Source organism: Vibrio sp. CCUG 15886, assembly GCF_028570825.1.
GTDB classification, from domain to species: domain Bacteria; phylum Pseudomonadota; class Gammaproteobacteria; order Enterobacterales; family Vibrionaceae; genus Vibrio; species Vibrio vulnificus_B.
Map to the genome: position 1 here is coordinate 1 of NZ_JAQQBT010000012.1, position 90,954 is coordinate 90,954.

Consider the following 90,954-nt stretch of genomic DNA (forward strand, 5'->3'; position numbering starts at 1 on the left):
AAGCACTGGCTGCGATGGCAGATGAACCTTCTTACGATGCTCCGGTTGTGGAAGAGGACGCGTTTGCAGCTGAAGAGTCAGCCGTTGAATCTGAAGTGACAAGCGAAGAATCTGCGTTAGATGACGTTCTTGAGCCAAGCAAAGCGGCAACTGACAACGCAGAAAGTGCAGAAGAGCAAGCTCAAGCCGAAACAACGGACGATGCGTTCGACTTTGACGAACTCGAATTGCCAGAGTTTGGCGAAGACGAAGCACTGGCTGCGATGGAAGATGAACCTTCTTACGATGCTCCGGTTGTGGAAGAGGACGCGTTTGCAACGGAAGAGCCAGCCGTTGAATCTGAAATCATAAGTGACGAGTCCGCGTTAGATGAAGTGCTTGAGCCAAGCGAAGCGGCAACTGACAACGTAGAAAGTGCAGAAGAGCAAGCTCAAGCCGAAACAACGGACGATGCGTTCGACTTTGACGAACTCGATCTGCCAGAGTTTGGCGAAGACGAAGCACTGGCTGCGATGGCAGATGAACCTTCTTACGATGCTCCGGTTGTGGAAGAGGACGCGTTTGCAGCTGAAGAGCCAGCCGTTAAATCTGAAGTGACAAGCGAAGAATCTGCGTTAGATGACGTTCTTGAGCCAAGCGAAGTCGCAACTGACAACGTAGAAAGTGCAGAAAAGCAAGCTCAAGCCGAAACAACGGACGATGCGTTCGACTTTGACGAACTCGATCTGCCTGAGTTTGGCGAAGATGAGGCGGCAGAAGCGGTTGCCAGTGAGCCAAACATCGAACCTGACGCTGAGCCTGAAGCAGAATCAGACGATTTTGAAATTGATGAACTCGATCTGCCAGAATTTGGCGAAGAAGATGCCATCGTTTCGGTGGCAGAGGAGCTCGATGAAGCGCCAATTACCTCCGAGCTAGAAGAGCAAGATTATCATTTTGACTCTTTGGAATTACCATCGATTGAAGAGAGTGGTGAGTTAAATACCGTTAACAAGCCGCATATCAATCCTTCTTCCTATGAAGAACAAGATGCCCTATTTGATGTTTTTGCTCAGGAAGCGGGCTTCAATATCGCAGAAGAAGAGGTGCTTCATTCTGAATTTGATGAAGCAGCGATGGCGCATCTGCTTTCTGAAGACGCTTTGGATGATAACTTCTTCCCAGAATCGCCCGATGATGAAATGGCTGCCAGTGCTGGTATGGACATTGAGGCGATGTTGGAAGTCGGCGGCGACGACTGGAATGGCTTTAAACTACCGGATAACCCATCAGCAGAAGCAACGAATGATGTGCCTGCTGAAGAGCGTGAAATTTGGAGCTCAGAGGAGGCCCTCAGACAACCCAATATCGATGAGGAAAACTGGGCCGAACAAGACGACTTTGATCCGAAGAAAAACCAGTACATGACGATTGACGAGCTCATGGCTCAAGTTGATGGTGATGAAGTGGAGTTCGAAGAGGAAGATCTCAAACTGGATGTCGGCCTGGATGAATTTCCTGACGTGATTGGGGACATTAGCAACGTGGATGTGGATGAAAACGCAGAAGCGTCGGGTAAATTGGATCTGGCAAAAATTTATATCGAAATGAACGATGCAGAAGGGGCAATCAAACTGCTCGAAGAAGCGATTGTTTATGGTGATGATGATGTTCGCCGTGAAGCGAAAAATCTCATTGATATGATTAACGGCCGTTAGTTTCATTCTTAAGTAACAAGGGGCAGCTTTCGCTGCCCCTTGTTTTATCGCTCGAGGCTTGAGGATTAGAAATTCCAGCCACAACCGTTTATACTTCCCGCCCCAAATTCAAATCGAAGGTTATCATGAGAATTGCATTAGGCATCGAATACAATGGCACTGACTATTTCGGTTGGCAGCGTCAACGCGAAGTCGCCAGTGTTCAAGAAAAGCTGGAGAAGGCGCTGTCGAAAGTGGCTAACCACCCAGTAGAAGTACAATGTGCAGGTCGCACCGATGCTGGAGTTCACGGTACTGGGCAAGTGGTTCACTTCGATACCAATGTTGAGCGTAAAATGGTTGCTTGGACCATGGGGGCCAATGCGAACTTACCCAAAGACATCGCAGTACGTTGGGCGAAAGCAGTACCAGATGAGTTCCATGCGCGTTTTTCAGCAACCGCACGCCGCTACCGCTATATCATTTTTAACCATGCATTGCGTCCTGGCATTTTGGGCTCAGGGGTAAGCCATTATCATGGCGAGCTTGATGAGAAGAAAATGCATGAGGCGGGACAATATTTGTTGGGCGAAAATGACTTCACCTCGTTTCGCGCGGTGCAATGTCAATCGCTCAGTCCATTTCGCAATATGATCCATTTGAATGTGACACGTCACGGACACTATGTGGTGATCGACATTAAAGCCAATGCCTTTGTACACCACATGGTGCGCAACATTACGGGCAGCTTAATTATGGTCGGCCGTGGTGAGCAAGATCCAGAGTGGATCAAATGGTTGCTAGAAGCGAAAGATCGTAAGCTCGCCGGCCCGACGGCCAAAGCCGAAGGTTTGTATCTCGTCGATGTGGACTACCCTGAAGAGTTCGATTTACCTCGCGAGTCGATCGGCCCGTTGTTTTTGCCCGATAATTTGAACTAATCGAGAGATTCAGATTCAAAAAAATGAGTAACTTAGCGTGCGACTTTGACTGAAAAAATAGGTACAACCAGTTTTTTATCTACAGTTGTCGTTATATGTGGTTTAATCCACACGCGTAAATTCGAATTTTTGTCTTTCGCTATGGAGCGGAAGCGTTGAGAGAAAAGGTCTTCCATGAGTTGGCTTGAAAAGATTTTAGAAAAAAGCAACATCGTAAGCTCACGTAAAGCGTCTATCCCTGAGGGTGTGTGGACGAAATGTACTTCATGTGAGCAAGTTCTGTATCATGCGGAGCTTGAGCGTAATCTTGAAGTGTGTCCTAAGTGTAATCACCATATGCGTATGAAAGCACGTCGTCGTCTAGAAACGTTTTTGGACGAAGGCAATCGCGTAGAGCTAGGTGGTGAACTTGAGCCACAAGATAAACTGAAGTTTAAAGACTCTAAGCGTTATAAAGAGCGTATTGCAGCAGCGCAGAAGAGCAGCGGTGAGAAAGACGCCCTTGTTGCCATGAAAGGTGAATTGTTAGGCATGCCTATTGTCGCTTGTGCGTTTGAATTCTCATTTATGGGTGGTTCAATGGGCTCTGTTGTCGGCGCGCGTTTCGTACGTGCGGTTGAAGCGGCAATGGAAAACAACTGTGCGCTGGTATGTTTCTCAGCAAGTGGTGGTGCGCGCATGCAAGAGGCTCTGATGTCTCTCATGCAAATGGCAAAAACCAGTGCGGCGTTAGAGCGTCTATCTGCGAAAGGTCTGCCGTTTATCTCTGTGATGACCGACCCAACCATGGGTGGTGTTTCAGCGAGCTTAGCGATGCTTGGCGACATTAATATCGGTGAGCCAAAAGCGCTGATCGGTTTTGCTGGTCGTCGTGTTATCGAGCAAACCGTGCGTGAAGATCTGCCTGAAGGCTTCCAGCGCAGTGAGTTCCTACTTGAGCACGGTGCCATCGATATGATCGTCGATCGCCGTGAAATGCGTCAGCGCGTTGGTGGTTTGATCGCCAAGCTGACCAATCACAAGTCGCCTCTCGTTGTTTCTGTGAACGATTCACCAAATGAAGCGGCATATTCTGTACCAGAAGCGAACGAAAAAGGGTAAAGTAGCCTCTAACAAACAACCAAGTCTTTGATGGTTATCGTTAGATGAAACAAAACTCTATTCCACAAGCCACATCCCCTATGGCGGTGTGGCTTGATTATTTAGCCAACATACACACTTCTGCCATTGATCTTGGCCTAGACCGAGTTCAAGCTGTTGCTCTCAAAGCAAACCTCACCAAACCTGCACCCACTGTGATCACTGTTGCTGGCACGAACGGCAAGGGTTCAACTTGTGCGTTAATGGAAGCGATCTTACTTGATGCTGGATATTCCGTTGGCGTGTACAGCTCGCCACACTTAATTCGTTATAACGAACGAGTCCGCATTAATGGTCAAGATCTTGCGGACGAAAAGCACTGTGAAGCGTTTGATTTCATTGAGCAACAACGTGGTGATATCAGCCTAAGCTTGTTTGAGTATGGAACGCTGGCTGCATTACGCTTGTTCCAAACGGAAAAGGTCGATGTGGTTCTTTTGGAAGTTGGCCTAGGTGGGCGATTGGACGCCACTAACGTGGTGGATCACGATGTCTCAGTGATCACTAGCTTGGCGCTTGACCACGTAGATTGGCTCGGAGATGACATTAACGTTATCGGCTTTGAGAAAGCGGGCATTTATCGTAGTGGTAAGCCAGCTATTTGTGGCCAGCCAACGCCTCCGTCAACGGTTGCCGCACATGCAGACGATATCGGCGCAGAATTTTACCAAGTCGGTATTCAGTTTGACTATCAGCTTTCTGGCGAAGGTTGGCGCTGGCAGCATGGTGCTTTCGCATTGGAAGATTTGCCTCTCCCAGGTTTGCCTTTGCCAAATGCCGCAACCGCGTTAATGGCGCTAGGTGCCTCCAATCTTGAACTGAGCGATATCAACATCGTCAACGGACTAAAAAACGCTAAGTTAGCGGGTCGAATGCAGGTGTTGCAGACAGCGCCGTTAATTCTTTTGGATGTGGCGCATAATCCTCATTCCGCGGAATATTTAGTGACTCAGCTTCAGTCTCGCTACCAAGGCAAAATCATCCATGCGGTGATTGGCATGTTGAAGGATAAAGACATCAAATCCACGCTAGAAGTTTTAGCGCCCGTGACACGCCATTGGTACCCAGCCTCGCTGACAGGGCCAAGAGCCGCGACAGCCGAAGAATTGATTCAATATTTGCCGCAAGGCACACAAAGTTATACCGATCCAGCACACGCTTTTGACCAAGCACTGTCACAAGCACAATCTGATGAGATAGTGTTAGTGGTTGGCTCTTTCCACACCGTGGGTGAAGTGTTGGAGCATTGGCAACAAAACAAAGGTAATTAAATGGCAAGTAAGTTCCAAAGCCGTCTGGTGGGGACCATTATCTTGGTCGCTATCGGCGTGATAGTGCTTCCTGATGTCCTCGATGGCCAGAAGCTTCACTATAAAGAAGAGTTTGCCACCATTCCGATCAAACCGGAGTTGAGCAACGAGGTGGAGAGTTTCGAAATTCTTGAGCCCGTAGAGGACGACATCAAGCTACCAGAGTCTCCTGTGGTCGCGACGGTGGGGCAGTCTGCGTCAACGCCAAGTGAAACGCGACAAAGCCAAACAAAACCGAAATCTGTTGAAGTCAAAATCAACGAGGTCGCAGACAAGAATAACTACGAAGATTCAGCATGGATCATTCAGTTAATGGCACTGCGTAATGAAGAGAACGCGCAGAACATGGCGAAGGATTTGCAGAAACGCGGTTATCAAGCGCATACCATCAAAGAAAATGGATTTACTCGAGTTGTAATTGGTCCTGATGTGTCAAAAAGTAAACTTGAAAGACAAGTCGTGGAATTGGAAAAAATTACCGGTTCCAAAGGTCAATTGCTCAAATTTAAACCACTAAACCCATAAGAAAACGTTTGCGTCAGCATTTTTTCTGTTAAAATGCGCGCCAACTTAAGATGAAGAAAACATGAATTGGTTAGATTTTGTCATTTTAGGTGTGATCGGATTTTCAGCTCTGATCAGTTTAGTTCGCGGTTTTGCGAAAGAAGCATTGTCATTGGTGATTTGGTTTGGAGCCTTTTTTATCTCCAGTAACTATTACACCAAACTCGCGGTGTATTTCACCAATATCGAAGATGACATGTTTCGAAACGGAGCCGCAATTGCGGCATTGTTTGTCGCGACCTTGGTAGTTGGTGCAGTGGTCAATTATGTCATTGCTCAACTAGTACAAAAAACAGGGCTTTCAGGCACAGACCGAATTTTGGGTGTGGTGTTTGGCGGTTTACGTGGGGTGCTAATTGTCTCTGCGGTGCTGTTTTTTATGGATGCTTTTACGGCATTCCCAAGTTCGGAGTGGTGGAAGAGTTCGCAACTGGTCCCTGAGTTCAGTCGAATCATTGCCCCATTCTTCGAGCATTTACAAGCAACATCGAGTTTTTTGTCTGGCACTCTCTAGCGGTGCCAGCTACTGTCGCAAATCGAGGATTAGGACATGTGTGGTATTGTTGGAATCGTGGGCACAACCCCTGTAAACCAGTCAATTTATGACGCGTTAACAGTGTTACAGCATCGTGGCCAAGATGCCGCTGGTATTTGTACCATAGAAAGCAATCGTTTTCGTCTGCGTAAGGCAAACGGTCTGGTCAAAGATGTGTTTGAAGCAAAACACATGCAACGTCTTCAAGGCAACGTCGGCATTGGTCATGTACGCTATCCAACGGCCGGTAGTTCAAGTGCTTCAGAAGCACAGCCTTTCTACGTTAACTCGCCATTTGGCATTAGCTTAGCGCACAACGGCAACCTGACTAACGCGCATGAAGTTCGTCAGAAATTGTTCGAAAAAGATCGCCGCCATGTGAATACCACCTCAGACTCCGAAGTTCTTCTTAACGTTCTTGCTCATGAAATTGATACTGTAAAAGGCAACGTTACTGCCGATGATGTCTTCCGAGCCATCGCCAATGTCCATCGTACCATTCGTGGTGCTTACGCCGTTACAGCGATGATCATTGGTCACGGTATGATTGCCTTTCGCGACCCACATGGTATTCGTCCACTTTGCTTAGGTAAGCGCGAAGAGAACGGACAAACGGAATACATGGTGGCGTCAGAATCAGTAGCGCTGGATGCGGTTGGCTTTGATTTTGTGCGTGACGTCGCACCAGGTGAAGCGATTTACGCGACTTTTGACGGTGAACTCTTTACCAAGCAGTGCGCTGACAATCCAAAACTCAACCCGTGCATTTTTGAGTTCGTTTACTTTGCACGTCCAGATTCGTTTATCGACAAAATCTCTGTCTATAGTGCACGAGTCGAAATGGGTAAAAAGTTGGGTGAGCGTATTAAAGAAGAGTACGCCGATCTTGATATTGACGTTGTCATTCCCATTCCAGAGACCTCTTGTGATATCGCACTGCAAATTGCTCAAGCGATTGATAAGCCGTACCGCCAAGGGTTTGTTAAAAACCGCTATGTCGGCCGTACCTTTATCATGCCGGGCCAGCAATTGCGTAAAAAATCGGTACGTCGCAAGCTCAATGCCATTCGCTCTGAATTCAAAGATAAGAATGTACTGTTAGTGGACGACTCAATTGTACGTGGAACCACTTCTGAGCAAATTATCGAAATGGCAAGAGACTCAGGCGCTAAGAAAGTGTTTATTGTCTCTGCTGCACCCGAGGTGCGTTTCCCGAACGTTTACGGCATTGATATGCCAAGTGCGACTGAGCTTATTGCGCATGGACGAGATAACGAGACGATCTGTAAGCTGATTGGTGCTGACGCGCTGATTTTCCAAAAACTGGAAGATTTAGTGGATGCGGTGGGCTTAGGTAACCTTGATATTACCAAGTTTGATACTTCGGTGTTTAACGGCGAATACGTGACGGGTGATATTGATCAGCAATACCTCGATTTCCTAGATTCGATGCGTAACGATGATGCAAAGGTTCAGCGCGAGATTCAACAAGATCTGGCTAACCTAGAGTTGCATAACGAAGGTGCGTAATCGACACCGGAGTTCAGGGTTAAGATAAGACAAATAAAAACCAGAGCTTTTCTGCTCTGGTTTTTTTGTGCTCGAAATAACCTCTGTGGTTACGCGCTACATCGTTAGTGGATGTTATAAGCAATCACGTAGTCGATAAACAAACGCACTTTTTCGGGTAAGTGATCTTTGTGATTGTAGAGCATATAAATATCGCGTGGGTTTGCACTCCAGTCAGGCAGAATACGCACTAGGCTGCCATCGGCGATATACTCTTTTATCATCACGTCTGGCATGAGAGTGATGCCTAGCCCTTCTGAGCACGCGCTACGTACCACATTCAGTGCGTTGGCTTGAAAGCGACCACGATCAACGTTAACAACGGTTTCGCCTTTGCTGTTGATTAATGTCCACTTCAACAGCGGGTGGCCTTTGAGTAGGAAGTGGTCGTGCAGATCTTCAGCATGAGTTGGCATTGGGTGAGCGTTTACGTACTCAGGGCTAGCCACCAAAATATCTTTCACTGAACCAATTTTACGCGCGATAAGGCTTGAATCTCTTTGTGGTCCTACGCGGAAAATGACATCCCATTCGGTTGGGTCAAGTTGATCAGCGTTACTCTCTGTAGTGAGTTCAATGTTGATTTCTGGATACTGACTCATAAAACCGTTCAACATTGGCATCATCATACGCTTGGTGAGATTGTAGGGCGTTGAAATCTTGATTTTGCCAGACGCACCACGACATTCATCGGTAATTTCTTCGGCTGTGTTTGTGAGTCTTTGCAGTAAAGGAGAGCATTCACGGAAAAAGCGTTCTCCCGCTTCTGTCAGTGATAATTTACGTGCATGGCGATTGAGAAGGCGCAAGTTCACCGCATCTTCCAAAGCTTGTATGCGTCGGGTGATGGTCGCCACGGGGATCATGGTCTTACGTGAAGTTGCGGTGTAGCTCCCATTTTCAACAACGAGTCTGAACAGGTTGAGATCGTCTAATTTCATATTTCCTGACACATCTATTTACCAAATAGGCCTAATTTAGCGCTAACTTTGCGATGAAAGTTTGCTTCATGTCAACAGGTCGCACGATTTGTGATCAGCATACATCTAGTAGCAAACTCTGATATAAAGTGGAATATTTGTATAAATGGCTTTTTACAGCTACGTTTTATTACAGAGCAGAGTGGGTGCAGAGCACAGGAAGTGGCCCGTCTGTGATAAGTAAACTACAAAAATAATAACATTGATAACCACTTTGACTGAGTGTGTGAGGTGAAGCTATGTACAAGACTCACAGTCAAACGGCAATGACCTCGGCAAGGGAAGCGGTACAACCAAAGTTAATACAACTGGTTGATGATGATCCGATCTTTCGCCGAATTACCAGTGCCTATCTCGAAAGTCAGGGATATAAAGTCGTTGAGTCAGAAAACGGTTTGCAAGCCCTTCAGCAGTTACGTGAATGCGATCCTGATATCGTATTATGTGATTTGTCCATGCCCGTGTTAGACGGGATAGAATTTGTCGAGGAGGTCAGTCTCGAGTACCCCTCCTTGCCTTTGATTGTGGTTTCCGCAACAGGAGAGATGTCCGATGTTGCCAAAGCGCTGCGTTTTGGGATTAAAGATTTCTTACCCAAACCAATTGGAGATTATCAACACCTAGCGGAAGCGATTGAGAATACATTGGAAGATTCGATGAACCATATGTCGGATCAACGCGATTTTTCCAGCCAGTGGTTTCGAGTCGATGGCGGCGGAGAGTTGCCCGACGAGCAGGAGCTTCACTGGCATTTAAACTATTTGGAAGATAACCCCAATTCGGCAAGAGACTTACTCCACGCTTTGCTGCCAGACAAAGATACGTCGCAGGGCGATTGGAAGTTTTCTTATAAGTTGCTGCAATCAACCGATATGATGCCGCTCGTGTTTGATTACCGTTGGTTGATGAATGGCCAGTTTGCGTTTTACCTCGTCGATTCGGCTTCAGTAGAAAAGCAAGGTGTCGCTACTGCCTTGTTGATACGCGCTTTGTTTGATGATTACTTACGTAATCTAAAAAGCTTTAGCGCTGACTTAAAAGATATTGTCGAAATCCTAGAGCGGGGCATTCGTTATTCGGATTGTGCGTGCCCGGTTAATGCGCTATTTGGCATTGCGGATTTGGTGGATGGAAGTGTTGAAATTTTACCTGCGGGGCTAGACAGTCAGTGGTCAACGGGGTTCATCAATCAGCATATTGCTGCTGGAAACCGTCTAGGTCACAACAGTTTAAAAAACTTCATCACTCGTGATCTCAATATAGGTAGCGGTAGTCAACTGACACTAGGCTGTTTAGGCTCCGCCAGTTTCAGTTTGAATATCATCAAAGGCAGTAAAGTGAGTTGACGATACTTCACCTAATATCGCCGCCATGAGCGGCGATATTCTTGTCCGCGTGAGGGTGACTTTGCAATAGTTCGGCTTTCCATTTCTCCATTCTTTTGTTTGTTGATTCCTCTATTTTCTTTAGAGGGTGTTGGTTTTCTTTCTACAAAATCGCAAATTTATCAATTACCCCTACTTTTGCTCGGTGTTTAGACCGTTGGCTTTGCTGTATATTGGCGGCGAAAACAATAATGAACCATTTTCTTAACCATTGGTTAACTCTTTTGGGGTAGAAAACGTAAAGAAAGTTATCAGCACAAGAGTAGAAGCATCATGGCAGACAAAGATTTTAAAGAGCCCTATAATCTGTTTTATTTTCTTGGTTTTATCGCAGTTCTTTTAATTCCAACTTTACCTGCGACATTAACCTGGATTCGTGTACTTAACGGTTACGCGGGTTTCTAAGCATTAATATCGGGAGTTCACCATCCGTATTCGACGTTTATTTCTCAATATAGTTGGTGGACTCAGTTTATGCCTTGGTATTGCAGGCATTGTCCTTCCTCTGCTCCCAACCACGCCTTTTATCCTGCTAGCGAGCGCCTGTTTTTTACGTTCTAGCCCGCGATTTCATCATTGGTTACACAGCCACAAAACCTTTGGTCCGGTACTGGACAATTGGCAACAAAATCGTGCTGTGACGCGTCGCGTTAAACAGCGTGCTATCTTGTTTATTCTGCTGAGCTTCTCTGTTTCTATCTGGATCGCGCCACTCATGTGGCTAAAGATTGCACTAATGTTTGGTTTAATCGTTTTGCTTGGCATTTTTGTCCGCCTCCCTGTGAGCGACTCGGTTGCCGCGCGACGGGAAACTGACTAGAATTGGGAAGAAAAGTGCGCCCACTCTTCGAGTGGGCATTTTGTTTTTAGCGTTACAGAGAATGTTCGACGTCAGCCCTGTAACGATGAGTACCACCTGTTCTAAGCCCTCATAATAGCGTGACAAAAAGAGAGGGCGATGAGCCAATCTAAGTAAATCGATATTATGACTACAAACACCATTGCACAGATCCAAGCCAGTATTAAAAGCATCCCAGATTACCCGAAACCAGGTATCCTGTTTCGCGATGTGACCAGCCTTCTAGAAGACGCTCAGGCGTACCAGGCAACCATCCAATTGTTGGTTGATAAGTACAAAGACATGGGGTTCACCAAAGTGGTGGGTACTGAAGCGCGTGGTTTCCTATTTGGTGCACCGCTTGCGTTGCAATTAGGTGTGGGTTTTGTGCCTGTACGTAAGCCGGGTAAACTGCCTCGCAACACCATCGCACAATCATACGAACTTGAGTACGGTGTTGATACACTGGAAATCCACACGGATGCGATCGTTGAAGGTGACAAAGTGTTAGTGGTTGATGACTTGCTTGCTACAGGCGGCACCATTGAAGCGACAACCAAACTGATTCGTCAGCTTGGCGGTGTGGTTGAGCATGCAGCGTTTGTTATCAATCTACCTGAAATTGGTGGCGACAAGCGTTTGGAAGGTCTTGGCCTTAACGTTTACAGCATCTGTGAATTCGAAGGACACTAATTAAGTCAATGAGTTATTTAGCTTTAGCGCGAAAATGGCGTCCGCGTCAATTTAAAGAAGTGGTGGGGCAAGGCCATGTGCTGACTGCCCTAGAAAATGCTCTTGAGCACAATCGTCTGCACCATGCTTACTTGTTCAGTGGCACACGAGGTGTGGGTAAAACCTCGATTGGTCGCTTGTTTGCCAAAGCTCTCAACTGCGAAAAGGGCATCACCTCAGCGCCTTGTGGACAATGTGATACCTGCCGAGAGATTGAAGAAGGGCGCTTCGTTGATCTACTGGAGATTGACGCCGCATCGCGTACTAAAGTTGAAGACACTCGTGAACTGTTAGACAACGTTCAATACAAACCAGCGCGCGGTCGTTTCAAGGTTTACTTGATCGACGAAGTGCACATGCTCTCGCGTCACTCTTTTAATGCGTTACTCAAAACCTTAGAAGAGCCGCCAGAGTATGTGAAATTCCTATTGGCAACAACGGATCCACAGAAACTTCCTGTGACGATTTTGTCTCGTTGTTTGCAGTTCCACCTTAAGCCGATCACGGTTGATGCTATCCATCAACAGCTCGATTTTATTTTGGCAAAAGAAGGTGTCACTGCTCAAGCGCGTGCGCTTGGCATGATCGCGCATGCTGCCGATGGCAGTATGCGTGACGCCCTAAGCTTAACCGATCAAGCAATTGCGTTAGGCAATGGTCAGATTGAAACTGATCTGGTCAGCCATATGTTAGGCACCATTGATACCGACCAAGCGATCCATCTCTTAGAAGCCATCAGCAGCAAGCAGCCACAAGTGGCGATGGATAAGATTCAGCAGCTCGCGCAAAATGGTGCGGAGTGGGATGGTTTGTTGCAACAATTGGCGACTCAGCTGCATCGCATTGCCATGTACCAGCTGTTGCCTTCAAGCCTAGACAAAGCGCAGCCTGATGCAGAAAAAATTGAGCTGCTTAGCCGAGCACTGTCACCACAAGATGTTCAGCTGTTTTATCAGATCGCCTTAAAAGGGCGTGATGACCTCTCTTTGGCGCCAAATGGGCGTATCGGGATGGAAATGATTGTGTTGCGTATGATGGCATTTCGTCCTGCGGATGTGTCGCAAGCGAACATCATTTCTGCGCAAGGTGCGAATTTAGCATCGGCTCCGGCAGCTCAAAGTGCCGCTCCTCAAGTGAGTACGGCGCCAGCACAAACGGCTCCGGCGATGAGCGCAAAGCCAAGCTCTGAACGGATTGCTCCTGCAGAACGTCCTCAAGCGGTCAGTCACGCGCCATCGCGTCCCGCTTCATCGATGAATGCCCCAAGTTCTGTGGCCCCTCAGCCTGTTCAGACAGAGATGCCACCTCAATATGATGCGCCACCGATGGATTATGCCGATTATCCACCTATGGATGACATACCGCCAATGGGTTATGGCTATGAGGATGCAGCCGCATCGCAGCCTGAGCCTCAACCTGCGCCGCAGCACACGCCTGAAAGCGCAAGTTCAGCTTCTGGTGGTTTAACCGGTTTGCGTCATCAATTGCGTTCTCAACGTCAAGGGTTGGCACAAAATGGTGGCTCAAAAAAGTCTAAAGCGGCATCTGCTGAGAAAGAGTCGGTCCTCGATCGAGTCGCGCAAAAGCAGGCAACTGCAGCGCAGGTGTCGCCACGTCAAAGCCTTGCGCCGTCAGAGCCTGAAGTAAGAGAGGATGAACCCTATCAATGGCGTCCGAGTCAGCCTGTGGTGCAATCTAAGAGCAAAGAGCTGACACCGACGGAAATTAAACGTGCACTTGAGCACGAAAAAACGCCAGAAATGGCGGAAAAACTCGTTGCAGAATCGCTTGAGCAGAGTGAGTGGGCAAAATTGATCACCCAGCTCGAAACGGCAAAATTGGTGGAACAGTTAGCGCTCAACTCGGCGTATAACAAAGATGGTTCAACCATCGCTTTGACGCTGCGTAGCCATCAACAACATTTAAATACCGATAAAGCGCAAAAAGAGCTGCTTTCAGCGCTCAACGAAACGCTGGGTGAAACTTGCCATCTCTCTGTGGAAGTCGGAGAGCAAGGTGAGACTCCCTTAGAGTTACGCGAAAGGCTTTATCAGCAAAAATTACAGCAGGCTTTCACTAGCCTGGAAAATGACACCCATGTTCAGTTTATACTGCGCCGATTCAGTGCAGAACTGGACAGAGACAGTGTTCGTCCTGTCTGAATTTATTCGCGGGGTTGAAATGTTCAACAAACGACCCCATCCATAGTGAAACACCTCATTCAACCAGAGAGAAAAACATGTTTGGTAAAGGCGGTATGGGCAACCTAATGAAGCAAGCCCAACAAATGCAAGAACGCATGCAAAAGCTTCAAGAAGAAATCGCAAATATGGAAGTGGTCGGCGAATCAGGCGCAGGCTTGGTGAAAGTCACCATCACTGGTAGCCACAGCGTACGTCGTGTCAACATCGATGAAAGCTTGATGGAAGATGACAAAGAGATGCTTGAAGACTTGATCGCAGCAGCATTTAACGATGCAGCACGCCGCGTTGAAGAAACTCAAAAAGAGAAAATGGCAGCAATCACTGGCGGTATGCAACTACCACCAGGCATGAAAATGCCGTTTTAATCGAAAAGGTTAACTATGCGTACCAGCCATATGCTGGAACAATTGATGGAGGCCTTACGTTGTTTGCCTGGGGTTGGCCCCAAGTCAGCACAGCGTATGGCCTTTCATTTGTTACAGCGAGATAGAAAAGGCGGCCTGCAGCTTGCGGATGCATTAAGTCATGCCATGACGGAAATTGGTCACTGTAACGAGTGCCGTACTTTTACCGAAGAAGACGTGTGTCATATCTGCAACAACCCAAAACGCCAAGAAAACGGATTATTGTGTGTGGTCGAAAGCCCTGCCGATATCGCTGCGGTGGAAGCCACAGGACAATTCTCTGGTCGTTACTTTGTGCTGATGGGGCACCTATCACCGCTTGATGGTATTGGACCTAGTGATATTGGCCTCGATGTCCTCGATTATCGTCTGCGTCGCGGTGATATCAAAGAAGTGATCTTAGCGACCAACCCTACCGTGGAAGGTGAAGCGACTGCGCACTACATCGCTGAACTTTGTCGAGAGCATAAAGTGGACGCCAGTCGAATTGCTCATGGTGTTCCGGTCGGTGGGGAGCTTGAGCTGGTGGATGGCACGACACTCTCCCATTCGTTATTGGGCAGACACAAACTCAACTAACACCAAAGCGATGCTGTTACAGCATCGCTTTTTCATTGCGTTTTTTTCTTTGATGAACGAGTTAAGATTCGGGCTCCATGACCAATCGCCAATGTGAGTCGAGCACGGGTGATGGCGTGTAGTAGAAGTGCTGTTCGCCACTGTGTAGGTAGCTGAGATACTCACTCAATATCCTACAAGTAGTCTGTTCGCACGTTGGGTTGCTAAACAATACAACTTCATCAAGGTCACTATTTGCAGGCAGTGAAACACACGAAGATGGCTCCTTGTTTGGGTTGATGCACAGCAAAGCCGCGCGTGTGGTGAGTTTTTCCAAAAGGGTAAAAAGTGCCTGTTCGCCAAGTGCATTTGGCGCTTTTATTTCCAAGCGTATCTCGCTAACCCCCTTAAGCTGCATAAGCGCATCGTCGAGATGCTTTGTGAAATCGGCCAGCGAAACATCATGCAGCGCCCCTATCTCATGCAGCTCACCTATATCATGGAGTGCGTCTTGCTCATGTAGAGCGCCTATCTCAAGCAAGCCAATGCCATTGTCTTGACGGCCGCGAACTGCGAGGGCTCTTGTTGGGTTCGCTCTCCATCGCTCTGCCGACGGTGATTGTATGGCGGTTAGCCTTGATCCGCTCAGCTCGGTGAACATGGCCTCGACTAATGAACGCCATTGCTCTTCGTTTTGCGCCTGTGCCGCTTTGATCAAATAGGGCTGATAAAGCTGCTGCCACTCATCTTGAATTTGATCGTAGTGCGGATAGTTTGTCGCTACGCTTTGCCAAAGTTGCTGGTAGTCGTCTTCATAGCCCAATGAGTTTCGTGCTGCAACAACCGGTTGAGGCTCACGCAGCACAATCTTCACTTGGTCCGTATTGGAGCGATCACCACTGTCTTTGGCGTAAAGTTCAAAGATGTACGTTCCTGCAACGGTCGGGTTGAGCAGTGTGGCCGTAAAGCTGTCAGCGTTTAAAATGGTTAGGCTCTGTGGACCAGAAATTTGTCGCCATTGCTTGGTCTTGATAGAGAACACCAGTTTCGGCCAACTTTTGGCAGAACCATGCAGGGTAATGGTGTCGATGGGCAACGTATGGTATTGGTCGGAACCTGCGTTGACTGTTGGCTTAGTGTATTTGGTGGCATCACTGGCGTCATCAACATCGCACCCAGCGAGGAACAACAGTGTGGCTATTAAGACGATTTTGAGTAAGTTACACATCTTAAATCCTCCGGATCAGAAACTGTAGCTAATGCCAGTGGAGAGAAAGGCCTCTTCACTGTCGTAAAAATCGATATCAGAATCCGACTCTTGATAACCCGCCATAACGTTCAGTTGGGTATTTCGCCAGCCCCAAAGATCGGCATAGCTGTAGACGGAGAAAAAGCCAAAGCTCTCGTAATCTTGCTTGCGAGAAAAAACGGGGTTGTCTGCATCAAAACTGGCAGAGCTATTTCTCAGCGTTGTGATAACACTGTGTCTGCCTTGGGCGATAAGAAACGACATCTGTGCGGTCAATAATTGATTGCTTTTGGCATCGCCATCGGCGTCGCGCAGCGTGTAGTAAAATGCAGGGGACAGTACAAACGACTGGCTCAAAGGAAAGGAGATCTCTGCGCCAAAGCGTTGATAGTCGCTGGCACGCTTTAATTGTGAACGAGCTTCAGTGGTTAACCCTTGTGAGAGGCCGATGTCGTCATATTCAACTTCGCTGCCGGCGACAGCGTATTTCAAACTGATTGGCAAAGGGCTGGTGATGTCCATCGCGAATCTCACGCCACCGACCGTTTGCTCCGTTGTTTGCCTTTTTTGACCAGTGAGATAAGGGTCACGCCAGACTTCTTCCATGCTAGGGACATTCCCAAAGAGTGCGGCAGTGAGGATCATGGCGTTGTTGAACCGATGTGCAACGCCCAGTTCAGCTTGAAATTGCGCTTCTGCTATCTGTTCTTCACTATTGCCAAGAAAGAGTAACGTGTCGCCAAAGCTGTATTGCAATCGGCCAAGAAAAAATGGAGACGCTTGTGATAGCTTTTTGCCTTGGTTGGTGAGATCGGCGGTGATTTCATTATCTTCATGAGTGTTGTTTTGTGATTGGCTTTGGCCAAAGCCAATATTAATACTGATGGTGCCGCTGAATCCGGGATCAAACGGGTCCGGCTCTGCCAAGCTATATGAAGAGGCGAGTGCGGCAATTGCACTAAGTAGTATTGCCGCGTGTGTTGGGGAAACTTGCATGCTAATTCCTTGTGAATGACGTTTGAAAGCCATTCCAAATTAGCATTCACCACATCGATAAATCGTTGGCGTTTTATGGACGGATTGTGTCCATTTTGGTCACAATTCCGACTCGGCAGTATTCGGATGCAGCTCAGGCCACTGCAGTTCAATCGCAGCACCACCCAAAGTCGATGACACCACTTTCGCGTTGCCTTTGTGCCAAAGCATGATTTGTTTAACGATCGCCAATCCTAACCCATGTCCTTTTTCGCTACTGCGTGCTTGGTTATCAAGCTGAGTGAAAGGTTCAAAAATGCGTTCTGCGTGTTCATTGGGCACACCTTGGCCATCGTCTTCCACCGTAATGTGAAATGCGCTGCCACTGTATTTAAACGAGACAATAATGGTACTTTGAGCAAATCGGCTTGCATTGGTAAGAAGGTTTTTCACCGCGCGCATCAATCCTTTGTTGTCGATGAACATGCGGTGCTGTTTTAACTCTGGCGAGCAGTAAAACTGGATATCGAGATCGGGATGCTGAAGTTTGAAATCATCGATTTCATTGAGCAACTCCCTAGCAAAGCAACATGGTGAAAAATGGGTGATATCGGCAATCCGATTGTAGCGAGAGAGCAGTAAATTCTGATTGATGAGATGGTCGAGATCATCAATGCTTGTGTGCAGTGCGCGTTGATATTTCTCTTTTTGCGCGTCGCTGGTGTGAGGATCTTCCAGCATCTCAATCGCAAAGCGCAGCCGATACAATGGCGTACGTAAATCGTGTGCGACGGCGTTGGTCAGCTCACGCTGCCGAGCAATGAGACTCTCGATATTGTCGGCCATGTTGTTGAAGGAGTCACTGAGTTGAGAAACCACCGAGAGCTTGGAAGCTCGCGCCCGTTGTGACAGTTTGCCTTGGCCAAATTCGGTGGCGGTTTCCACCAGTCGAGTTAAGTCACGCCAAAGTGGATAAACCCACAAAATCAAAGCAAGCGAAATCAGTAGGAAGAACATCAGCGCGATGGTGGTGCTCAACTTGAGTTGTACGGCTTGCGATAAGTTATCTTGGACGTGTAACCACAAGCCATCATCGATGGGGGCAAGCAGCTCGACGCGTCCCTCATCATTGATATAACTAACAATCTCGTCGGGGGAGTTCAACAAAGCGAGCTTGGCAGTCTCGCTAAGTTGCGTTTCGTTGGTCAAACTAATGTGGACAGGGAGTTTGGCGTTGGTTTGTGCTAGCGTGTTTTTCCACTCACTTTTAGGCAGTTGACGCAGATCTTCAATCGCTAATGAGAGTGTACCCTTGGCCTGATTGAGCACTGCATGCTCGGTGGATTCGTTAAGAGCGATATATAGCACTTGATCACTGTCGCCAACTCGTTGTAAGAGCGCCATTGGGTCGGCATAAAGAAACGTTACTTGGCCTTGTTGTAGTGAAGCATAGATGGTGTTGTCGGCTTGGTAGTCTGCCAACGGTTGGAGCTTTACAGGGTAGGCAAAGCTTTTGGCATAGTGGTCGATCGTTTGTTGCCACTGAGTCGTGGGTTGCTGCAAGAGTTTGTTGGACAACACCTCAAAGTTCACCCGATAGATCGGCTTATAGAAATCTTCGGAAAACTGCTCGTTGAGTTTTAAAACCGGGTTTACACCACTGGGGATGATCAACAAAGTAGTCGGTACAAACACCGCCAACCATAAGATGGCAAATGCGCGAATCATATTGAAACCTCCCAAGAAGAGGCACACAGCTGATAACCAACGCCGCGAATGGTCTTGATTAAGGTTGGTTCGTTGGGGTCATCATTGAGGGTGCGGCGCAGGCGAGAAATTCTTCGGTCGATGGAGCGATCTAATCCGTCATATTCAAAGCCGCGAATGTGCTGTGCGATGTCATCGCGTGATACGACCTGGCCAACGTGTCTGGCCAAGAGCAGCAGCAGTTCAAACTCAGAGGTGGTCAGTTTGAGCGCTTGCTGATGCAATGTGACACTGCGGTGTTGCAAATTAATCACCAAAGGACCGAGTTGTAAGTCATCTTTGCTGCTTTCTGCCGTTAAACGCTCGTGTCTACGCAGCAACGCACGAATGCGCGACAGCAGTAATCTTGGCTTTACTTGCTTCACGATGTAGTCGTCTGCGCCCAGTTCTAATCCCATGACTTGGTCAATGTCGTCATCTAGGGCTGTTTGCATCAAAATCATGCCATGGTACTTACTGCGTATCGCTTTACACACTTCCATGCCGCTTTGCCCGGGCAACATAATATCGAGAATCACCAAATCAGGTTGGTTTGACAAGATTGCATCGACAGCATGAAAGCCATCCGAGACGATATCAATCTGAAATTCATAGTTTTGTAGAAAATCTTTGATCAACTCAGCGAGTTCCAAGTCGTCTTCGACAAGAATAATCCGATATGAGGCTGGTGAGGTCATAGTGTTGCGTGGCAGAGAGTCAATAATAAAACTATAACCCAGTTCAATGAATCGCTCTGTGACCATTTGTGACCAAGTCACAAAGTTGTGATGTGTTTTATAAAATATTAAGAAGCAATAGAAAAAGAGCCGCTCGAATCGGCGGCTCGCTGTGATTAGTCTTTGTTCGACCCTGAAATCAACTTGTAGGCCACCGCCCCTAGTAGTGCGCCTAAAATCGGCGCAACCCAGAATAGCCAAAGTTGCGCGGTGGCCCAATCGCCAACATAGAGAGCAACGCCGGTACTTCGAGCAGGGTTGACCGATGTATTGGTCACTGGAATGCTGATGAGGTGGATAAGTGTGAGGCACAGACCGATAGCGATGGGCGCAAAACCTTGAGGTGCACGCTGATCTGTTGCGCCAAGAATCACCAGCAAAAACATCATGGTCATCACGATTTCGGTCACCAGCGCAGAAGTCAGCGAATAGCCACCGGGAGAATGCTCACCATAACCGTTAGAGGCAAAACCCGAGCTCGCCGCATCGAAGTCCATTTGACCAGAGGCGATGGTATAAAGCACGCCACCGGCAATGACGCCACCAATCACTTGAGCAAGGATATAAGGAACAATTTCTTTGGCTTCAAATCGTCCGCCAGCCCATAAGCCAATGGTGACGGCAGGGTTCAAGTGACACCCAGAAATATGGCCGATAGCAAAAGCCATGGTGAGCACTGTCAAACCGAACGCGAGGGATACGCCTAGCAGGCCAATCCCAACGTCCGGAAAGGCGGCCGCCAACACGGCACTGCCACATCCACCAAGCACCAGCCAAAAGGTGCCAAATAATTCCGCCAGATATTTATTCATACAATGTCCTATTGAGAGGGGGAGTATTGGAATAAAAATAGCCGACAATCAGCACCTTGCTAGAAAGTGTCGTGATATTGTGTCGCGAAATTCTCCTTGGGGCTGTGTTTTCTTAGAGCTAAGAAATGTTTCACCATTTTGAGAGGAGATTGCTCAGCTCATCTATCGAAAAGGCGTGCAGGTAGAGGAAAGAAAAAGCGTTCAACCAAGCAGATAAGGAGATTAAGTAAGCTGCTCTAACTCGGTAATATTGTCGAGTGCTTGTTGATTGGTTGTGCCGCAAACCACAGGGCACGGTTTGAATTCATGGCAAACTTTTGGGCGCTCCGGCTGACCAAACAGTTTACAAAGATTGTGTTCGTTGAGTTGAATGCAGCGTACACCAGCAGGTTTACCATTTGGCATTCCTGGAATGGCGGAAGAGATACTTGGGGCGATGCAGCAAGCGCCACAACCGAGTCTGCAATCCATCTTAGTTACCTGTCAAAAATCAAGGGGCGCGATAGTAGCAGAAATTTACGATGAACTGAATGGACAATTTTTGCCCTTGCACTTTGAGGCCCGCAGGAGTATAAAACGGCTCCCGCAGTAGAAAGTAAGAAGAAGTCCTATGAGCACACCATTTTGGCAATCAAAAACTTTGCGAGAGATGACAGAGCAAGAGTGGGAGTCACTTTGCGATGGTTGCGGAAAATGCTGTTTGCACAAATTAATGGACGAAGAGACCGATGAAGTCTTTTACACCAATGTGGCTTGTAGCTGGCTAAACAGTAAAACCTGTTCATGCAAAGATTACCCAAATCGTTTTTCTTCAGGTGAAAACTGCCTAAAGCTGACTCAGGATAAAATCGCAGAGTTCCATTGGCTACCGCGCACCTGTGCTTATCGCCGACTTTCAGAAAACCAACCTTTGCCGGAGTGGCATCCTCTTATTACCGGCTCTAAGTCAGCCATGCATGCAGCAGGGCAGAGTATTCGTAACCGAGTGGTTTACGAAATTGATGTGAAAGATTGGGAAGACCACGTCATTGAGAATCCAGATTACTAAGTACTGGCTAAGAGGCAGAGACAAAAAGGCACGAGAACGTGCCTTTTTGCTTATTGAGTCGTGCGCGCACTCGCTTTATGCAACTTCCGCACTTTCGAAGAAAGTAATCTCAGGCTCTTGTGCCAACAAGCCATCAATATTTGCTAGCAAGGCATGAAAATATGGCTGGTCGCAGTGGAAATCGAAAGCGGCTTGATCAGCAAATAATTCTTGGAAAAGGAATTTGGTGGCATCGTTTTTGTCTTTTAAAAGTACATAACGTAGGCAGCCTTGCTCGTTTCTGGTGGGCTCGAGCATAGCCGTCAATACTGAATGCAGTTGGGTCTCTTTGCCTGCTTGGGCAACAAAAGCCGCAGTAACATGAATCATTGTGTTTGGTCCTCTTTGTTATGGGCCAACTCAAACATCGTGTGTTGATGTTGGCGTAAAAGGCTGAATTTAGGGTACAGGAGTCTAGGCCATCGCGAACAATGGCTACTCCTAATGAATTTTTAAAATAATGTCTAACCCTAAACTTAAGCCGAAAATCGTATTCGAGTGATGCTTATTGGTAGCGGCCTTGGCGCTGCAAAAACTCGATTTTGTATCCGTCTGGGTCGGTGATAAAGAAGAAGGTCGCAAGGTGTTTTTGGTTGTGATCCATCGCTTTCACATCACTGGGTGCTATCCCTAAATCGCGTAGGCGTTTATGAGCGAGTTCGATGTCTTCGACGCACACTGCAAGGTGGCCGTAGCCTGTCCCATGTGTGTAGGGATCACTCATGCCGTGATTGTAAGTCAACTCAAGCTCGAAGCCGGTGGTCTTGTTGGCGAGGTAAGTCAGAGTGAAAGTATCGAAAACAAATTGGTCTTTGATCTCGAGTTCTAGTGCATCACGGTAGAAAACGATCGATCTGTCGAGATCGCTGACACGGATCATGCTGTGAATCATTTTGGTCATGGTGGTTCCTCATTGCGAGGCGACAGAATAATGTTGAGAAACCAACCTTTGGTAGTACGTGAGTATTACATTTAAATTTGTCTATTTACGAGCTCTTGACGCGCCACTTCGATGACGTTAGTGGGTTGGCGAGCATACATCAAGCAGGCGCAACGCAGTAGCGAGGCAAAGTTTGAGACTTCACCATTGTGCTCAAGTGCTTCGCGATAGACGGTACTGATGAACTTCGGCACGGTTAGCTGCTGAGCGTCAGCAATCTCTTGTAAAATATCCCAGTAACTGGCTTCCAGTTTGACGCTGGTGGCGTGTCCGTCTATTCGGATCGAGCGTGTAATGGTTTGGTAATTTTCTTTGGGCTGCTTAGCAAAAATTTCACACATAGCGGGAAGGGCACCGTTAGGGTTGAAAAGCGTTACATACTGGCGACTAATTGGTATTCCGTCAACCTCTGGAAAAATCGCTTTATTAGCGCGCAAAATAAAATAAGAAAGCGCCATCTGGCACTTTCTTATTTGAATCAAAGGCTTTACCTGCTCATCAACCGAGCTTATTTCACCTGATTTTTAATGAACTCGCCCAACTCAGAGTGGTGCAAAATGCGTGACACAGGGAGAATGGTTTCTGCAGGTCCCCAAGCAAAAACATTCACTGGTGTATGGGTGTGTGTGCCTGTCCCCCAGACGATATTTTGCTTAGTCGCTTGCTCACGAGCGATCAGGTTGGTTCTGTCGTTGTATGGGAAAAACGCATCAAAGTCGTTAATGGCTGGCACGGTTTCCTCAGCAAGATAGCTGTGGTTGGCCAAACGATATGGATTGGGTTTGTTCTTCAGGATGTTTTCAGCTTGGCCTGCGGTAATCGAAAAATCACTATTTTTATTGATGATTTCTGCTAGTTTTGCCGCGGTTTGCTGATTTTTATCCAACTTTTCAAACGCACTAAGCATGCCATAGTAGCTGGTTTTTTGGTTGTACAAACCATCGAGAATATCGAAAGCACCAAAGTTAAAGTTCGGCGCGTAATCACGATTTTCGAATGCTTTTCCTGGGCGTTTCTCTGGTTTTGGCAGATTATAGCCTGAGTAGCTAAAGCCAAAAGAGCCGGTTTCATGGTCCGCCGTGACAATAATCAAAGTGTCATCACGATCTTTAGCCCATTGGTAAACCGTATTAATCGCTTCATCAAACTTGATCATTTCATGCAGCATTGAACCGGCATCATTGCTGTGGCCAGCCCAGTCGATTTGTCCGCCTTCAACCATCAAGAAGAAACCGTCTTTGTCCTTGGCTAGGATATCCAAGGCTTTGCTGGTCATTTCTGCCAGTGTTGGTTCTTTGCGCTCTGCGTCACCTTTGGTTTGGCTGTAGGTGATGCCATCGTACATGGCTGAGTTGGCAAAAAGACCCAAAAGTTTCGTCCCTTGCGCTTGCTCTAGCATGGTTTTATTGAATGCCAGAGAGTAACCCGCTTGTTGCGCTTCCGTCAGCAAGTTGCGATCGTCTTTGCGTTTGGATTTTAATGCAACGTCACCTTGAGTTAGGGCTTGTAACTGTTGATAGGTTTCACCTTTGTCGTTTGCCGATTTTGGAATCCAATGACGCAAACCACCAGACAGCAGCACATCAACATCGGTAGCAAGCATGTCAGCGGCAATTTCATTTTCCAACGAGCGATGAGGCTGGTGGGCGGCAAAGGCAGCAGGAGTGGCGTGCGTCATGCGAGTGTCGGAAATGATGCCGGTGGCTTTGCCCATACGTTTGGCTTTTTCGAGTACGGTTTCGACGCTGTTCCCTTGCGAATCGATGCCGATCACTTCTGAACCTGTCATGATGCCGGTCGCCAGCATGGTGGCAGAACAGGCTGAATCCACCACAATCGCGTCTTCTGGATGCGTCAGCGATGAGCCGATAACGCCTTCTTGAGCGAGAGTGTAAAGTGCGGTGGTTTTGCCTTGGTAGATGGAATTTGGCGCGTTGTTGGCGTAGGTTTCCAATAGGCCAACTTGTTGTGGCCCCATGCCATCACCAATCATCAAAATGACGTTTTTAATTTCTGCAGAAAGTGCATTAAAAGAGAGCGTAGAAGTTGCTACAACGGCAACAACGGGTTTGATCAGGTGCTTCATTGTCTATCCCTTATTTATAAAAGCGGCGCCATTACAGCACTGCTTTGTGACACTTTTGCTGCAGACACAAAAACTTCATGAAAGTGAAAAAATCAGTAAAAAGAGCGCGTTGTGACAAACTTGAGCGAGCAATAATGGCGTCTGATTGAGCAAAAGAAAAAGCTCACCGAAGTGAGCTTTTGAGTAAGGGAGTTGAAATTCATGGGCTAAAGCGATTTGGGGATAGCGACAACGCGCTATCATTTTTTGCTAAAACCAATCCTTGCTGTTCCACTTCAGTGAATTTCACCTCTGCATCCAGCAAAGAATCGATATATAAATAGCGATTTGTTCTACATGCTTCAACCAATGAAATTTGTCGTGGCGAAAAATGCGCAGGCTCCCGACAATGTTCAACCCCCAGTAGAGAGGATAAGTGTAAAAATCACACCAAAATCATCAACAAACCACCGATAGTGGCAGCGGCAGAAAGATATTGTCCTGCGGAATAGGAGCCATCATCTTCCTCTTTTATCTTGTCGGGATGGTCCATGCCTAACGCGCCGTAGGTAAAGGATTCCACTTTGTCGCCCACGGTTTTGTTTTCCGCTTCGACTTTTTTGCTCTCTTTATCGATCTCTTGGAGCGCAGAAAGCAGCGCTTTTCCTTCTTCAGAAAGCGTCACTTTGTTTTGTTCTACCTGCAGCGGAGCTGGGGCACTTTCCTTTGCCGCATTTGGGTTAGCTGTCTGTTTCTGTGCTGAAGCGTATGCTTCGACAGGTCTTGAACCGACTGGATTCATAACCATCTCCTAAGCGAATCCTAAATACTCTATCGGCGGCGTTGGAGAAAACTTGTGCAAAAAAAGCCTGTTTTGCCGCTTTTTTAATCAAGCAAAAAACAGGCCTAACTGAGATGGAAGTTGAAAAGAATCGCGCTATTTGCAGGTCAGATCGTCATTACGTTTTTTTAAATCCTGAAACGCCTTCATTTGATTGCTTTTTTGCACATAACGTACCGGCGGTTCCAGTACCAGTAGTTGGTAATCGCTGCCTTGCTCATCGACGCTTGATACCGGAGAGATCACCACCACCTTTAAGGAGGGATCACGACGCAGAATCGAGTGAGCGGTGCCTAAGCCCTGCTCAATATGAAATTTTCCTGCGACATGGATAACTTGCGTGTTGGGGTGTTGCTGGCGGTAGTTGACGATCGATTCTGCCATGGTTTCATCCCAAGTCACTTGAGCAGCAAACTGTTTCTCGGTTTGCTCTGGTTTGCCGTGGTGCATCGACGCCATGAACTTGCTTTTGTATTCGCTTTCACCGGTGTTGATTTCACTCGCCAAATAGCCACGCTCCTCTTGGGTTAGCTTATCGAGGTAAGCCAAACCTTGGCGGCCAATGCAACGTACCGTGCTTTTCGGTGCGTTCGCGGCAATCACATCCATCTGTTTGGATTTGGCCAGCTCAATCAAAGGTCGGTAATCACTCTCGTAGTTTGGCCACGCATTGCCTTGTTGGATAAGCACTTGCTCACCAATCTCGCCCGCCAAATATTGGTTCACTATGGTTTGTTTATCGCGGGTAAATTGTTCCATAGATAGCGCGACGCGGTGTTGTGTACTGAGCGTTTTGAGCAGGTCGGTTTGGAAGCGATGAACACCCGCGTGCGTGTGCCATTCGCCAATTAAAATGACATCCGCATTTTGAACCGATTGAGGTAATTGTTGCAGTGAAAGGGCAGTACCTTCTGGCGAGTAAAGCTGGTAGTCGTAGAAGCTTAGTGGGTCGCTTGTGAGCGCTTGGTTAGCACAGCCGCTCAGCATCATTGACGCCAAAAGAAGAGAAATAGTTGATCGCATAATACTGCCTCCATTAAAAACGTCGCAGAGTGTAATGGAGGCGGTCTAGAACTTCAACAATAATGAGAATAATTCTCTTTATTGTTTTGTCTGGCTATTTTGCTGTTTTGCGGTAAACACGCAACATGAAATCGGCCTCACACTGGAACAGTGTAGCGGACTTTAGCTCGTCGCGAAGGGCATCGCTGGCTTTCCAAGCAAAGGGGGTCATTTGCAGTAAGTCAAACGCATCTTGGCCTGCTAAGTCCATTACGTAATTGAGCTTTTCTTGGTGCTCTAGCGTAAATCCATCCATTTGCTCTGGTTCTTCGCTATGCAGTTTGAGCTCGGCGTAAATCTTCTCTTTCAGTTGCAGTAAGTGGCGGCCAGCAGGCGTTACCGTGATCACAACGCCATTGTCGGCAATGCATCGCGCCAGCTCTTCGGCCTTGCATGGTGCGTAAATGCGGAGTATGCCGTCCAACGCTTCGTCTGCAAAGGGAAGTCGATGGCTGGAAGCGACACAAAACTTAACATTAGGGTAGCGTTTTGCCGCGAAACGAACGGCGATTTTGGAAATGTCCAAACCAAATGTTTTGGCTTCTGGGTGCTGCGCGACCAAGGTTTTGGCGACTTCATCGGTGTAGTAACCTTCACCACAACCAATATCGAGCAGGCGGTGCGGCGTACCTTGCAGGTATTGGCGGCAAAGTTGCGCCACTTTTTGACGCATTGGGTCGTAATGGTTGCCTTCAAGGAAGCGGCGGCGAGCCTGCATCATCTCTTTGTTGTCACCGGGATCTTTTGAACGTTTGTGATGGGCAGGCATCAAGTTAACGTAACCTTCTTTGGCCAGGTCAAATTGATGATTATTGGAACATTTGAACGTGCGCTCTGCTTGCTCTAACGCAAGGTGACACAAGGGGCATTGATACGCCATGAAGACCTCAAAAAGGGGCGATGAAACAGGCGGCAAAGTCTAACAGGAACCGCCTGTTTTAACCAGTTTGAGTCTCGGCAGGCCAAGATTTTACCCGCCGAAAAAGACTTATTTGGTGTGGTATTGCTCGCAAGCAAGCATGGTGTTTTCGATGAGGCTGGCCACCGTCATTGGGCCAACACCACCGGGCACTGGAGTAATGAAGCTGGCGCGTTCACGAGCCTTGTTATACTCCACATCACCAATCAGCTTACCCGATTCAAGGCGGTTGATGCCGACATCGACCACGATCGCGCCTTCTTTGACCCATTCACCAGGAATGAAATTTGGCTTACCGACCGCAACCACGAGCACATCAGCTTGGCGAACATGGCCTTCAAGATCTTTCGTGAAGCGGTGACAGGTGGTCGTGGTACAACCTGCCAGCAGAAGCTCGAGTGTCATTGGGCGGCCAACAATGTTTGATGCACCCACGATCACCGCATGCTTACCACGTAGTGCGATGTTGTAACGCTCAAGCAGCGTAATGATGCCTTTTGGTGTGCACGAACGCAGTTTAGGGATGCGCTGCGCTAAGCGGCCAACGTTGTACGGGTGGAAACCATCCACATCTTTCTCTGGATGAATGCTTTCTAGCACGTGCGTGCTGTCAATGCCCGCAGGAAGAGGAAGTTGAACCAGAATACCGTCGATTTCAGCATCATTATTGAGTTCATCGATCAGCGCCAGCAGTTCTTCTTCTGAAGTTGAAGCGGGTAGATCAAACGATTTAGAGACAAAGCCCACTTCCTCACACGCGCGACGCTTGCTGCCAACGTAAACTTGAGACGCTGGATCTTCGCCAACCAACACAACGGCTAAGCCAGGCGCACGTAATCCCGCAGCTACACGAGCTTTTACGCGAGCAGCGACTTCGGATCGAACAGTTTGGGAAATGAGAGTTCCATCGATATTTTGAGCAGTCATGACTTTCCTTAAGAATACGAATGGCAAAAACTTGGCGCGTATTGTCGCAAATGATCAAATAAATATCTATACGCAAACGTTTGCTTTGGGTCGTTTTTAAGCATATTTAATGTGGACGCCCTTTTTTTAGCCATTTGATTCAGTTTGTTAAGAAAACCCGTTGATTTACCGAAATGAACTCGTATAATCCTGTCCCTGTAGCGCGCCCTTAGCTCAGCTGGATAGAGCACGTCCCTTCTAAGGATGTGGTCGTAGGTTCGAATCCTACAGGGCGTGCCATTTATTCTAAGGCCTCAGCATCTCATGGTGCTGGGGCTTTTTCGTTTTGGTCATTGTTCCCTTCATTTGGATTGTCCGGGCTTTGTCAGTAATGTCACGATGGTGTCAAAGCGGCCAGCTCATATTGACTTTACCGCGTCCAAAAAATAGCATGCCGCTCGTTTTTATAGCGCGATGGGCAGTACTCATCGTTTCCTTTTCATTTATTGAGGTACAACAGAAACCTATGGACTCGTCGAGTAGTCGAATATCACAAAATGGTTTTTTCGAGCCTTCGAAAATGCCAACGGTTTTCTGCTAGCCTGCCAATCTACACTGTTAGCTTGTGCTGGGTAGTCGATACCCATTGGCATAAGCGAATACTGCTTTTCCTCGTTAATACCATCTCTTTATTGATATATGCCTTCGGCCGTTTGCCGCAGGAACGATACGCTTATTGATTTGCCTTAAGTGCGTTGTCGCATCTAGAGCAATAAGCGACGACATGTCATGCGTACAACTTTGCGTCCAATGAAAGGGCGGAGGTGGCTGCGTGGGTTTCTTTGTCCTGAGCGACACTCAGGAGAGATAACCATGACTCTATTACAGACACAAAAAATCGATAACGCGAACGCACAAGGCGTTTGTGGCGGTCACGCTGTGCACATCGATACTCACACTAACTTAAAAGATGCGTCTATTTCGATGATGTATCGCAAGCGTGTTTTCTGGTTGGTGCTGCTGGTTTTCGGCAACGTTTTTTCAGGCGCTGGGATTGCTTATTTTGAGGAGATCATCCAAAGCCATGTGGCACTTGTGTTTTTCTTACCCTTACTTATCGACAGTGGCGGTAATGCGGGTTCGCAATCGGCCACTCTAATGGTACGTGCGCTAGCGACAGGAGAAGTGATGGCGAAAGATTGGGCGAAAATGCTCAGTAAAGAGCTTTGCATTGCCGCTCTTCTTGGTATCACTATGGCTGGTGCGGTGTCACTGCTGGGCTTTGTGAGAGGGGGGTATCACATCGCGCTTGTGGTGGCGATCACCATGCAGATTGTGGTGATTGTTGGATCTGTGGTGGGCATGTTGCTGCCGTTTCTGCTCAGCAAACTTCGATTTGATCCCGCCTCTGCAAGCGCGCCGTTGATCACGACCATTGCCGATGCGATTGGGGTGATGATCTATTTCTCTGTGGCAAGCGTGTTATTGGATTTACCTACCGTGGGTTAACGACTAAACGCCAGTGCAACGATTGAGTTTTTTCTGAATTTTCGACAAATTTTGCACGGTTAATAGGAATGTTGCATCAAGTTGAGTAGATTATTGGCTTAACTACTTTGGCTTGATGTAACAACCTGGACGTACCTGTGATCATTCGAGTAATTGAGAAGTGGCTTAACCTGAGCCGCTGGCATGAAGATTTTAGGGAGAGCTCATTTGTTTTTATTGCGCTCTCTTTTTTAACGGCGATATTTTCGTTTTTTCTCTACTACAACATTTTTATTGTCCCTTTTCCTCCGATGATTTTGCTCGATGGCCTAGGTGTGTTGGGCTGTTTGGTTGGCTTCTATTTTCTTAAAGATAATCGGCGTTCCCGTTTAGCGGGCATCATTGCGGTGGTTGTGATGATGGTGATCAGCTTGCTTTATATTGCTGACACGGGAAATGAGGAATTTGCCCTCGCATTTACTTTAGGCATTCCGGTGATCTCCATTTTTGTTGTCGGTTATCGTTTGGGGGCGACGTTTAGCGTACTCAATTTTGCTATCATCGCTTGGCTCTGTTTTAGCCAAATGCCGAACTGGACGGCAGTGCCTTTCGACAACATCAGTTTTATCCACTTAACGGTCATCTATTTTACTTTATTTGCTATCGCCTATTTTTACGATTCCGGCCGCAGGCAAACCATGGCGTTGCTCAAAGAGTCCAATGCAAAACTGCAGCAGCTCTCAGTAACGGATGCACTCACTCAGCTACCTAACCGTTTGTATATTGAAGAGTTTCTCATCAACTCAAACCAAGTGCATTGGATTGTGATTCTCGATATCGATGATTTTAAGAAAATCAACGATCGCTATGGGCACGATGTTGGTGACAAGGTATTGCAGATTGTGGCGCAGAAAATTGAAAGCTGTGTTGGTGGCAATGGCGTGGCTTGTCGCTGGGGAGGAGAGGAGTTTCTCATGGCTTTTTATCTGCAAGAGATTGACGTCATAGAGGACAAGATTTTCCGTCTGCAGCAAGAGATCGCGACGTTTGAGTTTGGTTTACGTAGCCCGATCACCTTCAGTTGTGGCGGGGCGCCGCATCAGCCTAAACATTATCGCAAGGCGTTTCGTCAAGCTGATGAAGCACTCTATCGAGCCAAAAAAGCAGGGAAAAACAGCTTTGTTTACGATGTGATTGCCAGAGTTAGTTAGTGTATTGCGCTAATTTTTAGCGAATGGCGTAGTGATTTATCTTGTTCTCCAATATTTTTGTTGAACAAATTTGGGTTTTTGTTGTTTTTTTAGTCGATTGTTTTATAAATAATTGCGATGCGTCTCATTTATAAAATATGAAATTGTTATGGATTGATTGCATAAGCTATTCTCCAGCTTTATTTGGCTAGAGTAACTTTATGAAAACTAAAATCATTTTATGTTCAGCGGTACTAGCAGTACTTTCTGGTTGTGCGTCAGTACCTATGGTTGATTCTGAACTCTCCGATCAAGCGAAACAGTTTGCAGCGCCAACCGAAGGTAAAGCGGGCGTTTATGTTTATCGCCCAGAATCTGGCATTGGTGGTGCGCTGAAAAAAGATGTGCATATTGATGGTGAATGCATTGGTGAAACGGCACCGGGTGTTTTCTTCTACCATGAAGTGGATGGTGATAAAGAGCACATTGTCAGTACCGAATCTGAATTTTCTCCAAATGAACTCACCTTGTTTACTGAGCAAGGACGTCTCTATTTTGTTCAGCAATACATCAAAATGGGGGCATTTGTTGGCGGTGCGGATTTAGTGGTTGTCGATGAGTCAACGGGTAAATCTGACGTTTACAAAACAAAAATGGCGATCAAGGGCAATTGCTCTGCCAAGTAATTCGACGCTCTCGTCTACAGACCCAAGCTTTGTGCTTGGGTTTTTTCTATCTACGATAAAGAGGCCATAGGTTCAGAGTTTATAGGCGAAGAGGTTATTTCTGTCGCATTCCGTCGCTTTTGTTTGTTATTCCTACTGTTTTTTATGTCTGGTTATTAAATCTTTTGCATTTGTTGCCGATAACAAGGTTTTCTAAGTGTCTGTTATATGGGGTAAGTTATGAAGTTTAGTCAAAAAGTCATACTGGCTTCTTCTGTGTTGTTGCTTATCAGTATCGTATTGCTGTCCGTTCAACAATCGCTATTGGTCAAAGACAAAGTCGAAAAATTGGTCGAAAGCAGCCTGATGGAGTTGGAGCAAGGGGTGCGAGATGCCGTCAGTGCGCAGATGGAAAGTAAACGCGCTTTGGCAAAATCTACGCAAGAAATCATTGAACTTGCGCCACTTGATCAAGGCTATGTGGCGGATGTGCTTGAAACCTCCGTCGTAAAACAAGGTTTTATCGCCGTTGGGCTTGGTTACGAGCGTGATGGTTTGGTGGTTGAAAATGACGATGCATGGGAAGTGGAATCCAGCTATGACCCAAGAACTCGCCCTTGGTATCAACAGGCAAAAGCACAAAATCGTTTGGTCGTCACAGAGCCCTATGTAGACTCAACCACGAAACAAGTGGTGATTTCTATCGGTGCCCCTGTGCGATCTCAGGAGCAGTTCATCGGTAGTTTGTTTTACGATGTGGATTTAGGTGGCTTAGCAAAATTGGTCAATCAAACCAATCTGTTTGATGCGGGTTACCTCTTCATTGTTACCCCAGACGGCACCACCATTGCGCACCCAGACGTCAACAAAAATGGTGAAAATATCTCCAGCTACCTTCCTCAGGTTCGTATTCAAGAAGGAGAGCAACGCTTTGAAAAAGAAGGCGTGTCCTACCTCGTGCGTTTAACCAAGGTTGGCAGTGAAGGTTGGTTTGTTGGCGCTGTGCTCAATGAATCGACGGTTTATTCAGCGATCAGCGAAATGCGCAGCAGCTCCTTGATTTACGTGGTAATCGCAGTGGTACTGAGTGTGTTGGCTCTTTCTGTGTTAATGAAAGCGTTAATGCGTCCTTTAGGGGCGTTGAACGCCGCCATTCAGGATATTGCCAGTGGCAATGGCGATTTAACTAAGCGCCTTGATACCAATACCGATCCAGAATTTGCGGAAATGGCGCGTGGTTTTAACCGCTTTACTGAAAATCTTCAGCAGCAGGTGATTCAATCGAAAGCGATCAGTGCCGAGATTCTCAATGGAACCGAAATGTCGGTGATGGGGGCTGAGCGTGCTTCTTCCGCCGTTGGTAGCCAGCTTCAAGAACTTGAACAACTGGCGACAGCCATGCATGAGATGTCGGTCACGGCGCTCGAAGTGGCAAACAATGCACAAAGCGCGGCACATGCCGTGAAAGAAGCAGATCAAGTGACGTCGGCCGGGTCGAAAGTGGTCAGTGATACGACCAATGCCATTAGCCAACTGTCACTGCGAATCGATCAAGCGGTAGAGGAAGTGCAGGGCTTAGAAAGCGCGACCACCAATATCGAAACCATCTTGAAAGTGATTAATGAAATTGCCGAGCAAACGAACCTCTTAGCCCTAAACGCTGCGATTGAAGCCGCGCGTGCGGGAGAATCGGGACGCGGTTTTGCGGTGGTGGCTGATGAAGTTCGCACTTTGGCATCACGCACGCAAGAATCCACGACGCAAATTCGCAGCATGATTGAGCAGTTGCAAGCAGGGGCGAGTTCAGTCTCTTCTGTGATGGGCGAGAGTAAAGCCACCACGGATGTGGCAGTGACGCACGCACAGCAAGCTGATCATGCCTTACAAGAAATCCGCGAGATCATGCAACGAATTACCGATATGAACCTGCAAATCGCGTCTGCCGCAGAAGAGCAAAGTCTTGTTGCGGAAGAGATCAACAGCAATACGGTGAGAATTAAAGATCTTTCAACCGAAGTGTCTCAGTTGGCGGCTCAATCGAACGACGCCATGGCGCAGCAAACGGTGTACGTGCGACAGCAAGATGCCCTGTTGAATAAGTTTATTGTTTGATGTCATTCTGAATCACTCTTTTGAAGATAAGCCCAGCCCATACCGGCTGGGCTTTTTTTGTCTTGTATTTACTGAGCATGCCAGAGTGTGACAACGGCAATGATATGTGCAGGTGGTCTTGGCTATAGTCAGCTCTCGTTCAGTTGTTGAGTAATAAAAATGATTAAAAACAAAGTGTTGTCTAAGGTTTCTTTTGCGCTTTGCCTTGTGGTGAATACATCAAATGTTTACGCTGATTCTCAGCCTCTTTCTTTGCCCAGTGGTGAGGAATGGCTAACGCATGCCGCGCAAGGGCTCGCGCCTTATTGGATGATGGAAAGCGCGCAGGGTGTACCTGTGGGCAATTTCCCCACCTTTCGCTGTGATGATGGCTCGGTATTAAAGCGGGATAGTGTTTGTCCGGAGTTAGATCGAAGTTGGATTTCTCCCTACTTTACGAGGGACTACACGCGAATGAAATCGCGACAGATCTATGGTTATAGCGTGCTGTACCATCTTACGGGCGATACTGAAGCGCTAAAACTGGCCAAGCAAGGGGCTAACTATCTGATTCGCCATTTGCGAGACCAAGAGCATGGCGGTTTTGTCAGCTATACCGAGCAAGGCAAACCAGGCTTGGCGTGGCAGCAACGTACATCGCAAGATCAAGCGTATGCTTTGGTGGGTTTGGCGATGCTTTATTACCTAACCCGCGATGAACAATTGCAAGCTGTATTAGTAGAGCAACAGCGGTTTATTTTTGACCAATACCGATTATCAGATGGGCAAGGTCTGGCTTAGGTGCTGGCCGATGGTGATGAGCAAAGTGCCAAACAACGCGAGTTAGTGGCGCAGCTTGACCAAATTAATGGCTACTTATTGTTGGTGGCCCCTTTACTGCCAGAGCCGCACAAAACGCGCTGGTTGAAGGATCTTGCTTGGTTAACCGAGATTATGGTTAACCAGTACCATTCCAAAGAGGAACAACGTTTTTATGGCGCGATTCATCACAAAGCGATGATGATGCAAGAGGCGAAACACAATGACTTCGGTCACACCATTAAAGCGTATTGGATGACGTATCTGGCTGGTGAAAAACTGAACCGATCTGATTGGCAGACGTTCGGTAAACAAGGTATGCAAGTGACCTTGCAACGCGCGGAGTACGTTCCTTATTGGCCTGATATTGAAGCCTGGATTCCGGACGATTTGAAAGCGCGTTGGCGAGGGCATGACATCTCTACTTGGCGTGGCCGACCTGACAGCAATGGTATTTCCTCGTGGGAATGGGCAGAGTTAGATCAAGCAGCGCTCACGGTGTCGATGCTGGAGGGTAAGCCAAAGCCAGTGTTGTATTACACCTTACCGAGTTACCTGCAAATTTGGGTGGATCCAAAACACGGTGGCGTTGGGCTAGACCCGCAAAGTACCAAAGCGTTTCATTGGGGCAATGCTTATCATCAATTTGAACATGCACTCGTTGGGTACGTTGCAAGCCAAGCTTTAGCAAAACAGCCCGCCATTTTGTATTACGCGATGTCAGCGCAGAAGGCTGACAACTTGAACCCTTACTATTTTTCAGGGGATGCCGTCAGCGTTGAATCGATATCATCCAATAGCGCGGCGCCGCAAATCAAAGTCACGTTTAGCAACGTTCGGCCGTAATCGTTTTAGGCTTAGCAACAGCTAAGCCTTTTCTCTTCCCGTCTTTGCGCTACGTCGCTTTTTCGCCTGATTAAACCGCGAAACTTAGTTTACGTTTTTCGCGGCTATCATTCTTAGGTGAACAGGCGTATCGGGCTTATAATCTCGCCCTCATTGGGTGAGAGAGCCTCTCTGTATCCAATGCTATCTGCCTGATACAAAGAGCGTTCTATGATTGGAATCTATTTTCAAATCAATGACTGGGTTTTGTGCATTGATGAGAACAAGCTGTATCGACAAGATAGGGAAGTCTCCGTCGAGCCACGTCTAATAAATTTACTGCATTTCCTTGCTGAACACGTTGGAGAGGTGTTTGGTCGCGAGGAACTGATCCAGCACGTTTGGGATGGGGCCATTGTCACCGACCAAGTGGTGACGCAATCCATTTTTGAGCTCCGCAAATTACTGCGCGATGGGCGAGAAGAAAATCTCAGCTATGTGGTGACCGTACCAAAACGCGGTTACAAGCTGGTGGCCAATGTTGAGCGTTTAACGGCCAATCCTTATTTGTTGCGTCAGGCAGAATCTACCGAGGTTGAGTTGTTGGAGCCGGCAATGACCGAGCCATTGACCGCGGTACCAGAAGCCGAAGCCCCCAGCGCAAATGAAATGGTTTTTCCAGCAGGGCCACTCACACGCGCCATGTGCCAAAGTCAGCAACAGAAAAAGCCGAATCGACCCAATATCTCTCGTTGGCGTGTAAATGCATTCAACGCGCTGTGGATTGGTTTGGTGATCATTGCGATGGGCTTTTTTACCATCAAACAATCACAAGTGCGCATTACGCAAGTCGTGGATACTCATCTGATTGAATTCATGTTTCAAGATGACTATCACGCCCAAGCGTTAAGCCACGATCTGGCCGATGGTATTGCACAGAAGCTGATGGCCGACATCACTCAAGTGACCGACTATCGCGTGATGTTGAGTAAAACCGCGTTTACATCTGGCATTTTGCCCGGTAAATCGATCATGGTTCGAGTGAGCGATAAAGAAGGTCACGCCTTTATTGAACTGGAGTTAAAAAACAACTCCTCGGGCGCGGTGTTGTTTAGCCGCCAATACCCGTTAGACGCCTCGCATCTTGCGTCGGTTTTGCACCGAGCGGAAGTCGACATTATGCAGGCGTTACGTTTGCCAAACGCAGAGCAACAAGCGCAAATCTTGCTGGTGGATTTTCCTCAGCAGCCAGCGGCGTTGGCCTTGTATGTGCGAGCGAATCACTACCTCAATCTCTCTGATCAGCAGCAGGTACAAAAGGGGATTGATTTGCTTGAACAGGTGCTTAACTTAGAGCCGAACAATCATTATGTTCAGGCGGAGCTCTTGATTGCTTACCATGTTCAGCAAGCCTTGTCGGACATGCCGACGCTAAACCAAGAGCGTATTTTATTGCTGAGCAGCAAATTGCAAAGCGCCAGTGAAGCACTGGACGCGGTGGTTCAACCCAGAATTTACGAAGCGTTAGCGCTGCAAGCGACGGTGGATGAAGATCTGCCCTCGGCTGAGCGTTATTTGGCCAAAGCGCAGCAATTGCGTGAGTCGGTGCTCTCTTATGTACTGCAAGGGAAACACGCTGAATTGCGTGGTGATCTTGATGGTGCCAGTGATGGTTACAGCGAAGCCTTCTATATGGACACATCACTAGAAACCTATTTGTTGTGTGAGAGGCTGGTATTTCAATCGAATCTAAAATCGATTGACTACGCCATGTATCGCTCAGTGCATCCTTCGGTGGTGCGTTTAATGTAGCGACCCAGTTTGGGTTTGCCTTTCACCTTTGCTCTCAGACGTCGCTGCGTCTGAGAGCGGTTCATTTTCTTATCTTTCCCTTCTTTGCGTATGAACCTCATTGTGAGTTGCACGTCTTGTTCCATCGTCTATCTCCTTCCTACTTGAAGTTGCAGCGGTGTTGGCTACGCTCGTTCACTGGCACGCCAGCCCGGCCCAATCACATAGTCTGTCTATGTTCATGGGGATGACCTCACTTGCCGCCTACCTGCAACTCCAAGTAGTTTGGGTATATTCTCTTATTCTCTTATTCTCTTATTCTCTTATTCTCTTATTCTCTTATTCTCTTATTCTCTTATTCTCTTATTCTTTTCCTCTTTTCCTCTTTTCCTCTTTTCCTCTTTTACTCTTTTCCTAGCTTCCTAGCTTCCTAGCTTCCTAGCTTCCTCGCATTTCGGCTTGGATAAATTCGATATCAACGCATTATCAACTTCCCCCTCAATGGCAAGTTGATTGACTTGATGGCTAATGAAAGAGTGGGTTGATAATTTTATTGCCATGAGTTTATGTTTTTAGGTTTTTTCTTAACTGTTTGAAAACATTGGTTTATATGTTGAGTGTTTATCACCTTGATATCAAGAAACTCATTTTTGTCTCATCATTTTATTGATAATCGTAAGTTTATTTTTTTTATCTGCTTTGGGCGTAATCTCCACTTCGAACATTAACGGGGTCACGGAGAAAGTTTTCTCTCTATCGCGTTAATAACATCAAAAGAGCAGCGACAAGGTTGCTTCGCGTTGCGGTTATTTATTCGTTTGAGTTTTGTAACTTAAGTTGAATCGAGTTGGAGATGTTATGTCATCTAATACTAAGAAAATCGGCCTAATTGCCTGTACAGGTGTCGTGGCTGGTAACATGATGGGCAGTGGTATTGCCTTACTTCCTTCTACACTGGCGAGTGTAGGTTCTATCTCTATTTTTAGTTGGGCGATTTGTATTGTTGGTGCATTGAGCCTAGCATTCGTGTTTGCTCGTTTGGCAACCAAAAACCCTCAAGAGGGTGGCCCTATTGCGTATGCAGGTGAGGTGTCACCAGTGTTTGGTTTCCAAACGGGCGTGCTTTACTACCACGCGAACTGGATTGGTAACTTAGCCATTGCCATTACCGGTGTTTCTTACTTATCGGTTTTCTTCCCAGTACTGAATGACCCGATTCCAGCAGGCCTTGCGACCATCGCTTCTGTTTGGGTGTTCACGCTGGTTAACTTGCTCGGTGGTAGCTGGGTAAGCCGACTCTGTACCGTTGGTTTGGTACTGATTTTGGTTCCTGTATTAGGTACAGCACTCTTTGGTTGGACGCACTTCGACAGCGCTATTTACAGCCAAAACTGGAACGTTTCTGCAGGTAGCGATGGCCATGCGATCATCACTGCGGTACTTATCTGTCTATGGTCTTTCGTGGGTGTGGAATCTGCGGCGGTATCATCAGGCATGGTTGAGAACCCAAAACGCACAGTACCACTTGCGACTATGCTAGGTACTGCGATTGCTGGTGTGATTTACGTGCTGTCTACTCAAATGATCAGCGGTATGTTCCCAGCTTCTGAAGTGGCTGCATCAGGTGCACCATTTGCGTTGGCGACCACTGAACTGTTCGGTAGCTGGACTGCGCCATTTGTCTCTGCGTTTACTGCGTTGGCGTGTTTCACCTCTCTTGGTTCTTGGATGATGTTGGTGAGCGAAGCGGGTAAACGTGCCGCAAACGACGGTAACTTCCCTAAAGTGTTTGGTGAAACCGACAAAAACGGCGTGCCTAAGAAAGGTTTGGTTATCGCGTCTAGCATGATGACGATGTTGATGTTGGTACTGATGTTCTTTAGCTCAGAAACCGCGCACGCTTCAGACATGTTTAACCAATTAACCACTGACGCAGTACTACTCACCATGCTGCCTTACTTCTACTCAAGCATTAACTTGATTCGCTTCGAAGGTATGACAACTCGCAATACATTCGTGATGTTGTTCTCGGGCATTGCCAGCTTGTTCTGTATGGTTGCCCTAGCAGGTGCAGAAGGTTCAACCCTCACCGCAACCTTCATCATGTCTCTCATCATTTTGATGTTCTACAGCAAGAAAACAGGCTTGGCACAATACATGGCTGCCCATCCTGAAGAAGCTTCGGCTCAACACTGATTGATTCCGCTGGCGGACTGCCACGCCAGCGTTTCCTAATTTCATCACGGCGCTCGTCTTACTCACTGTGACTAATCACAGAGAGCGCCCTTTTTCGTCTTGGAGATGTCCAAATGAATATTTTCGCTATCTTGAACCACATGGGTGTGTTCTTCAAAGAAGAGCCAGTTCGCCAATTGCATGCAGCACTTGAGAAAGCCGGTTATGAAGTTGTTTATCCAGTGGATGACAAAGATTTGATCAAGATGATCGAAATGAACCCACGCATTTGTGGTGTGCTGTTTGACTGGGATAAATACTCGCTTGAGCTTTGTGAGCGTATTAGCCAAATCAACGAAAAACTGCCAGTACACGCGTTTGCTAACGAGCAATCAACGCTGGATATTTCGCTTACCGATCTACGCCTAAACGTGCATTTCTTTGAATACGCTTTGGGCATGGCGGACGACATCGCCATCAAGATCAACCAAGCGACACAAGAATACAAAGACGCAATTACACCGCCATTCACCAAAGCGCTGTTTAAATACGTGGAAGAAGGCAAATACACCTTCTGTACTCCAGGTCACATGGGTGGTACGGCTTTTCAAAAAAGCCCAGTCGGCAGCATTTTCTACGATTTCTACGGTCCAAATACTTTCAAAGCGGACGTGTCGATTTCTATGCCAGAGCTAGGCTCACTGCTTGACCATTCAGGTCCACACAAAGAAGCGGAAGAGTACATTGCGCGTACGTTCAACGCTGACGCATCGTACATCGTGACGAACGGTACTTCGACGTCAAACAAAATTGTCGGCATGTTCTCTGCGCCAGCGGGCAGCACGGTATTGGTTGACCGTAACTGTCATAAATCATTGACTCACCTAATGATGATGACGGACGTAACACCCATTTACTTCCGTCCAACCCGTAACGCTTACGGCATTCTTGGTGGTATTCCACAAAGTGAATTCAGCCGTGAAGTGATTGCTGAGAAAGTCGCTAAAACACCAGGTGCGAGCGCGCCAAGCTATGCAGTAATCACCAACTCAACTTACGATGGTTTGTTGTACAACACACAATTCATCAAAGAGTCTCTCGACTGTAAACACATCCACTTTGATAGTGCGTGGGTGCCTTACACTAACTTCAACCGTATTTACGAAGGCAAATGCGGCATGAGTGGCGAAGCGATGCCAGGCAAAGTGTTCTACGAAACACAGTCCACTCACAAACTGTTGGCGGCGTTCTCGCAAGCGTCAATGATTCACGTAAAAGGTGAATTTGACCGTGAGTCGTTCAACGAAGCCTTTATGATGCACACTTCCACCTCGCCTCAATACGGCATTGTGGCATCAACAGAAACCGCGGCGGCAATGATGCGTGGCAACACGGGCCGTAAGTTGATGCAAGATTCAATCGACCGTGCGATTCGTTTCCGTAAAGAGATCAAACGCTTAAAAGGTGAAAGTGACGGTTGGTTCTTCGATGTTTGGCAACCAGAGAACATTGAGACAACCGAATGCTGGAAACTTGACCCTAACCAAGACTGGCATGGCTTCAAGAACATGGACGATGACCACATGTATCTTGACCCAATCAAAATCACTTTGCTGACTCCTGGAATGAGCAAAGATGGTGAGTTGGAAACCAGTGGTATTCCTGCTTCATTGGTGGCGAAATATCTTGATGAACGTGGCATTGTGGTAGAAAAAACAGGCCCTTACAACTTGTTGTTCTTGTTCTCAATTGGTATCGACAAATCAAAAGCGATGCAATTGCTACGTGGTTTGACTGAGTTCAAACGTGGTTACGATCTGAACCTAACGATTCGCACCATGCTGCCTGCGCTGTACCGTGAAGATCCAGCGTTCTACGAAGGCATGCGTATTCAAGAGCTGGCACAAGGCATTCACGATCTGACTCGTAAGTATCGTCTACCAGAATTGATGTACAAAGCGTTCGATGTGCTACCAGAGATGAAAGTCACGCCACACGCAGCTTGGCAACAAGAGCTTCGTGGTCAAACCGAAGAGATCTTGCTGAATGATATGGTGGGCCGCGTGAGTGCCAACATGATCCTTCCTTACCCTCCAGGTGTGCCTCTAGTGCTACCAGGTGAAGTGGTGACAGAAAGCTCTCGTCCAGTACTGGATTTCTTGGAAATGTTGTGTGAAATCGGCGCGCATTACCCAGGCTTCGAGACCGACATCCACGGCCTATACCGCCAAAAAGATGGCCGTTACACCGTAAAAGTACTGAAAGACTGATTTGCCTGAAATTAGGTCAATGATTTAACGCAACGTGACTACCCCAATAGACGCGTGACCCAAAGAGAGCCAAACAAATGGCTCTCTTTTTTTTGCACGGCAGATCCCAACGATTAATGAGAGAGGAAGTGAACGGTGCCTCGTTGGGTGTTTTTGGCGTTAAACAGCGCTTTATCCGCTTTGGAAATAAACTGCTCGAGGTCTTGGCTATCGCCCGTTAGGCTGGGATAAAACTGAATGCCGATGGTGAGGGTTAGGGTGTCGGCCACATGAGAATGTTGATTAGGAATGGCCAGTTTCTGAATCGACTGTTGCAGTGAATGCGCCCTAGACTGGCATTCCTCTTGCGAAATATCTTGGATGAAAACCAAGAACTCATCGCCGCCATAACGAAAGCAAATGCCATTGTGACCACTCCAGTTTTTTAGCGCCAGCGAGACCATGCGTAATGCTTTGTCGCCAGTAAGATGACCATAGGTGTCGTTGAGATCTTTAAAACAATCAATATCAACCATAAAGAGCGCGGCACTTTTGCCAGATTGTGCGGTATTGGCAATGGCGCTAGGAAGGTGCACTTCAAGTGCATAGCGATTGTAGAGTTGAGTTAAATGATCAAGGCAGGAGAGTTTCTCCAACTCCAGTTGTTGCCGTTCCAGTTTTTGCAGCGCCGTTTTGTATTCAGTGATGTTGCGCACGGTCCACAGAACCTTGTTTTCTCCAAATACCGGAATGACAAAGGCACTAAAATATTGCAACTCAGTCGGCCCCGCGACACCTTCAAAACAGTTGAGATCTTTCGGATGCAGCGCGTACTCCAACTCTTGTGGAGCTTGGGATTCGATCACTTGCGTGATCACGTCAGAAAACCACCGAGCTTTATCGTGAGGGAGCACTTCGAACTGGTTTAAGCCAATCACATTGGCTGGGTCGTGGTGACGAGAAGTGTCGGTGCCACCCCAAGCCTCAATGTAATAGCCATCGCCATTGATCAAAAAGGTTGGTTCAGGAAGCGCATCAAAAATGTGGTGAATGACCGCCGGGTTGTTGGCGATAACACGCGAAAAAATGGACTGTTCTACCATGCAGCGTACTCCTACCATTTCATTAACTTATAGCTCAATAGCGTGAGCGCCGCGTGACGGGGAACAAAATATTTGTCTTATTTGTAGTACAAGCTCGATCTATTCATTGATAGGTGAGGCCAATAAAGAAAATTGCCGATTCCTATTTAGTAAAAACAAGAAATTAGACGACACTTAAAGAAAGGGCAAAATGACACCGCAAAGGAGCACGCGATGAACTCACTCAAAGTAAAAGATTACATGACCCTACAAGCCGTCACCTTCACAGTTGACATGTCTTTAAGTGCCGCATTGAACAAAGTCATGAAAAGCGTGGTCATGGGTGGTCCGGTGATCAATGAAAAAGAAGAAGTGATAGGTTTCCTTTCAGAGCAAGACTTGCTGGATAAACTGGTGAAAGCCAGTTATCACTGCCAAGATTCGTACACCGCTGGTGAGTGCATGCACAGTGATGTGCTATCGGTTTCGTCCGATATGTCGATCATCGAACTGGCCGACATGATGAAAGTCGGCAAACCGAAAATGTATCCGGTGGTCGACAACAAAAAATTGGTTGGGGTGATCACCCGTCGCGATGTGTTAAAAGCGATTGGCCAAAGCCTCGATGATTGCTTCAAACATCCGGTTTAACCTTCATCTTAACCTTCCTCCTGACGCTGAGCCCTCTAACGAGGGCTTACTTTTATAGCCGATTCCTTGCGGAGTGAAATAACGCTTGACCTTGGAGCTGACTCTAAGGTTTATGCTTACGCTGTACTCACCAATAAGGAAAATGTTATGTGCTCAAAACATACTGCTTGTCAGTCAGAGAAAATCATTGCCAAACCTGCAGCGGTATCGTGCTGCAGTCCGAGCTTAGCCGCTAGCAAAATGACCGCAATTTCATCGGTAGCAGACAGCTGTTGCAGCTCAGATGCGTGCTCAAGCTCAGATCCGAATGAAGAGAGTGAGCGGCGAGAGACACCCTTAGCTCAAAGCGCGTCGGAGCGACAAAGTTGGCTCATCTCCGGTATGGATTGCCCGTCTTGCGCTCAGAAATTGGAAAAAGCCGTCTTGGGTGTGGCCGGCGTTCAGCAGGCGAAAGTGTTGTTTGCCACCGAGAAGTTGGTGGTGGATTTCGCTTCTACGTCATTAATGGCAGAGATTGAACAAGTCGCGGCAAAAACAGGTTTTCCAATCACGCTCGTTGGCTCATCGGCAGCGAAGGCAACTACGGCGCCTCAACCTCAAGGTTGGCTCGGTTTTGTTTACGTTAACTGGCACATTTTAGCCATAGCCTTTTCTATGGCTATCGCCGCTCTATTGGCGACGGTTTCCGAACCGTTAAGTAATGGCTTATTTGTTCTAACCTGTTTAGCGGGTTTATACCCTGTGGCGAAAAAAGCCGTGCGCCTTGCTCGCAGCGGAACCCCTTTCGCCATTGAGACGCTGATGAGCGTGGCGGCCATTGGTGCGCTTTATCTTGGTGAAAGCGTGGAAGCGGCCATGGTTTTACTGCTGTTTTTAATTGGTGAGAAATTGGAAGCGTACGCCGCCTCAAGAGCAAGAAGTGGCGTTCAAGCGTTAATGGCCTTAGTGCCGGAAAACAGCATTAAAATTGTCGATGGTCAACGAGTAGAAGTGGCGGCAAGTGAGTTGATGCCAGGTGATGTGGTTGAAATTGCGCCCGGTTCTCGTTTGCCTGCGGATGGCCTGCTCCTTACGCCGACGGCCAGTTTTGATGAAAGTGCCTTGACGGGAGAATCGGTGCCCGCAGAGCATACCTCTGGCGCGAAGCTGATGGCGGGTGTGGTGGCTGTCGATAAAGTCGTGCGCATCGAAGTCACCTCAAAACAAGGTGAAAATGCGATAGATCGTATTTTGCATCTCATCGAAGAGGCGGAATCGCGCAAAGCACCACTGGAGCGTTTCTTAGACAAATTCAGCCGTTGGTACACACCATTAATGATGTTGGTGTCGTTGGCCGTGATCGTCGTACCGCCAATGTTCTTCGCCCAGCCTTGGGAGACGTGGGTGTATCGCGGTTTGGCTTTGCTACTGATTGCTTGTCCTTGTGCTTTGGTGATCTCAACGCCGGCAGCAATTACTTCTGGCCTTGCTGCGGCAGCCAAACGTGGCGCCTTGATCAAAGGTGGCGCGGCGTTAGAACAGCTTGGTAAAGTCGAAGCGGTTGCCTTTGATAAAACCGGCACACTTACACAAGGCAAACCGCAAGTGACAGATGTGGTGTCATTCCTCTATGACGATGAAACCTTGTTGAGTTTGAGCGCAGCGGTGGAAGTGGGTTCGAGTCACCCTTTAGCGGTTGCGTTGATTAATCACACCGAGAGTTTGGGTTACACCATTGCGGAAGCAACGGACAAAATGGCTCAAGTTGGGGCGGGCGTTTCCGGTTTCGTTGATGGTAAAAGCGTGGAGCTGGTGGCCCCTTCACGAGCCCAATTTCCACTCTCCTTGCAACTAGAAAGAGAAATTGTCCGCTTAGAAGGACAAGGGAAAACCGTGGTGATTGTGCGTCATGATAGTGAAGCCATTGGGCTTATCGCATGGCAAGATACATTGCGCAAAGACGCGGCTCAAGCGGTGGTTGCGCTGGGTAAACTGGGCGTTTCTGCGGTGATGTTGACAGGTGATAACCCTCGCAGTGCTCAAGCCATTGCTCAGCAGATTGGCATTGATTACCAAGCGAGCTTATTGCCAGCAGACAAAGTCCACTATGTGGAGCAGTTTGCCGCAAGCAAGACCGTTGCCATGGTTGGAGATGGCATCAACGATGCGCCTGCCATGAAAGCGGCGAGTATTGGTATCGCCATGGGCGGAGGAACCGACGTCGCCCTTGAAACGGCGGATGCTGCGCTTACGCATAATCGCTTGGTTGAGTTGCCAAGCATGATAGAGCTCTCACGCGCCACAATGAGCATCATCCGTCAAAATGTCGCGTTGTCATTGGGTCTAAAAGGGGTGTTTCTTGTCACCAGCTTGCTTGGCATCACCGGGTTATGGGTGGCGGTATTAGCGGACAGTGGCGCAACGGCATTGGTCACACTAAACGCACTGCGATTGTTACGATTCCGTTCCTCAAATGAATAATAGACAGTGTGAATCTATAGAGCCCGCATTTATGATGCGGGCTTTTTGTTGGCATTTCTTATGCAATTTGGCTGAAAATTGCAGACAAAGTGTGATGCAAACCGGTTTTTCTAAGTAATAAGTTTTTGTTACATTCTTTCATTGTGACCCTGATCACTCCAAGTTGTGGGGAGGTTGAGTAAAGTGCATTTTTAGACCCCTACAAATTTATCTGAGCTTATTTTCAAGTAAGCCGCAATAAGGAGTGACTTATGTCTCAAGCTGTTTTCCACTTAGGTGTTACTGAAGCAGATCTTAACGGTGCAACGCTAGCGATCATCCCAGGTGATCCTGCGCGTGTACAAAAAATTGCTGAAGAAATGGAAAACCCAGTATTTCTAGCTAGCCATCGTGAGTACACCTTGTACCGTGCACAGCTAGATGGCAAACCAGTGGTTGTTTGTTCAACGGGTATCGGCGGTCCTTCTACTTCTATTGCGGTTGAAGAGTTGGCTCAACTGGGTGTGCGTACTTTCCTACGTGTTGGTACAACGGGTGCGATCCAGCCGCATGTTAACGTGGGTGACATGATCGTCACGACAGGCTCTGTTCGTCTAGATGGTGCGAGCTTGCACTTTGCGCCAATGGAGTTCCCTGCAGTGGCTGACTTTGACGTAGCAACGGCAATGAAAGCAGCTGCATTAGAAAGTGGTGCAACAGTTCACACGGGTGTTACTGCGTCAAGTGATACCTTCTACCCAGGTCAAGAGCGTTACGATACCTTTACGGGTCGCGTAGTGAGCCGTTTCCAAGGCTCAATGAAAGAGTGGCAGGAGATGGGCGTACTGAACTTTGAAATGGAATCAGCGACGTTGTTGACCATGTGTGCAAGTTCTGGCCTACGCGCGGGTTGTGTTGCCGGTGTTATCATCAACCGTACACAAAAAGAGATCCCAGATCACGCGACGCTAAAAGAGACGGAAGCTCGCTCTATCAAAGTGGTTGTCGAGTCTGCACGTAAAATGCTGTAATCACATTGCACTGATTGAATGAAGAAACCCCGAGGTAATTGCTTCGGGGTTTTTGTTTGTCGGTTGAAAAAGCAATTGGTCTTTTAAGCCCCTCCAAGTAAGACGGGAATTAGATCCCGTCGCTACCACCTGCTTGTGCAAACCACTCTGTGAGATGCTTTTTCAAATCTTTCAATTCATCAGGGCCGATCAGCGCTAAGCCAAGATCTTCTGCACGGGTAATATCGTTGTGACGCAGTGGACGGAAGCTTACCAACATGGCTCTTGCTTGTAGGCCACCGAGTAGGTCACGCAGTGATTCAAGCTTATAAAGCGTATCGTCGCCGTCATCACGCATGCCCTTCGTCTTACATTCAATGATGTGCAGTTTATTGTTAACCACAGAGGCGACATCAAGCTCATTACGCACTTCGCGCTCACCAAGTTGACGATAGACCTGAACATTGAGCGAATGGTCTTGAATGGTGGGCATGTCATCTTGGATCTGTTTGACGGTGCTGTGAACCAGTGTCTCTAACCATTCACCATTGGAGAAACGACGAGCGTCTTCATTGGCAAAGGTAAGAATGCCGTTTTCGTAAGTGGCGATCTGCGCTTCCACCAAATCTGCCAGCAGCATATTCAGCTCGCGATAGCCTTGCTGCTTTTCAGATAACTCTACATCCAGCTTTTGCTCTTTGCGGCATGTCGTAGCGAGATAGTTTAAAGTCGCCAAACCAGGGCCTAATTCCAAAGCGTGACTGGCCCAACGCTCGCCGAGTTCATGCAATTTTTGGTCAAGTTGAGGTGGCAGTTCGACCTCATTGAACTCACCGCGCGCACCAAAGATAGTGAGATAATCAGCAACGGTAATGCGGTCTTGTACTTGAGTGTCTTCACGGCCATCAGGATAGAGCCAGCACAGTTTGTCGCTGTTTGGTTCAACCACAAAAATTGGCCAATGGTAAGTGCGGAATACCTCATAAACAGAAAGAAGGCGATGACGCAGGCCACAACTGGCGTTCAGTTTGACATCTTCCCCGCGGCTTTTGAGATCTTCAGCTAAGGCCTGAATAGATTGTTTGATCAAACGAGTATCGACGACAGAGGGGATGACAAACAGTTCGGAAGTGATATCACGCTGAGCAAGCACAGAATGAAGTCTTTGATACATATCGCGTTGAGACTCATCACCGATAAACACGATATGAGTGCTGACGGTACGCAGATCGAGGAGAGGAGTCACCAGTCTGACAGGGTCCTGATCAATGATACCAACGTGTACAGCCATAACATTTCCTTCTCAGTACGGCTTGCAAAAAATGAGGATGTGAAAGAGAGTGCAAGCGCCTGATCTCCATATGTAGACACAGCGCATAAAAAACAAGGGCAACTTTGTCAAAAGTTGCCCTTACCGGATGACTTTCCCCCGTTTGAGGGGATTTCTGTTGAAATTTAGAGCTTAAAGCGATGCACCAATTCAGTCTGTTGACTCGCTAAGCTAGAGAGGCTCTCGCTGGTGGCTGCGATTTCCGCCATCGCATGGTAACTACGGTCTGCGATGTTATTGATGTCTTCCAAGCTACGTGCAATAGAGGTTGACGTTTCGCTCTGTTCTGCGGCCGCTTGTGAAATGTGCGTACTCATTTGGCTGATTTCGATGATCAACGCCTGAATCTCTTCCATCGCGCCGTTGGCTTTCGAGGCTTGCTCTACCGACATCTCCATATCACTCATGCAACTTTGAATCACATGGCTTGCCGACTGCGAGCTAGACTGCAGATTGCTGATCATCGATTCAATTTCAGTGGTTGATTGGGTGGTCTTCGATGCGAGTACTCGAACTTCGTCTGCAACCACCGCAAAGCCGCGGCCTTGCTCGCCCGCACGCGCAGCTTCAATTGCCGCGTTGAGGGCAAGGAGGTTGGTTTGCTCTGCAATGTTGCGAATCACATCGAGAATCGAGCCAATTTGACCACTCATGCGTTGCAATTCAGAAACCGCGCTGACCGACTCGTTTAGGCGAGTCTCCAATTGATTGATGGTGGAGATATTGCTACTCATGATGGTACGGCCAGATTCAGATGCCGATTCCACTTTTTGCACCATTTCCAACGAACCTTGCGCGCTCTGGGCCACTTCTTGAACGGAGTGACTCATTTCGGTCATTGCAGTGGCTACGCTGGCGGTTTGCTCGCGTTGTGCATTCAGTTGGTTTTGCGCGTTGCTCGAGGTACGTTCATTGTTTGCTGCGGTGTCGGTCAGATTTTCTGCCGCATCATTCAATTTCACCAAAATGTCGTGCAGGCTATCTGCCAGTGTATTGATGTGGCCACTCACTCGACTGAACTCGTTGTTGTAACGAATTTCGATACGCTGCGTCATATCACCGTTGGCAAGCCCTTCCAAAGTGGAAAGAATACGTGTTAACGGCTCACGAACGCTGTGGGCAATGTGATAGCCCACAGCGGCGGCAAAAATGGTCACCGCAATGCCAATCACAATCGCTTTGAGCAAGCCTTGGTCGTACACTTCGCCTGCTTCAACCAAAGAGGTGTTGAGGTTGTCGGTTGCTGTTGTAGTAAAGGTTTCCAACAATCGCATCGCAGAGTCAACTTTGACCGCTAGGTTGGCGATGTTGTCATACAAAGCAGCTTTGGCTTCAAGGTAGCTGGCGTGTTGATCCAACACCCCGCCTTTTTGGCCCACGTCCTGAGTGAACTGCTCGACAGATGCATTGAACACATCTTTCAGTGATGGCAGTTGGGTAGTGAGGCCACGATAAGCGTAATTAAGGTGAGTGACCGCTTTCTTGTTTTTGTTCACTGCCTTTTTCACAAACTCAAGGTCTGAGCTAGCCAAGGCGTCTGAGGTGATCACTTCAGCATCTTTCAACTTAATGAAATAGCTTTTTGCCATCACTTTGACAGAAATGCTGGATTGGTCATCGACGTACTCTTTCATACCAACCGTCAGTTCGGTGTGAAGTTTTTGGAAGCGACGTGACGATTTTTGCACTTCTGTTTGTGCAGCAAACATCGCTTCATAGTTGTTCATTGCTTCATTGGCTTCCGCAAAGTAGCTGTTTTCAATTTCTCTGAGTTGAGCTAAAGACTCTGCGAGTGCAGGGTAGGCCTTGCTCGCGTTTTCCAGTTCGTTGAGCGTTTGGTTAAACTCAGTTTGCGATCTACCAAATTCGCTGCGCATCTGCGTCATGCGATCTTGGTTCTGCGTGGTGAGAAAATCTTTAAAAGATTTATCCGCAGATAACAACTCAACACTGGTTTGGTTGGATAACGAAACCAAAGGCAGTGAATTTTTCGAAACGGTTTCGAAGTTGGAATGAATTTGATTCATGCCATTGGTCATAATGGTGACTGTAACGGCAAACAAGACGATTATCAGCGCGAAGCCGGCATACATCCTTTTAATGACTGAGCCTTGCATACTTTGAGCCCTCTCCCACATGTAACAAAAGAAAAAAAGAAACGGAACCCGTCTCAAAAAACTAACAAAATTGTCATCATTGTATTGAGATTGAGATGAGCATTTTGTGGCGAGGGCTGCAAAAAAGACTTTATAGCAGGATGTTCTGTTGATAATGTTACGTGAACACTGTTTTTTATTGAGATGCACACAACGTTGGCGCATACTTATCCGGTTAAACAGCGACGTTATGGAGTACACATGGCCGAAGAAACTATCTTTAGCAAAATCATTCGCAAGGAAATTCCTGCTCAGATCCTTTTCCAAGATGATCTTGTCACCGCATTTCGTGACATCAACCCACGAGCACCGAAGCACATCCTAATTATTCCAAATAAACTCATTCCGACAGTGAATGATGTTGAGGCGGATGATGAAGCGATGATGGGCCGCATGTTCACTGTCGCAAAACAGTTGGCCAAAGAAGAGGGCATCGCGGAAGAGGGCTACCGTCTCATCGTGAACTGTAATGCGCATGGTGGCCAAGAGGTTTATCACATCCATATGCATTTAGTGGGTGGTAAGCCACTGGGTCCAATGTTATTGGGCTAAATGTCAAACAGCGGCCAGTGATTATCTGGCCGCTTTATTTTCGATGCATTCTCTTGGAGTTACATGTGAAGCAATACCGGAAATTAGTCGGAGTATTTGCCGCGACCCTGATCATGTCGGGATGCGCCAATATGTCCGCCGGTAACCTTTTCAGCCACTATAGTGAACAAAACCGCTCCGTCTATCAGGCGGTAAAAAGCGGCGATTACGCGCAAGCGCAAGAATTGCAAAGTGAGGGTGTTGCTGGCGACATTCTCGATAATATGGAAAAAGGACGCATTGCGTTCTTATCGGCAGATTACCCCGAAAGTAAGAAAGCGCTAGAAGCAAGCGACATGGCGGTGAGAAAGTGGCAAGATTTGGCCAAAGTGTCTTTATCACAAACGGCAACCAGTGTGGGTTCGCTGGCGGTCAACGATAATCTCAACAACTACACACCGGCAGATTACGAACTGGGCTTTCTCCATTTGTATCTCGGTTTGAACTACCTTCAGCAGAACAGCTTGGAGGGTGCATTGGTTGAAATGCGTCGTGCCAACCAAGTTCAGGAAGCCGCGCGTAAAGCGCGTGAAGACGATCTCCAGTCTGCTGAGCGTGATATGCAAAAAAATGGCATGTCGACCAACTTGGGCAGCGTGTTGGCGAATTACCCCGATGCGGGGAAAACCTTACAATCGGTGCAAAATGGCTATCTGTTTTTCCTCTCGGGTCTTTTGTATGAAGCCTCAAAAGATCTCAATGGTGCTTATGTTGACTACCGCAGAGCCTTGGCGGTGAGTCCTAATAACCCTGCGGTTATTGAAAGAACCATGCTGGTGGCGAAAAAGCTGGGCATGCGTGAAGATTTGGCCAAATTAGAAAAACGCTACGGTAAGCAAAACGACACCTTGGCGGGTGAACAAGGCCGCGTGATTGTTATTGAAGAACAAGGGGTTGTTGAAGCGCTCCAAGGCTGGCGAATAGATTTACCTGTCTATGACAGTCGAGGCGTTGGAGCGCTGTATTCTCTCGCGCTACCTTATTACCCAAGCCAAAATTATCAGCGCTTTTCCCCATTACGTTTGAATCAACAGAAACTGGAAAGCCAGTTGTTGGCCGATGTCGATCAGATGGCGAAGTACGACTTAAGTAAGCGTTTGCCTTCGATGGTGATTCGCCAGGCATTGCGTGTGGTGGCCAAAGATCAATTGCGTAAAGAAGCCGCCAAGGGCGATGACGTCGGCAATCTGTTGTTTAATGTTTGGAACGCGTTAACAGAGCAACCGGATACTCGTAGCTGGCAAACTTTACCAGCAAGAGTCAATGTAATGAGTGAAGTGGTCTCATCGGGTGAGCAAACATTGACATCCGGTGACAAAGATTACCAGTTCATGGTCGCAGACAAACAGACGACTTTGGTCTGGATTTCCCGTCAGGGAACTCACCAAACCATATGGCACAAACAATTAGGGAGGCTGTAATGAGAGCTTGGATTATTTCGGCATTGGTTTTGCTTGGCTTAGCAGGCTGTGCAGAGAATACGGCGGGAATGCGAGTCGATGGTGAAACGCAACACGTCTTTTTCCATGACAATGTATTGGGTGGCAGACTATTGGTCGATGACATCGCCACGACGCAAGTGGATGATCGCGCCCGTGCGGTTGTGCGTCTAACCAGCAATTTTAAAGGCGATCAGAACATCCTTTATCGCTTTGCTTGGTACGATGACAACGGCCTAGAAGTGAACACCAAGCCAGGCCCTTGGCGTCAAGCCATTGTGCGTGGTTTTGAATCTATTACCCTTTCGGAAGTAACGGTGAATCCGAATGGCACTCAATATCGCTTGCAAATCCGTGCAGCAAATGAATAAAAAATGTGAGGACTAAAAATGAATAAAGGTGTTGTCGCCTTACTAGGCTTAGCTGTTTTACTGGGTGGTTGTTCTAACCGAGTTTCTTATGGTGATGCGCAAGCTACTGAAACCACCACCATCGACTTTGGTTCGACGGACTTACAAACCATCGCCGGTCAAATGGTGGATAGTATGATGATGTCTGGCTCTGTGGCGGCGATTACGCGCGACAGTCGCCCAATTGTGTTTGTTGAACGCATTAAAAACAAAACCAGTGAGCATATTGATACGGAATCCATCACCGACACTATTTCAACCAAAATGCTTAACTCAGGTAAGTTCCGTTTTGTCGACATGGATCGCGTAGAAGCGGTACGTGAACAACTGAACTTCCAAAACAATGATGAGCTTGTGAACCAATCTACCGCGATTCAGTTTGGTAAAATGGTTGGCGCTCAGTACATGTTATACGGTAATTTGTCGAGCATCGTGAAAAACGACGGTAGCGACAAAGACGTGTACTACAAAATGACCATGCGCTTGATGGATCTGGAAACCGGTTTAATTGAGTGGGCGGATGAAACTGAAATCCGTAAGCAGCAGTCTAAGAGCTTGTTAGGACTATAAACAATGTGAGGTCACCTATGGCATGGTTTTCTTGGCAACAGGCAAAACAACTGGATCCGAGTTTAAACGCGGTAGGTGACTTTTTTGTACCCGCACCCATGCAGGTACAAACAGTGACTGGTGGTTTAACCAACCGATGTTGGAAAATCAACGATCACGCAGGCAAATCTTACGTTTGGAGGCCGGCAAGCAAAGTTTGTCAGGCCTTTTCTATCTCTCGCTACAGTGAATACCAAATTCTCAATGCCATTGCCGATTTAAAACTCGGCCCCAAGCCTGTGCTGGTCAATGAGCATGGCGTCTTAGTGGAATGGCTAGAAGGTGAGACGATGCGTGATGGAGTTGCGTCCGACACCTTACTCAAAACCGCGATCAAAATTCATCAGTTTGATGCTCACACTTTACCTTTAGCACCGTTTAGTTATACCGCTCGAGTGGATCACTATTGGATGCAATTGGAAGGGAAATATCTGGGCAGCGAATATGAAAACCTTTACCAACAGTGGCGCAGTGCTCCATCTATCACTCCGCTTCCCGTTGCCCTTTGTCATTTCGATTTAGGTGGATACAACATGGTGAAAGGGCCGGACGGGGTAAAAGTGATCGATTGGGAATACGCGGCATTGGCGGATCCTCGCTTGGATTTAACCCTTACGATTCAGCTATCCGGTGAAGATTGGTTTGAAATGGTCTGCCGCTACTGCCAGCTTCGCGAAATTGACGAGGTTGAGGTGTGGATTGAGGGGGTTAAAGCATGGCAACCAAGAACCACTATGATGGCAATGTTGTGGTATCTGCTTGCACACAAAATCTGGGGTGATGATGAATATTTGCTCACTGCCAAACAAATGCTTCACTCATTATGCCATGAGGATCACTGTTTGCACGGTTGAGACAAGTTCGCACTTTAAACCCTTGTAATTCGTGGTAGATTGAAAGCATTAATCAAGTCACTCCAAGATGCACTGTTTGCGCTGCGTGTTATCGCCCGTTGCCCACACTGTGTTGCTGTTTGCGAAGGTATCTTGAAGTCACTTGGGATAAGTACCAAGAATAGTTAGGGAGAGGTACACATGATTATCTACCTTCACGGTTTCGACTCAACAAGCCCAGGTAACCACGAAAAAGTATTGCAGCTGCAGTTTATCGATCCAGACGTGCGTTTCATCAACTACAGCACGCTTCATCCGAAGCACGATATGCAGCACTTGTTAAAAGAAGTTCATAAAGCGATTGAACAATCAAACGATCCTGAACCGATTATTTGTGGCGTTGGTCTCGGTGGTTTTTGGTCAGAACGCATCGGTTTTCTTTGCGGTATCAAGCAAGTCATTTTTAACCCTAATCTTCATCCAGAAAACAATATGGCAGGTCGCATTGACCGTCCGGAAGAGTATGAAGATATTGCAACCAAATGTGTCGAACAGTTTCGTATGAAGAACAAAGGGCGCTGTTTAGTGATCTTGTCACGTGATGATGAAATCCACGACAACAGTAAAACAGCACAAGCGCTTGAGAATTACTACGAAGTGGTTTGGGATGACAAAGAAACCCATAAATTCAAAAAGATATCTCAGCACTTGCAGAAGATGAAAGCATTTAAAGAAAACAACTGAGCGCTTTTATCGCCTCATTTGAACCTCTAAATCCGACACACAAGCACCTAGCGATAGGTGCTTTTTCTTTATCTGTTATAGGGGCTACAAAAGCGCCATGCGATGTCGATGCTTTGTTTTGAGGTGAGAGCAGTAGAAAACATCACCATTCCGTATGGGTAGTAAGGATTTTTGTTGCGGTTGTGATTTCGCGCTATATAATGAACCACTATAAAATAATTTGATAAATATCAAAAAAAATTGAGAGCGAGTAAAAAAACTTGCCCAATTCGTATTGTCGAGGTGATCTCCAATACGCTTTTATCCAAACGTTAAATGCCCTTTGATAACCCTGAACAGAACGTTCACAAGCACAAGATTTCTCTGTAGGACGCGTTACTGGTGATAACACCGAATGACCCGTCGTGCAGGACCCTTTTTATTATTTTGTAGAGGATTATCACTGTGACACGAATTATCGTTGTTGGTGGCGGTGCTGGTGGCCTAGAGTTGGCAACCAAATTAGGTCGCACATTAGGTCGTAAAAGACGTGCTCAAATCACCCTAGTGGATCGCAAGGCGAGCCATTTATGGAAGCCATTGCTGCATGAAGTAGCGACAGGCTCTCTGGATGAAGGAGTTGATGCGCTAAGCTACCGTGCTCATGCCAAAAACCACTGTTTCGATTTCCAAATGGGCAGCCTAGAAAACATCGACCGTGAACGTAAGGTTGTGATTCTAAGTGAATTAAAAGATGAGCACGGTGAGCTATTGATGCCAAGCCGTGAGCTCGAATACGATCTCTTGGTTCTCGCAATTGGCTCAACATCAAATGACTTCAACACCCCTGGTGTACGCGAGCACTGTATCTTCCTTGATAGTCCAGAGCAGGCGCACCGTTTCCGTCATGAGATGAACAACGAATTCCTTAAGCTGCACGCCAAAAATGGCCATGGCACCGTCGATATCGCGATTGTTGGTGCTGGCGCGACGGGCGTTGAGCTTTCTGCGGAATTGCACAATGCCATTAAAGAGCTGCGCACTTACGGTTTTGGCGATCTCGATTCCAGCAAACTAAACGTCAACCTTGTCGAAGCGGGCGAACGAATTCTTCCTGCATTGCCACCGCGCATTTCCTCCGCGGCACACAGTGAATTGGTGAAGCTCGGGGTGAATGTTCGTACCGCAACTATGGTGACAAAGGCCGAAGCGGATGGCTTGACCACCAAAGATGGAGAGAAGATCCCAGCGCAAATCATGGTTTGGGCGGCGGGTATTAAAGCGCCTGATTTCATGAAAGACATTGCGGGCTTGGAAACCAACCGCATTAACCAGCTCGTGGTGAAAAATACGCTGCAAACCACGCGCGATGACGATATTTTCGTGATCGGTGATTTGGCTCAGTGTACTCAAGCGGATGGCAAGTTTGTGCCACCACGTGCGCAAGCAGCGCACCAAATGGCGAGCCATGCGTTTAGCAACATCATCGCCAAACTCAATGGCCGTGAGCTGAAAGATTACGTGTATAAAGATCATGGTTCATTGGTTTCACTCAGCCGCTTCTCTACCGTGGGCAGCTTAATGGGCAACCTGACCAAAGGTTCAATGATGGTGGAAGGCCGTATCGCGCGCGTTGTGTACATTTCGCTGTACCGCATGCATCAAATGGCGCTACACGGTATTTTCAAAACGGGTTTGATGATGTTGGTTGGTCGTATCAACCGCGTATTACGTCCAAACTTGAAACTTCACTAATTGAAATACGAAGTGACGAACTGACCCAAAAGGAGCCAACGAGCTCCTTTTTTAATGGCTGATATTTCTCCCATTCGTGTCGGTATTAATGCATATCTTGGGGAATCAATGAATAGACCACACCATCTTGTGGTTTGTCGTGGAAAACAAAGCGATTACGGGCGATGGTCTCTTGTTTGGCATGGCAAGATTCAATCAGTTTCTGGCTAGCTTGGTTATCAATTGCGCACACAATTTCCAATCGAGTTAGTTTGAGTTTGGCAAAGCAAAACTCCGCCAGGGCCCACATGGCTTCTTTGGCTAGCCCTTGGCGCTGATGATCGTCGGCGATCCAATAACCGAGACTGGCCATGTTGAAGGTGTGGTAAAGCTCATTGATGGCCACCATGCCAACCAGTTCATCACTGCCTTTGAGAAATATGCCAAACCCATACGCGTCAGCTTTCACCCAGTTCAATCGGGTCATGAGAAGAAAGCTTTGCGCTTCTTTTTCGCTGTAATTCGGGTGACACCAATCGATCCATTGATGGAGAGAAGTTGAACGACGAATTAATCTCGCCAACTCACTCGCACGCTCGGCTTCGATTAAACGTAAGGTCACTCGTTGGGTTACGATATGGAAATCGGGACTCATGGCAATTCCGTTATAAGCATTTGAGTAAAGTATAAATGATAACTTTGTGAATTGGTTGAGAAAAACAAAGCCCCCGACACAGTCGAGGGCTTATGAGCAAAGGGCGTGTAGAGGTTATTCTACGCGACGCACTTGAATCACCATTCCAAGCAGTGGGTGATCGAGGTAGTGAGTTTCACCGCTACGCATACGACGCTTTTGATCCATTCGATAGCTCTTTAAGAACTGCTCAACCGTCACCGTTGGTGTTACTTCGGTTAAGTTACCCAGTTGGACGTTGCCATCAACTTGGCCTAACTGTTCGGCATTTTCTTCAAGCGGTGTGGCCTCTAGCGTAATTTCACGCACGCTTGGCTCTTTAAGATCCAACGCGGTTTCGATGAAAAGATAATGCTGAACATAAACCTGTAGCGTGCCGTCTAACTCGTAAAGAGGGTTGTCGATGCTCACTTCTGTAATGCCATCTAACGGTGCTTGCACAGCGGCCTGTTTTTCAGAACCGTCTGGGTTGTACTCTTTTGAGTAGTCTTTTCCTGCGCGAATACGGAAGATTGGCGCTGAGCCTTTTCCTCGATCACCTTGACGCCACGCTTTGTGCAGCAACACTTGGAAGCCAGCATGTTTCTCTAGTGCTTCTTTCTGCGATAACAGCTGGTAGCTAGAGTAAGGCAGCATAGAAACCCCTTTGCTCTGGCGGAACTGGGCATCCTGAAAATCGCCGGCATAAGTCATGGTGATCTCTGGCAATTGATTCGGCCAGGACTCATTAGTTTGCTCTGCATCTACGGCGCGTTTAAAGATGATCACTTCAACATCAAATTGTCTCTGTGCCCAAGAAGGCATTGAAACACAGAGTAGTAACAGAGGAATGAGAAATCTCATGGAATAACTAGCTCACTGGTAATAAATTCTGGTTAAACTCATTCAGCAAATCTTGGATAAACTGAATACGTTGGCGTCTGTCCGTCAATGGTACGCTAAACTTAAACTTAGTTGGACCTTCCATTGCAAATTTTTTCGGCTGAGATTGCAGTAGTCTAACCAAATAAGCTGGGTTTATGTCAGCGTGTGGATAAAACTCGATAAATCCACCTTTGTCGTGAGCCTCGATCTTCTTCGCCTTGATTCGGTGGGCACTCAGTTTGAGCTCCGCGACAGCAAGAAGATTTTTCGCCGCCTCCGGTAGTAAGCCGAATCGGTCGATGAGCTCGACTTTGACTTCGTTTAGCTCTTCTAAATCGGCCACACTGGCGACGCGTTTATACATCGACAAACGTGTGTTGACGTCTGGTATATAATCGTCTGGCAGCAAGGCTGGGATACGAATTTCCACCTCAGTTTGCTCGCGAAGTAGATCATCCAGCGCAGGTTCTTTACCTTCTTTCAATGCTTGCACGGCTTGCTCAAGCATCTCCATATACAGCGTAAAACCGATCGATTGAATTTGACCACTTTGCTCATCACCGAGCAGTTCACCCGCACCGCGAATTTCTAAATCGTGCGTGGCGAGGGTGAAACCAGCCCCGAGATCTTCCAAAGAAGCGATGGCATCCAAGCGTTTAATGGCATCTTTGGTCATGGATTTCGGGTGTGGCGTGAGCAAGTACGCGTACGCTTGGTGGTGCGAGCGACCCACGCGCCCACGAAGTTGGTGTAACTGAGCAAGCCCGAGATTGTCTGCGCGATCCATGATGATGGTGTTGGCGGTTGGCACATCGATGCCCGTCTCAATGATGGTGGTACACACCAATAAGTTAAAGCGCTGATGGTAGAAATCGTTCATCACACGCTCCAACTCGCGTTCTCTCATTTGACCGTGAGCGATGGTGACGCGTGCCTCTGGCACCAGTTTGGTCAGGTCCTCTGCAACTTTCTCGATGGTTTCGACTTGGTTGTGTAAGAAGTACACTTGTCCACCACGCATGATTTCACGCAGAATCGCTTCGCGGACCACTGCATCATCACTTTCGCGGACAAATGTTTTGATGGCTAAACGGCGAGCGGGTGGGGTGGCAATAATCGACAAATCGCGCATACCACTCATCGCCATGTTGAGCGTTCGCGGAATAGGGGTGGCCGTGAGGGTGAGAATGTCGACATCGGCTCTCATTGCCTTCACTTTCTCTTTTTGGCGTACACCAAAGCGATGCTCTTCATCGACGATCAACAATCCAAGATCACTGAACTTGAGGTCGGAAGAGAGCAGTTTGTGCGTGCCCACTAAGATATCGACCTTGCCGTTAGCCACATCTTCCATGATCTGCTTTTGTTCTTTTGCTGATTTAAAACGCGACAGTACTTCGACGCGAATTGGCAGGTTGGCAAAACGATCACGGAAGTTTTCGAAATGCTGTTGAGCAAGCAGGGTGGTCGGGACCAAAACCGCCACTTGTTTGTCGTTATCGGTGGCAACAAACGCAGCGCGCATCGCCACTTCGGTTTTACCAAAACCTACATCACCACACACTAAGCGGTCCATGGCTTTGGCTTGACACATGTCAGACAGCACCGCGTTGATGGCCATCGATTGGTCGTCAGTCTCTTCAAATGGGAAACCCGATTTGAAGGTCGCGTATTGGCCACGATCTAAAACAAATTTGTAACCCGGTTTGAGTTCACGTTTGGCATAAACGTCCAAAAGCTCAGCGGCAACGTCTCGCACTTTCTCAGCGGCTTTGCGACGTGCTCTGGTCCAAGCATCGCTCCCCAGTTTGTGAATCGGCGCGCTCTCTTCTGCCCCACCAGAGTATCGGCTGATCAAGTTCAATGCCGCCACAGGTACGTAAAGTTTGGCCTCGTTTTGGTACTCAAGCATCACGTATTCAGCTTTGATCCCGCCAGCTTCAAGGGTTTCCAGGCCAATATAACGACCAATACCGTGGTCGATGTGTACCACAGGTTGCCCGGGTTTCAGCTCCGCCAGATGACGAATCACGGTATCGCTGTTGACGTTGCGCTTATCTTTTTTACGACGTTGGATAACGCGATCACCAAGCAAATCGCTTTCACAAATAAAGGCGAAGTTCAGCGTGTTGTGAATAAAACCGTGCTCACTGGCGCCAATGACCAAAGTGAATTTATGGTTATGTGCAAGGGCTTCACTGAGTGAGGCACAAGCGTGTGGCTTGAGCTTAACACCTTGTAGCAACTCACTGAGCGCTTCGCGGCGGCCTTCCGATTCAACGGAAAAGATGATTTTGCCTGAGAAGCTTTCACTAAACTGACGCAACTGCGCCAAAGGCTCTTTATTTTGCTGTTGCACCGCAAGAGTCGGCAGTGGGCTCAATGGCTGGTTGGAACGCCCGGCTTTTTCGTCGATGGCGTCAACACTCAGCCAGGTTTGGCCAAAATTTTTCAGATGCGCATACAGTTCATCTTTTTTAAGCCAAAGTTGCTCTGGTTTCAGCAGTGGGCGCAGCGGGTCGACTTTTTTCTGATCGTAGCGGTAATCCACATCCTTTAGGAAATGATCGATGGTGGGTTCGATATCCCCCAACACCAGCAGTTGTGAATCACGATTGATGTAGTCAAACAGCGTTTCCGTTTGTTCAAAGAAAAGGGGTTGCCAGTATTCAATCCCCGCAGGCCAAACGCCTTTGCTCACCTGCATATAGACCGATTCTGGCTCACGGCGGGCATCAAATTGGCTGCGCCAGCGGATACGAAACTCTTCTATTGCCGCCTCGGTAGTTGGGAACTCGTGCGCAGGCAGTAGGCGGATCTGCTGGATCTCTTCAATTGAACGTTGATTCTCAGGGTCGAACGTGCGAATGGTGTCGATTTCATCATCAAAGAAATCGATACGGTAAGGGTCACGACTGCCCATCGGAAAGAGATCAAGAATCGAACCGCGGCTAGCGTATTCCCCTGGGCCAAATACTTGATCAACATGACGGTAGCCAGAGTTATCAAGTTGTAGGCGCAGTTTTTCGAGCGAGTAGCGATCACCAACATTGACCATCAAAGTATGTTGCAGCAGAAAATCGCGTGGAGATTGACGTTGCAGCAGCGTGCTCACCGGCACAATGGTAATGCCATCGGTCTGAGAGGGAAGCTGATATAACGTGGCGATACGATCGGAAATGATCTCTTGATGAGGAGAGAAGTTATCGTATGGCAGCGTTTCCCAATCGGGGAAAATCGTCACGTGAGCGGTGTAAAACTGCTCGATCTCGCTTTGCAACTTCAGCGCGGTTTGAGGATCTGGAACAATGAGAACCGTATGGTTGGCATGGGTATTTGCCAGTTCGGCCACAGAAAGGGCCAGTGAGGCGCCAGGCAACTGGCCCAAGTATTTTTTGTCTCCCGCCCCTTTGGGCGTGGAGACTTGTAAAATCGGTTGATAAGTCATAATCGAATGTTATTTGGTATCTCTTTCTAGCGAACGTTGACGCAATAGACGTTGTTGTTGGTGTAAGGCCGCTTTGATTAATAGGTCTTGGTCTGAATCGCGAAGCAATACGTACTTCATTGTTACTTCATGTTGTTGATCTTTAGCTTCACAACTGGCGACTTGCGCGTAGCAATAAATAGCCGCAGCGGGGCTTTCTAAGAACAGTTTTACGCGTGTGGAGCGACCAATCGCCATAGTGTCGGTGGACAAAAACGAAACCTGACTGGCACCAAAACGGGTGGTTTTGAAGCGAAGGTTTTCTTGGTCTTGCTGCGATAACATAAAGCTCAACAGCAAATTGAGTTTCGAATTTTGCGCATCCAGCAGGTTGATGACGTTTTTGAGATCGCTATTTTTCAGTTCAAGTCGTGCGCTTTCGGCTAACTGATCTAATTGGCTAAATTCACTCGCCACAATAAAAGGGGCGGGAATTTCCGCTTCAAAGGCCTCTAGGGAAGGCAGCAAATAGTGCTCAGGTAACAGCTCAACGTTGATCGTCAGCGTTGAATTTACGGTAAAAAACTCTTGTTCTGTCATGCTGTTATTCCCTTTTTGCCGATGGGATTCTAAATAAGAATCTACAAGCTGTTGATTATCGCCAACTGGCGACGCTTGGCAAGCGATGTTATTTCGCACACCGTGATTTTCGCAAATTCGTTTTTTAAACCGAGAGTCCTATACGTTCTGTAACACGTAAATGGGCAAATTTGCTGTTAAATCTCAGACATATGAAATATTTTAGCTATATTCGTGCCAGTTTTCTGGTTACATTAGCCCGCTGAACTTTTTGACGGTTTTTAGAATGTTTCATCCTGTCTCTATATTTATTGGATTGAGATACCTGCGCGGACGCTCCGGTGACAGGTTTAGCCGATTTGTCTCCTATATGTCGACCGCTGGCATCACGGTTGGCGTGATGTCATTGGTCACGGTGTTATCGGTGATGAACGGCTTTGAGGCGCAATTGAAAGAGCGCATTTTGGGTGTGTTGCCGCAAGCGGTGGTGTCGATGGATGGTGGAAAAACGCCGCACACCACGCCGCCTGACTTTGTACGTGCCTTGTCTCCTCACTATCAACCCACACCTTTGGTACGCAGTGAAGCGGTGATTCAAAGCCCTTCACAACTTTCTGTGGGTTACTTGATCGGTATTGAGCCTTCGGCAGACGATCCGATTGAAAACCATCTCATTGCCGGCCGCTTAAGCCAATTGGAAGCCGGCAAGTATCAAGTATTTCTCGGCCACTCTTTAGCACGATCATTAAATGTTTCAATGGGCGACAAAGTCCGTTTGATGGTGACCAGTGCCAGTCAGTTTACGCCATTAGGCCGCATTCCAAGCCAACGAAATTTTACCGTTGCAGGGATGTTTAATACCGGTTCGGATATTGATGGGCAGTTGATGGTGACGCACATTGAAGACGCGGGGCGTTTATTGCGTCTTCCGTCAAAGACCATTTCTGGCTGGCGACTCTATTTTGATGATCCTTTCCAAGTGACCGAAGCGGCCAATACGCCACTGCCTGACGGTTGGCAATGGAGTGATTGGCGTGCGCAACGGGGAGAGCTTTTCCAAGCGGTAAAAATGGAAAAGAACATGATGGGCTTGATGCTTGGACTCATTGTCGCTGTGGCGGCCTTTAATATCATTTCAGCGTTGATCATGGTGGTGATGGAGAAACAATCTGAAGTCGCGATCTTAAAAACTCAGGGCATGAATAGTTATGGCATCATGGCCATCTTTATGGTGCAAGGTGCCAGCAGCGGTATAATTGGTTCGCTCTTCGGTGGAGCCGCTGGTGTGCTCTTATCGCAAAATCTCAATACTATTCTCGAAACCGCAGGGGTTGCTTTGTTCACCTTTGGTGGTAGCTTGCCTGTGCTGATTCAACCATTTCAAATTGTCGCTGTGGTTGTGTTAGCCGTTTTATTGAGCCTGTTGGCGACGCTTTACCCTTCTTACCGTGCATCTTCTGTTAAACCTGCTGAGGCCCTCAGATATGAATAAGCTTTTACAATGTCACCAAGTTAGCAAAATCTATCGAGAAGGGGAGTTTGAAACGGAAGTCCTCAAAGGGGTTGATTTCGAGCTAGAGCAAGGCGAGTTGGTCGCGATTGTCGGTACATCGGGTTCAGGCAAAAGTACTCTGCTGCATATTTTAGGTGCGCTTGATGATGCCACTCATGGTGAGGTCGCGTTTCTTGATTATCAGTTGTCTGCGTTAAGCGGTAATAAACAAGCACAAGTGCGCAATCAGCATCTGGGTTTTATCTATCAGTTTCACCATCTACTGGCGGATTTTACTGCAGTGGAAAATGTGGCGATGCCGTTACTGATTGGTGGGAAAAGCCCGAAGCAAGCGAAGTTAGCCGCCGAGGCATTGCTGGAAAAAGTGGGTTTGCAACATCGTATGCATCATCGCCCGTCAGAGTTGTCTGGCGGTGAGCGCCAACGTGTCGCAATTGCACGGGCATTGGTCAATAAGCCTGCATTGGTGCTTGCGGATGAGCCTACGGGCAATTTAGACCACAAAACCGCGTTGCAGATTTACGATTTGATGCGCGAGCTCAATCGAGAATCCGGCACGGCGTTTTTAGTGGTGACACACGATAACGAGCTCGCGGCAAAAATGGATCGAATCCTTTATATGCAAGATGGTGTGCTTGCGTCGGACAATCGTTAGGAGACGGGTCGATGTTTTCATCTTTGGCACTGTTGATTGGCCGTCGCTTTAGTCAAGCCAAACAACGTAACAAAATGGTGTCGTTTATTTCTCTCTCCTCGACCATCGGTATTGCGGTGGGCGTGGCGGTGATCATTATTGGTCTTTCGGCAATGAATGGCTTTGAGCGCGAGTTGCAATCTCGCGTGCTGTCGGTCATTCCACACGCGGAGCTGGAAGGCGTTCGTGCTCCGGTGGAAAATTGGCAATCGGTGATGACTCAAGCGGTGGCCAACCCCAAAGTAGTGGCTGCGGCCCCTTATGTCAAATTTACCGGTTTGGTTGAGCGGGGCAACAAGCTCAAAGCGGTGGAAGTGAGAGGAGTCGAGCCGGATTTTGAACAAGCGGTCTCGACCATGTCTCAATTTATTGACCAGCAAGCGTGGAGTCAGTTTTTACCGGGGCAAAATCAGGTCATTGTTGGGCGAGGCGTGGCAAACGAGTTGGGTGTGGACATTGGCGATTATGTCACCTTATTGATTCCTCAAACCGGTGAAAGCACTAAAGTTCAAGCGCCTAAACGCGTTCGAGTCAAGGTGACGGGTATGCTGACACTCAATGGTCAAATTGATCACAATTTGGTGTTGCTGCCGATGGCGGATGCACAGCAATACAATCATCTGGGTGAAGGTGTCACTGGCATTGCGTTGAAAACCAATGATGTGCTTAATGCACAAGCGATTGTGCGAGAAGTAGGACGACAGATTGACGTTTATGTCTACCTTCGTAGCTGGCAACAGCAGTTTGGTTTTTTGTATCGAGACATTCAACTCGTCAGAACCATCATGTACTTAGTCATGGTGCTAGTGATAGGGGTGGCGTGCTTTAACATTGTTTCCACCTTGATGATGGCGGTGAAAGATCGTGCGAGCGAAATTGCCATTTTACGCACCATGGGGGCTGGCGATGGTTTGATTAAGCGCATTTTTGTCTGGCAAGGGGTGTTTTCTGGCGTGCTTGGCAGTGTGTTAGGCAGTGTTGTCGGTGTCTTAGTGGCGCTGAATCTTACCACTCTCATTAAGGGCCTTGAGCGAGTCATTGGTCATCAGTTTTTATCCGGTGACATTTACTTTGTCGATTTTTTGCCTTCTCAACTGCGTTTAGATGATGTGTTATTGGTGTCTGGCACGGCCATTGTTCTGAGTATTGTTGCCACTTGGTACCCCGCAGCAAGAGCGGCAAAGCTTAAACCTGCCGCTGTACTGAGCAGCAAATAGCCGACAACAGAATGGTCCTTTTGTTTTAGGTGTCCGGTTAGCGATTGGCAACCTTGGTGTTTTTTGGTGGTCCACGAGATAAATCAAACTTTGATTACCCGACGTTGCAATGGAAGTGGCATTTCTATCGGAAAATCACACTGACTCTCTGCAACGGAGGGTGAAGATCGTTATCTTGTTTGACGCTTTTGCCAACTTCTCACCACGGAATAACGCCACAAGCCTCGTATGCCAAAGTAGCCGACGATGGCAGAGACAACACCACAAATAGCGCAACCCAATAAAAATGGAGGACCAATGGTGCTCATTTGGTCGAGAATGAAATCCCAAGAGAGCTCAAAGTGAAATGGCTGCGGAGGCACGTTCATCACAAAGGCGCCTAGCTTATACGCAAAGTAGAACAGCACGGGCATGGTGACTGGGTTACTTACCCACACGAGAGCGACAGACAGTGGCAAATTTACGCCAAGAAAAATGGCTAACCCAGCAGGCATGATCATCTGGCTCGGCAGAGGGACAAACGCCATAAACAAACCAACGGCAAACGCACCCGCAGCGGAGCGACGATTCAAACACCATAGATTAGGGTTGTATAAAACATTGCCGAACACTTTCAGCGCTTTTTGGCGTTTGATTACTTCATGGTCAGGCATAAAGCGTTTAATTAGCTTTCTAGGCATGGGACAACATGACTCTCTTAGGTAACAATTGGTTATTGGCTTCTTTTTCAGCAACCCTTATTTCGGCAAGCTACTGGCCGCTTATGCCTTCCTGGCCTTGGTTAATGCTAATTGTTGTTGCCATCTTTATCATTATTGTGCGTAAAACGTGTCGTTACTTGCTGGGGGTGACCATCGCACTTTTGATTGCCATTTCGGCTGGTAACCTTATGCAATGGCAAGTAAAGACCCTATTTCAGGCAGGGGAGAATATTACCATAAATGGCGCCGTTGACAGCCCTTTTAAGCAAATAAGTCACGGTTATGAAGGTGTTGTTAGCATCACAGCAATAAATAATAGTCATTTAGTGTGGACCCTGCGACCTAAAGTGCGTTTGATCTCACCCATTCCTCTTGGGCAGGGGGATCAAATCGTAGCGCATGTGACTCTAAAACGAGTCTATGGGTTACTCAATGAAGCAGGGTTTGATGCCGAACGTTTTGCTGTCAGCCAAGGTATCGTTGGACGGGCAACTATTGATGATTCTCGCTCTTGGCGTTTGGTTTCCGTGAAGGGAGGGCGACAAGCGCTGATCGAAAAAGCTCAGCAGCTACTGGTTCGTAGCGATCATACCGGTTATTTACTTGGCTTAAGCTTTGGTCTTCGCGACGACATTACCGACGAGCAATGGCAGCAACTCAAGCAAAGTGGTTTGATACATCTACTTTCTATCTCAGGGCTGCACATTGGTATGGCTTTTGGTATCGGTTACTGGCTCGGGCATTGGTTGCGTTTTGGACGGCTTACTCTTGTTTGGCTGCCGTTGGCTATTGGACTGAGTCTCAGTTGGAGTTATGCGTGGCTGGCTGGTTTTACTCTGCCAACGCAAAGAGCCATTGTCTTTGTCACGTTAGTCGCCTTGTTCTCGTTTACGTCGGGGCAAGTCGGTCGCTGGACAGTCTTGCTATTGGCTCTGGCCTTCTGTCTTGCGATGTCGCCATTTTCTGCCCTTTCTATCAGTCTCTGGCTCTCGTTTCTTGCTGTCAGTTGCGTCTTTCTGGTGGTTGATCTCCGTGAGTCGTCTTCATCTTGGATTGGCAAAATGAAAAGCGTATTTTGCATCCAAGGTATGCTGCTGCTTTATCTCGCACCTGTGACTGCTTACTTCTTTTCCGGTTTGAGTTTAGCCGCCTGGCTGTACAACTTCCTATTTATCCCCTGGTTTAGCTTGGTGGTGGTGCCTGCCATATTTGTCGCACTCGTGCTGACGGCGCTGAATATTATGTCTGCGGCCAGGATGCTGTGGCAGTTAGCGGATTTAAGTTTATGGCCATTAACTTACGCTATGCCTTACGCCCACTTAGGCTGGTGGGGACTCTCCTCATTTCAGGTGGTGTTGGTCGCGTTGTGCGCGCTCGCTGTGATGCTGAGACATGTTATTCGCTGGCAACTCTCTGCTGTTCTGATCATTTTGCTCAGCACTTCTTCACTGTTGATTCATCCTCTTTCTCGCACCCGAATTGACGTTTTAGATGTTGGCCATGGGCTCGCCGTATTGATTGAGAAAGACGGTAAAACACTGCTTTATGACACCGGAAAGTCTTGGCATGGCGGCAGTATTGCACAGCAAGTGATTGAGCCTATTTTATTGAGTCGGGGTAGTAGAAGCCTTGATGGGGTTATCATCAGTCATCAAGATGACGATCATGCAGGCGGCTTGCCCTATTTGCAGCAAAACATGCGCCCACAATGGGTAAGGAGTAGTCATTACTTGAGTGATTTTCCGTGTGTTAAAGGTCACAACTTTGAGTGGCAAGGGCTCAAAATGACCGTGCTTTGGCCGCCAAGGCAAGTGACTCGTGCCTACAATCCCCATTCCTGTGTGATTCGTATGGAGGATGAGGAAAATCAGTTTTCATTTTTGATGACTGGCGATATTGACGCTTTGGCTGAGTGGATCCTGATTCGTGAATCTGAACAGCTAAACAGCGATGTGGTATTGGTGCCGCATCATGGCAGTCAAACTTCGTCGATTGAGCCTTTTGTGAACGCCGTCCAGGCAGGTGTGGCAATCGCCTCGTTGGCAAAAGGAAATCAGTGGGGGATGCCACAACCGCAAGTGGTCGAGACTTATCGACGACATCGCACGCAGTGGTTTGATACTGGTGAGCTGGGTCAGATAACGTTGTATGTGGAACAGAGAAACTGGCGAATCGTCTCAAGACGCGACACTTTCAACGCTTGGTATAGGCAGATGCTGCGTAACCAAGTAGAATAGCGGCCTACTTGAAGAAAAAGAATCATTCATTTATGTCAATTAATACCGATGAATCGACTTGGCGTACCTTTAAACGCTTGTGGACTTTTATCCGACTGTACAAATCAGGATTGGCCGTTGCCGTTGTGGCATTGATCATCAATGCGGTTTCAGACACCTACATGATTTCCTTATTAAAACCTTTGCTTGATGAAGGGTTTGGTAGCGCGGAATCAGACTTCCTGAGAACGTTGCCTCTGATTATATTTGCTATGATGTTTATCCGTGGCATCAGTAGTTTCGTCTCTGCGTATTGCCTAAGTTGGGTTTCTGGTAACGTTGTGATGCAAGTACGTCGCATGGTGTTTAACCATTACATGCAGATGCCCGTTTCCTACTTTGATAAGGAAAAATCCGGCAGCTTACTTTCTCGCATTACCTATGATTCCGAGCAAGTTTCGGCGGCGACAAGTCAAGCGTTGGTCAGCATTGTGCGTGAAGGGGCGAGCATTATTGGCCTGCTGGTACTGATGTTTTATAACAGCTGGCAGCTCTCTTTAGTCTTGATACTCGTTGCTCCCGTCGTAGCAATGGGGATTGGTATCGTTTCTAAGCGTTTTAGAAAAATATCTAAGAGTATGCAAACGGTGATGGGCGTTGTCACCAGCTCTGCTGAGCAGATGCTTAAAGGCCACAAAGTTGTATTAAGTTATGGCGGACAAGATATCGAACGTGAGCGCTTTGATAACGTAAGTAATCAAATGCGCCAGCAAACGATGAAATTGGTCACAGCACAAGCGGCAGCAAACCCAATTATCCAGATGATTGCATCAGTGGCAATTGTCGTTGTTCTTTACCTTGCAAGCATCGATTCGATTAAGGATCAATTGACCCCTGGTACTTTTACCGTGGTTTTCTCTGCGATGTTCGGTCTAATGCGCCCACTTAAAGCGTTAACCAGTGTAACATCTCAGTTCCAACGTGGTATGGCAGCAGCACAAACCCTGTTTGCGTTAGTGGATTTAGAGCCAGAGAAAAATACCGGTACACACAGCGTTGAGCGTGCTCAAGGGGATGTTAGCGTAAAAGATATCAGCTTTACCTATTTGGGAACGGAAAAACCTGCCTTGTCGCATGTCTCTTTTGACATTCCGCGAGGGAAAACGGTGGCATTGGTTGGGCGATCAGGCTCTGGTAAGAGTACCATCGCTAACTTATTTACTCGTTTCTATGATGTCGATTCAGGTGAAATCCAGCTCGATGGTGTGGATGTTCGCGATTATGAGTTGAAAAACTTACGTACACAATTTGCGCTGGTGTCGCAAAATGTGCACCTATTTAACGACACCATTGCCAACAATATCGCTTACGCAGCGGGTGATAAATACAGCCGCGAAGACATCGAACGCGCCGCAGAGTTAGCACACGCGATGGAGTTCATTTCGAAGATGGAAAATGGACTCGACACCATGGTTGGTGAAAACGGTGCAAGCCTATCGGGTGGACAGCGTCAGCGCGTTGCGATTGCTCGTGCCTTGTTACGTGATGCCCCTGTGCTGATTCTTGATGAAGCGACATCTGCACTGGATACCGAGTCAGAACGTGCAATCCAATCGGCATTGGATGAGTTGCAAAAGAACAAGACGGTGTTGGTGATTGCTCACCGCCTGTCAACCATTGAAAAGGCCGATCAAATCTTAGTGATTGACGATGGTGCCGTTGTTGAGCGAGGCTCGCACTCTGAACTTATCGAAAAAGATGGCGCTTACGCGCAATTGCATCGCATTCAGTTTGGTGAAGGGTAGTGATTGAAAAGATCTGGTTTGAAAACCATCCAGTAAAATACCTTTTATGGCCACTGTTGTGGCCATTATCGCTGTTGTTTGGTGCGATTAGCCGTCGTCAGAAAGCAGCGTATCAGCGAGGTGCAAAAGCGTCTTTTCAAGCGAGTATACCTGTCATCGTGGTCGGTAATATTACCGCTGGTGGCAATGGCAAAACTCCGGTCGTCATTTGGTTGGTCGAAAAACTGCAACAGCTTGGCTTTAAGCCGGGTGTGGTCTCTCGTGGCTATGGTGCAAAAGCACCAGTGTATCCGATGGTGGTGGATTCAGAGAGTTTAACCTCTCACTGTGGTGATGAGCCTAAACTGATATTTGAACGAACGGGGGCTTTGGTCGCGGTTGACCCAATTCGGCCCAATGCAGTAAAGCGCTTGATAGAACTTGGGGCCAATATCATTGTTACAGATGATGGGCTACAGCATTACGCGCTGCAAAGAGACATCGAAGTGGTGGTTGTGGATGGTCAGCGTCGATTTGGTAATCAACAGTTGATCCCGCTCGGCCCACTGCGCGAGCCAACGTCCCGTTTGCAAAACGTGGATTTTATTATCACCAATGGCGGGGATGCCCACCAAGGTGAAATCGCGATGAGCTTGATGCCAGATATGGCCGTTAATTTGATGACGGGTGAGAAAGTCGCGGTGAATGAATTGGCGTCCTTGGTCGCTTTTGCTGGTATTGGTCACCCCCCACGTTTTTTTAAAACGCTAGAACAATTGGGGGCTGATGTCGTGGTCAGCCAAGGTTTTGCCGATCATCAAGACTTCGACCCAGAAGCCATCGCGAAGCTGGCCCATCAGGGCAAAAATGTCATTATGACGGAAAAGGACGCGGTAAAGTGTCGTCGCTTCGCACAAAATAATTGGTGGTATTTACCCGTCTCTGCTCAGTTTTCGTCACACGATCAGCAGAGAATATTGCAAAGAATAACAGAGGTAGTAAAAGAATATGGATCATCGACTGCTTGAGATTGTCGCGTGCCCAGTGTGCAAAGGTAAACTGACTTTTGATAAAGAAAACCAAGAGCTGATTTGCAAGCTCGATCGCTTGGCTTATCCAATTAAAGAAGGCATTCCTGTTTTGCTTGAGCCGGAAGCTCGCAGCATGGGAATGGATGAGGGGCGCTAATGTCATTTACCGTTGTCATCCCAGCGCGTTACCAATCAACCCGTTTACCGGGCAAACCGCTGGCAGATATTGCTGGTAAGCCCATGGTTCAGTGGGTGTATGAACAAGCGATTCAGGCGGGCGCGCAAGATGTAATTATTGCCACCGATGATCAACGTGTCGCTGATGCTGTTGCTGTGTTTGGTGGTAAGGTGTGTATGACCTCGCCAAACCATGAATCTGGCACAGAGCGTTTGGCGGAAGTGGTCCAATTAATGGGCATCGCTGACGATCACATTGTAGTGAATGTTCAAGGCGATGAGCCGTTAATCCCACCTAGCATCATTCGCCAAGTCGCGGAAAATCTGGCAGCAAGCTCTGCACCAATGGCCACATTAGGGGTGGCGATAACTTCAGAAGAAGAAGTGTTTAACCCGAATGCAGTTAAAGTGGTGACAGACAAAGAAGGCTACGCGCTTTATTTCAGTCGCGCGACGATTCCTTGGGATCGTGATGCCTTTGCACGTGGTGAAGTTCTCACAGAGCACTCTCTGATGCGCCACATCGGTATCTACGCCTACCGTGCGGGTTTCATTAATACCTACGTTAATTGGCAACCGAGTAGCTTAGAGAAAATAGAGTGTCTCGAGCAACTGCGAGTACTTTGGTATGGTGAAAAAATCCATGTTGAGCTAGCCAAAGAAGCACCTCCAGCGGGTGTTGATACGCCAGAGGATCTAGAGTTGGTTCGTAAGATCATAGCCGCTAAGAGCTGATTAGGGCGAGATGCGTTAGATGAACGGAATGGCTGGAGTTTGGGCTCTGGCCATTTTTGTTGTTAGTATTCCCAAATTTTAGCGTCATCTCTGGCGCAATTGGACGGTTGGCCTCTCTGTTAGCGTCTATGCTTTAGTTAAGCGCAGTGATCTTGCTAAGAGCGATGATAGATGGCCTCTAAAAATTACATCAATGTTTCCAGACGAGCAGTGTACCTCGCTCTTATCACCTTTCTTTGCCTAAATCTGACCAGTGTTACCCCTTTCTTTTATGTCGAGCATCCTATTGATGTGCTGACCGAATCTGCCTATTTCTCGGTTCTGGTGTATATCCGTGCGGCGATCAGCCGCTCTATTACATCGACACGCTCCATTACGGTTGGTGTGAATCTTATCTTATTCGTCGCATTGTACGATGTATTGACCGAAGTGGACTGGTTGGCAGATTGGAGTAATCGGCACGAAGTATTGGATAACATCATTGAGCAAGGGGGAATGTTGGTGGCTGTGGCGAGCATTGCCTTTGGTATTGATAGGCTAATCAAAGCCAAAGATCATGAAATCCATCGAGATTCCTTAACAGGGTTATACAATCGCCGCTATTTGGAGCGATTTAGCCAAGAACAGCTCAATTTGGTTTACATCGATCTCAATGACCTCAAAGTGGTCAATGATACGCAAGGGCACGATGCAGGAGATGAGCTGATCATCCAGTTTTCCCAATTGCTCACCAAAGCAACCAAAGACGATGAGTATGCTTTTCGTGTCGGTGGGGATGAATTTATTTTATTGTTGCAGCCCAAACGCACGTTGTTGGTGATGGACGCGTTACACACCATGTGCGCTAAACGCGACATCCACTTTTCTTATGGTCTGTCAGAGCTTGGTGAAGGGGATCTTTCGACACGCGCCAAATTGGCAGATGAGCGTATGTATCAGATGAAGAAAGCCCACCGTTAGGTGGGCCAATCGGCAAATGCTCGCTAACGGCTAAGTTAGATCTTACTGTCGTACTCAGTACGTTGAGGGCAGGTTGCCAGGATTTCTTTGTGGCCCGTCTCTTTTACTTCTTCCAAAATAACGTCAAACCCCCACAAACGATATAAGTGCTTCATCACCTCGTTGTAGCTCTTGTCCAGAGGAATGCGATTATGCGGGACGTATTGCAGGGTTAAAGAGCGATCGCCACGCACATCGACTTTGTAGACTTGGATATTAGGCTCCAGGTTGGCTAGGTTGTATTGCGCAGCCAAGGTTTCCCGAATTTTTCGATAACCCATATCATCATGGATAGCATTCACTTCGATGAAGTTTCTTCGGTCATCATCTTGAATCGCAAACAGTTTAAAATCGCGGATGAGTTTGGGAGATAAATACTGACTGATGAAGCTCTCATCTTTAAAGTTGCGCATGGCGAAATGTACCGCATCGAGCCAGTCGCTGCCTGCCAAATCAGGGAACCACTCTTTGTCCTCATCTGTCGGCTCTTCGCAGATGCGCTTGATGTCACGGAACATCGCAAAGCCTAACGCATAAGGGTTGATGCCGCTAAAGTAAGGACTGTTATAGGGCGGTTGAGCAACCACACTAGTATGGCTGTGCAGAAACTCTAAGATAAATTTGTCTGAAACAATCCCTTCATCATAAAGATGGTTGAGGATGGTGTAGTGCCAAAACGTTGCCCATCCTTCGTTCATCACTTGCGTCTGTTTCTGTGGGTAAAAATATTGGCTTATCTTGCGCACGATACGCACGATTTCGCGTTGCCAAGGTTCAAGTAGCGGCGCGTGCTTCTCAATGAAATAAAGGATGTTTTCTTGTGGCTCACTCGGGAAGTGAATAATGCTTTGTTCTTCCTTCGATTTGGCCTTAGGCACCGTTCTCCAAAGCTCATTGACCTGAGATTGCAGATAGGCCTCTCGCTCTTCTTGTCGAGCTTTCTCCTCATTGATGGATATCTTCTCTGGGCGTTTGTAACGATCAACCCCATAGTTCATCAGGGCATGGCAAGAATCGAGTAACTTCTCGACTTCGGTTTCGCCATATTTGGTTTCACAATCGGCAATGTATTTCTTCGCAAACAATAAGTAATCAATGATCGAGCTGGCATCGGTCCAAGTTTGGAACAGGTAGTTACCTTTGAAGAACGAGTTGTGTCCGTAGCTGGCGTGAGCAATCACTAACGCCTGCATCGTAACGGTATTTTCTTCCATTAAATAGGCAATACAAGGGTTGGAGTTAATGACGATTTCGTATGCGAGCCCCATTTGGCCATGTTTGTAATTTTGTTCGGTCTGGATGAATTTTTTACCGAAAGACCAGTGATTATAATTAATCGGCATACCGATACTTGAATACGCATCCATCATCTGCTCAGAGGTAATGACTTCGATCTGATTAGGATAGGTATCTAGGCGGTAATGCTCAGCGACACGTTTGATCTCGGTATGGTATTTTTCCAACAGATCAAAGGTCCAGTCTGGCCCATCTGGCAACATCTTGCTTTTTTTCTTTGTCTTGGTTGTCATACAGGCCTCCTATGCCGTTTCCTTGTGAAACAGCTCTCTGAATACCGGGAAGATGTCTTCAACGCTGCGAATATTCTTCATCGCAAAATTATCAAAGCTCTCCTCAAGCTTTTCATATTCATGCCACAGCGTTTGGTGTGAACGTCGAGTAATTTCGATATAGGCGTAGTATTGGCAGTTAGGTAACAACTTGTTTGTTAACAACTCTTTGCAACGAGGTGAATCGTCAGCCCAGTTATCCCCATCAGAAGCTTGTGCAGCATAGATGTTCCATTCGCCAACGGGATAGCGAGCTTTAACAATTTCATCCATCAATTTCAGAGCACTGGAAACGATGGTGCCCCCGGTTTCTTGTGAGTAGAAAAACTCGTGCTCATCGACCTCTTTTGCTTGCGTATGGTGACGTATAAACACCACTTCCACGTTTTCATACGTACGATTAAGGAACAGATAGAGCAGCACATAAAAGCGCTTGGCAATGTCTTTAGTCGCTTGATCCATGGAGCCTGAAACGTCCATCAGACAAAACATGACGGCTTGGCTTGAAGGAACGGGCTTGCGCTCATAGTTTTTGAAACGTAAGTCAAACGTATCGATAAAGGGCACGCTTTCAATCGCTTTCCGTAGCTCTGCGATTTCTTGTTTAAGTTTCATTTCCTCCAGCTTTTGTGCTGGTTCTTGATTCTGGATGCGTTCCAGCTCCAGCTCTAGCTCGTGCAATAAACGTTTTTTGCCTGCAGACATTGCGGTGCGACGCGCAAGGGATTGTTGCAAGGAGCGCACAATAGAAATGTTGGAAGGCATCCCTGCGGTTTGATAGCCCGCGCGGTGTTTCTTCCACTCGGTAATTTTGTTCACCTGATTTTTCTTTAGATTTGGCAAAGCCAAGTCTTCAAATAACAGGTCTAGGTACTCATCTTTTGAAATTTGGAAAACGAAATCGTCTTGCCCTTCGCCATCGGCACTGGCATCACCGTCTCCAGCGCCACCGCCCCCTTGGCCACCTTTGGGTCTTTCGATTTTATCGCCGGTAATGAACTGGTCATTGCCAGGATGGACACGTTCTCTTAACCCCCCCTTACCTTGATGGAAAAGAGGCTCTTTGATGTCTTTGTGCGGAATAGCAACGTCCTCACCCGTCTCCGTATTGGTGATCGAGCGACGATTCACCGCATCCGCTACCGACTCTTTTATCTGCTCTTTATAGCGTCTCATGAAGCGCTGTCTGTTGACAGCGCTCTTGTTCTTGCCATTGAGCCTACGGTCTATAAATTGCGCCATGAAATTCCCCTCTCATGTTCCACAGACCTAACTCACATCCGGGTTAGGACGATTTACGTACGCGCAGGTACCACTCAGAAAGCAAGCGAACTTGTTTCTCGGTGTAGCCTTTTTCCATCATACGAGCGACAAAGTCATCGTGTTTCTTCTGGTCTTCAGAAGAGGTTTTTGCGTTAAAGGAGATAACAGGAAGAAGATCTTCGGTATTGGAGAACATTTTCTTCTCTATCACAGTGCGAAGTTTTTCATAGCTGGTCCACACAGGGTTTTGACCGTTGTTACTGGCTTTCGCACGAAGCACAAAGTTAACGATTTCATTACGGAAATCTTTTGGATTAGAGATGCCCGCTGTTTTCTCAATTTTCTCCAACTCACCGTTCAAGGCCGAGCGGTCAAACAGCTGCCCCGTTTCTGGATCGCGGTATTCTTGATCTTGGATCCAGAAGTCTGCGTACGTGACATAGCGATCAAAGATGTTCTGACCATATTCGGAATAAGATTCAAGGTAAGCGGTTTGAATTTCTTTACCGATGAACTCGACGTAGCGAGGCACCAAGTAGCCTTTCAAGAATTCCAAGTAACGTTCAGCCGTTTCTTGCGGGAACTGCTCACGCTCCACTTGCTGTTCGATGACATAGAAGAGGTGGACAGGGTTAGCGGCCACTTCAGTTTGGTCGAAGTTAAACACACGAGAGAGAATCTTGAACGCAAAGCGCGTTGAGAGCCCCTTCATGCCTTCGTCCACGCCCGCATAATCGCGGTACTCTTGATAGCTCTTGGCTTTTGGATCGGTATCTTTCAACGTTTCGCCATCGTATACCCGCATTTTAGAGAAAATGGACGAGTTTTCCGGCTCTTTGAGGCGGGAAAGAATACTGAATTGAGCCAACAGTTCTAGCGTACTGGGTGAACATGGCGCTTTGGAAAGCTCAGAGTGCTCTAGCAATTTCTGGTAAATTTTCACTTCTTCAGAAACGCGTAAACAGTAAGGAACTTTGACGATATAGACGCGGTCCAAAAACGCTTCGTTGTTTTTGTTGTTACGGAAAGTCTGCCACTCGGATTCATTGGAGTGAGCCAATATCATGCCTTCAAATGGAATCGCAGAGAGTCCCTCAGTACCGTTAAAGTTGCCTTCTTGAGTCGCCGTCAAGAGAGGGTGAAGCACCTTGATGGGCGCTTTAAACATCTCTACGAACTCCATCAAACCTTGGTTTGCTTTACATAACGCACCAGAGTAGCTGTAGGCATCGGGATCGTCTTGCGAATAATGTTCCAGTTTGCGGATGTCAACTTTACCAACAAGAGATGAAATATCTTGGTTGTTTTCATCGCCCGGTTCGGTTTTTGCGATACCGATTTGATCGAGAATGGAAGGGCGAACCTTCACGACTTTAAACTGACTGATATCCCCACCAAACTCATGCAGACGTTTAGCTGCCCAAGGTGACATGATGGAGCGTAAATAACGTTTTTCGATGCCATATTCTTTTTGCAATATTTCGCCATCTTCATTGACGTCAAACAAGCAGAAAGGGTGGTCGTTTACAGGGCTGCGTTTCCCGTTGGCGGTGAGCACGTAAATCGGCATTTGTTGCATTAATGCTTTGAGCTTTTCTGCCAGCGACGATTTACCACCGCCCACTGGGCCCAGTAGGTAAAGAATCTGCTTGCGTTCTTCCAGCCCTTGAGCGGCGTGTTTTAGGTAGGAGACGATCTGTTCAATCGCTTCTTCCATTCCATAGAAATCTTTAAAGGTTTTATAGCGTGAAATCACACGGTTAGAGAAAATACGACTTAATCGTGGATGCATCGACGTATCGACTAACTCAGGTTCTCCGATGGCCATAAGAAGTCGTTCAGCGGCATTCGCATAGGCACTTTTGTCATCTTTACATAGTGCAAGAAAGTCCTGTATCGACATCTCTTCATCTTTTGCTGCTTCATAGCGCGCTTGATAGTGGTCAAAAATACTCATGTCACATTCCCCTTCTTATTCGGTCTGCTGACGAACGTTGGCAAATATCGTCCCTTCTCATTGATAAGCCTAGACGGGGATTTTCAATTTTGCCCAATAAATTATGCATTTATTTAAGATAGGTGAGAGTTTGTTGCTTACTGTTCTGGCGGGTTTTTTTCCTAATCAAAGAGTTTGAACCAAGGTGAGACAAGGAAAGTTAGATAATTGAAAGAATGGATACTGCTAACTTAGTATTGAAGTTTTTTGTCGTGTAAATTGGGATTTTTTTGTCTTGAATACGCAAAAAAGGCTGACGCTGGTCAACCTTTCTATTTGAAATCAATCTGTTTGTCCGCGAAGCGTTAAACGCTAAGCGCTCAAACTAGGCATTAAAAATTTGGCGCAGTTCTGTCGCACATAAGTGGTATTGACGAGGGCACTTGCGCCAAGTCGCCAACATGCGGCGGTATTTTTCCAGCATCGGCATTTGGCTGTTGAAGTGGTGGTCGCCTTTATCGAATTGAGGGTAGAGACCTTCAGATTCTGTTAAGAATCGAACGTAGTGAACCAATTGTGCTTCAGAGGCAATATCAAAACCGAGGAACTGAAGGCGACGCTGATCAACCTGAGTAGATTCATCCGCATCGAGCATGCGGAAAGACTCTTGCATTGCATGGTACATTTCCATCACATCGATAATTTCTTTACAAAGTGCTTCAGTGATGCAGCCGTAATCTTTGTTCAACTCACGCATTTGCAGCTCATAGCCACGCTCAACGATGGTCTGAAAACGTTGATATTTTTCGGCATTTTCAGGGTCGAGCTGAGACATCAACTTGTACTGGTTGGATAGGATCAATCGTTGTGCATTCGACATTTCCATGGTGACCTCACTATATATTCTCTAATTGTGTTGTTGACGTTAGGTTAGCGGAACATCACACGATGAAACATGATCTCAACACAGTTTTAATGGGAAAAATGGAAAATTTGTTTGTTGATCTGAGCACTATTTTCGGTAGTGGTTGTAAATGTAATCACGGTCTGAAAAGACGCGTAGCCACTCTGGTTTAAAGACGCAGAGCACGGCCAAAGACATCCCATTGAGTAGCGCTTCAGGAAAGGCGAGCAGAGGCATAAAAATGAAATAGTTGTGCCATATGGTTTGCCAGTCGTAATGGCCAACATAGAGATGATAAAGGGCATTAATGAGCAGGTGAACGCTGCCAGTAAGTCCTGCGTTGAAAAAACCAGCAATAAAAATAAACACAAAGATGTTTCTCGGCAAATAGTGATAGCTGAGTACGAAAACCGCGTAAGAAAACAGAACTGGGGTGAGGGAAGAGAGGAGAATCGTACTTGGCAACTGCTGTATCGTTAGATCACCAAATGCGATGAGTAACGCGTAGACAGGAAGAGTGAGCAAAAATGCCATTCTCCAGCCGAACATCATGGTGAGCGTGGTCAGTGCAAGAAAATGGATGTATAACCCTTCTTTGACTCCTGCTTGAGCATTCCAAAGCAAAAATAGCAGCAACATCACTGCAAACGTCATGTGTTGGAAAGGCTTGTCTGCCACCAGCTTCGGGAGAAAGGTTTTGAGGAAGTCATCTTTGCAACCAAACCCAATCACCAGCAAGACAACGCCTAAGCAAAGAAAGGCAAATACATCCATGTCATTCATACCTGTAGATAAAACAATACCCACTTAAAGTGGGTATTGAATAAAGAATACGATGCTTAGTATTTCACATTGCTATGGTATTGCGAAAGGATAGAAACAATATTATCCATCGTCTCTTTTGGTGGGGGATTCACCCCTTCCAGTGGATACTCTAGACCCAACGCTTCCCATTTGTGAGCGCCAAGCTTGTGGTAAGGAAGCAGTTCGACCTTCTCGATGTTGTCCATGTCTTTGATGAACTCACCAAGCATATGAGCCGCTTCAGGATCATCGGTATACCCCGGAACGACCACGTAACGAATCCACGTTGTTTGCCCAATTTTATGTAAGTAGCGAGCAAAATCGAGAGTACGACGGTTGGAAACGCCGATGAAATCATGATGGATTTCATCTTTCATGTGTTTGATATCGAGCATCACCAAATCGGTTGCTTCTAATACTTCGTCAACAACGTCAGTGTGCTTACGGATATAACCGTTGGTATCCAAACAAGTGTGAATACCTTCAGCATGCGCCGCGCGGAATAGATCACGCACGAATTCAGGTTGCAGCATCGCTTCGCCACCGGAGCAAGTGATACCACCACCAGAGGCGTTCATAAAATGACGATAAGATTTCGCTTCCTTGATGATCTCTTCGACGGTGACCTCTTTACCGTCGTGAGTGTCCCATGTATCGCGGTTGTGGCAATACATACAACGCATCAGACAGCCCTGCATAAAAACAATAAAACGAATACCTGGTCCGTCAACCGTTCCACAGGATTCAAAAGAGTGAATACGACCCGTTGTTGTCATGTCTAGCTCTCAATTCTTATCAAATTTCGGCTGTTATTTTATTACAAAAACTGGGGTTAAAACAGTATACAAAACACGGGAATCAGCCTCTGAGCAAGAAAAGTGACTCAGCATGATGAGAAAAACCTGATGGCAGGCTAATGACATTTGTGTTGATTGTGATTATTGTTATAAATGTAAACATAACGTTAATTATTACAATAAGAAAATGTGCTGTAGGGAATTAGACCATGGATATGCTTGCGCTTTCTCAGAAACGTAAAATTCAGCTGTTTTTGAGTATTTTGACTTTGGGTTTTGTTGCTCTTGCTGCTTATACCTCTAACCAACTCACCTCATTGACCGATCAGTATTCGCAAAGTAGTCGAGTATCGACTGGGGCAGGGCAGATCGCTCAAACCCAAGTAGAGCTTTTACAGTTAACCGGGAAACTGGGCCAACTGACCGCCACTCAAGTGAATGCCATTCAAGCGGATGTCACGCATTTGGAGCAAAACGTTCGCCAAGCAGGTGAAACTCTCGTCCAGTTTGACCTCACTACACAAGCTGACAACATGCAGCAAGCGGTTAATGCGTTAGCCAAGTCGCTGGCTCCGTGGCTCAGCGTTAAATCAGAACTTGGTTTTAATGTTGATGAAGGCAAATTAGGCCAGCTAAAAGATCTGGCGAAGGTTATCGAACAGAAGATCGAAGAAACAGGCATGGTGACGATTAACTCCGACTTTCAAGCCATGATCAAAACCCAGCAAAATTACTTGTTGCAGCCAAATGAACAGAACATGAAATTGTTTAATCGTGCAATGGCGATGTTCGTTAACGTCTCAAACAGTTATGGCATGTTGGATATCTATGAGAAAGAGATCGAACAGTTTAAACAAACGTTTATTCGAGTCAGTGAGCTTTCTCAGCAATTGGGTGCGCTTGAACAGCAGTTGAAAAACAACCAGCGTGAGGCGATCAACTTAATCCAACAAGCTTCAGAGCAGTTGGATGCGGTCGCGGACGATCAGCAACAGCGAGCCGCATCTTCTGCGAGTGAAACACAGTGGTCGGTATTGATCGCATTAGCGGCACTAGCGGTGTTTACCATCGTGATCTTCCTCAGCATCAGTGTGTCGCTAACTCGCTCACTTGAGCGTATTAGCCAAGTGATTAAAGCCGTTTCCAATGGCGATTTGTCTCGCCGATTGACACTCAGTAGTAACGCAAACGATGAGTTTAATCAGTTGTCCCAGTCGGTCAATGAGAGTTGTGAAAATCTCGGCAAACTTGTTTCTGAAGTGCAAGAAAGCAGTCATTCACTGGCTGGGCATGCAGGAGAGCTGCGAGTCGGGCTCGATAAATTTGCGCATCACCAAGGAGAGATCCTTGGTCAAACCCAACTGCTTGCCTCAGCAACCGAAGAGGTGAGCGTGACAACGCAAGAGGTGTCTAATTCACTGGAATTCGTGACCCAAATTAGTCGAGCATCAAACCAAGCGGCAGAAGATGGCGGAAAAATCATTTCAGAAGCGATTGGCTCACTTGAGCAGGTCGCGCAAATTCTCAACTCAGCGGCTGGACACATCAGTCAATTAGAAGAAGCGTCCTCAAAAATTGACTCGGTGATGGACATCATCAACGGCATCGCTGAACAGACCAACCTGCTGGCACTCAATGCCGCCATAGAAGCCGCCCGTGCAGGGGAGCAAGGACGTGGTTTTGCTGTTGTAGCCGATGAAGTTCGTAGCCTCGCCGTGCGTACCGTCGATGCGGTGAGTGAAATCACTGGCACCATTCAAACCATGAAAAATGAAAGTGCTGAGGTTATCCAATACATCAGTAGCTCGGGTCAAACAATAGAAAAAGGCCAACAAAAAGGGCATGAAGCGATGGATGCGCTCAAACACATTACTGCCAAAGCCGATGAAGCTAACCATCAAACAGAGATTATTCTTTCATCGATCAAAGAACTGGCCACCACCAGTCAATCCATGGCAGACAGCATGACGCAAATCTCTCAAGCGATGCGTGAGCTGGAAAGTAACAATGGTGAGCTGCGAGACGTCAGCCAGCTTGTTGATGACAGTTCACGTCAGTTGAGTAATGAATGTCAAAAATTCACGATTTGATCTGACCTTGAAAAGCAAAAGCGGGATAACTCAATGATCCCGCTTTTTTTAAGTCGAACTTTTGGCGTTGGAAAACCTGTCGTTAGAAAAAGGCGTAGAGAGAGAGTGCACCATTGCCGTAGATTCGTTCTGGCGCTTCTTTGTATTCAGGGGTCTTAGCTGACAGCGCGAAACTCAAGCCAACACGACGGTTATACAATGCCACACCCGCTACAGCAGTACTCTGCCAATGTTGCATGGTCACATCATATTGGTCGGATGGCTCTGGCAATCCGGAGCGCTCACCTTCTAATGTGAGGTCATTAAAACGATAACGAGTTGAAAGCCCCGTATAGACAAACCAACCGTATGGGGAATTCCCCATCATGCTCGCGTGAAAAGGATTCTCGGTTGAAATGCTCGCTGCACCAAGCGTATTGGCTAAATCTGAACCGTAGCGAAACATCACGCCAGACGCGACATCAGTGCGGAAATTACCTGCGTTGGCCTCGAAAATATGACTCATTTCCCAATTCGACTCCGTGAGATTTGCAGAGCGCATCAGCAGGTCATGGCGTTGATAACCAACACTACCAGCAAAATAATCATCCACTTGATACTCCCAACCATTTGGATCCGTGGAGCCTGTAATGCTATGCACCAGCTTTTGCGCTTTTTCGGATAGCGCATTTTCGCCAGTGGTGCCTAACGTTAGGTTGTAACGCACGGCTTGTTGTGGATGGAGAGAAAGGTAGTTGAGCTCTGCGTGAAAGTAGCCCGCATAGGGGCGATCATTTGGAGTGGGGGTTGTCTGAGAAATATCAGAAGGGGTCCACATTTTGTGGCCAATGGAAAACGCCCACTTATCAATAGACCCACCTTGTTTATCCGCCAAACTCAAACGTTTGACTTGGTGTTCTGAACTTAGAGCTGGTGAGGCGTAAGCAAAGAAAATACCGTTGGTGTAATCTTGGTCTACGCCAAAAATACCATCGTTATCGAGACTGAACGAGGTTGTTGATTTGACCGAAGCAAAAGCCATCGGTGAGAGCAGCAATAAAAATAGGGACTTGGACAACTTCATACTAAATCCGTGTTTTTGGCGACATCATACAGCAAAAGCGTCTCTCTGAGCGAAAATATATCGTCAATTATAGTTGGAATAATGATCTGACCATGACTCGCTGAAGAAAACCATTTTCTATGACAGAGTGAGCGAGCGAGGAAGGAAGAAAGTAAGGTAGGAGGTTCTACTCCCAAAAAATAAAAAACCGGCAACTGAGTGCCGGTTTTGCTAACTGAGCTCTAGATTATAGAGATTCAGTGAAAGTACGTGCGATAACGTCAGCTTGTTGCTCTGCAGTTAGAGAGTTAAAGCGAACTGCGTATCCAGATACACGGATAGTTAGCTGAGGGTACTTCTCTGGGTGCTTAACTGCGTCTAGAAGCGTGTCACGGTTTAGAACGTTTACGTTCAAGTGTTGACCGCCTTCGATGCCAGCTTCGTGGTGGAAGTAACCATCCATCAGACCAGCAAGGTTAGCGCGTTGAGCGTTCTCATCTTTACCAAGTGCGTTAGGTACGATAGAGAAGGTGTAAGAGATACCGTCTTTCGCGTGAGCAAATGGTAGTTTACCTACTGAAGTTAGAGACGCTACAGCACCTTTCTCATCACGACCGTGCATTGGGTTTGCACCTGGTGCAAATGGAGCACCTGCGCGACGACCGTCTGGCGTATTACCTGTCTTCTTACCGTATACCACGTTTGATGTGATAGTTAGGATAGACTGAGTAGGAACAGCATCACGGTAAGTCTTAAGCTTACGGATCTTGTTCATGAACACTTCAACAAGTTCACAAGCGATGTCATCTACGCGAGCATCGTTGTTACCGAATTTAGGGTAGTCGCCTTCGATTTCGAAGTCGATAGCTACGCCATCTTCGTCACGGATTGGTTTCACTTTCGCGTACTTGATTGCAGATAGTGAGTCAGCTGCGATAGATAGACCAGCGATACCACAAGCCATTGTGCGGTAAACGTCACGGTCATGTAGTGCCATTAGTGCAGACTCATAGCTGTACTTGTCGTGCATGAAGTGTATTGCGTTTAGTGCAGCAACGTATTGCTTCGCTAGCCAGTCCATGAAGTGGTCTAGGTTGTTCCACACTTCGTCGAAGCTTAGGACTTCTGAAGTGATCTTAGGCATTACTGGGCCAACTTGCATTTTCAGCTTCTCATCAACACCACCGTTGATTGCGTAAAGCATCGTTTTTGCAAGGTTTGCACGAGCGCCGAAGAACTGCATTTGCTTACCAACAACCATTGGAGATACACAACATGCGATTGCGTAGTCGTCAGAGTTCATGTCTGGACGCATTAGGTCGTCGTTTTCGTACTGGATTGAAGAAGTATCGATAGATACTTTCGCACAGAACTTCTTGAAGCCTTCAGGTAGTTGCTCAGACCAAAGTACAGTGATGTTTGGCTCTGGAGAAGGACCCATAGTGTATAGAGAGTTTAGGAAACGGAAGTTTGAACGCGTTACTAGCGTACGACCGTCAAGACCCATACCACCCATAGATTCTGTTGCCCAGATTGGGTCGCCAGAGAATAGATCATCGTACTCAGGAGTACGTAGGAAACGAACCATACGTAGTTTCATTACGAAGTGGTCGATCATTTCCTGAGCTTCAACTTCAGTGATCTTGCCAGCAGCGATATCACGCTCGATGTACACGTCTAGGAACGTAGAAGTACGGCCTAGAGACATTGCAGCACCGTTTTGAGACTTAACAGCCGCTAGGTAGCCGAAGTAAGTCCACTGGATAGCTTCTTGTGCAGTTTCAGCTGGGCGAGAAATATCGTAACCGTATTTCGCTGCCATCACTTTCATTTGACCTAGAGCGCGGTGTTGCTCAGCAATCTCTTCACGAAGTTGCATAGTCATTTGAAGATCTTCACCGTTCTCAAAACGCTCTTGTAGAGACTTGAATTGAGCCAGTTTGTCCTTCATTAGGAAGTCGATACCGTAAAGTGCAACACGACGGTAGTCACCGATGATACGACCACGGCCGTAAGCGTCTGGAAGACCAGTTAGAACACCAGACTTACGACAAGCTAGGATATCTGGAGTGTAGATATCGAATACGCCAGCGTTGTGTGTTTTGCGGTATTCAGAGTAGATTTTAGAGATTTGAGGATCGAGTTCACGACCGTAAACTTTACAAGAACCCTCAACCATGCGGATACCACCGTTAGGGATGATAGCGCGTTTTAGAGGTGCGTCAGTTTGTAGACCAACGATAGTCTCTAGATCTTTTTCAATGTAGCCTGCATCGTGAGCAGTGATGGTAGAGATTAGGTCAGTATCGAAATCAACTGGAGCGTGAGTTGAGTTCTCAATTTTGATACCTTCCATTACCTTAGCCCAAAGCTTGTTGGTTGCTTCAGTACCTTCAGAAACTAGGAAAGATTCGTCGCCTTCGTACGGAGTGTAGTTCTTCTGAATGAAATCACGAACGTTTACTTCGTTTTGCCAGTCACCTGCTGCAAAACCTTCCCAAGCTTTAGCAAATTGCTCTGCCATGACATACCTACCTTTTTAGTAGAAAAAACACGTACTGTTGTGGCTGTTGAGCCAGCCATCCTCTCATTAAAGAGGAGCAGTACACTCTTATGAATAACAATATGTATCGATTTGCGAACTGTTCATAAAACGATACATATTGTCACTGAGTTTCATGTCTTGCCTTATTAACTTTCCTTCAGGGTATACTAAAATTTTTTTGCAAACCTTAAACTAAATCAATAAAAGCTAAAAAAACTCAATAAAATTTGGGTGGTGACCAGCACCACCCAAACTTTTTTTGAACGCTTATAGCCAAGCTTTGATGCCGTACTGGCTTTCTAGCATACCAACTGCAAGCATAGCAACTAGACAGATAATAAGAACACCACCAGGAATCACTACTTTATCGACAAAAGATAGTTTAGATGCGCGCTCTTTGTCACCAATCAGACCATTATTATCTAGTAGCATGGTCAATGCCCAAGCTAGAACTGGGTTCACAACCGCAGAACCAAAGATACAGATACCCGCTGCTTGCGAATCTTTTGTGCTACGAACCATCTGCATACCCGCTTCAAGTAGAGGTAAGAATACACCTACTAATAGCGCACAACGCATTACTGGTGGCCATACCGCGACGTCCATTGGGAAGCCAAGAATCGCAATCGTCATAACCAAACAGCCTAGGATAATTGCACCACCAGGAATTGGACGCTTCGCAATCGCGGCTGGGATCATGTATGTACCCCAAGACGATGTGATGTTACCGCCACCAAGTGCAGTACCCACCATTTGACGAATAGAACACATGGTCATGGTGTCATCGACATCCATCAGCACTTTTTCTGTCTTCTTAGGATAGTTCAATTCTTGGAAAATACGGTGACCAAGGAAATCTGGAGACCACATTGCTACCGCTAGAATCGCAAATGGTAGAGAAGCGATAAAGTGTTGTAGCGTTGGTAGGCCAAGTTGCCAACCAGTCTCAGTGCTGCCCCACCAGTAAACTGGGTTCAGGTTAGGTAGGCCCATTTCCGTTTCGAACTTAAGATCAAAACCTGCACCTAGCGCAAGTGCAATCACCAAGCCAGTAAACGCACACACTGGGATTGCTAGCCAACGTAGGTTGAGTTTAGCAAGCAGTGCGTAAATAACGATGTTAATGCCAAGCACAACCAAACCAATGTAGCCTAGGCTGCCAGCTGCAACGTCAGCAGATTGCAGGCCAACGGCCCATTCTTGAATGGAGGTAATTTGGCTCATCGTCCCGGTAAAACCGAGGAAGATCAACAAGCCGCCTGCGGTACCTTCGGAGGTCAGGTTCACCAGTTTAGAACCACCTTTAAAGTAGCTCAGTAGGAGACCAAACACGCCAAGTAGAAGTGCCAATGCAAGAGGGTGAGCACCAGCGAGAGCAATCGCGCCGATAAGAGGGATCATTGGACCGTGGTTACCGGCTAAGTTAGCTCGTGGGTTGACAAAGCCAGATGCGATAACACAGAAGAATAACGCTGGGAACAACATTTCCACACGCGCCACTTCGATAGCAAATTCTTTACCTAAATTGATGTGGTCCCAAGCTTGGGTTAGACCGTCTGCCCAAGACATCATTACTGCAGAGTACATCGCGATAATACCGATAGTACCAGCAAGCGCAGGAACAAGGTCCTCAAGTTCAAAACGGAAGTCACGACCAGGAAGGTTCAAACCGAAACGGCGCGGTTTCATAATTTGCAGTTCGTGGTCTAGGTAGTCTGAGCGGCTGGCAAATTCAGAAGCTGGACGATGAAGCTCACTGTAGCTCTTCGTTTCAATATCTGAATCAGAATGCACTTTATTCACTGCGTCTGACATAGATTCCTCATATATTTAAAAAGTTAGTAATTCGATCTGAATTCTATAGTCCGCATCCTGCGGGTTCTTCCTGTTATAGCCGATGCTAGGTGTTAGGGTTATTGTCGCACGAATACCACGTGCCTAAGCATAGCTAAATTTCACTAATTTTGACGGCTGAGATCAGCCTCAACTTTACGGCCGAGTCTAGCAAGTTAACCCTTTGGGGTGATTGATTTAGATCACTTTAAGAAAAGATGTGAAAGAAAACTACAGAAAGTAGCTGGCATGCGAAAAGTCCTTGGTTTTTATGTGTAATTTGCTTTCATAGCACGTCTGTTTTTAGAAAATTTAAAACAAATATGCGTCTAGGTGAACACTTCTGTTTGTATTGTGATCAGCAGTTAACATAAGTTGGCGTTATTTTTGCAAGGATGCCGCCAGTGACTTTTAATTGGCGAAACTTTGCCGTATCAGGATGAGAGAATGACAAAATTAAAAATGATGCCGCTAGTGGCAATGATTTCTGCGGGGTTAGTCGGCTGTGGTGGCAGTAGTGGTGGCGGCGGTGGCGGTGGCCCTGTTGTCAAAACTTATACATGGCAAGTTGTTGATTTGTATAAGGTTGAACGTTCAAAGGTACCTGCTGGTTGTGCTATTTTTGCAAATGTTAGCGATGGTAGTGGTGACGTAATAGCATCAAGAGTAGCAGATAGAGGTTATCGAGTTCTATTCCATAAAAGTGACGGTACTGTTGATGCTGACAAAACTATTAGTGGTTCAGCCATCCCAGCAACTGGTGCTATCACATTTAAGGAAACGGATATTCCAGATGGTGGATATGTTTCTATAGAAGAGTATTCAGGTTTTTCTGCTGGTTTACTTGACAGTTCTATATTCGGAGTTCAGAAAGATCTCATGCAGAACATGACCATTGCCATCCGTACTGAGCAAGCAACTAATAACAGTTGCTATAAAGGCGAAAAAGAGCCTGAAGATCTTACGAATGCAAATGCGGTGATGACTGTGACAGCCAATAACAGCCCTGCCTATTTTATGACAAGTGCATCTAGAAGTTTTGTTAGTGGAGGCACGCAGCCGGTAGGCTTGTCGGTACATTCAGGTGTTCCGTCGCTTGAGAAAAAGTTAATAACAGCGTTTTCTACTTATTCTAATGGTGAAGCGAATAACCTGACTCAATATGTTATAGCTCCAATTGGTGCAGTTTATGATTCAACGGTTACCAATACTCCTCCAATGGTTCCAGTTTTAGACGGCACAAACGTAGATCAGCACAATTTCATTGCGACAGATTTGGCGTTAAGCAACAGTGGTGTAGAAGTTGTTTTGAGTGGAGAAGTTTACGAATGGCAACCCTTATATGACTCAACAAACAACTATTCGATAGTTACCAATGACAGCAACTTAAGTCAATGGAGTTTGCGTTTAAATGGTGTCACTCCTTCTTCTATAGGAGGATGGAACTATTCAGCGCAAAAGACAGTAAGTGGAGAAGATATTTCAATCACTTATCCGACGTTATCTAGCTTTGCGGGAAGCGCAATTTCTAGTGCAAACTGTTCTGGTGTTTACTGTGTAAAAACAGAAGGTTTTGCTGAAACTAGTTTTCAGGTTCAAAGAACAGCGATACGCTCTTTAAGCGTTGGTAATAGGAACTTCTATCAAACTGTCTACTCAACGCCTGCTAAATCTCAGGTTGTATTACAAAGTGCCAGTGAGGTTATTGCACCAAAGTCTACTGATGTCATTGAAGTAGCGTTGGTTGATTCAGACGCGAAGTTACTAGACAGCGCAAAATACCTGATGGAGTCTTCACTAAATAAAGAAAACCATCTTCCACCTGGCGGAAGCGTGGCTTATAAAGATTTTGTGGGTGTTGTAATGTTGCCTAGCGAGCAACTCAAATATAAGAAGCTGATGATGGATCAAAACTATCAAGCTCTTTCAAACAGAGTTAACTAATATTTATCTGTGCTAGTTAACGAAAATTAAACATGAGAAGCCTCCCCTTGGAGGCTTTTTTTATGTCTTCTATGCATCGTTAAAAGAATATATTGCTAAATTGTGAATATAAATCTACTTTTCGTTTTTAACTATGCCAAAAATGCAGGTTAATAATTTGTTGCAACTCAATTGATAGGATGCTAGTTTGTATCCATTCAAGGGGCCGGAGTGCCTTGGCAGTGACAAAAAACACAGGGAGTACAAGCGCATGCATGACGTACCAGCGCTGGATATCAAACAACTGCACAAAACGTTTGGTCAGAATGAAGTGCTAAAAGGCATTTCACTTGCTGCACACAAAGGAGACGTTATTTCCATCATTGGCTCTTCCGGCTCCGGTAAGAGTACCTTCCTTAGATGCATCAACTTACTAGAAACGCCTACCGCAGGTGAAATTTGGGTTAATGGCGAATTAATCCAGATGAAAAACAACCGTGCGGGTGAGGCGGTTCCAGCCAATGAAAAGCAAGTCCAACGTATCCGTTCGCGCTTGGCGATGGTTTTTCAGGGCTTTAACCTCTGGTCTCACATGACGGTGCTACAAAATGTGATTGAAGCGCCCGTTCATGTACTGGGTGTGCCCAAAGCTGAGGCGATCGAAAAAGCAGAAATGCTGCTGAAAAAAGTCGGCTTGTATGAGCGTAAAGATTACTACCCAGGACACTTATCTGGTGGTCAGCAACAGCGTGCTGCGATTGCTCGCGCCCTTGCGGTTGACCCTGAAGTGATGCTGTTTGACGAGCCGACATCGGCGCTCGATCCAGAGTTGGTCGGTGAAGTGTTAGGGGTAATGCGAGATCTGGCAGATGAAGGCCGCACCATGTTAGTGGTGACGCATGAAATGGCGTTTGCTCGTGATGTCTCTAACCACGTGATGTTCCTACATCAAGGATTGGTCGAAGAACAAGGCGCACCGTCAAAGCTGTTCACCAATCCTGATTCAGAGCGCTTAAAGCAGTTTATTTCATCGATTTATTAAAAAGGTGATGGGTATTCTATCGTACTAGAACCTAGAACCTAGAACCTAGAACCTAGAACCTAGAACCTAGAACCTAGAACCTAGAACCTAGAACCTAGAAC

Annotated in this window: 75 protein-coding genes, 1 tRNA gene and 1 pseudogene; 45 read left to right on the forward strand and 32 right to left on the reverse strand. The window is 47.1% G+C overall.

Going from position 1 to position 90,954, the window contains the following annotated elements:
* From PQQ36_RS17100 to purF, 7 genes are all read left to right on the forward strand, one after another.
* Window positions 1-1,697, forward strand: a 1,697-nt coding sequence (locus PQQ36_RS17100; RefSeq protein ID WP_337249692.1) for a FimV/HubP family polar landmark protein, incomplete at its 5' end; no start/stop codon positions are given.
* A 125-nt stretch (window positions 1,698-1,822) separates the two neighbouring features.
* On the forward strand, window positions 1,823-2,617 hold the full coding sequence (gene truA / locus PQQ36_RS17105; RefSeq protein ID WP_011079889.1) for a tRNA pseudouridine(38-40) synthase TruA: 795 nt from the start codon (window positions 1,823-1,825) through the stop codon (window positions 2,615-2,617).
* Window positions 2,618-2,791: 174 nt separating this feature from the next.
* Window positions 2,792-3,718: an acetyl-CoA carboxylase, carboxyltransferase subunit beta gene (accD, locus tag PQQ36_RS17110; RefSeq protein WP_011079890.1), complete on the forward strand. Its 927-nt coding sequence runs from the start codon at window positions 2,792-2,794 to the stop codon at window positions 3,716-3,718.
* A gap of 44 nt (window positions 3,719-3,762) precedes the next feature.
* Complete coding sequence (gene folC, locus PQQ36_RS17115; protein ID WP_130246709.1) at window positions 3,763-5,028, forward strand: bifunctional tetrahydrofolate synthase/dihydrofolate synthase; 1,266 nt, start codon at window positions 3,763-3,765, stop codon at window positions 5,026-5,028.
* Window positions 5,029-5,592, forward strand: a complete 564-nt coding sequence (locus tag PQQ36_RS17120) for an SPOR domain-containing protein (RefSeq protein WP_017790111.1) — start codon at window positions 5,029-5,031, stop codon at window positions 5,590-5,592.
* A gap of 61 nt (window positions 5,593-5,653) precedes the next feature.
* Window positions 5,654-6,145, forward strand: coding sequence for a CvpA family protein (locus PQQ36_RS17125; protein WP_011079893.1), 492 nt, complete (start codon window positions 5,654-5,656; stop codon window positions 6,143-6,145).
* A gap of 36 nt (window positions 6,146-6,181) precedes the next feature.
* On the forward strand, window positions 6,182-7,696 hold the full coding sequence (purF, locus tag PQQ36_RS17130; RefSeq protein ID WP_011079894.1) for an amidophosphoribosyltransferase: 1,515 nt from the start codon (window positions 6,182-6,184) through the stop codon (window positions 7,694-7,696).
* Between the two features lie 104 nt (window positions 7,697-7,800).
* Here the strand turns inward: purF and PQQ36_RS17135 are convergent, their stop codons facing one another.
* The gene (locus PQQ36_RS17135) at window positions 7,801-8,676 is read right to left on the reverse strand and encodes a LysR family transcriptional regulator (RefSeq protein ID WP_011079895.1); all 876 of its coding nucleotides are present in this window, start codon (window positions 8,674-8,676) and stop codon (window positions 7,801-7,803) included.
* A gap of 278 nt (window positions 8,677-8,954) precedes the next feature.
* Here PQQ36_RS17135 and PQQ36_RS17140 point away from each other — a divergent pair, with 278 nt between their 5' ends.
* The 6 genes from PQQ36_RS17140 to recR all read left to right on the forward strand — a co-directional run bounded on the left by PQQ36_RS17140 (window position 8,955) and on the right by recR (window position 14,857).
* Complete coding sequence (locus PQQ36_RS17140; RefSeq protein WP_011079896.1) at window positions 8,955-10,061, forward strand: response regulator; 1,107 nt, start codon at window positions 8,955-8,957, stop codon at window positions 10,059-10,061.
* Between the two features lie 466 nt (window positions 10,062-10,527).
* The gene (locus tag PQQ36_RS17145) at window positions 10,528-10,920 is read left to right on the forward strand and encodes a YbaN family protein (protein WP_072603452.1); all 393 of its coding nucleotides are present in this window, start codon (window positions 10,528-10,530) and stop codon (window positions 10,918-10,920) included.
* A gap of 165 nt (window positions 10,921-11,085) precedes the next feature.
* Complete coding sequence (apt, locus tag PQQ36_RS17150; protein ID WP_011079898.1) at window positions 11,086-11,631, forward strand: adenine phosphoribosyltransferase; 546 nt, start codon at window positions 11,086-11,088, stop codon at window positions 11,629-11,631.
* 8 nt (window positions 11,632-11,639) lie between these two features.
* A complete protein-coding gene (gene dnaX / locus PQQ36_RS17155; RefSeq protein ID WP_263180513.1) occupies window positions 11,640-13,832 on the forward strand; it encodes a DNA polymerase III subunit gamma/tau in 2,193 nt (730 codons plus the stop codon).
* A 77-nt stretch (window positions 13,833-13,909) separates the two neighbouring features.
* On the forward strand, window positions 13,910-14,239 hold the full coding sequence (locus PQQ36_RS17160; RefSeq protein ID WP_011150874.1) for a YbaB/EbfC family nucleoid-associated protein: 330 nt from the start codon (window positions 13,910-13,912) through the stop codon (window positions 14,237-14,239).
* Window positions 14,240-14,254: 15 nt separating this feature from the next.
* Window positions 14,255-14,857 (forward strand): recombination mediator RecR, encoded by a 603-nt coding sequence (recR, locus tag PQQ36_RS17165; protein WP_011079901.1) that lies wholly within the window; start codon window positions 14,255-14,257, stop codon window positions 14,855-14,857.
* A gap of 61 nt (window positions 14,858-14,918) precedes the next feature.
* Here the strand turns inward: recR and PQQ36_RS17170 are convergent, their stop codons facing one another.
* From PQQ36_RS17170 to PQQ36_RS17195, 6 genes are all read right to left on the reverse strand, one after another.
* Window positions 14,919-16,064: a PKD domain-containing protein gene (locus PQQ36_RS17170; RefSeq protein WP_263180512.1), complete on the reverse strand. Its 1,146-nt coding sequence runs from the start codon at window positions 16,062-16,064 to the stop codon at window positions 14,919-14,921.
* A gap of 15 nt (window positions 16,065-16,079) precedes the next feature.
* Entirely contained in the window at window positions 16,080-17,114 is a 1,035-nt protein-coding gene (locus PQQ36_RS17175) for a DUF2860 domain-containing protein (protein WP_263180510.1), read from the reverse strand.
* Window positions 17,115-17,180: 66 nt separating this feature from the next.
* Window positions 17,181-18,788: an ATP-binding protein gene (locus PQQ36_RS17180; protein WP_263180508.1), complete on the reverse strand. Its 1,608-nt coding sequence runs from the start codon at window positions 18,786-18,788 to the stop codon at window positions 17,181-17,183.
* The gene (locus PQQ36_RS17185; protein ID WP_043877401.1) at window positions 18,785-19,504 is read right to left on the reverse strand and encodes a response regulator transcription factor; all 720 of its coding nucleotides are present in this window, start codon (window positions 19,502-19,504) and stop codon (window positions 18,785-18,787) included. The genes PQQ36_RS17180 and PQQ36_RS17185 overlap by 4 nt, the downstream gene beginning before the upstream one ends.
* 155 nt (window positions 19,505-19,659) lie before the next feature.
* Window positions 19,660-20,355, reverse strand: a complete 696-nt coding sequence (gene aqpZ / locus PQQ36_RS17190; RefSeq protein ID WP_263180506.1) for an aquaporin Z — start codon at window positions 20,353-20,355, stop codon at window positions 19,660-19,662.
* A gap of 222 nt (window positions 20,356-20,577) precedes the next feature.
* Window positions 20,578-20,826 (reverse strand): YkgJ family cysteine cluster protein, encoded by a 249-nt coding sequence (locus tag PQQ36_RS17195; RefSeq protein WP_011079907.1) that lies wholly within the window; start codon window positions 20,824-20,826, stop codon window positions 20,578-20,580.
* 139 nt (window positions 20,827-20,965) lie between these two features.
* Here PQQ36_RS17195 and PQQ36_RS17200 point away from each other — a divergent pair, with 139 nt between their 5' ends.
* Window positions 20,966-21,403, forward strand: a complete 438-nt coding sequence (locus PQQ36_RS17200) for a YcgN family cysteine cluster protein (protein WP_058645440.1) — start codon at window positions 20,966-20,968, stop codon at window positions 21,401-21,403.
* Between the two features lie 75 nt (window positions 21,404-21,478).
* On the opposite strand, the gene PQQ36_RS17205 is transcribed toward PQQ36_RS17200, so the two are convergent.
* From PQQ36_RS17205 to folD, 8 genes are all read right to left on the reverse strand, one after another.
* Entirely contained in the window at window positions 21,479-21,772 is a 294-nt protein-coding gene (locus PQQ36_RS17205) for a putative quinol monooxygenase (RefSeq protein ID WP_058645441.1), read from the reverse strand.
* A gap of 175 nt (window positions 21,773-21,947) precedes the next feature.
* Window positions 21,948-22,343 (reverse strand): VOC family protein, encoded by a 396-nt coding sequence (locus PQQ36_RS17210; protein WP_225470489.1) that lies wholly within the window; start codon window positions 22,341-22,343, stop codon window positions 21,948-21,950.
* A gap of 71 nt (window positions 22,344-22,414) precedes the next feature.
* Window positions 22,415-22,723: a ribbon-helix-helix domain-containing protein gene (locus PQQ36_RS17215; RefSeq protein WP_011079912.1), complete on the reverse strand. Its 309-nt coding sequence runs from the start codon at window positions 22,721-22,723 to the stop codon at window positions 22,415-22,417.
* A gap of 167 nt (window positions 22,724-22,890) precedes the next feature.
* A complete protein-coding gene (locus PQQ36_RS17220) occupies window positions 22,891-24,468 on the reverse strand; it encodes an alkaline phosphatase (RefSeq protein WP_011079913.1) in 1,578 nt (525 codons plus the stop codon).
* 424 nt (window positions 24,469-24,892) lie between these two features.
* Window positions 24,893-25,249, reverse strand: coding sequence for a hypothetical protein (locus PQQ36_RS17225; RefSeq protein ID WP_043920955.1), 357 nt, complete (start codon window positions 25,247-25,249; stop codon window positions 24,893-24,895).
* Window positions 25,250-25,384: 135 nt separating this feature from the next.
* Complete coding sequence (locus PQQ36_RS17230; RefSeq protein WP_045620550.1) at window positions 25,385-26,311, reverse strand: ChaN family lipoprotein; 927 nt, start codon at window positions 26,309-26,311, stop codon at window positions 25,385-25,387.
* Between the two features lie 94 nt (window positions 26,312-26,405).
* On the reverse strand, window positions 26,406-27,230 hold the full coding sequence (rlmA, locus tag PQQ36_RS17235) for a 23S rRNA (guanine(745)-N(1))-methyltransferase (RefSeq protein WP_011079916.1): 825 nt from the start codon (window positions 27,228-27,230) through the stop codon (window positions 26,406-26,408).
* Between the two features lie 108 nt (window positions 27,231-27,338).
* Window positions 27,339-28,196 (reverse strand): bifunctional methylenetetrahydrofolate dehydrogenase/methenyltetrahydrofolate cyclohydrolase FolD, encoded by an 858-nt coding sequence (folD, locus tag PQQ36_RS17240; RefSeq protein ID WP_011079917.1) that lies wholly within the window; start codon window positions 28,194-28,196, stop codon window positions 27,339-27,341.
* A 202-nt stretch (window positions 28,197-28,398) separates the two neighbouring features.
* Here folD and PQQ36_RS17245 point away from each other — a divergent pair.
* The 9 genes and pseudogenes from PQQ36_RS17245 to PQQ36_RS17285 all read left to right on the forward strand — a co-directional run bounded on the left by PQQ36_RS17245 (window position 28,399) and on the right by PQQ36_RS17285 (window position 41,489).
* Window positions 28,399-28,475 (forward strand) — tRNA-Arg (locus PQQ36_RS17245).
* 573 nt (window positions 28,476-29,048) lie between these two features.
* Window positions 29,049-29,684 carry a magnesium transporter gene (locus tag PQQ36_RS17250; protein WP_013571359.1) on the forward strand — a complete coding sequence of 212 codons (636 nt, stop codon included), beginning with the start codon at window positions 29,049-29,051 and terminating at the stop codon, window positions 29,682-29,684.
* Between the two features lie 137 nt (window positions 29,685-29,821).
* A complete protein-coding gene (locus PQQ36_RS17255) occupies window positions 29,822-30,874 on the forward strand; it encodes a GGDEF domain-containing protein (protein WP_045623894.1) in 1,053 nt (350 codons plus the stop codon).
* A gap of 200 nt (window positions 30,875-31,074) precedes the next feature.
* Window positions 31,075-31,539, forward strand: a complete 465-nt coding sequence (locus PQQ36_RS17260; protein ID WP_130249926.1) for a DUF2846 domain-containing protein — start codon at window positions 31,075-31,077, stop codon at window positions 31,537-31,539.
* A gap of 219 nt (window positions 31,540-31,758) precedes the next feature.
* Window positions 31,759-33,630: a methyl-accepting chemotaxis protein gene (locus PQQ36_RS17265; RefSeq protein ID WP_130249925.1), complete on the forward strand. Its 1,872-nt coding sequence runs from the start codon at window positions 31,759-31,761 to the stop codon at window positions 33,628-33,630.
* Window positions 33,631-33,789: 159 nt separating this feature from the next.
* A pseudogene (locus PQQ36_RS17270) lies at window positions 33,790-35,274 on the forward strand (AGE family epimerase/isomerase).
* A gap of 210 nt (window positions 35,275-35,484) precedes the next feature.
* Window positions 35,485-37,065 carry a lysine decarboxylation/transport transcriptional activator CadC gene (gene cadC, locus PQQ36_RS17275; RefSeq protein WP_206626800.1) on the forward strand — a complete coding sequence of 527 codons (1,581 nt, stop codon included), beginning with the start codon at window positions 35,485-35,487 and terminating at the stop codon, window positions 37,063-37,065.
* Between the two features lie 837 nt (window positions 37,066-37,902).
* The gene (gene cadB / locus PQQ36_RS17280; RefSeq protein WP_011079947.1) at window positions 37,903-39,240 is read left to right on the forward strand and encodes a cadaverine/lysine antiporter; all 1,338 of its coding nucleotides are present in this window, start codon (window positions 37,903-37,905) and stop codon (window positions 39,238-39,240) included.
* 113 nt (window positions 39,241-39,353) lie between these two features.
* The gene (locus tag PQQ36_RS17285; RefSeq protein ID WP_011079948.1) at window positions 39,354-41,489 is read left to right on the forward strand and encodes a lysine decarboxylase CadA; all 2,136 of its coding nucleotides are present in this window, start codon (window positions 39,354-39,356) and stop codon (window positions 41,487-41,489) included.
* A 113-nt stretch (window positions 41,490-41,602) separates the two neighbouring features.
* On the opposite strand, the gene PQQ36_RS17290 is transcribed toward PQQ36_RS17285, so the two are convergent.
* Entirely contained in the window at window positions 41,603-42,589 is a 987-nt protein-coding gene (locus tag PQQ36_RS17290; RefSeq protein WP_072612021.1) for a sensor domain-containing diguanylate cyclase, read from the reverse strand.
* 195 nt (window positions 42,590-42,784) lie between these two features.
* Between PQQ36_RS17290 and PQQ36_RS17295 the strand changes: the two genes are divergently transcribed.
* From PQQ36_RS17295 to udp, 3 genes are all read left to right on the forward strand, one after another.
* Entirely contained in the window at window positions 42,785-43,201 is a 417-nt protein-coding gene (locus PQQ36_RS17295; RefSeq protein WP_273661893.1) for a CBS domain-containing protein, read from the forward strand.
* Between the two features lie 147 nt (window positions 43,202-43,348).
* Window positions 43,349-45,661: a zinc/cadmium/mercury/lead-transporting ATPase gene (locus PQQ36_RS17300; RefSeq protein ID WP_225470490.1), complete on the forward strand. Its 2,313-nt coding sequence runs from the start codon at window positions 43,349-43,351 to the stop codon at window positions 45,659-45,661.
* A gap of 251 nt (window positions 45,662-45,912) precedes the next feature.
* Window positions 45,913-46,671, forward strand: coding sequence for a uridine phosphorylase (gene udp / locus PQQ36_RS17305; RefSeq protein WP_039554285.1), 759 nt, complete (start codon window positions 45,913-45,915; stop codon window positions 46,669-46,671).
* Window positions 46,672-46,780: 109 nt separating this feature from the next.
* Here the strand turns inward: udp and PQQ36_RS17310 are convergent, their stop codons facing one another.
* Both PQQ36_RS17310 and PQQ36_RS17315 read right to left on the reverse strand, forming a co-directional pair.
* Complete coding sequence (locus PQQ36_RS17310; RefSeq protein WP_011079953.1) at window positions 46,781-47,941, reverse strand: DUF1887 family protein; 1,161 nt, start codon at window positions 47,939-47,941, stop codon at window positions 46,781-46,783.
* 164 nt (window positions 47,942-48,105) lie between these two features.
* Complete coding sequence (locus PQQ36_RS17315; RefSeq protein WP_104408411.1) at window positions 48,106-50,097, reverse strand: methyl-accepting chemotaxis protein; 1,992 nt, start codon at window positions 50,095-50,097, stop codon at window positions 48,106-48,108.
* A 240-nt stretch (window positions 50,098-50,337) separates the two neighbouring features.
* On the opposite strand from PQQ36_RS17315, the gene hinT reads away from it, so the two are divergent.
* The 7 genes from hinT (at window position 50,338) to PQQ36_RS17350 (ending at window position 56,496) form a co-directional block, all read left to right on the forward strand.
* Window positions 50,338-50,688: a purine nucleoside phosphoramidase gene (hinT, locus tag PQQ36_RS17320; RefSeq protein WP_011079955.1), complete on the forward strand. Its 351-nt coding sequence runs from the start codon at window positions 50,338-50,340 to the stop codon at window positions 50,686-50,688.
* Between the two features lie 65 nt (window positions 50,689-50,753).
* Complete coding sequence (locus PQQ36_RS17325) at window positions 50,754-52,148, forward strand: COG3014 family protein (protein ID WP_165386340.1); 1,395 nt, start codon at window positions 50,754-50,756, stop codon at window positions 52,146-52,148.
* Entirely contained in the window at window positions 52,148-52,537 is a 390-nt protein-coding gene (locus PQQ36_RS17330; RefSeq protein ID WP_011079957.1) for a YcfL family protein, read from the forward strand. Before PQQ36_RS17325 ends, PQQ36_RS17330 begins: the two co-directional genes overlap by 1 nt.
* Window positions 52,538-52,555: 18 nt before the next feature.
* Window positions 52,556-53,146 carry a penicillin-binding protein activator LpoB gene (lpoB, locus tag PQQ36_RS17335; RefSeq protein WP_011079958.1) on the forward strand — a complete coding sequence of 197 codons (591 nt, stop codon included), beginning with the start codon at window positions 52,556-52,558 and terminating at the stop codon, window positions 53,144-53,146.
* Window positions 53,147-53,163: 17 nt separating this feature from the next.
* Window positions 53,164-54,039: a thiamine kinase gene (gene thiK, locus PQQ36_RS17340; protein WP_263137624.1), complete on the forward strand. Its 876-nt coding sequence runs from the start codon at window positions 53,164-53,166 to the stop codon at window positions 54,037-54,039.
* Window positions 54,040-54,219: 180 nt separating this feature from the next.
* Complete coding sequence (gene ycfP, locus PQQ36_RS17345; protein WP_038939822.1) at window positions 54,220-54,762, forward strand: alpha/beta hydrolase YcfP; 543 nt, start codon at window positions 54,220-54,222, stop codon at window positions 54,760-54,762.
* A gap of 444 nt (window positions 54,763-55,206) precedes the next feature.
* Window positions 55,207-56,496 (forward strand): NAD(P)/FAD-dependent oxidoreductase, encoded by a 1,290-nt coding sequence (locus tag PQQ36_RS17350; protein ID WP_013571371.1) that lies wholly within the window; start codon window positions 55,207-55,209, stop codon window positions 56,494-56,496.
* Between the two features lie 85 nt (window positions 56,497-56,581).
* On the opposite strand, the gene PQQ36_RS17355 is transcribed toward PQQ36_RS17350, so the two are convergent.
* The 4 genes from PQQ36_RS17355 to PQQ36_RS17370 form a co-directional block, all read right to left on the reverse strand.
* Window positions 56,582-57,130, reverse strand: a complete 549-nt coding sequence (locus PQQ36_RS17355) for a GNAT family N-acetyltransferase (RefSeq protein ID WP_013571372.1) — start codon at window positions 57,128-57,130, stop codon at window positions 56,582-56,584.
* Between the two features lie 114 nt (window positions 57,131-57,244).
* A complete protein-coding gene (locus tag PQQ36_RS17360) occupies window positions 57,245-58,012 on the reverse strand; it encodes a peptidoglycan binding protein CsiV (RefSeq protein WP_011079963.1) in 768 nt (255 codons plus the stop codon).
* Window positions 58,013-58,019: 7 nt separating this feature from the next.
* Window positions 58,020-61,481, reverse strand: coding sequence for a transcription-repair coupling factor (gene mfd / locus PQQ36_RS17365; protein WP_130249920.1), 3,462 nt, complete (start codon window positions 61,479-61,481; stop codon window positions 58,020-58,022).
* Window positions 61,482-61,490: 9 nt separating this feature from the next.
* A complete protein-coding gene (locus PQQ36_RS17370; protein ID WP_011079965.1) occupies window positions 61,491-62,060 on the reverse strand; it encodes a hypothetical protein in 570 nt (189 codons plus the stop codon).
* A 265-nt stretch (window positions 62,061-62,325) separates the two neighbouring features.
* Between PQQ36_RS17370 and lolC the strand changes: the two genes are divergently transcribed.
* The 3 genes from lolC to lolE are packed head-to-tail and all read left to right on the forward strand — an operon-like array spanning window position 62,326 to window position 65,463.
* Entirely contained in the window at window positions 62,326-63,531 is a 1,206-nt protein-coding gene (gene lolC / locus PQQ36_RS17375; RefSeq protein ID WP_061058778.1) for a lipoprotein-releasing ABC transporter permease subunit LolC, read from the forward strand.
* The gene (lolD, locus tag PQQ36_RS17380; protein WP_011079967.1) at window positions 63,524-64,207 is read left to right on the forward strand and encodes a lipoprotein-releasing ABC transporter ATP-binding protein LolD; all 684 of its coding nucleotides are present in this window, start codon (window positions 63,524-63,526) and stop codon (window positions 64,205-64,207) included. The genes lolC and lolD overlap by 8 nt, the downstream gene beginning before the upstream one ends.
* 11 nt (window positions 64,208-64,218) lie before the next feature.
* Window positions 64,219-65,463, forward strand: coding sequence for a lipoprotein-releasing ABC transporter permease subunit LolE (lolE, locus tag PQQ36_RS17385; RefSeq protein WP_080538573.1), 1,245 nt, complete (start codon window positions 64,219-64,221; stop codon window positions 65,461-65,463).
* 170 nt (window positions 65,464-65,633) lie between these two features.
* Here lolE and PQQ36_RS17390 read toward each other — a convergent pair whose 3' ends face one another.
* Entirely contained in the window at window positions 65,634-66,143 is a 510-nt protein-coding gene (locus PQQ36_RS17390; RefSeq protein ID WP_273661900.1) for a DUF2062 domain-containing protein, read from the reverse strand.
* An 83-nt stretch (window positions 66,144-66,226) separates the two neighbouring features.
* Here PQQ36_RS17390 and PQQ36_RS17395 point away from each other — a divergent pair, with 83 nt between their 5' ends.
* The 6 genes from PQQ36_RS17395 (at window position 66,227) to PQQ36_RS17420 (ending at window position 73,067) form a co-directional block, all read left to right on the forward strand.
* Window positions 66,227-68,401: a DNA internalization-related competence protein ComEC/Rec2 gene (locus tag PQQ36_RS17395; protein WP_225470492.1), complete on the forward strand. Its 2,175-nt coding sequence runs from the start codon at window positions 66,227-66,229 to the stop codon at window positions 68,399-68,401.
* Between the two features lie 32 nt (window positions 68,402-68,433).
* Complete coding sequence (msbA, locus tag PQQ36_RS17400; protein ID WP_039554277.1) at window positions 68,434-70,185, forward strand: lipid A ABC transporter ATP-binding protein/permease MsbA; 1,752 nt, start codon at window positions 68,434-68,436, stop codon at window positions 70,183-70,185.
* Complete coding sequence (gene lpxK / locus PQQ36_RS17405; RefSeq protein ID WP_011150832.1) at window positions 70,185-71,192, forward strand: tetraacyldisaccharide 4'-kinase; 1,008 nt, start codon at window positions 70,185-70,187, stop codon at window positions 71,190-71,192. Before msbA ends, lpxK begins: the two co-directional genes overlap by 1 nt.
* Complete coding sequence (locus PQQ36_RS17410) at window positions 71,173-71,352, forward strand: Trm112 family protein (RefSeq protein WP_011079973.1); 180 nt, start codon at window positions 71,173-71,175, stop codon at window positions 71,350-71,352. The genes lpxK and PQQ36_RS17410 overlap by 20 nt, the downstream gene beginning before the upstream one ends.
* Entirely contained in the window at window positions 71,352-72,107 is a 756-nt protein-coding gene (gene kdsB, locus PQQ36_RS17415; protein WP_011150831.1) for a 3-deoxy-manno-octulosonate cytidylyltransferase, read from the forward strand. Before PQQ36_RS17410 ends, kdsB begins: the two co-directional genes overlap by 1 nt.
* Window positions 72,108-72,278: 171 nt before the next feature.
* Window positions 72,279-73,067, forward strand: a complete 789-nt coding sequence (locus PQQ36_RS17420; RefSeq protein ID WP_060531135.1) for a GGDEF domain-containing protein — start codon at window positions 72,279-72,281, stop codon at window positions 73,065-73,067.
* Between the two features lie 35 nt (window positions 73,068-73,102).
* Here the strand turns inward: PQQ36_RS17420 and PQQ36_RS17425 are convergent, their stop codons facing one another.
* The 6 genes from PQQ36_RS17425 to pflA form a co-directional block, all read right to left on the reverse strand.
* Window positions 73,103-74,635, reverse strand: coding sequence for a SpoVR family protein (locus PQQ36_RS17425; protein ID WP_039469659.1), 1,533 nt, complete (start codon window positions 74,633-74,635; stop codon window positions 73,103-73,105).
* A 9-nt stretch (window positions 74,636-74,644) separates the two neighbouring features.
* Window positions 74,645-75,916, reverse strand: a complete 1,272-nt coding sequence (locus PQQ36_RS17430; RefSeq protein ID WP_011150828.1) for a YeaH/YhbH family protein — start codon at window positions 75,914-75,916, stop codon at window positions 74,645-74,647.
* Window positions 75,917-75,959: 43 nt separating this feature from the next.
* Window positions 75,960-77,894, reverse strand: coding sequence for a PrkA family serine protein kinase (locus PQQ36_RS17435; RefSeq protein ID WP_011079978.1), 1,935 nt, complete (start codon window positions 77,892-77,894; stop codon window positions 75,960-75,962).
* A gap of 364 nt (window positions 77,895-78,258) precedes the next feature.
* Window positions 78,259-78,759 carry a YfbU family protein gene (locus PQQ36_RS17440; protein WP_011079979.1) on the reverse strand — a complete coding sequence of 167 codons (501 nt, stop codon included), beginning with the start codon at window positions 78,757-78,759 and terminating at the stop codon, window positions 78,259-78,261.
* A 126-nt stretch (window positions 78,760-78,885) separates the two neighbouring features.
* On the reverse strand, window positions 78,886-79,551 hold the full coding sequence (locus PQQ36_RS17445; protein ID WP_026130692.1) for an energy-coupling factor ABC transporter permease: 666 nt from the start codon (window positions 79,549-79,551) through the stop codon (window positions 78,886-78,888).
* Window positions 79,552-79,616: 65 nt separating this feature from the next.
* Window positions 79,617-80,357, reverse strand: a complete 741-nt coding sequence (gene pflA, locus PQQ36_RS17450; RefSeq protein ID WP_011079981.1) for a pyruvate formate lyase 1-activating protein — start codon at window positions 80,355-80,357, stop codon at window positions 79,617-79,619.
* Between the two features lie 230 nt (window positions 80,358-80,587).
* Here pflA and PQQ36_RS17455 point away from each other — a divergent pair, with 230 nt between their 5' ends.
* The gene (locus PQQ36_RS17455; protein ID WP_273661903.1) at window positions 80,588-82,468 is read left to right on the forward strand and encodes a methyl-accepting chemotaxis protein; all 1,881 of its coding nucleotides are present in this window, start codon (window positions 80,588-80,590) and stop codon (window positions 82,466-82,468) included.
* A gap of 82 nt (window positions 82,469-82,550) precedes the next feature.
* Here PQQ36_RS17455 and PQQ36_RS17460 read toward each other — a convergent pair whose 3' ends face one another.
* The 3 genes from PQQ36_RS17460 to PQQ36_RS17470 form a co-directional block, all read right to left on the reverse strand.
* Window positions 82,551-83,531: a lipid A deacylase LpxR family protein gene (locus tag PQQ36_RS17460; RefSeq protein ID WP_017790169.1), complete on the reverse strand. Its 981-nt coding sequence runs from the start codon at window positions 83,529-83,531 to the stop codon at window positions 82,551-82,553.
* Between the two features lie 226 nt (window positions 83,532-83,757).
* Window positions 83,758-86,034, reverse strand: coding sequence for a formate C-acetyltransferase (gene pflB, locus PQQ36_RS17465; RefSeq protein WP_011079984.1), 2,277 nt, complete (start codon window positions 86,032-86,034; stop codon window positions 83,758-83,760).
* Between the two features lie 288 nt (window positions 86,035-86,322).
* The gene (locus PQQ36_RS17470; protein WP_011079985.1) at window positions 86,323-87,870 is read right to left on the reverse strand and encodes a DUF3360 family protein; all 1,548 of its coding nucleotides are present in this window, start codon (window positions 87,868-87,870) and stop codon (window positions 86,323-86,325) included.
* A gap of 465 nt (window positions 87,871-88,335) precedes the next feature.
* On the opposite strand from PQQ36_RS17470, the gene PQQ36_RS17475 reads away from it, so the two are divergent.
* Window positions 88,336-89,832, forward strand: coding sequence for a hypothetical protein (locus PQQ36_RS17475; protein ID WP_225485776.1), 1,497 nt, complete (start codon window positions 88,336-88,338; stop codon window positions 89,830-89,832).
* Between the two features lie 250 nt (window positions 89,833-90,082).
* Window positions 90,083-90,853, forward strand: coding sequence for an ABC transporter ATP-binding protein (locus PQQ36_RS17480; protein WP_011079987.1), 771 nt, complete (start codon window positions 90,083-90,085; stop codon window positions 90,851-90,853).
* The last annotated feature ends 101 nt before the right edge of the window (window positions 90,854-90,954 follow it).

What these genes read in the sequence shown, in the direction of transcription:
- PQQ36_RS17260 (WP_130249926.1), top strand. Translation starts at nt 31,075, where the DNA reads ATGAAAACTAAAATCATTTTATGTTCAGCGGTACTAGCAGTACTTTCT.
- PQQ36_RS17265 (WP_130249925.1), top strand. Translation starts at nt 31,759, where the DNA reads ATGAAGTTTAGTCAAAAAGTCATACTGGCTTCTTCTGTGTTGTTGCTT.
- PQQ36_RS17250 (WP_013571359.1), top strand. Translation starts at nt 29,049, where the DNA reads ATGACTCTATTACAGACACAAAAAATCGATAACGCGAACGCACAAGGC.
- folD (WP_011079917.1), bottom strand. Translation starts at nt 28,196, where the DNA reads ATGACTGCTCAAAATATCGATGGAACTCTCATTTCCCAAACTGTTCGA.
- purF (WP_011079894.1), top strand. Translation starts at nt 6,182, where the DNA reads ATGTGTGGTATTGTTGGAATCGTGGGCACAACCCCTGTAAACCAGTCA.
- PQQ36_RS17185 (WP_043877401.1), bottom strand. Translation starts at nt 19,504, where the DNA reads ATGACCTCACCAGCCTCATATCGGATTATTCTTGTCGAAGACGACTTG.
- PQQ36_RS17360 (WP_011079963.1), bottom strand. Translation starts at nt 58,012, where the DNA reads ATGAGATTTCTCATTCCTCTGTTACTACTCTGTGTTTCAATGCCTTCT.
- PQQ36_RS17315 (WP_104408411.1), bottom strand. Translation starts at nt 50,097, where the DNA reads ATGCAAGGCTCAGTCATTAAAAGGATGTATGCCGGCTTCGCGCTGATA.
- PQQ36_RS17175 (WP_263180510.1), bottom strand. Translation starts at nt 17,114, where the DNA reads ATGGCTTTCAAACGTCATTCACAAGGAATTAGCATGCAAGTTTCCCCA.
- PQQ36_RS17430 (WP_011150828.1), bottom strand. Translation starts at nt 75,916, where the DNA reads ATGGCGCAATTTATAGACCGTAGGCTCAATGGCAAGAACAAGAGCGCT.
- accD (WP_011079890.1), top strand. Translation starts at nt 2,792, where the DNA reads ATGAGTTGGCTTGAAAAGATTTTAGAAAAAAGCAACATCGTAAGCTCA.
- PQQ36_RS17125 (WP_011079893.1), top strand. Translation starts at nt 5,654, where the DNA reads ATGAATTGGTTAGATTTTGTCATTTTAGGTGTGATCGGATTTTCAGCT.
- truA (WP_011079889.1), top strand. Translation starts at nt 1,823, where the DNA reads ATGAGAATTGCATTAGGCATCGAATACAATGGCACTGACTATTTCGGT.
- PQQ36_RS17455 (WP_273661903.1), top strand. Translation starts at nt 80,588, where the DNA reads ATGGATATGCTTGCGCTTTCTCAGAAACGTAAAATTCAGCTGTTTTTG.
- PQQ36_RS17295 (WP_273661893.1), top strand. Translation starts at nt 42,785, where the DNA reads ATGAACTCACTCAAAGTAAAAGATTACATGACCCTACAAGCCGTCACC.
- PQQ36_RS17300 (WP_225470490.1), top strand. Translation starts at nt 43,349, where the DNA reads ATGTGCTCAAAACATACTGCTTGTCAGTCAGAGAAAATCATTGCCAAA.
- PQQ36_RS17355 (WP_013571372.1), bottom strand. Translation starts at nt 57,130, where the DNA reads ATGAGTCCCGATTTCCATATCGTAACCCAACGAGTGACCTTACGTTTA.
- PQQ36_RS17470 (WP_011079985.1), bottom strand. Translation starts at nt 87,870, where the DNA reads ATGTCAGACGCAGTGAATAAAGTGCATTCTGATTCAGATATTGAAACG.
- ycfP (WP_038939822.1), top strand. Translation starts at nt 54,220, where the DNA reads ATGATTATCTACCTTCACGGTTTCGACTCAACAAGCCCAGGTAACCAC.
- cadB (WP_011079947.1), top strand. Translation starts at nt 37,903, where the DNA reads ATGTCATCTAATACTAAGAAAATCGGCCTAATTGCCTGTACAGGTGTC.
- PQQ36_RS17425 (WP_039469659.1), bottom strand. Translation starts at nt 74,635, where the DNA reads ATGACAACCAAGACAAAGAAAAAAAGCAAGATGTTGCCAGATGGGCCA.
- udp (WP_039554285.1), top strand. Translation starts at nt 45,913, where the DNA reads ATGTCTCAAGCTGTTTTCCACTTAGGTGTTACTGAAGCAGATCTTAAC.
- PQQ36_RS17170 (WP_263180512.1), bottom strand. Translation starts at nt 16,064, where the DNA reads ATGTGTAACTTACTCAAAATCGTCTTAATAGCCACACTGTTGTTCCTC.
- PQQ36_RS17480 (WP_011079987.1), top strand. Translation starts at nt 90,083, where the DNA reads ATGCATGACGTACCAGCGCTGGATATCAAACAACTGCACAAAACGTTT.
- pflA (WP_011079981.1), bottom strand. Translation starts at nt 80,357, where the DNA reads ATGACAACAACGGGTCGTATTCACTCTTTTGAATCCTGTGGAACGGTT.
- PQQ36_RS17135 (WP_011079895.1), bottom strand. Translation starts at nt 8,676, where the DNA reads ATGAAATTAGACGATCTCAACCTGTTCAGACTCGTTGTTGAAAATGGG.
- PQQ36_RS17390 (WP_273661900.1), bottom strand. Translation starts at nt 66,143, where the DNA reads ATGCCTAGAAAGCTAATTAAACGCTTTATGCCTGACCATGAAGTAATC.
- mfd (WP_130249920.1), bottom strand. Translation starts at nt 61,481, where the DNA reads ATGACTTATCAACCGATTTTACAAGTCTCCACGCCCAAAGGGGCGGGA.
- PQQ36_RS17370 (WP_011079965.1), bottom strand. Translation starts at nt 62,060, where the DNA reads ATGACAGAACAAGAGTTTTTTACCGTAAATTCAACGCTGACGATCAAC.
- pflB (WP_011079984.1), bottom strand. Translation starts at nt 86,034, where the DNA reads ATGGCAGAGCAATTTGCTAAAGCTTGGGAAGGTTTTGCAGCAGGTGAC.
- PQQ36_RS17160 (WP_011150874.1), top strand. Translation starts at nt 13,910, where the DNA reads ATGTTTGGTAAAGGCGGTATGGGCAACCTAATGAAGCAAGCCCAACAA.
- lpoB (WP_011079958.1), top strand. Translation starts at nt 52,556, where the DNA reads ATGAATAAAGGTGTTGTCGCCTTACTAGGCTTAGCTGTTTTACTGGGT.
- hinT (WP_011079955.1), top strand. Translation starts at nt 50,338, where the DNA reads ATGGCCGAAGAAACTATCTTTAGCAAAATCATTCGCAAGGAAATTCCT.
- PQQ36_RS17420 (WP_060531135.1), top strand. Translation starts at nt 72,279, where the DNA reads ATGGCCTCTAAAAATTACATCAATGTTTCCAGACGAGCAGTGTACCTC.
- PQQ36_RS17440 (WP_011079979.1), bottom strand. Translation starts at nt 78,759, where the DNA reads ATGGAAATGTCGAATGCACAACGATTGATCCTATCCAACCAGTACAAG.
- PQQ36_RS17180 (WP_263180508.1), bottom strand. Translation starts at nt 18,788, where the DNA reads ATGATTCGCGCATTTGCCATCTTATGGTTGGCGGTGTTTGTACCGACT.
- PQQ36_RS17475 (WP_225485776.1), top strand. Translation starts at nt 88,336, where the DNA reads ATGACAAAATTAAAAATGATGCCGCTAGTGGCAATGATTTCTGCGGGG.
- PQQ36_RS17395 (WP_225470492.1), top strand. Translation starts at nt 66,227, where the DNA reads ATGCCTTCCTGGCCTTGGTTAATGCTAATTGTTGTTGCCATCTTTATC.
- PQQ36_RS17210 (WP_225470489.1), bottom strand. Translation starts at nt 22,343, where the DNA reads ATGACCAAAATGATTCACAGCATGATCCGTGTCAGCGATCTCGACAGA.
- apt (WP_011079898.1), top strand. Translation starts at nt 11,086, where the DNA reads ATGACTACAAACACCATTGCACAGATCCAAGCCAGTATTAAAAGCATC.
- recR (WP_011079901.1), top strand. Translation starts at nt 14,255, where the DNA reads ATGCGTACCAGCCATATGCTGGAACAATTGATGGAGGCCTTACGTTGT.
- PQQ36_RS17460 (WP_017790169.1), bottom strand. Translation starts at nt 83,531, where the DNA reads ATGAAGTTGTCCAAGTCCCTATTTTTATTGCTGCTCTCACCGATGGCT.
- PQQ36_RS17220 (WP_011079913.1), bottom strand. Translation starts at nt 24,468, where the DNA reads ATGAAGCACCTGATCAAACCCGTTGTTGCCGTTGTAGCAACTTCTACG.
- PQQ36_RS17205 (WP_058645441.1), bottom strand. Translation starts at nt 21,772, where the DNA reads ATGATTCATGTTACTGCGGCTTTTGTTGCCCAAGCAGGCAAAGAGACC.
- PQQ36_RS17290 (WP_072612021.1), bottom strand. Translation starts at nt 42,589, where the DNA reads ATGGTAGGAGTACGCTGCATGGTAGAACAGTCCATTTTTTCGCGTGTT.
- PQQ36_RS17435 (WP_011079978.1), bottom strand. Translation starts at nt 77,894, where the DNA reads ATGAGTATTTTTGACCACTATCAAGCGCGCTATGAAGCAGCAAAAGAT.
- PQQ36_RS17285 (WP_011079948.1), top strand. Translation starts at nt 39,354, where the DNA reads ATGAATATTTTCGCTATCTTGAACCACATGGGTGTGTTCTTCAAAGAA.
- cadC (WP_206626800.1), top strand. Translation starts at nt 35,485, where the DNA reads ATGATTGGAATCTATTTTCAAATCAATGACTGGGTTTTGTGCATTGAT.
- PQQ36_RS17410 (WP_011079973.1), top strand. Translation starts at nt 71,173, where the DNA reads ATGGATCATCGACTGCTTGAGATTGTCGCGTGCCCAGTGTGCAAAGGT.
- PQQ36_RS17310 (WP_011079953.1), bottom strand. Translation starts at nt 47,941, where the DNA reads ATGGCTGTACACGTTGGTATCATTGATCAGGACCCTGTCAGACTGGTG.
- PQQ36_RS17330 (WP_011079957.1), top strand. Translation starts at nt 52,148, where the DNA reads ATGAGAGCTTGGATTATTTCGGCATTGGTTTTGCTTGGCTTAGCAGGC.
- lolC (WP_061058778.1), top strand. Translation starts at nt 62,326, where the DNA reads ATGTTTCATCCTGTCTCTATATTTATTGGATTGAGATACCTGCGCGGA.
- kdsB (WP_011150831.1), top strand. Translation starts at nt 71,352, where the DNA reads ATGTCATTTACCGTTGTCATCCCAGCGCGTTACCAATCAACCCGTTTA.
- PQQ36_RS17230 (WP_045620550.1), bottom strand. Translation starts at nt 26,311, where the DNA reads ATGCGATCAACTATTTCTCTTCTTTTGGCGTCAATGATGCTGAGCGGC.
- PQQ36_RS17140 (WP_011079896.1), top strand. Translation starts at nt 8,955, where the DNA reads ATGTACAAGACTCACAGTCAAACGGCAATGACCTCGGCAAGGGAAGCG.
- thiK (WP_263137624.1), top strand. Translation starts at nt 53,164, where the DNA reads ATGGCATGGTTTTCTTGGCAACAGGCAAAACAACTGGATCCGAGTTTA.
- PQQ36_RS17200 (WP_058645440.1), top strand. Translation starts at nt 20,966, where the DNA reads ATGAGCACACCATTTTGGCAATCAAAAACTTTGCGAGAGATGACAGAG.
- PQQ36_RS17225 (WP_043920955.1), bottom strand. Translation starts at nt 25,249, where the DNA reads ATGAATCCAGTCGGTTCAAGACCTGTCGAAGCATACGCTTCAGCACAG.
- dnaX (WP_263180513.1), top strand. Translation starts at nt 11,640, where the DNA reads ATGAGTTATTTAGCTTTAGCGCGAAAATGGCGTCCGCGTCAATTTAAA.
- PQQ36_RS17215 (WP_011079912.1), bottom strand. Translation starts at nt 22,723, where the DNA reads ATGTGTGAAATTTTTGCTAAGCAGCCCAAAGAAAATTACCAAACCATT.
- PQQ36_RS17120 (WP_017790111.1), top strand. Translation starts at nt 5,029, where the DNA reads ATGGCAAGTAAGTTCCAAAGCCGTCTGGTGGGGACCATTATCTTGGTC.
- PQQ36_RS17445 (WP_026130692.1), bottom strand. Translation starts at nt 79,551, where the DNA reads ATGGATGTATTTGCCTTTCTTTGCTTAGGCGTTGTCTTGCTGGTGATT.
- msbA (WP_039554277.1), top strand. Translation starts at nt 68,434, where the DNA reads ATGTCAATTAATACCGATGAATCGACTTGGCGTACCTTTAAACGCTTG.
- lolD (WP_011079967.1), top strand. Translation starts at nt 63,524, where the DNA reads ATGAATAAGCTTTTACAATGTCACCAAGTTAGCAAAATCTATCGAGAA.
- folC (WP_130246709.1), top strand. Translation starts at nt 3,763, where the DNA reads ATGAAACAAAACTCTATTCCACAAGCCACATCCCCTATGGCGGTGTGG.
- PQQ36_RS17195 (WP_011079907.1), bottom strand. Translation starts at nt 20,826, where the DNA reads ATGGATTGCAGACTCGGTTGTGGCGCTTGCTGCATCGCCCCAAGTATC.
- rlmA (WP_011079916.1), bottom strand. Translation starts at nt 27,230, where the DNA reads ATGGCGTATCAATGCCCCTTGTGTCACCTTGCGTTAGAGCAAGCAGAG.
- lolE (WP_080538573.1), top strand. Translation starts at nt 64,219, where the DNA reads ATGTTTTCATCTTTGGCACTGTTGATTGGCCGTCGCTTTAGTCAAGCC.
- aqpZ (WP_263180506.1), bottom strand. Translation starts at nt 20,355, where the DNA reads ATGAATAAATATCTGGCGGAATTATTTGGCACCTTTTGGCTGGTGCTT.